This window comes from Gordonia sp. GONU (genome assembly GCF_024733855.1).
Lineage (GTDB): Bacteria > Actinomycetota > Actinomycetes > Mycobacteriales > Mycobacteriaceae > Gordonia > Gordonia amicalis.
The window spans coordinates 56,725-152,865 of sequence record NZ_JANRHB010000010.1; the positions used below are offsets into that span (position 1 = coordinate 56,725).

The following is a 96,141-nucleotide window of genomic DNA, read 5'->3' on the forward strand; positions in this document are numbered from 1 at the left end:
GTGCAGTGGTTAGAGGAGCGCACAGCCTTCAACTACTATCGTGGTTAGTAAACCTAGTCCAGCGCCGAGTGGGAGGGTTCGACAATCGATGGGCCGCGTAAGAGGGACTCGAGCTACCGAAGAGCCACGTGATCGCCGATCGACTCACGGTGGGCGGCCGCAGTGCTCGGACTCTCGTGAATGCCGCGGGTCGGTCCGGGCCGGTATCCCGCGACTGCTGATGCTCGCAACGCTGACGGCGGTGGTGATGGTGTTGACCTCGTGCAGCTCGACCGGAGGTGCCGCCTTCAGCAACGAGATTCGGGCCGTTGACAGCTTCGCCGACATCACACAACCTTCCATCGCTGTGGCCACTGAAGGTGGCGGGCGACTTGCGCCCAACGCGGTCGTCGAACCTGGGCTTCCTATTGTTGTCACGGCCAGTCGCGGCGCGTTGACTAACGTCCGTATTCCCACAGCCAGCGGCCGTCCCTTGGCGGGCTCCCTGAGCGAGGACGGCTCAACGTGGACAAGCACCCAGCCCCTGGGGTATTCGAAGCGATACGTGGTTCAAGCCGAGGCCGTGGGCGTGGGCGGTCGATCGGTCGTCTCGCAGCGTTTCACCACGACCTCACCGGAATCGTTGACCAGCGCGGCCATCCTCGGCGAGAAAACCGTCGGGATCGCCCACACGATCGGCGTGCGGTTCGCCGATCCCATCCCCGACCGAAAGAAGGCACAGGCGGCGATCACCGTGTCGTCTGACCCCCAGATGCAGGGTGCGTTCTATTGGATCAGCGACTCCGAGGTCCGGTGGAGGCCCGAACGCTTCTGGACACCGGGCACCAAAGTCAGTGTCGCCGTCAACATTTACGGAGTCGACCTCGGCGACGGGCTCTACGGCGACGAGAACTTGTCCTACGACTTCACCATTGGCAGAGCTCAGGAAATCGTCGCCGACGACAACACCAAAACAATCGTCGTCAAACGAGACGGCAAGGTCATCCGCACCATGCCGACCTCGTTCGGCAAAGACAGCACTCCGACGCCCCGCGGCATCTACATGATCGGAGATCGCGTCGAGCACATCATCATGGACTCGTCCACCTACGGAGTGCCTGTCGAGTCCGCAGCGGGATACCGCACACCCGTTCAATGGGCGGTGCAAATGTCCTACAGCGGCATCTACATGCACGGCGCACCGTGGTCGATGTCGGCGCAAGGCAACAGCAACGTCAGCAACGGTTGCCCAAACCTGAGTCCCGCAGACGCGGAATGGCTCGTCAAGAACACCCTGCGCGGTGACCCCGTCACGGTCAAGAACACCAACGCCGACACACTGTCGGGAGTCGATGGACTCGGCGACTGGAACATCCCGTGGTCACAGTGGAAGAAGGGCAACACCGACACCTAGGCGCCCCCCGCCTGGCTGGAGCTTGTCGACGCCACTCGCCATATCGATGGGTGTTGAGGTATTCGCGCCGGCACGCCTATAGTAAGCCATATCAATAAACGTAAGGATGTTGATATGACTCAGGAGTCGGTGGACACATGCGACCTGCTGTGCCTCGATCTACCGCACGCAGAAACAATCCGGACTGCGCTACCCGAGGTGACCGCGGTCGACAGTGCCGCCGCCGGAGCTCGCGCACTCGGTGATCCCACCCGGCTGCGAGTGGCAACGGCGTTGCTGTCGGGCGAGGAATTATGCGTCTGCGACCTCGCGTGGGTGGTAGGCCTGGCGCAGAACCTTGTCTCGCACCATCTGCGCCTACTCAAGGGCGCCGGCCTGGTGACCGGGCGCCGGCACGGACGGTTAGTGATGTACGCGTTGACCCCCTCCGGCCACGCTCTCGTGACAGCGGTTCTCGCGATTGCAGGACTCTCCACCGCAGCCACGACGACACCGTCGGCGGCCACAGTGCAGGGGCGAGCTCATGGCTGACGCATGCTGCGGGCCATCAGATCCCGCCGACCTCGACGCCGAGGTCGATCAGGGCCCGGTTCGGTTGTGGCAGGTGCGCGAGCTGCGTTTCGCCGCCGCCGCAGCAGTGTTCCTCGCGCTCGGCTGGATCATCGGAGACTCTCTATCAGAGACCGCGGGCATCGTCGTGGAACTGGTCGCGGTCGTCGTCGCTGCCTCAACGTTCGTGCCGTCGACGCTGATGTCGCTGCGCCACGGGCGCATCGGTGTCGGAACGCTGATGACGATCGCCGCGATCGGGGCTGTGGCGCTGGGCCAAATACCCGAGGCTGCGCTGCTGGGAATCTTGTTCTCGGTCGCTGAAGGACTCGAGCATTACGCGGTCACCAAGACCCGGCGCGGGCTGCGGGCACTGCTCGCGCTCGTTCCACCGACCGCGTCGGTGATTCGTGAGGGTCGCGAGATCACCGTGTCCCCTGATGAGTTGATCATCGGCGATGTGCTGGTGGTGCGTCCCGGTGAGCGCGCGTCGACCGACGGGACGATCACCGCGGGCACTACCAGCGTGGATATGTCGGCGATCACCGGCGAATCTGTTCCGGTGGAGGCGGGTCCGGGCGACTTGCTCTACGCCGGCGCGATTAACGGTGGCGGTGCGATCGAAGTCCGCGTGACCGCCCGCGCCGCGGATAGTTCCCTGGCCCGCATCGTTCACATCGTCGAGCAAGCGCAGGAACGCAAAGGCGCCGGCCAACGTCTCGCCGACCGCATCGCCCGCCCCCTGGTCCCGGCCATCATGGTGCTCGCGGCGCTCGTGGCAGGTATCGGTGCGCTGCTCGGTGATCCCCTGCTGTGGCTCGAACGCGGCCTGGTAGTCCTCGTTGCCGCGTCCCCGTGTGCGTTGGCGATCGCGGTGCCGCTGACGGTGGTCGCCGCGATCGGCGCCGCCAGCCGCCATGGCGCATTGGTCAAAGGCGGTGCTGCACTAGAGGAGTTGGGACGGGTCCGCGTCGTCGCACTGGACAAAACCGGCACCTTGACCCGCGGCACTCCGGAGGTCATCGCCGTGGTGAGCACCCCCGAAATCACCCGCGAGGACGCGTTGTCCTATGCCGCCGCGCTCGAGGCACGCAGCGAGCACCCGCTGGCGAGTGCGATTCTCGCGGCCGCACCTGCTCTGGGCTCACCTGCCGAGGACGTCACCGCGATCGCCGGTCACGGACTCACCGGCCAGATACGCGGACAGCAACTGCGCCTGGGCAAACCCGGGTGGCTCGATCCTGGCGCGCTCGCCGGCGATGTCACCCGGTTGCAGAGCGACGGTGCCACCGTCGTGCTGATCGAACGCGATGGCACCGTCGTCGCCGCCATCGCCGTCCGCGATGAGCTTCGCCCCGAGGCCGCTGAAACGGTCGCTCAGCTGACGGCGCTGGGTGTCAACTCGGTCATGCTGACCGGGGACAACGATCGCACCGCACACGCCTTGGCCACGGCGGCCGGAATCAGCACCGTCCATTCCGAACTGCTTCCCGAAGACAAAGCCGACTTGCTGCCCACACTGGCGCGCGGGCGGGCGATCGCCATGGTCGGCGACGGCGTCAACGACGCCCCAGCGTTGGCCACCGCCGATGTCGGAATCGCGATGGGAGCGATGGGTACCGACGTCGCCATCGAAACCGCCGATGTGGCGTTGATGGGCGAAGATCTCCGCCATCTCCCACAAGTGCTGTCCCACGCTCGGCGCGCACGCCGAATCATGGTGCAGAACATAGGATTCTCTCTGGCCATCATCGGTGTTCTGATTCCGCTGGCCGCCACGGGCGTCCTCGGCCTGGCCACAGTGGTCTTCGTCCACGAACTCGCAGAAGTGCTGGTGATCGCCAACGCGATTCGCGCCGCCCGGACGAAAGCACTGCCGGGCACCGGCGCCGTGCACCGGGTAACCCCCGGCAAGCTCAACATCTCGGTGGCGGCCTACCACGACACAGGCGACGCCTGCTGCGCCCCGGTATCAGCCACCACCACCGATCAGCCACGGCCGGTGCCCGAGGCACCCCTGCTGCCGGCTCCACGATTACGCGGCGCGGCGACCAGCACGAGTTGTGCTGCCACAACAGAACCAGGGTGCAGCTGCTGTTCGAGCCCGTCGGATGACGCCGATGACACACCGAGTAGCTCACCAACGCCTCATCGCGAACGCCACTGAGGCACATCACGCCGCGTCAGGTGCGTTGGCGTGATCTCCACGTGCGTACAACCAGTGCCGCCAGGACCGCGGCAGCACAGATCCCTTCTCCTGCTGCTCCGATCCGCGTAGCCAGAGTCGTCGTTGTCCTCAGCGGCACCCGCGCGATGAGGACATCGGGGGTGAACAGCGCTGTGCGTTGTGCAACGGCCCCATCAGGCTCGATGATCGCGCTCACCCCACTGGTTGCTGCGATGACTACCGCCCTACCGTGCTCGACTGCCCGCACCCGCGACATCGCGAGTTGCTGGTAGGTCATCTCGGTGCGCCCAAACGTCGCGTTGTTGGTCGGCACGGCGATCAGTTGCGCGCCGGCGCGCACCGAGTCGGTCACCAGATCGTCGAACGCGACTTCGTAGCAGGTCGCTACCGCCACCGGTACACCTGCAAGATCGACGACACCATTGCCCGTGCCAGGAACGAAGTTGCCGGCCCGGCTGGCGTAGGACGACAGCTGTGTCATCAGTTCCCGCAGCGGCAAGTACTCCCCGAACGGCACCAGCTGACGTTTGTCGTGCTCCTGACCAGGACCGGTAACCGGATCCCACACCACCAACGTGTTGCGGGACGTGCCGTTGCTCCCGGCGATCACCGCTCCCACCAGGATCGGCACCCCGATCGCCCGCGCGGCACGATCAATCTGCGCCGCAGCATCGCGGTTACCGAACGGGTCGATGTCGGATGAGTTCTCCGGCCACACCACCACATCGGGACGCACGACCCGCCCAGAGCGGATCTCCTCGGCCAGGTCGAGGGTGCGTTGGACATGATTGTCGAGCACTGCGCGTCGCTGAGCATTGAAATCCAACCCCAGCCGCGGCACATTGCCCTGCACCACTGCCACCGTCACCGACCGCTCCCCCGCGTCATCGCCTCCCCCCGCGGGCGTCATCGTCCACACCAGCAGTCCAATCACGGCAACCGTGGCCGCAGGCCCGGCCAACGTCTGAGGCTGCCGGCGGACCACGGCCCCCGCCGCCGCGGCCAGGGCCGCGCCGAGCAGCACCACAACGAACGACAACCCCGGCGCGCCGGCCAGCGCCGCCAACGGCAGGAGCAACCCGTCCGGTTGACCGAATGCGATTCGGCCCCAGGGGAAACCGCCAAACGGTATCCGGGAACGAATAGCTTCGACTGCCACCCAGGCGCCTGCCAACCACACCGGCGCGCCGCGCCATCTGCCCAGTGCCGCTGCCAACGCCCCGAAGATCCCGAACGCCACCGCCTGGACTGCTGCCAAGACCAGCCACGGCACCGCACCCACATAGATGCCGACCCACGGCAGCAAAGGCACGAAAAACCCCAGCCCAGCCAGATAGCCATAGCCGGATGCCGCCCACAACGACCGCCCCCGCAGCGTCACCACCAGAACCGCGATAGCCAACGGGGCGAGGAACCACAGCTGACGCGGAGGGAAACTCACGTACAGCATGCCGCCGGCGCCGACGGCAGCAGCGCTGCGCAGCACCGGATGAAGCATCGGTGGAAACGACGCACCGGCCCGCCGAGCACCCGAAGAACTCACCACCGCGCACCGCACCCCTCACCGAAATTTGTCGAGCGCACCGATCCGCCCGCGGTCGCCCGGCCGGGGCCGCGCGCCTGTAAACTACTAGCTAACGTAGTAGTAGTTTGACGGGAGTGAACATCGTGGCAGGTCAAGCGCTGAAGATTCGACTCGAGTCGAGGATGCCCCGGTGAGCCGCACCGTCAAGATCTCACTCGCCGTAGTGTTCGTGTTCTGCCTGGCGCTGACAGTGGTGTTCGTGGTGTCCCGGGCCGGCGACAGCGAACAGGCTGCCGCCCAGGCGAGCATGACGGTACGGGATGATTCCCCACGTCTATCGACTCCGACCGAGTCCAAGGCAACATTCGTGGAATTCCTGGACTTCGAATGTGAAGGGTGCGGGGCGGCATACCCGGCGGTGGAGCAGCTTCGCCAAACATACGGCGATCAGGTCACTTTCGTGGTCCGCTACTTCCCGCTCCCCGGGCATTTCAACGCTGACCGCGCGGCACGGGCCGTGGCTGCCGCGGCCGAGCAAGGTCAGTTCGAACCGATGTACCGCAAGATGTTCGACACCCAACGCAGCTGGGGTGAGCAGCGGGTACCGCTGGATGATCTGTTCTTCTCCTATGCCCAGGAGCTCGGTCTGGACATGGATCGATTCGCCGCCGACTACAACTCGCAGGCCACCCGCGAACTCATCGACCGCGATGTCGCTGACGGCAAAGCGCTGGGTGTCACCGGTACACCCACCTTCTTCATCAACGATGAACTGATCAAACCCGAGAGCTATGGCGATCTGAGCTCGGCGCTCGAATCCGCAGTACGCCAGTGACCGTCCCACCACCACCCCGCCAGGCCTCGCCATCCTCACCCTCGGCGCCAGTGACACGATTCCCAGTGTCTCCGCGACTGCTCGGGTGGATCCTTGCGGTCTGCGGAGGTATCGGGCTCATCGCTGCGTTCACGCTGACGGTTGAAAAGTTCGAACTGGCAACCGATCCGGCGTACACACCGACCTGCAGTATCAACCCGATCGTCAATTGCGGATCGGTGATGGACACCCCCCAGGCGGTCGTCTTCGGGTTTCCCAACTCACTGATCGGAATTGCCGGCTTCTCCGCGCTGATTGCTGTCGCGGTCCTGATGGGGAGCCGGCCGCCCACCTGGGTCATGATCGGGCTGCAGAGTGGGTTGACGGGTGCGGTGGTGTTCGTCCATTGGCTGATCTTCCAGAGCCTGTACCGAATCAACGCGCTCTGTCCGTACTGCATGGCCGTGTGGGTGGTTGTCGTGGTTGCCTTTTGGTATGTGAGCCTGCGCAATGCCGACCATTTCTGCCCACCCGGGACAGCACGCCGAGCCCTCGATGCGATCCTCACGGTGCACACCGTGGTACCGCTGGTGTGGGTGCTGGCAGTGATCGCCCTTATCGCCCACCGTTTCTGGTGGTACTGGTCGACGCTGATGTGACACCTCCGCGGCAGCGCCCGGCCGAGACGGCAGACTCGTGTAGCAGAGATCTGCACTCGCGCAGACCGCAGGTGTGGTGTGACGCCGATGTGATCCCTCACGGGTGATGGGTGGCTAACGCTTCCTCGTGGTGGCGCTGGGCGCTGGTCTCGAGCTGGAAGGTGGAATGCTCGAAGGAGATGGCGAAGTGGGTCGCCACGCAGGTCCGGATGTCATCCAAGATGGTGGGGGCGTGGCCGTCCTGGAAGCAGTCGTCATCGACCACAATGTGAGCGCTGATGATCGGTAGGCCCGTGGCCACCGTCGATGCGTGAAGGTCGTGCACGTCGTGCACACGATCCATCTCGAGGATGTGGGCCCTGACGTCGTCGAGATCGATCCCTTTCGGGGTGAATTCCATCAGCACCCGCGTCGTCTCGGCCATGAGTTTGAGGGCGCGGGGTGCGATGAGCGCGGCGATGAACAACCCGGCCAGCGCGTCAGCTTGTTGGAAACCGGTGGTAGCGATGACGATTGCGGCGACGATCACACCCAGCGACCCCAGTGCGTCGTTGAGGACCTCCAGAAACGCCGCTCGCATGTTGAAGTTGGCGCCGCGTCCCGAGGCGAGCACAAGCATGGCGACGATGTTCGCCACGAGCCCGATGACTCCGAAGAGCAGGAGTTCGGTCGAGGGCACCTCGGGTGGCGAGAACAGTCGTCGTACGCCTTCGACAGCAGCGTAGAGGCCCACAGCGAGCAGCAGCGAGGCCTGCCCCAGAGCGGCGATGACCTCGATGCGCCGCAATCCCCACGTGCGGGTTTTGCTGACCGGGCGGTGCATCACGGTTGCTGCGACGAGCGCGACCGCTAAACCGATCGCATCTGTCGCGGCGTGTGCGGTGTCGGTCAGCAGCGCCAGACTTCCCGTGATCACCGACCCGACAAGCTGGGCCACGACAATGATCCCCGTCAGAGCAAACGCGATCGCCAACCGGACACGCAGCGACGAGTCGCTGGATGCGGGGTCGGTTGGTCCGTGATTGTGTCCGGCTCCCATGCGTCGTACTCCCTCTCATCCACACCCAGATAGCTACGCTGTCCACATATATCAATACATGCGCATGTGACTATATGACAGATCGGGGCGGAACGGAACCGGCGGATCACGTCACGACTGAATCGGGATGTGCTGAGATGGCCCGACGTCGGCGGCGTGATGCCGGTGGTATTGGGTCCGTCGAAACGGCGCCGCCACTACAGGCCTCAGATGGGTAGTTGGGTATCGGTGATGAACGCGTCGCGGACCCACACGATGAATTGATCCCACAGGCCGGTAATCAAGGCGATACCTACCGCGATCATCATGGCGCCGCCGACGATCTGGATCATGCGGGCGTGGGTCCGCAACCAGCCGAGGCTGCGCAACGCCCACGCCGAGGAAAACGCAAGCACGACAAAAGGAATACCAAGGCCCGCGCAGTACGCCACGATCAGCGCGACGCCCTTCGCTGCGGTGGCACCTTCGGTGCCGCTGGCCGTAGCAATGACCGCCGCGAGCGTGGGCCCTAGGCATGGGGTCCACCCGAGTGCAAAGACCCCGCCGAGCAGCGGAGCGCCGGCGATGTTGGAGACGCGGCGGGGGGCGAACCGTCGTTCCTGTTGCAGTGCCGGCACCAGCCCGATGAACACCAGACCCATGATGATGGTGACCACGCCGCCGATGCGCTGGAGGACTTCACGATTCACCACGAAAGTGGTGGTGACTCCGAGTACGGTGGCGGTCGCTGCCACGAAGACCACGGTGAAACCGAGGACGAACAGGCCTGCGGCGAGCGCCACGCGCGAACGACCCCGCTTGTTCGGCTCCCCCACCGACACCGCAGGCGCCTCGGCGCCGACCACGCCAGCCAGATACGACAGATACCCCGGAACGAGGGGGACCACGCACGGTGAGGCGAACGACACCAGTCCGGCGATCACGCACGCGAGCAGCGCCAGTAGGAGCGGACCGCTGGCGACGAGGTTGGCAAACGTCTCGCCGACCGCGGCCTGCACTTCGACCGACTGCGGGGTCATTGGGGTGGTGCCACAGGCTCGGCGAGAACTCGCTGAACTGTTGACCCGAGTTCGTCGGCGGTGATGGCCTTGAGGAACACCGCGGCCGGACGGTGGTCGCGGTCGAGCACGATGGTGGTCGGCACCACCGACGTTGGGGTGGTCAGCGCAGCCAGGGTCAGACCGGCAAAGTCGTAGATCGAGGGAAAGGCGACTTTTCTGTCGATAATGAAGTCCTTCGCTGCCTGCCGGTTGTCGCGCAGATTGATACCGAGGAACTCGACTCCCGAGGCCTTGTTCTGGGCGTAGACATGCTCGAGGTCGTCGGCTTCTCCCCGGCAGGGTCCGCACCACGAACCCCAGACGTTGATGACGACGACTTTGCCTGCGAAGTCGTCGAGTCCGATGGTCTGGTCGGTCACCACGTCAGGGCCGGAGACGGTAGCGATCCTCTGACGGCTCGCGGGCGGATCGTAGGTGATGACCGTCTGCCCGCCGGGCGAGACGAACTGAAAGGTTCCCCCCTGCGCAACGGCGTCGTCGCCAGCGCTACCACAACCCGACGCTACCCACGGCACCACGCATATCAGCGCCAGGACCGCCGCCCGCACCGCGGATACCCTTCTCCCCTGCTGCACCAGCACTCCTCGACGTTGATCTACTACGCAGCGTGGTAGATCACCATTCGACTTGTCAACATAGGCATAGTTTTTGTGGCCCTCACCCGACCGGTGGCCGACTTTCTGCGGCGTACATGTGTGACGTTCACCGAGTGCGTTAGGAACGCCCACCTGCTAATACGTTCGGACTCGGGCGTGTTTCCCGACTCGGCAGTCACTGCCCATCCGCAACTACATCACCTAGTAGTAGAGGCCCCGCGATTGCGATGGGCACTCAATCAGATCGTGTTACTGCTGTGACCTGTGGGGCCTATGGTTCGAACGGAGGGCTGCCGATCGTGGCCTCATGTGCACCTGGCGTGTGGTGCTGAACGTCAGTGCGTCGCGCCCGTCTCCGGAAGGTCTCGCTGGCATGCCTATGTCGTCCCTCACCCGCCGCTGCGGCGCTCCACGGCCTTGTCTGAGACTGGGGGTCGCAGGAATCGTTGCTGCGGTTCTGCTGAGCTTCTCGGTCGACGCTCGAGCACGAGCCGACGCCGATACCGCCCATGTGACTCAGCAGTTCGCCCAACTGGTCGCCGAGACGATCTCGGCAACACTGGGCGGCCCGGCGATGGGAACCCTCGCCGACGAGATCCGAACAGTCAGCACATGTCTGGCCGACCGAGCGCGCCCAGTCGAGCCGCCAGTGCCAGCCGAGGATCCCATCACTGCGGTGGGATGCTTCGCCGCCGTGCTCGGTGCGGGACGAGCAGCCGCCGAACTGATTGTCGACGCGCTGCCGATCGGGCGGTTGCTGGCGCTTCTGGCTTTCGAGATGCGTCCCCATGATCCCGCGGCTGCGCACCCGGCACCAGCCGGTCCACCCGTCTATTCGTCGCCGTCGCCGGGGTCGGTGGTCGCTCCCACGAACGGCCGAGTCACCTCCACCTTCGGTGACGGCCGCGGCCATCAGGGTATGGACATCGGCAACGACCTGGGGGCACCGATTTTCGCGGTCACCGACGGCGAAGTGATCAACTCGGGGCCAGCTGAAGGCTTCGGGTTGTGGGTACGCATCCGGCATGCCGACGGAACAATCACGACCTACGGCCACAACGACGACAATCTCATCAACGCGACAGCACCGGTCACGGTCGGTCAACCCATTGCCACGGTGGGCAATCGTGGCAACTCGACCGGGCCTCACCTGCACTTCGAGGTTGCTGATGCATCCGGCGCCGCCCTCGACCCGGTGCGATGGCTCGCCGAACGCGGCGTCAGTCTGCCCTCCGACAGCGACGCCGAACCTACTATCACGCCCAACGAACCGCCGAGCACCGGAAGCGCAGACCTCTGGCGGTAAGGGTGGCTGCGGCGCACGGTCGCGACTTACCGGTCGGGCCGAACTCAATGAGGGAGGCGACGTTTCGCCGCGGTTCTGTCGCCTCCCGGTCGAGACTCGGGATTCCAGTACCAACTATGCTACCTAGTAGTTAATCGACTACAGTCCGTAGTAACGGCCCGGGAAGTCGCACGCACGATGCGCGTGTTGCTTCGATCAGGGCCACCATTTTCCGAGTCAGATGGAGGCCTCATGACCGCGGTGTCCCCGCGCCCGCCCGAGGTGGTCGCCACGCGGCCCTATCCCGAGCGGCGAAAGGCCAAAGGGTCATTCATCTACACGATGCTGACCACGACCGATCACAAGCTGATCGGCATGATGTACATCGTCGCGTGCTTCGGGTTCTTCCTCATCGGCGGATTGATGGCGCTGCTGATGCGCGGAGAACTTACGACGCCGGGCATGCAATTCCTCTCGACCGAGCAGTACAACCAGCTGTTCACCATGCACGGCACGATCATGCTGCTGATGTATGCCACCCCCATCGTGATCGGCTTCGCCAACTTCGTACTGCCCCTGCAGATCGGCGCTCCCGACGTCGCCTTCCCGCGACTCAACGCACTGGGTTTCTGGCTGTTCGTCTTCGGTTCGACCATCGCGATCGCCGGCTTCATCACCCCGGGTGGCGCCGCGGACTTCGGCTGGACCGCCTACACCCCGCTCAGCGACGCCATCCACTCACCCGGCGTCGGCTCCGACATGTGGTTTCTCGGACTGACCGTGTCTGGTCTGGGCACCATCCTGGGCGCGGTCAACATGGTCACCACGGTCATCTGTCTGCGCGCACCGGGAATGACGATGTTCCGCATGCCCATCTTCACGTGGAACATCCTGGTCACCAGTGTGCTGATCTTGCTGGTGTTCCCGCTGCTCACCGCGGCATTGCTTGGCGCCGAAGTCGACCGCCAGTTCGGCGCGCATCTGTTCGATCCAGCCAACGGCGGCGCCATTCTCTGGCAGCACATGTTCTGGTTCTTCGGTCACCCCGAGGTGTACATCATCGCGCTGCCGTTCTTCGGCATCGTCTCCGAGATCTTCCCGGTCTTCAGCCGTAAACCGTTGTTCGGGTACTCAGGACTGGTCTACGCCACCCTCGCCATCGCCGCCCTGTCGGTCGCGGTGTGGGCACACCACATGTACGTCACCGGTGCCGTGCTGTTGCCGTTCTTCTCCTTCATGACCTTCCTGATCGCGGTACCCACGGGCGTGAAGTTCTTCAACTGGATCGGCACAATGTGGCGCGGCCACATGACCTTTGAAACCCCGATGCTGTTCTCGGTCGGCTTCATGGTCACCTTCCTGTTCGGCGGACTCACCGGTGTGCTGTTGGCCAGTCCGCCGATCGACTTCCAACTCTCCGACAGCTACTTCGTGGTGGCCCACTTCCACTACGTGCTCTTCGGCACGATCGTGTTCGCCACCTACGCCGGCATCTACTTCTGGTTCCCGAAGATGACCGGCCGACTGCTCGACGAACGCTTGGGCAAGATCCACTTCTGGTTGACGTTCATTGGCTTTCACCTCACCTTCTTGGTGCAGCACTGGCTCGGAGCCGAAGGCATGCCCCGCCGGTACGCCGACTACCTGCCCTCAGACGGCTTCACCACGCTCAACATCATCTCCACCGCCGGCGCGTTCGTCCTCGGCGTCTCGACACTGCCGTTCCTGTGGAACGTCTTCCGCAGCTACCGCTACGGCGAGGTCGTGACCGTCGACGATCCATGGGGCTTCGGCAACTCGCTGGAGTGGGCCACCAGCTGCCCGCCGCCGCGCCACAACTTCACCGAACTGCCCCGCATCCGGTCAGAACGTCCGGCGTTCGAACTGCACTACCCGCACATGGTGGAGCGGATGCGCGCCGAAGCCCACGTCGGCACACGGCACGGTGAACCCAGCGAGGCGGCCGAAGAAGTCCGCCGTGCGCCGCTGACCACCGGAGACCACGAAGCATCTACAGATCCCGACCCGGAGAGCCGACCGTGAGCAACTACCCCTACCCAGCACTCGACCAGGCCCCCGTCCCGCGATCGCGCCGCCCGCTGACCGTTCCGCGGTGGTTCGCCATCCTCGCAGTCGGCTACACCGCGGTGATGACCTTTGCGCTGACCCTGCTCGCAGGCTCTGTCCTCGCTCAGGGCACTCCACTGCTGCTGTGGCTGATCGCGGCGACCGCGGCAATGTGTGCGGCCCGCGGTGCGGCCGCCGTCGCGACCCGAGCGATGAGGCCAGCACGAGGCCGTGCGGCGCGACCCTAGGCGAAGAAACTCACCACCATCCCCAGGTGGAGAACTCGTCGCACCGCGCGGCGGCGAGACCCGCAGCCACCAGGGCCTCCAAGATCACCGGGCCTGACTGAGGCCACCATCGTGCACTAGGTACCGATCACGCAGGGTGCCGCGATAACGCGCGACCGGCTTGGGCGTATGTCGCGAAGGCACGCGCGGGCTGCGATCGACACGCTGCGACGAGCGCCGGTCAGCGGCCGCTGCTCTCGGTGGCGCAAACAGACGCGACGCTCGTGGGTGTCGAGCAGTAGCAGCCCCTGTCGAGCGAATATGGCGTGACGGGGACTTACGCGGTGAGTCCATGTACGAGAACTGACAACACCGGAAGTGCCGCAGCCGTACACAACGCAGCACCCAAGAGGGGTAGCACGCTCGCCGCAGCGTAGGTCGACTTCGTTGGCTCGATCGCGCCGTTCTCGAGCATCAGCAATCGGTAGCGCGTCGAGCGGGGCATGGGGGTCTCGGGGCCTACGCCCTGACTGGTCACGTGCGCGAGTGCGCTGCGCACGGCAGCTGTGCTGGTGACCCGAGCAGCCGACATGTCGGCATCTGCTTCGATCAAGGTCGCGACTGCCGCCGGCGCCCGGCGAAACAGCGGCACAAAGGGCAGAGCTCGTGCCATCACATCGCAGACCGCCAGAACGCGGTCGTGCCGGGACCTCAGATGGGCGAACTCGTGCGCTAGTACTGCGGCCCGCGCCTCGGCGGGCACGTCTGTGCGCAGCGCACTTGTTGCCACTACGAAGCCACTGCGCCCGCCGACGCAGTACGCCATGGGGTGGGGGTGATCGATCCAGAGCACGTCGGGGGTGTCGGGTTCGGTACTGCCCACCACAGCGACGACGTCGCGATGAAGACGGTGCACGCGATGCACGTCGCGGGTGTGCCGAGCGCACGACATCGCGGTGCGCGCGACCACGGCGATCAGGACCACGGCGACGGCAATGCCGTACACCTGGCTGAAATCGTCGCGCACCGCGTGCAGGACAGCTCCCGCGCACCGAGCCAAGGTGTCAACGAAGCGCTCGGCCGGCGGCGGGTCCGGCCACAACGCCGACAGCGCCGATAGAAACAACAATCCCACCGCCGTGGCGATACTGCTGACCCATGCGGTGATCAGTACCCGCGGTGACCATCGCTGGGGCAGTCGGTCGAGAACGTAGGGACCCAACACGCCCAGCACGGCCGCGCCCACCAGGTGGGCCAATGCGACGCTCACACTCTCAGCGCTTCCTCGGACGATCCGTCCGCGTCCGGGACAGGTGCTCGCTGAGGACCGCGCGCTCCTCGGGAGTAACCATCCGGGCGAAGTGCATCAGCACCGCCGTCGAATCGCCGCTGGCATCGAGCACCTGCCGCAGTGTCTGAGACGTCGCCTCCTCCCGCGACTGCAACGGGAAGTACCGATAGGCGCGGCTGATCTTCTCGCGACCCGCGAAGCCCTTCTTGTGCAGATTGGTGACCACGGTCAACACCGTCGTGTACGCCAAGTCGCGGTCGGCCAGCGCATCGACGATGTCGTGCACACTCATCGCCGCCGAAGCGCCCCACAGCACGTCCATCACCGCGCGTTCCAACGAACCCAACTGAGTCACCGTCGCCTGCCTGATCGCCTCGTATTTGCTGCCAGTCTAGAACAAACTACCCTGCTTAGTAGCCGAAGCCTGGTTGCCTCAGCCCTGCTGTCTCACTGCCCCATGGGGGCTCTCGCATCTCCTGCGGTGCCGTGCCCTCACCGCCTACTGAAAGCGCCCACCCGTGACCGACCTCGTTGACCACACGCACCCGACACGCCGCATCCAACTCGATGTGGGCGGAATGACCTGCGGTGCGTGCGCAGCTCGGGTGGAACGCAAACTCAACAAACTCGACGGCGTGCGCGCCTCGGTCAACTACGCCACTCGGCGAGCCACCGTGGAACTCGAGACCCACGCACACGTCGCCGATGCTATCGACGCCGTGCACACAGCAGGGTATGCGGCTGCGGAACTGTCCGAGCAGGCCCCTGCCGTCAACGAAGACTTAGCGACTGCGAAGGCACTGTTCACTCGGCTGATCGTCGCGCTAGCCCTGTTCGTGCCCCTGGCCAACCTCTCCGTGGTGCTTGCGGTCGTCCCCGACCTTCGCTTCCCCGGCTGGCAAGCAGTGTTGGTGGCGCTTGCCGCGCCGGTCGTGACCTACTGCGCGTGGCCCTTCTACCGCACCGCGGTGCGCACGTTGCGGACCGGCGTGGCCACGATGGACACCCTCGTCTCGCTGGGAGTGCTGGCCGCGACCGCGCTGTCGGTGTACTCAATGTTCTCGGCCGAGACGACGTCGACCGCAGGCCAGGGGGTGTGGTCGGCAATCTTCTCCAGTGACTCCATCTACCTCGAAGTTGCCGCCGGTGTCACCGTCTTCGTGCTGGCAGGACGCTACTACGAGGCGCGTGCCCGGACACAAGCTGTTCAAGCACTGACGGCGCTGGCCGCCCTGCGTGCCACCGACGCCCGAGTTGAGTGCGCAGGGGACACGACCATGCTCATACCCCTCGCGGAACTCAAAGTGGGGCAACGACTCATCGTGCTGCCGGGAGAGACCATTCCATCAGATGGGCAGGTGATCGAGGGCGCCGCCACTGTGGACCTCAGCGCCATGACCGGTGAGACGACGCCGGTTCAGGTGTCAGCCGAGCAAGGCTCCACCGCCGTCGGGGGCACGACGTGCCTCGACGGGCGACTACGCGTCGAAGTCACCGCAGTCGGTGAGGACACCCGCCTGGCCGAGATGATCGCGCTCGTCGACAGCGCGCAGACAGCCAAGGCTCGCGCTCAACGCGTCGCCGACCGTATCGCCGCGATCTTCGTTCCGTGTGTCATCGCCCTAGCCGCAGCCACTGTCGTGGGCTGGTCGCTCACCGGGGCGTCATGGGAGCACGCCGTGAGTGCCGCGGTGGCCGTGCTGGTCATCGCCTGTCCGTGCGCGCTGGGCCTGGCCATGCCCATGGCGCTGGTGATCGCTACCGGGCGAGGCGCCCAACTGGGCATCTTCCTCAAAGGACACGCCGCGTTGGAACTGTCCGGGACGATCGACGTGGTGGTCTTCGACAAGACCGGCACCCTCACCAACGGGCAGCCACACGTCACCGGCGTGTACACCGTCGACGACGACAGTGCCGAGCTGATCCTGGGCTGGGCGGCGACACTCGAGCAGCACACCAGCCACCCCATCGCCACCGCTATCGCTGCCGCAGCCGGTCCGCAGTCGCTTGCCGCACCGGTCGACGCGGTGGTCACCGACGTGGGTAGCGGCGTGCGAGGGGTGATCGACGGAGTGACGGTGCAGGTGGGTTCCCCGGCATGGATCGCCCGTAGCGCCGCGGTGCCCGCCGTGATCGACGCGCGGCGCGCTGACATCGAGCGCTCTGGGGGCACCGCGGTCTATGTCGCAGCCGATGATGCAGTCCGGGGCCTGATCGACATTCGCGATGGCATCAAACCCTCTGCCCGCCAGGCGGTCGATGAGTTGCACCGCATGGAAATTCGCACGTTCCTGGTCACCGGTGACAACGCCGGCGCAGCGCAGCGCACCGGGGAGCAGATCGGCATCGACGACGTGATCGCCGGGGTGCTCCCGGCCGAGAAGGTGGCCATCATCGACAATCTGCGCAGTAGTGGCGCCGGTGTGGCGATGGTCGGCGACGGCATCAACGACGGGCCCGCACTCGCGTCGGCTGATCTGGGCATTGCGATCGGACGCGGTACCGATGTTGCTATCGGCGCCGCCGACATCGTGTTAGTGCGCGATGACCTCACCACCGTCGCTCTGGCGCTGCAACTCGCCTCGGCCACGCGACGCACGATGCGCACCAATCTGGCATGGGCGTTCGGCTACAACCTCGCCGCGCTGCCGCTGGCTGCCGCTGGATTGCTCAATCCTCTGATCGCCGGGGCCGCAATGGCTTTGTCATCGTTTTTCGTCGTCTCCAACAGCCTGCGTTTGCAGAACTTCGCGCGTATAGACCGCTGAGGGCGACAGCGGCTGGGGTTGGGCCAACTGCGAGACCATCGCAGCGACGGTGTGGGAGGTGCCGGCATCGATGTCGGCGGATTCGGACCGATCGGGTCGGCGTTCGGCTCGCACCCACTGCGCCAACAGCACCAGGCAAACCAGCACCATCGGAATCTCGCTGATGACCGCAGCCACCACACCGCCCACCCATTGCGTGCGAGCCAGATCGGGATTCCACGGCAGCTGCAACTGGCTGTAGAAAGACTCGCCGATCACCGTGGTGGAGGTCATCAGCGCGATACCAAAGAAGGCGTGAAAAGGCATGACGGCGAACAGCAGACCAAGCCGCGCCAAAAACGGTAACTGTTTGGGTCCAGGATCGATCCCCACAGTCACCCAGAAGAACAGGTAGCCGGTGGCCAGGAACAGCACGCTCATCACGACGTGCCCCCAGTGGTAGCGGACGAGCACGTCGAACACCGGTGTGAAGTACACCAGATACGACGAGCCCACGAACAACGCGAACGCGGCAATCGGATTGAGCAGCAGCTGCAGGCCCCGCGAGCTGAGCACGATCAGCAGCGCCCGCCGGCACGCCGCGCCACCGGTGGTTCCGGTCGTCGGCAGCACCCTCAACAGCAAGGTGATCGGTGCACCACCCACCAGCAGGATGGGTGCGATCATGGTCAAACCCGTGTGTTCGGCCATGTGCACGCTGAACAACGCGTTGCCGTAGGCCTTGAGCCCAGAGCTGGTGGACACCACCACCACAGCGCACCCCGCGACCCACGACACCGTTCGCCGGATCGGCCACCGGTGTCCACTTGCCCGCTCCCGCCGGACGGCGACGAGATAGCCCACGACACCCACCACCGCCGCCACACCCACCACGAGATCAACACGCCACAGCGAGACCAGTGAACCGACATCGGGCGGGCCAGGAAGGGAATAACCCAGATAGACATCCCAGCCCGTGAATGGGTGGGCAATCAACCCGGGTGCGACCCTGGTGTCCATCACCGCCCAGCAGGCCACGGCCACCAGTGCGGTCGACGCGGCAAGGACAGAAGCGGTTGCCGGCGTCACCACGCCCCGGCGCAGGCGCACAAGGTCGGCCACCACCAGCACCGTCAGTACAGCCACCAACAGCCCCGCAGCGCGACCGAACGCCGACGACCACACATCGGGAGTCCGCAGCAGCAGCGTCACAGCCACCGCGCCCGCCAGTGCCATCACATCGGCGCCCAGGACAACGCCACCAACACGCCGGTCGGCCGCCTCGTCGATGGTCGCCGACCCCAGACCACGAACCCGGAACCGATCAGCCCACCGCAGCCCCACCGACAACGCCAAGCTCACTGCGAAGACAATGACCGCGCCGGTCGTGTAATCGTGGTCAGGACCCTGCGCGGCATTGCCGACCACGGGCAGCGCGAGCACACAAATCGCCGCGGGAACCACCAGCGCCGCCTGCATCGACCACCGCAGCGACACCGAACCGATCAGCACCACGACACCCGCAGCCACCACCACCAGCCACGCCAGCGCCGGCAAACTCACACTGAACGCGTAACCGACTTTGCCGCTCGAGACCATCGTGCCCACAGACACACCGGTGGTGTCTGCGGCCGCGGTGAAAGCCATGAAGAGCGCAACGACCACAGAGCACCCCGCGGCGCGACGGACGCGGCGAAACACTGGATAGACCGCAGCGTCGATGAAGCCTTGCGAGTCAGGGACGGCCGTGAGCACCATCGAGACCAGTCCCCCAAGCATCACCGCAGCCAACGCAAAGCCAGCGAAGTTGCCGACCACATCGGCGACAGCTGTGCCCGCCCCAGGATATGGATCTGCGCTTTCGACGTAGCGACTGGCGCCGGAGATCCAGGCGTAGATCACCAGCGCCACAATTAGCCCACCGACCAGCAGTGCAGCCATCAACCGGGGTACGGCTACGCCGCGCGGAGTTGACGGTGCGGTCGCCTCCGTCGACGGCTTCATATCACCCACCACCTACATGCTACTACTGCGCATAGTAATTACGGCGCACGGACTGTAGAACGGGTAGTCGTGGCTGATTCTCGGCTTGCTTGCCACCGCCTCGGTTCGCCGCGGGGCCGCGTCCGCGCGGGCCCTATCCAATCTTTCGCAGGATCGGTTCGGGCGCCCACTCCTCATCCCCGGTCTTTCCGCTCCCCCGGGTGCGCCGTGACGCTGGTCCGCCTTCGAGATCGGTGTCGGATCAGCGTCGAACGTTGATTACCCTAGGGGGGTATGGTACCAAGGTGGGAGTGGCTCAGTCGTCACTGCCGTGGGTGGGTCGGGGTATGGCCGCCCGGGGTATCGCCAGAAGGGAAGGGCAGCATCACTATGAGTACGTCTACCGTCACTGTCACCGGGATGACCTGCGGACATTGCGCCTCGTCGGTACGCGAACAGATCAGCACCCTCGACGGTGTCACCAATGTCGCCGTGGACGTGGCTAGCGGCCAGGTCACCATCGACAGCTCCGCTCCGCTGGAGCGTGACGCTATCCGCAGCGCAGTGCAAGAAGCCGGTTATCAACTCGCTGAGTGAGGTCGCGGGCCGGGCCGCCCCGGTGGTGGCCCGGCTCTCCTCGGCAGCGCAGCGTCGCTGGGCGATCTCCTGACAGACAGGATCATGACAATGAACGTGCCTTCTAGGCTGGGCCTTTTCGCTGGTGCGCTGGCGGTGGTCTTCGTGGCCGCCTACACTGTGGCAGCCGCGGTGGCCCCGGACCGGTCAGGCGCTGCTGGGTCGGACTCACCGGCGCACGCCGGACACCAGAGCGCACCGGCTTCGTCTGCCGCCGCGGCGCCGGGTGTGCGCGGGGTCACCGTCGGGTCGGGGGGTTATCTGCTGTCTGGACTCGCAGCGCCCGCGCAGGCCGGCCAGGCGGGCGTGTTGACGTTTTCGATCACCGACTCCGCCGGTTCGGCGGTCACCGACTACATGGTGGAACACGACAAACAACTGCACTTGATCGTGGTCCGGTCTGACGGCACCGCATTCCGCCACGTGCACCCCACGGTGGATGCTGCTGGGCGGTGGTCGATTCCGTGGCAGTGGCAGACGGCCGGCACCTACCGGGTGTATGCCGATTTCGTTCCGGCAGCGACCGGTGAAACCTTAACGCTGACACGCACTCTCGAGGTGGGTGGAGACTATCAACCCCGCCCTCCAGCCGGTGAGTCGCGGCGGTCGGAGGTGGCCGGGTTCCAGGTCGAGGTGACCGGTGAGCTGCGCGCTGGCGCCGACTCAGAGCTGACTGTGACCGTGAGTCGCAACGGTCAGCCGGTCACCACCTTGCAGCCGTATCTGGGTGCCTTCGGGCATCTGGTGGCGTTGCGCGATGGCGACCTGGCCTACCTGCACGTGCATCCCGAAGGCTCGGCACCCACGCCAGGGCAGTTGTCCGGGCCGCAGGTGAGGTTTGCGACGAACGCACCGACACCGGGCCGCTACCTGCTCTATCTCGACTTCCAGGTCGACGGTCAGGTGCACACCGCGACGTTCGTCGTCGACACCGCTGCAGAGCGTGGTCGAGCAAGCGCGACATCCTCGTCGTCTCCGGCGTCGGTCCCGCCTGAGCACGCCGGGCACTGACCGCCCGTCATCCACCCGCCGGCTCAACCCACGTCTTGGAGTCCTCATGACCACCACTTCCCCGTCCCGCTCGACCGGGTCTGACATCGAACTCGCCGTCAGCGGAATGACGTGCGCGTCGTGCGCGATGCGTATCGAGCGCAAACTCAACAAGCTCGACGGTGTCGTTGCCACAGTCAATTACGCCACCGAGAAGGCGCGTATCACCACCTCGGGTGATCTGGATCCGCAGCTGCTGATTACCGAGATCGAGAACGCCGGTTATCAGGCCACGCTTCCGCCGTCGGCGCAGACCGGTGACGATGCGAGCGCGGCGGCGACCGGTGAGGCCGCCGGGGACCTCGAGCTGCAGGCATTACGCACTCGTCTGATCGGCGCGGTGGTGTTGTCGGTACCGGTCATCGCGATGGCGATGATCCCGGCGCTGCAGTTCACCTATTGGCAGTGGGCCTCGTTGACCCTGGCCGCCCCGGTCATCGTGTGGGCGGCGTGGCCGTTTCACCGCGCGGCCTGGGTGAACCTGCGTCACGGCACCGCCACCATGGACACCCTGATCTCGGTGGGTACCGGTGCGGCGTTGCTGTGGTCGTTGTACGCCCTGTTCTTCGGTACCGCCGGCACACCCGGGATGACCCATGGCTTCAGTTTCACCGTGGCGCCCTCCGACGGAGCGGGCAACATCTACCTCGAGGTGGCCGCCGGGGTCACCATGTTCGTACTCGCGGGCCGCTACTTCGAGAAACGCTCCAAACGGCAGGCCGGTGCAGCGCTGCGGGCGCTGCTGGAACTCGGCGCCAAAGACGTCGCTGTCATCAAAGACGGCCACGAACAACGGATCCCGATCAACAAGTTGTCGGTCGGCGAGGAGTTCATCGTGCGGCCGGGAGAGAAGATCGCCACCGACGGTGAGATCGTGTCGGGCACCTCGGCGATCGACGCCAGCATGCTCACCGGCGAATCGCTGCCGGTCGAAGTCGGTCCGGGCGATACCGTCACCGGGGCAACGGTCAACGCCGGCGGGCGGCTGCGCATACGCGCCACCCGCATCGGTGCCGATACCCAGCTAGCCCAGATGGCCACCCTGGTTGAACACGCCCAGTCCGGCAAGGCCCACGCCCAGCGGCTGGCCGACCGCATCTCGAGCATCTTCGTGCCCGTGGTCATCGCCATCGCTGTCGCGGTCCTGGGCGCCTGGATCGGGGCGGGTTATCCAATCGAGGCAGCGTTCACTGCTGCGGTGGCCGTGCTGATCATCGCCTGCCCCTGCGCGCTGGGATTGGCCACTCCGACCGCCCTGCTGGTCGGTACCGGACGGGGAGCCCAGCTCGGCATCCTCATCAAGGGGCCGGAAGTCTTGGAGACCACCCGCACGATCGACACCGTGGTCCTGGACAAGACCGGCACCGTCACGACCGGTCAGATGACGTTGCTGCACGTGCACACCGATGCCAGCACCTCCGACCGCGAAGTACTCGCCCTCGCCGGTGCGCTCGAAGACGCCTCCGAGCATCCCATCGCCACTGCCATCGCCGGCGCGGCACGCGCCGAGCTCGGCGCCCTGGCCGAGGTCGAGGAATTCACCAACATCGAAGGTATGGGAGTGCAGGGCACCGTCGAGGGCCACGCAGTCCTCGTCGGACGCGACAGCCTGCTCACCGACTGGGGCCTGTCGCTGGACGATCCCGATCTGACAGCTGCCCGCGAGTCCGCCGAAGCTGCAGGACAAACCGCAGTGATGGTGGCCTGGGACGGCCAGATCCGTGCGGTGCTGGTCGTCGCCGACGCCATCAAACCCACCAGCGCCGCAGCCGTCGCCCGACTGAAGGCCATGGGGTTGACTCCGGTCCTACTCACCGGTGACAACCAGAAGGCCGCCGAACACGTCGCACGCGAGGTCGGCATCTCCACCGTGATCGCCGAAGTCCTACCCGCCGACAAAGTCCAGGCCGTCACCGCACTGCAGAACGACGGCAAAGTCGTGGCCATGGTCGGCGACGGGGTCAACGACGCCGCAGCGCTGGCCTCGGCCGACCTCGGCCTGGCCATGGGCACCGGCACCGACGTGGCCATGCAAGCCGCCGACATCACCCTGGTCCGCGGCGACCTCAACGCCGCCGCGGACGCGATCGCCCTGGCCCGCAAGACGCTGGCGACGATTAAGACCAACCTGTTCTGGGCCTTCGCCTACAACGTCGCCGCCATCCCCCTCGCCGCACTCGGGTTGCTCAACCCCATGCTCGCCGGCGCCGCGATGGCTTTCTCCAGCGTGTTCGTCGTCAGCAACAGCCTGCGGCTTCGTGCCTTCACCGCACGCACCACACCCGGTGACGAGAACCGCCCCTTCCACACACCCTCGACACATACCCCCCAGGGGTATAAGGTGGCGTCATGAACGAGCACACCTCTGCTGAACACGCCGGTCACACGGCCGCCGATCAGCACCACCACGGCCAGGTTGAGCACCACGAGGCGGTGCTCGATCACACCGGACACCACCACCCCGATTCCTCTGCCGGACAACGCCATAACGGTTCCGGCGACCACGCCGGCCACGACAGTCACAGTGGTCACGGCGGTCACGGGCACGGCGGGCATGGTGACCATGTGGGCCAGTTCCGGCAGTTGTTCTGGATCATGCTCGTCCTCGCGGTGCCGGTCGTCGCGTTCTCACCGATGTTTGCCATGCTCATCGGCTATCAGCTGCCCGATACCGTCGTGGTGCAATGGATTTCCCCGGTACTGGGCACGGTGATGTTCGCCTGGGGCGGGCGTCCGTTCCTGTCGGGGGCCGTGAGCGAGGTGCGCTCGCGCACACCGGGCATGATGTTGCTGATCGCTCTGGCGATCACGGTGGCCTTCGTCGCCTCGTGGGGAGCCAGTCTCGAGGTTGTGCACCATGAACTGGACTTCTGGTGGGAACTGGCCCTGCTGATTGTCATCATGCTGCTGGGGCATTGGATCGAGATGCGGTCGCTGGCCCAGACGACCTCGGCGCTGGACTCGTTGGCGGCACTGCTGCCTGATGAGGCCGAACGCGTCGACGGTGAACAGATCAGCATTGTGGCCCCGGCGCAGTTGCAGGTCGGGGATGTGGTGATCGTGCGCCCTGGTGCCAGCGTTCCCGCCGACGGCCTGGTCATCGACGGAACCGCCGAGGTCGACGAATCAATGGTGACCGGTGAATCGCGCACCGTCCGCCGTGGCGGGGGTGATCCGGTCGTCGCTGGAACGGTGGCCACCGATTCCGGTTTGCGCGTGCAAGTCACCGCGACCGGTGAGAACACCGCGCTGGCCGGTATCCAGCGGCTGGTCACCGACGCCCAGAATTCGTCGTCACGTGCGCAACGCCTCGCCGATTCCGCGGCCGCGCTGCTGTTTTGGTTCGCACTGACCGCTGCGGTTATCACCGCGATCGTGTGGACGGTGATCGGTCAACCCGATGACGCGGTCATCCGCACGATCACCGTGCTGGTCATCGCCTGCCCGCACGCGCTCGGCCTGGCTATACCGCTGGTGGTCGCCATCGCCACCGAACGCGCTGCCCGCGGGGGGGTGTTGATCAAAGACCGCCTCGCCCTGGAAGCTATGCGCACCGTGGACGCAGTGCTGTTCGACAAGACCGGAACCCTCACCAAGGGGGAACCGACTGTGATCGCCGTCGAGCCCGCCCCTGGTAGCGACGCCGTCGACGTGCTGGCCGCCGCTGCCGCCGCCGAAGCGGACAGCGAACACCCCCTGGCCCGGGCGATTGTCGCCGCCGCCCGAGACCGGGCCCAGCAGATCCCCTCGGCCACCGAGTTCACCTCCTCACCCGCGGTCGGGGTCAGCGCCCATGTCGAAGGGACGGTCGTGCGGGTCGGCGGGCCGCGCATGCTCGAGGAGCACCGCCGGCACGAACTCGCCATCGCCGAGCAGTGGCGCGCCGACGGGGCCATCATCTTGCACGTCGTGCGTGACGACGAGGTCGTCGGCGCGATCAAACTCGCCGACGAAGTACGTGCGGAGTCCCGCCAAGCCGTCGACGCCCTGCACCATGTGGGGGTGGCGGTAGTGATGATCACCGGTGATGCCGAAGCGGTCGCGCACAGCGTCGCCGCAGACCTCGGTATCGACCGGGTCTTCGCCGGGGTGCGCCCTGAGGACAAAGCCGACAAGGTCGCCGAGTTGCAGCGCGAGGGCCGCAAAGTCGCCATGGTCGGCGACGGCGTCAACGATGCCCCCGCACTCGCTCAAGCCGACGTCGGCATCGCCATCGGCGCGGGCACCGACGTCGCGATCGCCTCGGCCGGAGTCATCCTCGCCAGCGATGACCCGCGTTCGGTGCTCTCGGTGATCGAACTGTCCAAGGCCAGCTACCGCAAGATGAAGCAAAACCTTTGGTGGGCAGCGGGATACAACCTGATCTCGGTGCCTCTGGCTGCCGGGATCCTCGCCCCGATCGGATTCGTGCTGCCCATGTCGGTCGGTGCCATCCTGATGTCGGCGTCCACGGTGGTCGTGGCTCTCAACGCCCAACTCCTGCGCCGCCTGGACCTACGCCCGCAGACCAGCACCACCCACGCGCTGCACGACACCCGCACCACAGCCAGCACCGGGTAAGGAAACAGACCCTTGAAAAGGAGATGATTGTCCGATGACGACATCGTCCGCACCGGAGAACGAGTGCGCACACACCGCGCACGGCTACATCAGTGACAAAAGCCGCTACCTCGCGCGACTCAAACGCATCGAGGGCCAAGCCCGCGGAATCCACCGCATGGTCGATGAAGAGCAATACTGCATCGACATCCTCACCCAGATATCGGCGCTGACCAAGGCGCTCGAAGGTGTCGCGCTCGGCCTGCTCGACGACCACCTCAAACACTGCGTCCTCGACGCCGCCCAGGCCGGCGGCGCCACCGCCGAGGACAAGATCGCCGAAGCCTCCGCCGCCATCGCCCGACTCGTCCGTTCCTGATCCCCACCCGCACAACCGATCACGCCCGACCCTCGGTGCGGACGCATCCGCTCACGTCCGTGGCTGTCGCACCCACTGCGGCACCACCGGCCCGCCCGGGGCCGGGCGTTCGGCCTCGGCATCAACGGCCAGCACCACCCCACGCTCGGCCAGCCACTGTGCGGGATCGACATTCACACCGGCGGGATCGAGAACCTCGAAATGCAGGTGCGGGCCGGTCGACACACCGCGGTTGCCCACCGTGGCCACGATCTGGCCCATCCGGACCCGAGTGCCCTGCTCGAGCAGATTCTCATCGTTGTGGCCGTAGGTGGTGATCGTTCCGTCATCGTGGCGGATCCGCATCCACAAGCCGAAGCCTTGCGCTGGGCCTGCGGTGATGATCTCCCCATCAGCCACCGCGACAATCGGAGCACCCAGATCGTTGCCGATGTCGATGCCCTGATGGCCGCGCCCATCCCCGAACGTCGAGGTGATCGAGCCGGCAGTAGGCGCCACCGCGCCACCGCTCCCCGGCACCGCAGCACCCGGAGCCCCCGGTTGTGGTTGCGGCCCATGCGGGACGCTGGGATCGTGCGGCACCAACGCTGCCACCAACGTTGCCACCAGACGAGCCAGCGGCAACGCATCGATGATGCGAAAGCCACTGAGCGGATCGACCGTCGAGGAAAACGCGCCGAAACACTCCAACGCGGCCACACTGCCGCCGTCGCTGCTCCCGGACTGCGCATGACCGCGTAAACACGCCGACGCATGCTTGATCGGCTCACCCAAGCTTGCTGCCGCCGCACCGCCCAGCGCCGCCTTGACCGTGTCCTGCACGAGAACCACCAACTCCCGGGCGACATGGTCATCGGGTGCGGCCGCCGCGGGCAGCACCGGCGCCCACGCCACACCCACTGCCGTCGCCACCGCGACCACCATGAGCATCCACCGCCTGTTCACAGCTCCCGCGAACGAAGCCACCATGTGCATACCGTCGAACCCTTCTGACGTCGACGTCGACCACCACTCGGGCGGATCGATGCCGAAAGTCCACGCCGAGAGAGCGACGCCCAGCATCACACCACTCACACCACTAGTCCCACCAGTCACACAGGTTTCCACGACTTCAGCCGTGATTTTCGTCGCGAGACATGCTTCTCGCAGGTCAGTAGGGAAGAGGCGAGGGCCCGAACCGCACCGAACTACTATCGTGGCTAGTAGAATTGTTATCGAAGCGCCACCTTTGTGTGGCGTCTGAAACAAGGAGGACTGATGTCGACAAAGCGCGCGCGGATCATGATCGGGGCATCAGCGGCGGGCCTGCTGGTGTTGGCAGGCTGTTCCGACACCGAGGGGCAAGACCACTCCTCGATGACGGAAATGGTCACCACCACCTCGATAGCGGCACCATCGTCTGCGGCCGACATGGGTGAACACAACGCGGCCGACATGACCTTCGCCCAGGAGATGATTTCCCATCACGCACAAGCGATCACGATGAGCAACATCCTGCTCGATAAGAGCGACATCAGTCCCGAGGTCGTCCGACTGGCCCAGAAGATTAAAGCCGCCCAGCAGCCCGAGATCGACCAGATGAAGTCCTGGGTGACCACGTGGGGGGCTTCAATGAGCTCGAGCTCGCAGGGCCACGACATGGGTCAGATGAGTGCCGGGGAATCGATGTCGCCATCAATGGGCGGTCACGACATGCCCGGGATGATGACCGAACAGCAGCTCCAACAGCTGCGCGAGGCCCAGGGGACCGCGGCGGCTCGCCTCTACCTCACGCAGATGATCGAGCACCACCGCGGCGCCGTCGCCATGGCCAAGACCGAGATCCAGGACGGGAAGAACCCCGAAGCCATCGCACTGGCGCGAAAGATCATCTCCGACCAGGAATCAGAGATCGCCGAGATGCAGCGACTGCTAGCCGGCCTGTAAGTGGCCCAGCCGCACCCGCCCGACGGCCTCGAGCAGATGACACGCTCGCTATCACCATCACAGCAGGCAAGCTACCGCCACCAGCGCCGACACGGCGCCGGTGGCGGTGATGACGGTAGGTAGGACAACAACCCCTGCAACCGTGGCAGCGGCCTTTGCGTGGTGACCACGTGACACACATCGCCGACCGTCATATAGCCGGTGCAAACGCGGCGCCACACTCGCAAAGTCACTGATCGACAACGCCCCCGCCGGAGAATCCGACGACCCGGCCGATCGGGCCAGCGTTCCCAACGCCGAGCACACAGTCCGGGTGCCGACCTGTTCGGCCGCCCGTGCATCAGCGGCCTGCTCGACGAGTGTCGCCACCTCATCAGCACCGCGAGCGAACAGCGGAATGAACGGCAACGCTCGGCCCAGAACCCCAGCGAGCAACACGATCGCGTGATGCCGCTGGCGTCGGTGTGCGCGTTCGTGAGCCATCACAGCATTCAGTTCAGCGCCGGTCAGGACGTCCTGCAAGCCCGTCGTCGCAGCGATCCCCGCGTTGCGGCCCGGCAAACAGAATGCCATCGGCCGCTGATCTCTGAGCCACCACACATCAGGAAACCGATCACAACGTTGGCCAACCAGACGTAACGATTGCAGATAGTGATCGCGTGCCCGGCGCATTGCGACCGCAGCACGTGCCACCAGGGCCACCACCCAAACGACCGCCGCCACCGTGCTGGCCAGCACCGCTACCCCAGCCACGGTCTCCACCTGGGCCGGCGCGCCGTGAGACAACACACGCAGGCAGGAGGCCACCGCTGACAACTTATGCACGCCGAAGTGGTTCGGCACCACCAGCACCGACACCGCAGCGACCCATAACGCCGTGAACATCGCCTGGGCGGCCGGCCACGCCACCAACACCCACCGAGCGTCGATGCGTGGCTGGATACGCACCATCCACCGCGGCCACCACCAACCCAGCAGAGCCGCTGCAGCCACCAGCACCACCGCCATGCTCATCAGCGCCTACCCAGGCGCCGACGGTGTTCAACTCGCTGGGACCGTTTCTCCATCAATCCTTCTTCCCTCGCCACACGGCACAGCACCCAAGTATGACCAGAACATCCGCCTGCATGCCCCAGGAACTCGGCATCGCAACCCATAGAACGCTGCCTACTAATGGAGATAGTATTTAGAGTTGATGTGGACAGGGGTCATAGTGAACCTCGCCGACAAGGGAGTGTTTCGGTGGTCACAGGTTTTGAGCACGTCGATGATGAGCAGCGCCGGTACCGAAAGGCCATGCGAGACGTCCGGCGGGCGCCAACACCCCACTCAGCGCACACTTTCTTCGCCGAAGCACATGGCCTCTGCACGACCAACCGCCGACGGCACGTCACCGCTCATCTAGGCATGGCGCGCCAGCTGGCGAAGCTCGGCGACAATCGAGGATCGATACACCACACGGCCGCAGCGATTGGCGTTGCCGCCAGGATTCGAGCCTGCCCTAGGTGACATGGCCGGCCGATCGTGCATGGTGCGTCGTCGACCCGCACTTCGCCACCATCGGTGCCAGTGCCGCCGCAATCGCCGACATCCTTACCGACTCGAGCATCGATACCGTCGACGACGACCCAAGAGTCGATCCCCCGCGCTACCTCTGATGGCGGAGCGGCAGCACAGCGGATCACCAGCTACGACGTCATAAGGTAAATTGTCGGCGAATTGCGTTGTGTAGCAATATCTTCCGTCACCAGTGACGAAAGTGAACGGGAATCACGGGGCCGAACGCCCCGGCTGATGTACATTCGCAACAGCGAACCGGATCACATTGGTGGCTCTTAGAGCGCGCCGATGGTGATGTTGTTCGTTGCACGCCAACAGCTTTGGCTACTTGTGACTGCGTCTGACCGCAGCTGGCTCGCGCGCCGCGAACATGCTTGCCCAGTTGTCGACTACAGCAAAGATCCGGTTTGCTAATGTGGCGACGCGTTCTTCTGAGTTGCCACACTCAGCCGAAGGCCGTTTCTCACAGGATCGGAGGGGAGGGCGGTGAGACCCCCTACTGTGCAGCCCCTCTCCCCTCCGTCCTGGCTCCGAGGCCGCGTGTCACCCCATGCAGGGAAGGTCAGTGCCCGATCTGGTGTAGTAGCTGCGAGACCGGCATTTTCAGAGCTTTGGCGATACGTGCCAAGGTGATGATCGTCGCGCGGCGCGATCCGTCTTCCACTCCGCGCAGCATGTTGCGCTCGACGCCGGCCTCGAGACCCAGGGCCCGCTGACTGAGGCCCAGTTCCTCGCGGCGGGTCGTGATCGCTTCTCCGAGAGCGCGTAGCAACGCGGGTTCGTCGATGTCGACGGCCATGACGGCTCCTCCTCCCCCGTCGCCCGCCAGGTCGGCGGACGCACTCGGCGTGGCTGAGCCTACCGGCGAGGTCGCCGCATACGGCAGTGCGACGGCGGTGCGCCCGGTCGGCGCGGGACAGCTGCTCACTGCGCGGGTTTCACGATCGTCAGGGTCAGCTGGTCGTCGTCGATGTGCTCGTCGAACTCCTCGATGGCCAGCCAGTGGTCGCAGACGTACTGGTCGCGCTCGGAATCGTCCATCGCTGCCCACTGCTCGGGCAGCGGGCCGACGTAGCGCTGCACCCGGCGGACCAGATACGACCGCTCGACAACCTCGGTGCGCGCCAGCTCGGGCATCGCTTGCTCGACCAGCCCGACGAGGGCCGCGGCCGCGTCATGTTCAGCGTCGACACTGCCTGCGAGGTCGCAGGCTTGGCGCCACTGCTCGATGCTTGCGGCGATCGCTCGCGCATCACTACTCATCGGTGTTGCCGCGCAGTTGTTTTCGGTGGTCGTTGCCATGTGCTGCTCCTTCTTGCTCCGTGCCTTGATGGTTGCTTATAGGCTACCGCTAATGGTAGTCTATAGGCAACCACTAAGGATGGAATGAGCGAGGAAGCGACGATCATGGGGCACATCATCTCGAAGACAGCGGAACACCGTCCGGCGCTGCGCCGCAGACGATTCCGCCACGACAACCCGACCGCGCTGGACTTGTTCTCGGGATTCGGCGGATTCACCCAGGGCATCGAGGCCGCCGGATTCGACACCATCGTCGGGGCCAACCACAACCGCTACAAGGTCGAGGTACACGAGGCCAACCACCCGCACGTCGAGCACTGGATCGCCGATCTGATCAACACCGACTCCGACACCTACCACTCGGTGCGTGAACTCCCGGCGGCCGACCTGCTGGTCGCGGGGGTGACCTGCACCAACCACTCCCAGGCCAACACCCAACGTGCCTACGAACAGGGTCTGACGTTGTTCGACCTCGACGACCCCGAGTTCGAGGAACGCGCCACCCGGTCCGAGCGGGACCGCGCCACGGCCAACTGCGTGCTGCACTACGCCGATCAGCACCACCCGCTGCTGATCCTGGTCGAATGCACCACCGAGTTGCAGTCCTGGGGACCAGCGGTCCCCGGCCGACGCAAGGTCGGCGATGGCTCGACGTATCGGTGGTGGCTGCGCGAGATCACCAAGCTCGGCTACGAGCACAAGGTGCTCTACCTCAACTCGATGTTCTTCGGCGTCCCCCAGAGCCGGGACCGGCTCTACATCGTGTTCTGGGACCGCGCACTGCCCGCCCCCGACCTCGACCATCGCCCCCAGGCGTGGTGCGGCCCCTGCGATGAGGCCGTCGAGGCGATGTGGGCGTGGAAGACCGGCGTGCCCGCCAGCGGATCGGTGCGCTACGGCAAGCAGTACAACTACCGCTGCCCGCGCTGCTTCGGTGAGGTCTCCCCCACCACCACACCGTCGTTGACGGCCCTGGACCTCAGCCACCTGGGCACCCGCATCGGCGAGCGGACCAAACCGCTGGCCCCGGCGACCATGGCCCGCGCGGAGCGGTGCCGCCAGAAGTTCGCCGAGTTCCCCACTGTGCTGATGCCGGCCAAGGCCCAGCGCGGCGTGGAACGTCATCCGCTGCAACCGATGGCCACCCAGACCTCGCAGCAAGAGACCGCGCTGCTCAGTACTGGCGCCATCATGGTCGCGGCCGGAAACACCTTCGAGCGCCCCGGATCGCAGTGCCGGACCCGGACCCTGGGTCAACCGTTGTGGACCCAGCCCGCCACCAACACGACCGGCCTGCTCACTCCCCCGGTCGCCATGGCCATCAACAACTTCCAGGGCGCACCACGCGGCCTCGACGAGGCCCTGCCCACCCAGGGCGGCTCGGAAACGCTGAGCGTCGTGTCCTCGGGTGTGGTGCCCTTCCGCAAGCACACCACCCCGACCAGCCACGCCCAGGCCATGCCGACAGTCACCGCCGAACAGACCCCGGGCCTGCTCACCGCGACCGGCGACCCCGCCCTACTCGCAGGCTGGTTCAAACAGAACGGCAGCACCGGCACCGAGACCGCCGCGCACCCGCTCACCGACCCACTGGGCACCCTGACCAGCCGCGACACCACCGCCCTGCTGGCCTCCCACTGGCGCGACGCCCTCGCCGAGATCCCGCTCGATGAGTGCTTCTTCCGCATGATGACCCCGCACGAGGTCGGCCGCGGCTGCGGATTCGACCCCGACTTCGGCGACCACAAAGGCACCTTCACCGTGTGGGGCAAAGGCCGCGACCAGATCGACGGCTACGGCAACGCCGTCACCCCACCCGTGCCGCTGTGGATCGGCACCCGCCTACGCGAAGTCCTGCACCCCACCAGCGGATGACGGCGTCGACCGCCCCGGCACACCGTGACCCCTGTGCCGGGGCATCCGGCCCAGTCCGGACGGACGGGCCGCGCTCGGACAGCTCGGAAAGCCTCACCGATCACACCCGTTGCTATTATTGCTGCATGATCGACGCTGGCCGGTGGGGCGCGATCCGCGACCTGGCGGATCGCCAGTTCGGCCTGTTCACCGCCGCCCAAGCCCGCAACCTCGGCGTCGCGCCGTACGTCCTGGCTCGCCTCGCCGCGCGCGAGGCCATCGTTCGGGTCCACCACGGCGTCTACGAGCTCCCCGAGTCCTCGGCCTGGACGACCCTCGGTGACTGGGCGGCACAGTGGTTGGCGCTGCACCCGGCCGCCGACATCGAGGAACGACGAGCACGCCCCGACAGCGTCGTGAGCCACGCCGCCGCCGCCCAGGTCCTGCGCCTGGGCACGATCACCGCATCCGGGCTCGAGCTGAGCAGCCCACACCGCATCAACGTCCGCGACCCGTCGGTGCGCACCTGGCGCCGGCCGATCGGTGACCGCGGCCGCGACTGGGACCTCGTCGATGGGCTGCCGGTGACCACACCCGCGCGCACCATGGTCGACCTGCTCCTCACCCATGGCGACGGCGGACACCTCGGAACCGCGCTACACACCTGCCTGACCGAGTCGCTGGTCGACGCCGACGAGCTGATCGCAGCGTGCGACCGGGCCGCACCGCGCTGGAACTACGCCTCGGGTGCTGAGCTGTTCGCTTCGCTGCTCGATCAGGCCCAGATGCCGGCCGAACCGGTGCTGGTCGGCTGATGGCGTATGCGTCCGAGGAGGCCTTCCGCGCCGGGCTGAAAGCCCGCCTGTCCGCCGAAGCGCGGACGAGCAGGTTCAGTCGCGACGAGCTCGCTCAGACCGTGACCCTCCAGTTGTTCCTGGCCCGGCTGTTCCGCTCCCCCGACGCCGACCAGTGGATCCTCACCGGCGGCACCGCCCTGCAATTCCGGGCGCCGACCCAGGCCCGCCCCACCGCCGACGCCGATCTCGCCACCCGCCTCGACGCCGAACACATGCAGCACTCGCTGCGCCAGGCCGCCCACCCCGCACCGGGCGACTTCGGCGAGTTCGACATCACCATCACCGCGACCCGCAGCCCCGGCTTGTTCGCCGGACGTATCCGCTACAACATTGCCGGACAACGGTTCTCCGACGCCACGCTCGACCTTGCCACCCACCGGGAGATGCTGCTACCGCCCGAGACGATCAGCCCGCGCCCGGTGCTCGCGCTCGACGAACTCGACCCCATGCCCGTGATCCGGATGCAGGCCGCCGCCGAAGCGGTCGCCGACAAGGTCGCGGCCCTCTATGAGCTGCACGGACCTCACGGCGACAGCCCCTCGACCCGCGCCCACGATCTGGTCGACCTCGTCATCCTCGCCCGCACCCAGTCGTTCGATGCCGAGCAGCTGCGCGCCGCGATCCGCCACCAAGAACAGCGCCGCGACCTGACGGTTCCGGTCCCGTTGGTCCTGCCCAACCCGACCTGGGAACGTGACTACCCCCAACGCGCCGCGCACAGCGGCTTGCCGGCGCACCTGCACCAGGCCGACGCCGCGCTCGCGGCCGCCAACAGCCTCATCGAACCGATCCGGACGGACGCGACTGGGAACGGTCAGTGGAACCCCGACGACGGTGCGTGGACCTCGCAGAGAACGCGCTCGATCGGAGAACTGCTCGGCGACACCCGCGCCCCACGCTCGGCGCCGAGCACACCCGCACCCGAGACATCCAGTGGGACGTCGGCACCGAGGGTGGAACGTTGGGTGGAACGTTCCCGGGATCACGGACCCGAGCTTTAGATTTGACCAGCGCGCCCGGCGCAAAGCGGGCAGCGCGCAGCGAAGGCAGGAGGACGCGATGCGTGATGTGCTCGGTGAGTGGTACCTCGCCGATGGCGACGATGAGCGCCGCGATTTCGTCACTAAGGCCAGAATTGTGCTGGATGCCAACGTCTTACTGGACCTGTACCGGATATCGAAAGAGTCCCGCGAGAAGATCCTCGCCCAGCTCGAACGGGACGAGATCCGGCCCCGCCTCTTCCTTCCCTACCGCGCCGGCCTCGAATACCACCGTCGACGACTGACTGTCGCAGCAGAACACGCCAAGCAATACACCAGAGCGACGAACATCATCTCGGGAGTCAAGGGCAGAGGCGTCAGTAGTCAGCTCCTGCAGGAACTTCGCGCGGCTATCAGGGAAGTCAAGGACGCCGGAGTGCAGAAACGACTACTCGACGCGGCGGACACGGCATTCAAGGAAGCCGCGACTACCGTCGGCGAAGCGATACGGGCAGAGCGAGAGTCGAACATCCTCCACCCCAGTCAAATTCAGACAGATGACCCAATCCGGGATCGTATCGAGAAGCTGTTCACCGATGCCGGTCAGATCGGTCGTCGGCGGATATCGACCGACCTCCAGGCACGAGAGGACCAAGCGCGTGCTCGGCTCGCCGCTGCCATGCCCCCCGGGACCGGAGTCGATGAGTCCAAACGCGACGGCGGAATCGGAGACCCGCTCATCTGGATGGAGATGATGGACCTGGCCAAAACTGACAAGCAGAACGTGTTGTTCGTGAGCAACGACATGAAGGCAGACTGGCGTCAAATCGTCGATGACAAGGACTTCGGGCCCCTACCCGACCTTCAGCGTGAGTTCGCTGACGAGACCGGCCACCGCTACCACCACGTCAGCTCTGACACCTTCCTCGAAGACCTCAACAAATACTTGGAAGCCGGCGTCGACGACGACGTGATTGACGAGGTTAAGCATGCACGGACCTATTCTCCGCACATTTGGATAGCGGCGGACCAGTCATCATCGGTCCCGACAATTGAACAACTGAGACGTCTTCAAAACCAGCTCGACACAGGAGGTCTCAAGGAGGCGCTACTCCGGGCTGCCACCCAATTGGCCGACCTCGGGACGTCCGCAGAGTTCCAAAACTACCGGAGAATGCTGGGCGCCCTCGACCCGGAACGTGCAGCGGCCGACGAAGACGACCCCGAAGCCGAAGATGACCCCGAAGCCGACCAGGGAAAGTCGCCCACAGAGGATTGATGACAGGGCCCACCGTCAACTCGGTTGCGCTTGTCGGTAGATCGGGCAGCCGCACGAGGTGTTGCAGGCGAAGCTCCAGGTGGGGTGGGCGGCGTGGGTGTGTACTCCCCAGGGGTGCCCGCATTCGCAGTCGGGGAAGAACTGTCGGTCCCAGCGGTCGCAGAGGTCTTCGACGGTCAGCGTTCCCGATGGGTAGCCCACGGCGCCTCGGAAGCCGACGCACTGGTATTTCGACCAGGTGGGGTCGACCTCGACCGGGCAGCCGAGGTAGCCCAGGTCGTGGTTGATGACCAGCCCGTAGTCGAAGGTGTTCTGCCCGCAGCGCCCACACCAGTCCTCACCGGTCGGTACGGGTTGGCCGTCGGGGCGCCCGGCGCGACGCTGCTCCCACAGCTGGCGCAGGGTCGCGATTTCGGCCTCGAGGCGCCGTTGCTCTTCGATGCGCTCGGCGGTGCCGTCGAGCAGATCGAGCAGGTCGATGTCGTCGTGGTCGGATGATGATGTGCGGCGCGCCATGGGGTGTCCTCTCAGGTGGCGTCGTGGGGCGTCAGTTGGCGGCGTAGATCGGTGTGCAGGTCAGGAACAGGCATTCGCGGTTCGCGTCATCGGCCAGGACGATCCCGATACCGGTGGTGAGGATTTCGGCGAGACCAAGCGCCCACTGGGACCACGTCAGATCGACCATGGCGTGCACGTCCTCGATGGGCACGAGCTCAGGATGTCCGCTCTGGAGCACGTTGGTAGCGCGGATGATCTCGCGTGCGCTTGGGCTGGCGGCGATGTTGCTGTAGCTCCACGACATGCGAGGCTCCCTTTGTGTCGAATGTTGCTGTGGTGGTGCATCTTCTGAGCGTCTAACCCGCCGTAGTGCTGCACCTTATAGGGTTCACAATATGCACCCTATGGGGTGCAGTCAAGTCATGACCACAACCACTCTCCCGACGACGCCGACCGCGCCGTCCTCGCAGGGCCTACAGCTCGACATGTTCGCCGAGGCGGCACGCGATGAGCGTGCGCACGCCGAGCGCACAACTGGTGTCCCTCGCTTGTATGCCCTGCGGTGCACCACGATTGCCGACTACGAGCACGCGATGACGCAGTGGAGGAAGGCGTGGCCTGATCTCGCCTGCCTGCGCGACTCGCACGGCTGGCACGTCGCGATCGGTGAGTACGCGAGCAGTCGCGAACCGACCGACACGTGCATCCCGATCACCCTGCAAACCGACCTCCGATGCAACCGGGCATCGCACCGCGGTTGCCTGTGCGTGGGTGATCTGGTCTCGCGCAGCTTCTGCCGAGGCTGCGGCTGGCACTCCGAGGTCGTCGGCGACGACACCGACGCGGCGCTGCTGGGCCTGGATCACTGCTTCCCGGGATGGCGCGACGACCCGATCGTGCCCTCGGCGCCCTACGACGACGGACCCAAGCGCCGCACCCGCATCAACTGGAAACCACCGTCACCGAGCTACACGGCACCGAACGACCGCAGGGCTACCCGATGATCACCCGACGGGGACCGCACGGGTGGCGGGCGGTGCCAGGCCGGTCGTTGTGGGGAGGCTACGACGTCGCCGCCGAAACGCTCGGCCGATGACCGACACCACCGATCGAGCCGTGCCCGGCCTGCGTACCGGGCACGGCACGCACTCGCCCTCCCCCGGCTCTGGCAAGCTCGACACCACACAACCACCCACTGCCCCGAGAGGCCCGAATCCATGTCGAGCGAACCGTCCGCCATCAGCGTCGACGAGACCGCCGTCATGACCGCCGTCGGAGCAGCGATCGTCGCCCGCCGCACCGAACTCAAGATCAGCCAGCAAGCACTGGCGCGCACCGTCGGCACCAGCCGGACCTTCCTGCGCGGCATCGAGGCCGGTGAGCGCGCACCGACCGTGGTCACACTCACCCGGATCGCTCGCGCCCTGCACACCACACCCAGCGCACTGATCACCACCATCCGCTGACCCGGCCCCGCCACTCTCAACGCCGCCAGCTGCCATCCCACGAGGGCCAGAGCCCTCTTGCCTACCGGCGCAGCCACGCAACTCCCTGCAATTCCAAGGTATTCGTTGCGCGTTTCTGTGGAGATTTTCGAACGCATAAAAAGAATCCCGGAATAGACGAGGTGAAGGGCATTCAAAGGGCCCCCTAACAGCATGTCTCGGTGCATTTCTGTGAAAGCTGAAATACGTTGCAGCCCTTGCATATACAGCCCATTAGGTATAGAATAGAAGAAAGCAAACAGCCACCGAAAGAAAGGTTTCAGAAATGACGATCACCGTGTACACCAAGCCCGCCTGCGTCCAGTGCCACGCCACCTACACGGCGTTGGACAAGCAGGGCCTGACCTACCAGGTGGTCGACATCAGTACCGACGACGACGCCCGCGACTACGTGATGAGCCTGGGCTACCAGCAGGCCCCGGTCGTAGTTGCCGGTGACACGCACTGGTCGGGGTTCCGCCCCGACCGGGTGAAGGCGCTCGCCGAACGGGATTTGTTGTCATCCGATGCAACATTGGCCGGGTAAGAGGGCCTGCTTTCTAGCAGGGAAGATGCGCCCGTGGTTGCGAGAAGGTCGCGAACAACAGGCCCAGGCCACTGGGCTTTCCCATGCATCTATGTTGCATCTGATACAACTCACGTGTGACAAGTGACGACGTCGTCCGCGGTCGAGCGGAGTTAGCCCGCAATGTTGTGCAGCTGGATCCGGAACGGGCGATGTTCGACGCGATGGTTGACGGGTGGGCTCAGCAGCAGCGGGCAAAGTTCCTGCGCGAGTCGACGATCGGTCCTCGAACGCGGCTGGTTCGCCGCTTCGCCGCTTCGCCGAGTTCACTGGACTGTATCCGTGGCAGTGGACCCCAGAGGAGGGCGAAGCATGGATCAGTCATCTCCGATCGAGCCCAACCCCACTTCGGTTGTCCACTGTCCGCGGCTACGAGGTGGACATCGGCCTGTTCTGTGCCTACCTGGTCGATGCCCGCTACAACTGGGCTACTGAATGCATTGCTCAGTTCGGTTGCGCGCCCGTGCAGGTCTTCCACGAAGACAACTCCATCATCCACGTCGGTGAGTACGAAGGTGATCCTGGTCGACGACCGCTGACCTACGACGAGGTCCAGGCGCTGTTCGATGCCGCGGACGCACGGGTCGCGCAGATCCGATCTCGCGGCCGGAAAGGAGCGATACCGGCGCTGCGCGACGCCGTAGCACTGAAGTACTGCTACGCCTACGGCTTACGCCGGCAGGAGGTTTCCCGCAGCGATGTCGTTGATCTTCGCAGGAACTCGAAGTTCCCGGCCTTCGGCCGGTTCGGGGCGCTGACCGTGCGGCACGGCAAAGCGTCCCGGGGCGGCCCGCCCAAACGCCGCACCGTGCTCACGGTGCCGGAGATGAGCTGGATCGTGGACATCCTCGACCACTACCTGACCGACGTGCGCAGCGAGCTCGACCACACCGGGCACCCAGCGCTGTTTCTCACCGAACGCGGTAGCCGACTGGGAGTGCGCGCACTCAACACCGCCTTCGCCACCGCTCGAGACGCCGCAGGAATCGACCCGACCCTCGACCTCCACTCGCTGCGCCACTCCTACGTCACGCATCTGGTGGAGTTCGACTACCCCGAACGATTCATCCAGGAGCAAGTCGGCCACGCATTCTCCTCGACCACGGCGGTCTACATCGGGGTCAGCAACGAGTACCGCAACGGACTGCTTATGCAGTCCATCCACGCCCGATACGGCCACCTCCTCAATGACGGGACCCCGACATGAAGCAGATTGACTACACGTGGCATCTGCGAGCCAGGATGGCCGCCCACGGCATGTACTCGACCACCGATCTGCAACCGCACCTCGCTGACCGCGGGATCACACTCTCCCGCGAACAGGTTTACCGGCTGGTGACAGGGCAGCCGCAACGACTGAGCATGCACACCCTGGTGGCCCTGTGCGACATCCTCGAGTGCACCCCCAACGATCTGATCGAACCCCACATCGTCGACACCGCAGTTCGCAAGACTGCCGGCAAACCGGCAGGGGTCACACCGATCACCGCCCGTCGCACCACCATTCGACGACCGGGCACCGAGTCGTGAGTGTCGCCTCTCCGCCGACGTATCCCTGTTCGGACTGCGGCACCATCGCCCCGAGGTCCAAACGCACACCCGAAGGGGGAATTTGCCGGTCCTGCTACAACATCCGACGCCGCGAACCGTGCAGCAACTGTGGCAAGCACACCACCCCCAGCAGACGTACGCCCGCAGGCGATCCGCTATGCGGCCACTGTGCGCGTCCCAAACGCCGCTGCACCGGCTGCGGACAGATCGACCACATCAAGACCAGCGGTGAGGACGGCGAGCTGTGCCAGCGCTGCTACACCGCACCGGCGCGCCTGTGCGGACGCTGCAACAACCACGTGCCGATCGCGATCAGAGCTCGCCCCGGCGCCGTGGACCTCTGCCGGCGCTGCGCCACAGCACCCGAGGAGACGTGCAGACGTTGCGGACTGCTCCGTGAAGTGCACACCCGGTGGCCGTTGGGGCCAGTATGCGTGCGCTGCTATCGGCGAACTCTGTCGGAGTCGGCGTCCTGTGCCGACTGCGGCACCACCGCCGCACTCATCGGCAGAAATGCTGCCAGTCAACGCATCTGCGGTCCATGCGCGGACTCCGACCTGGACTATCGGTGCTCCACGTGCGGCGGAACGGGGCAACATCATTTCGCCCGAACCTGCCACCGCTGCTCGATCATCCGGCAGGCCCGGGACCTGCTCACCACACCCCAAGGGTCGATACCCGACAGCCTCGCCGAGTTGCCGACGTTCCTCGCCGCCCGTGGCCAGCCGCGCTCGACACTGCGGTGGCTGACCAAACCCGCGACCGCCCAGCTACTGAAGCCGCTGGCCTCCAGCGAACACCCCATGAGCCACACCGTGCTCGACCAGTGCCCGCCAGGGTGGGGACGCCACCACCTGCGCGAACTGCTTATCGACGCCGCCATACTTCCCGAACGCGATGAAGCCCTCGAACGGCTCGACACCTGGATCAACGAGACCGCCGCCACGCTGCCAACCCACCACAGCGCGCTGATCCGCCCCTACGGCCATTGGGCCATCCTGCGCCGCGCACGCCGCAGGTCCCGCCGTCGCCGGTTCACCCACGCCGCCGCCGACTCCGGCCGCAACAAGATTCGCGTCGCCATCACGCTTCTGACCCACCTCGACGAGCACGGCCACACCGTCGGCGACCTGACCCAACCGATGATCGATGCCTGGACCGACGGACAGCATCACCGCACCAACAACATCGCCGGGTTCATCACGTGGCTGACGCAACGCGGACTTGCCACCAACATATCGGTGACCCGCTACCCCACCCCACCGCCGTCGCAGACCGGCGACGAACGCACCCACCAACACGCCATCGCCGCGCTGCTGTCGGGCGACACGTCCGCTGACTTGCCCACCCGCATCGCCGGTCTACTCGTGCTGCTCTACGGCGCACGACTCCCCCAGGTGCAGAACCTCACCACCTCGTCGCTCACCCGCGACCAGGACCGCAGGTACGTGACGCTGGCACGCCACCCGATCGAGCTACCCGAGCGACTCGCTGAGCTGATCGACACCCTTGCCGGCACCGTCTGCGCCGACCCGCGCGCCTGCACCCGGGACGGCCGCGGATTCCACCTCTTCCGAGGCGGAATCGCCCATCACCCGTTGCACGTGAGAACCCTGAGCCGAAAGCTCACCACCGCAGGCATTCCCACCCGCGTCAGCCGCAACCACGCCCTGCTCGCGTTGGGCGCGGATTTACCCGCCGCGGTCCTGGCCACCCAGCTCGGACTGTGCTCCACGACCTCATCGCAGTGGGCGCAACTGGCCCAACGCGACTACACCGCCTACCTGCACAGCCACGACGCCGAGCACCCAGCCCCGCCGACCGACGTCCCGGTAGGCACAAGTCGCTCAGCGGCAGCACGTCGGGTCGAGGACCTGTCGTAAAGCTTGCAGAGCGTCGGCGTGGGCCCGGTAGTAGACGTTCATGCCGCGGCGCTGGGGCAGGACCATGCCGGCCTTCTTGAGTTGTCCGAGGTGGTGGCTGACCGTGGGCTCAGACAGTCCAACAGCAGTCGCCAGATCGCAGGTGCAGACCTCACCCGCGGCATCGGTGAGCAGGATCGACATCAACTTGATCCGGACTGGATCGGCAAGAGCTTTGAGCCGCAGCGCGATCTCCAGCGCCGCGGCGTCATCCAGCGCTGACGCCGAGACCGGTGCGCAACAGATGGGATCGGTCATGTCGATGACCGGAAGCGTCTTGGGCATGCACCCAATCCTACCCACTGTATTGACATATGTCGAAGAGGCGGGCACTCTGGGCGACGTCAGTAGTTCGATGTATGTCTCACAGGTGGAGGTAGTCATGTCGCGCATGCAGCTCGCGCTCAACGTCGATGATCTGGATCAGGCGGTCGAGTTCTACTCGAAGTTGTTCAATGTCGCACCGGCCAAGCGCAAGCCGGGTTATGCGAACTTCGCGGTCGCGGAGCCGTCGTTGAAGCTGGTGCTGCTGGAGAATCCGGGTAAGGGCGGCACGATCAACCATCTCGGTGTGGAGGTCGAGTCCAGCGATCAGGTGCACGCCGAGATCGCCCGGCTCAGCGGCGAAGGCCTATTCACCGAGGAGGAGATCAACGCCACGTGTTGTTTCGCCACTCAAGACAAGGTGTGGGTGACCGGTCCGGCAGGTGAAAAGTGGGAGGTCTACACGGTGCTGGCCGACTCCGAGACCTTCGGGTCCAGCCCAACGCTGTTGGCGGACAACGAGACCCCTGACTCTGATTCTGCGGTGTGCTGCGGTACTGCCGGCGCCGCGCAGCCCGGCCAGTCCACGGCGAGTGCGTCGACCGCTTGTTGCTGAGCGTCGTCCCCGCCGGTCGGCGGGCACCCCTGATGGTGCCCGCCGACCGGTTCAGGTGGTGTGGGTCAGGCGGGCGGTGAGGTCGGTGAGTCGAGCGGCGATGTCGTCGCGGATCAGGCGCATGCGCTCGACGCCGTCGATCCCGCGCAGGGAGGGTTCATCGGTTTCCCAGACCTCCACGACGGCCCCTTCTGGCGGTGCGACCTGCGCGGAGGTTCCCAGTACGACGGTCAGGTCCGCCTCGCGCATCAGATCGTCGGTGAGCTGGCGAGGGGTGTGGTCGCTGACGTCGACACCGGCCTCGGCGAGCACTTGAGCGGACAGCTCGTTGACGCGCTTGCCGATCGCGGCGTCGGTGCCGGCCGAGGAGGCGTTGATCGTTCCGTCGACCAGCGTGCTCGCCAAACCTTGGGCCATCACCGACTTGCCCCGATTACTCACGCACACAAACAGAACCGAGTGTGGTGCGCTCATCGCACACTCGAGGTGTCGTCGGCGGGCGCGATCTCGGCCAGCAGGTCGACCACGAGCGAACGAATCTGATCGCGAATCGGGCGCACGGCATCGATGCCTTTGCCGGCAGGGTCGTCCAGGGCCCAGTCGCGGTACCTGACGCCGGGAAAGACCGGGCAGGCGTCGCCGCACCCCATGGTGATGACCACGTCGGAGGATTCGACGGTGTCGGGGGTGAGGATCTTCGGTGATTGGTCGGAGATGTCGATACCGACCTCGGCCATTGCCTCGACAGCGGCGGAGTTGATGGCGTCGGCGGGGGCTGACCCCGCGGAACGAACCTCGACCCGACCGCCGCCCAGGGCGGTCAAGAACCCGGCGGCCATCTGAGAGCGGCCGGCGTTGTGGACGCAGACAAACAACACACTCGGTGTCTGTGCAGACATGGGAGCAGCTTCCTTTTTGGTGTGAGGGGGTTATGCGGGGCGAGGAGCGAACTCGTGGAGCAACCCCTGTACGCGGGTGTCGAGGTCGTCGCGAATTGCGCGCACCCGATCCAAGGGCAGGCCTTCGGGATCGGTGACTGTCCAGTCGAGGTACCGCTTGCCCGGATAGATGGGGCACGCATCACCGCAACCCATCGACACCACGACATCGGCGGCGGCGACGACATCGTCGGTCAGCGGTTTGGGGAAGTCGTTGCCCAGGTCGATCCCGATTTCGGTCATCGCCTCGACCACGGTGGGGTTGATCGAATGGACCGGCGCTGAACCCGCCGATCGGACATGGACGCGGCCGCCGGCCCGGTGGGTCAACAGACCTGCGGCCATCTGCGACCGGCCGGCATTGTGCACACACACGAACAACACCTCGGGCACGTCTTTGGCGATCGCCCCGTCCGATTGCGCCAGTGCGCGCAACCGGTCGGCAGCGAACCGGCTCGCCAACGAGGTCAGATGCGCCTGTACCCGCGAGGTGCGGCGCAGTGCCGCATACGACTCGAAAACGCAGCGCTCCACCGTCTGCCGCGACACCACACCCTCGTACTTCGCGGCCAAATCCGCGGCAATACGACCGAGCACGACATGCGGCATGAGCAGTTCGGGCTGTGCGCGATGCTCCCCTGCCGCCAGGCGCTGATCCAGGGTCGAGTCGTCCATCACCGTGCCTCCGTGACCAAGCCCGGCTGAGCTGTCGACTGCGGGGCGGTGAAGCGTTTACGCAACGCCAGCGAGACGTACACCAATCCCACGAGGACCGGCACCTCGATCAGCGGCCCCACCACCCCGGCCAGGGCTTGGCCCGAGGTGGCCCCATACGTTGCGATCGCGACCGCTATAGCCAGTTCGAAGTTGTTGCCCGCGGCGGTGAACGCCAGCGTGGTGGTGCGTTCATACCCGAGCTTCATAGCAGCGCCGAACGCGTACCCGCCGCCCCACATCACCGCGAAGTACACCAGCAACGGAATTGCGATCCGGACCACGTCGAGAGGCTGTGACGTGATCTGATCACCCTGCAGGGCAAAGAGAATCACGATGGTGAACAGCAACCCGTACAACGCCCACGGACTGATCTTGGGAATGAACCGCGACTCATACCAGTCGCGTCCCTTGCTCCGCTCCCCCAGATACCGGGACAGGAACCCGGCGACCAGTGGGATACCCAGGAAGATCAGCACCGATTTGGCGATCTGCCACGGCGAGGCGTCGATCGTTGTCTGTTCCAGACCCAGCCAGCCCGGCAGCACCGAGAGGTAGAACCAGCCCAGGACCGCGAACATCACGACCTGGAACACCGAGTTGATCGCCACCAACACGGCCGCCGCTTCACGGTCACCGCACGCCAGGTCGTTCCAGATGATGACCATCGCGATGCACCGCGCCAACCCGACGATGATCAACCCGGTGCGGTACTCAGGCAGGTCGGCCAGGAAGATCCAGGCCAGCGCGAACATCAACGCCGGGCCGACAACCCAGTTCAGAACCAGCGACCCGATGAGCAGACGCTTGTCCCCCGTCACGGTGTCGAGGCGGTCGTAGCGAACCTTCGCCAGCACCGGATACATCATGATCAGCAGGCCGATCGCGATGGGCAGCGAGACACCATCGACCGAGATGGCCGAGAGCGCATCGTTCAGGCCGGGAATCAGCCGGCCCAGGAGTAGCCCGGCGACCATCGCCACCCCGATCCACACCGGCAAGAACCGGTCCAGGGTGGACAGCCTGCCGACGACCGCGGGATGCTCTGGTGTGTTCGTAGCGGTACTCACGCGGTCACCAACGTGTCTGCGGTGGGATCCGCTGAACTCAGAATCGACGAAAGCTGCTGCAACGCAGCAGGAACAACCCAGTAATACACCCACGTTCCCCGGCGCTCGCAGTCCAACAAACCCGCCTGCCGCAACACCTTCAGATGATGGGAAATGGTGGGTTGGGACAGATCGAACGATTCCGAGATGTCACACACGCAGGCCTCCCCGCCGGCATGGCTGGCCACCAAGCTCAGCAACCGCAGCCGCACCGGATCACCCATCGCCTTGAACATGCGCGCGAGCCCCACTGTCGCATCGGCACTGAGCGGTTCCTGCACCAACGGCGTGCAACACGCCTCACCTGCCACGACAGGCAACTCGTTCTGTTTCGACATGCGTCTATATTGACAGACCTCGAACTGCCGAACAAATGAACATCGGCTGAACGCCAACCGCGTCGCCGCCGCTCTCGCGCGGCGGTCACCTCCCGCCCGAGGCGTGGCGGCCACGGCCGCACGAAGAACGCCGTTCCTGACCCGCCGATTGTTCTACGCCCTGACCTGCGCGGCAAGAGACTCCGACCGACCCGCTGCCACGCGCTGCGCTCCGATCGCGGCACCGGGCCGCTCTCCGCTCCTGACGCATCCGGCCAGCGCGCAGAAGCGGTCAAATATCAGGAAAGGCCACACCCGACCGGACGCCGAAGAGTGTGGGTCTGATGTCGAGCGAACGACGTTGCGGCTGAGGCAAAATCGACAATTCAAGTACGAAAACAGTTGTACGACAAGCAGATACGATGTATCATCGAGTAATGACGGTGAGGCCAAAGACCAATATCGCGCCGACGAATATTGCCTCTCCGCCAGCCACCGCAGCCTGACCCGCCAGTCCCTCAGAAACGGGTGTCGCACTTGCCGTCGACGACACCCACCAGCACACCGACCAAGGAGACCGAGGATGAGCCGTCCATCCACCACCAGCGCCACCAGCGCCACCAACGCCACCAACGCCACCAACGCCACCAACGCCACCAACGCCACCAACGCCACCAACGCCACCAACGCCACCAACGCCACCAACGCCACCAACGCCACCAACGCCACCAACGCCACCAACGACCACACCCAGTGGGCCTTCGGTGGCCTCGCGATCGCCACCGACAACGCCTCACTGTGGGCAACCCAAGCCGCAGCGGATCCCGCCGACACCTCCGCACCCCAGGTGCAGGCCACGCTCGCCGACGTCGAGGGCGATCTTGTCGTCTCCATCGCCGTTCCCGACGGCCTTACCTTCGTGGCCAACTTCGACGAGGGCGTCATCCAGATCACCATGGCCAACATCCATTCGGACTGCTGCCAGAGGTGCGGGGAACACTTCAGCGATCCGCACGCACCGGAATGCGAGATCGGCGCCGCCGAAGAGGCCGCGCTCGCCGCCCAGGACGACACCGCCATGCTCGCCGCCCTCGAGGCCCGCGCCGAACGGCGGCTGCGATGAGCTACAGCCTCGACGCAGCCCTCACCGACATCACGGCCGCCACCGGGTTGGTGTTCACCCGCACGACCTTCGGCTCGCAGCGCAGCGGGCACCTCGCCTACACCCGCACGCGCGATGCCGTGGTAATCATCGACAACGACTGGCAGGCGCTCATCGACAACGGCGCCGGCGTTTTCGTGCCGAGCAACCCGCACCGCCCGCCCGTCCACTCGATCGTCATCGCCGTCTACGCAGACGGTGACCTCACCCGCCTCCCGCTCACGGAGGTGAACACCCGCCTCGCCGACATCGCTGTGCTTCCCCACCTGCTCGACCAGGCCCTCGAACTGGCCGAGCGCGCCCGCCGAGAGTACGGCCACTACCTCAACTACGACTACGACGGCCGCGGCGACACCGAACGCCGCCGCCAGGTGATCTGACCCGTGCCCGCCGAGACCCCACCCGACCCGTCGGTGAGCGCAGCCCACCACGACGACGTAGCGCTCACCGACGGCCACGGGTGGGCCAGCGACACCGGTCACGCCGAGGTCCTGTTCCTCTCGGCGCTGCTGTGGGCCACACCCGCCCACCACGACGACCTCGCCGACGTCGTCGGCATGGTCCGCGCCGAGGACTTCTACGTACCCGCCCACGGCGAACTGTTCACGATCATCGCCGAACTCATCGCCGACGGCGCCCACCGCGCGCACGACTCCACCACCGTTGCCCACGAACTACGCCGCCAAGGACGTGCGGCCACCCTCGGCGCCGAGCACCTCACCCGTGCGCTCGTCGCGGCGACCGCCGCCGGCGCCGACGGCATCCAAGCCCGCCACTACGCGGCGATGGTCGTCGCCGATGCCTACCGCCGCCGCTACCGCGCCGCCGGAGACGGCATCACCCACGCCGCCGACCACCTCCCCGAAGCCGAACTGTGGGACTACATGTGCGCCCACGGCATTGCCCTGCGCGAGCACCGCACCCGCCTGTCCGCCCTGCGCCCGAACTGAGCGAAAGGAACACCGCCATGCCCACCGACACCGACACCCGATACCCGGCCGCCGAGCTCGCCAAGCTCCACGCCGACGCCTACACCCTGCGCCACGTCGACAACCTCACCTGGGACCAAGTCGCCACCGCCCTCGACGAACCCGTCGCCGTGGTCAAGGACTGGGCGCAGACCTACATCGACCGCACCGACGCCGCCGCCGCCGAACGACAGATGTCGCTGTTCGACTGACCCCTGCCCGCACCGACCCTCGTCGCCTCGTTCGGAGCTCGCCCATGCGCACCCGCGCCCGTTTCGCTTCCCGCACCGTGCTGCGCCTCGCGCTGCTCGCCGCACCGTCGCGGCAGCCTTCGCGGCTCTCAGCGGCGTCGTCGACGCCCTCCCCGCCCCCGCCGACCTCTGGACACGTGCGACCACTGTTGCCGAGCCGTCGCGATCCTCAGCCGACACCACGCCCGCAGTAGTCACCCGTGTCGTCGACGGTGACACGATCGTCGTCGACACCGACACCGATCCCGCGCTCACCGTGCGCCTGCTCGGCATCGACACCCCCGAGGTCCGCAAACCCCACACCCCGGTCCAACCGTGTGGCCCACAAGCCAGCGACCGCACCCGCGCACTCGCCGCCTCCGGCACCGCCGTGCGCCTCGAGTACGACCCTACCCAAGACCACACCGACCGCTACGGCCGCGCCCTGGCCTACGTCTGGATCGGCGACACCATGCTCAACCACACACTCGTCGCCGAAGGGTGGGCACGCACCTACGTCTACAACCACCAACCCGGCCGCCACGCCGACGCCCTCGACGCCGCCCAGCGCGACGCGCAGGCAGCCCGAGCAGGCGTCTGGGGACAGTGCCCGCGATAATCCGATCCTCAGGCGCGCACAGGCGCGGGCACCAGCAGCGGTGCCGCCATGGTGATCCACCGTCCGGTCCGCACGCGATGGGTCACCGCGAGCGCGATCACGCTCACCGCGGCGATACCCAGCAACACCCAGAAGGCGACTGTGTAGCCCTCACAGATGTTGTATGCGGCGTGCGTCAGAGCGAACGCGATGACCAGTCGGTAGTCGCGCCAGCGCCAGATCATGTAGGCCGACACTGTCGCCCACAAAACCATCCCAATGGCGAGACCGAGCTCGTAGTACACGTGGTACGCCAGCCGCATCGGGACGAGCACGCACAGCGCCGCGATTGGGCCGGCCCCTGTGGGACGTAGCCACATCGCGAGCGCCGCGATCGGGACCGCGACAACAAACACTTCCTCACTGAACCCGGCGCGCAGAGCCGCAAGGACTTCCGCCGCGGGTGGACGTGACGCCGTCGTGCTGGCGTCGACAGCAGACGACGGCTCCACAAAGACCTCGATGAGCCACCCGCTGCCCACGCTGGCGTACACGCTCAGCACGAACACGCTCACGCACGCCAGATAGGTCGACGGCGACAGCGGCGCGCGACGCGTCCACCTCGGCCAGGACCACCACGGACGCCACTCAGCCCCTCCAAGAAGTGGGATCGCGATGACGAACACGAGAGCCGCGAAGACAATCAACGACCAAAGTTCTATGTCAGCGGCGCGCGAGTACGGCTGGGTGGAGGCGCCCTCGCCGAAGCGTTCGATCGAGGTGTAGATACCCCGTCCGAATGCGATCAGATAGGACGCAGCAGCGACGACAAGCGCGGCCACACGTGACGCGATGAATTGCCAACGTACTTGCCGTGTCGGTGCGTCCGAGACTTCAAGCATCGGCTACTCCATCTGGGTCGGGAGGATACGGCGAGGTGCGGTGACGACCCTCTCACTTTGAGCGCCCGGCACTAACACAAGGCGGAGGTCGGTGTCAGAACAGGCCGAGCTGGTCGGCGGGTGTGGACGGCACGGGTTGGAACAGTCGGTGTGCCTGTTCGGGGTCGCCGCCGTCGCGTAGGTAGGTGCGCAGCATGATCGAGCGTGCGGCGCGGTCTATGGCGGTGGTTGGTCGTGATCCGCGGTGGCGGCCGAGACCGACGGCGTAGGTGAGGTTGTTGGTTTGGGTGCCGATGCGCACGTGTGCGGAATCGACGCGCACGCATAGCGGTTCGTTGCAGTAGTGCTCGCCGATGTCGGCGGCGTCGGCGCCCAGGTCGGGGTGTACCAGCAGCAGCGCGAAACGGTGTGCGCTGATCGCCCGTTGGCGGTTGTTGCGGCGGAAGGTGAATCGGCCGTAGCCGTCTGGTGAGCTGATCGCGCCGATCCAGTACCAGCAGCCGCGGGGCGTGAGGACGACGTGCTGCCAGAAGTGTTGCTCGGCGCGAGCATCGGGCATCAGTGTCGGGTCGGTGACCACACCCGGCGACGGCGTCGTGGTGCCGACCGTCAGGTGGGCGGTCGGCACCGCGAACAGACGGAGTTGATCGTGGTCGGGGTCGACACTCATGGCCGAACCGTAGAACGCTAGGCCGACATCACCCCGGGATCGGATGGCTGCTCGGTGCGCGCCTCATCGGCGGCCGCGTCCGGTGTGGCTGGGGCCGGTGTCGACTCCGCACTCGAGGTGACCTTTTTGGTCCCGACGGACAGGCCCGCCTCACGCAGCAAGGTTTTACCTTTGGCTGCGCTGATCTCCACCAGCTCGGCCGCGCCACTAACACTTCCTACGCGCTCGGCGATCGCGGCCAGCGCGGTGGCTTTCGCGTGGGTGGATCGTTCGGTGATCAGTCGCAGTTCTGCTTCGGCAGCGGCGAGTTCGGAGTCGGCCCGCAGGAACTCGGCGATGTTGGCCTCGTTGGCTTCCATCACCCGCAACTCGGCTTCGAGTTTGCGTTCGAGCTTCGCGCGTTCCTCGGCCCGACGCGTTTCCAACGCGGCAAGGGTTCGTTTGCGCGCAGCAGCGCGCGCCTGGCTTCCAGTGAGTTTTGAATTGTTCGACGGCATACCCGACACGATAACGCCGGCCAACGCCCTCTCGCCACCGCCACACGCGCCTTCTCCGTGAGCATTTCATCGTCCCTCCCCTCTCCATCACCCTCGTTTCCCGCCCGCCAATTCCGTTCATCCCCGCCCTCACCTGCACCAACACCCCCGATCACCCCTCATCACGCAACCTCACCCTCGAACGCCAAACCCCTTAACTCCCACACACCTCTTGCATTCCGGATTCGTCCGACGAAATTAATGTGCCAGAATGCAGCCATGGCCGGTGCCGGGACGTGCGATCACTGCGGTGGCGTGCTGCCCGGAGACGGCTCGCCGCGACGCGGACGGCCGCGCCGTTGGTGCTCGACGGACTGCCGCCGCGCGGCATGGGTCCGCCGCCACGACCGGCCCGCCGCGACTGGGATGACCGCCCAGGATGCAGTCGCCCAGGTGCTGGACTCCCCCACCGCCACAGCCGAACTCCTCGCGGGGTTGACGGCGCGGATCGAGGGCGGCGACGAGGTCGCCAGCGGGGTCATTGCCGAGCTGGTCCGGGCGCACCGCGCCAGCGTCCATGCGGTGGCCCGGACCAACGAGCTGCGCCCATTCCGGCGGTGACCTGAGTGACCGCAACCATCCACAAGCTCACCGCCGGCGACGGGTATGAGTACCTGACGAAATCCGTTGCGGCGATGGACGCCACCGACAAAGGGCGGGTGTCTCTGGCCGACTACTACAGCGCCAAAGGTGACTCGCCGGGGCAGTGGATCGGGTCCGGCCTGGCCGGGCTGAGCGACGTCGGATCGGGCCTGGATGTTGCCGATGAGCTCGCCGAGGCGCGCACCGTCGAGGCGGGGTCGATTGTGTCGGCGGCGCAGATGAAGGCACTGTTCGGTGAGGGCCGCCACCCCAACGCCACCGCGATCGAGCAGCACGCCGTGGCCTCCTCGGACTGCCGCGCTGCCCAGGCGTTGGCGGCGACGAAACTGGGCAACGCCTACGCCGTCTACAACGAATTCCCGGAGTTTCTACAGGAACTCGCGGTGGTGTTCCGCGACCACAACCTCGCCCGCGGCGAACGCTGGGATGCGGTCATCGACGACGACACCCGGGCGGCGTTGCGCACCGAGTTGGGGCGCGAGCGATTCACGAAAACCTACCGTCGGCCGCCGCGGGATTCGCGCGAGCTCTCAGGGTTCATCGCGCAGGAAAGCCGTCGGCGTCAGTCGGCGGTTGCCGGCTACGACATGACGTTCAGTCCGGTGAAATCGGTGTCGGCGTTGTGGGCGGTCGCGCCGCTGCCGATGGCTGAGAAGATCGAGGCCGCCCACCGTCAGGCGGTCGCTGATGCACTGGCGTTCATCGAGCGCGAAGCGTGCCTGTCGCGGTTGGGAACCGACGGCATCGCCCAGGTCGACACCGACGGTCTGATCGCTGCAGCGTTTACCCACCGCGACTCCCGCGCCGGGGACCCCGACCTACACACCCACGTCGCCATCTCCAACAAGGTGCGGGTGCGCGACGCCGCCGGGATCACCCGGTGGATGGCCCTGGACGGTACCCCGTTGTTCAAGGCCACCGTGTCGGCCTCGGAGGTGTACAACTCGCGCATCGAGCTGTACCTCCAATGCGATTTGGGGGTGTCGTTCAGCGAACGGTTCTCGGCCGATGTGCGCAAGCGACCTGTCCGCGAGATCGACGGTGTGTCCGCCGAACTGATGGCCCGGTGGTCGTCGCGGCGCGCAGTGATCGAGGAACGAATCGGTGAACTGTCCAAGCAGTTCCTCGCCGATCACGGCCGCGAACCCACAACCGGTGAGGCCTTCGATCTGGCCCAGCAAGCCACCCTGGACACCCGCGAAGCCAAACACGAACCCCGCTCCTACGCCGAGCAGCGCCAGGCGTGGCGGGCCGATGCGCGACGCATCCTCGGCGGCGATCGGGCGATCAGCGACCTCGTGCACGAGGCCACCCATCCACGCCCGCGTACTCGCGAGCACCCGGAGTTCACCGACGAGTTGTGCACCGAGCTCGCCGCCAATTGCATCGAGAACATCTCGGCCACGCGCGCCCGCTGGCAGCGTCCGCATCTGCGTGCCGAAGCCGAACGTCAACTGCGTGCCCGCGACTTCGCCGGCATCACCGACACCGACGAACTCGCCGCCGCGGTCGAGCGCATCGTCGACACCGCACTGGCCGCCGACACCAGCGTCGCGGTGTCCTCTGACGCCCTCGACGGCGACCTCAACGAACCCGAGGTGTTGCGTCGCGCGAACGGCGAATCAGTGTTTGTGCGCCACGACGTCGCGCTGCACACCAGCACCGACATCCTCGCCGCCGAACACCGCATCGTGGCCGCTGCCAAACGCTTCGACGGCCGCCGACTCGACGAGACGACCGTCGACATCGCGTTGCTCGAGCAAGCCGCCAACGGCCGCGAACTCAACGCCGGACAGGCCGCCATGGTGCGCGAACTGGCGACCTCCGGGCGCCGTGTGCAACTGGTCCTCGCGCCCGCCGGTACCGGTAAGACCACCGCCATGCGCACCCTCGCACGGGCGTGGACCGACAGCGGCGGCACCCTCATCGGCCTGGCCCCCACCGCTGCCGCCGCGGCGGTGCTGCGCGAGGAACTGGACACCACCACCGACACTGCCGCCAAACTCGTCCAACTCGCCACCGCGGAACGCGAACTCGCCCAGACCCGCGCCCTGGCCGCCACACCACGCTGGCGCACCATCGGTAAACCCGAGCTCGCCAACAAGGTCGCCGCCGCCAAGAAAACGCTGGCCGACCCGACATATCAGAACCTCACACTGCCCGACTGGTACACCCAGATCGGCCCCGACACCCTCGTCGTCGTCGACGAAGCCGGGATGGCCTCCACGGCCGATCTCGACGAGGTCATTCGGTGCGTGGCCGCCCGCGGTGGCAGTGTGCGTCTGGTTGGCGACGACCAGCAACTCGCCTCGATCTCGGCCGGCGGTGTGCTGCGCGACGTCGCGCACGAGACCGGCGCACTCACCCTGAGCCAAGTGGTGCGGTTCTCCGATGCCGCCGAAGGTGCGGCGTCGCTGGCGCTGCGTGACGGTGACCCCGCCGCCCTCGGTTTCTACGCCGACCACGGCCGCATCCACATCGAATCCGATGCTGCCGCCGCCGATGACGCCTACCGGGCATGGGCACGTGACCGCGCACAGGGCCGCGACACCGTGATGATCGCCGCCACCCGCGACACCGTCAACGCGCTCAACGAACGCGCCCGCGCCGACCGCCTGGCCGCCATCGACCCACACCTGCACGGGCCAGAACTGCGGCTGTCGGACGGGTTGTCGGCCAGCGTCGGCGACATCATCAGCACCCGCAGCAACCGCCGCGACCTACGCGTGTCGGCCACCGACTGGGTCCGCAACGGCGACCGGTGGCGGGTCACCCACATCGGCGCCGACGGCACCCTCACCGCCCAGCACCTCGACCTCAACCGGCACGTGCAGCTACCCGCTGACTACGTCGCCGAACACACCACCCTCGGCTACGCCTCCACCATCCACGCCGCCCAGGGCATGACCGCCGACACCTGCCACGTCATCGGCTCCGACGCCCTAGACCGCCAGCTGCTCTACGTCGCGATGACCCGCGGCCGCCACGGCAACCACATCTACCTGCCCACCACCGAAACCGACCCACACAACGCCACCACCCCCAAGGCCCGCCACCCCCAAACGGGGCTGGAAACCCTGGCGGCGATCCTCGGCCGCGACGGCGCCCAACAGTCGGCGACCACCGCCCAACGCGAAGCCGCCGACCCGTTCCTGCGCCTGGCCCGCGCCGCGGCCGCCTACGACCACGCCCTCGGTGCCGCCGCCGAACACACCCTCGGCGCCAAGGCGCTGCGCGACCTCGAACACGACGCCGACGCCCTCTACAGCACCCACACCGGCACCCCCGCGGGCACGCTCACCGCGTGCGCGGCCTGGCCCACCCTGCGCACCCACCTCGCCACGCTGGCCCTCGGTGGCGACGACCCGATCGCGCGGCTGCAGGCCGCGATCACCCACCGCGAACTGGCCACCGCCGCCGACCCGGCCGCCGTGCTCGACTGGCGACTGGACCCCACCCAACAACACTCCGCAGGCGGCGGGCCCCTGCCCTGGCTGCCGCGGGTCCCCGACGGGTTCGACGACCCCCAGTGGACGCCCTACCTCACCCGCCGCGACGCCCTCGTCACCGACCTCGCCGCCGCCGTCACCGAACGCGCCACCGCCTGGGACGCCACCACCGCCCCCGTATGGGCCCGTCCGCTGCTGCTGGCTGACCCCGAACGCGGCCGCGAGCTCGTCGCCGAACTCGCCGTGTTCCGCGCAGCCCGCTACGTCGACGACACCGACCGGCGTCCCGCCGGACCGCGACCAGATTCCATCGCCCTGGCACGGCGCCACGCCGCGCTGACCGAGCGCGCCGACGCGCTCATCACCACCACCGCCGAGGCCGCCCGCTACGCCGACCTCGCCCGCGACCTCGACCCCCACCTCCTCGCCGACCCGTACTGGCCCGAACTCGCCGACCACCTGGCGCTGGCCGCCCGCGCCGGCATCGACGTGCACGCCCTGGCCCACGACGCCCTCGCCGACAACCCGCTGCCCACCGAAATGCCCGCCGCCGCACTGTGGTGGCGCCTGTCCGGACAGTTGGCGCCCGCCGCCGTCGAAGCCGCCAACACCGGACTGCGCCCCAACTGGGCCGACCACCTCGTCGGGATCGTCGGGGACCGGGCCGCCGAAGCGATCCTCACCGACCGGGCCTGGCCCGCACTCGTGGCCGCGGTCAGCGCCGCCGACCCCGACCAGTGGACCCCCCACGACCTGCTTGACCTCGCCGACACCCTGCTCCACCACGGCGCCGACGACGACCACACCGTGCGGCTCGACGAGTACGCCCGCCTGCTCACCTGGCGGGTCGAACTGCTCGTCACCCACAGCAGCCACGCCACCGACACCACCCCACTACCGCCGGCACCGCCCACCCCTGAAGACGAAGCCGCCGCCGAAGCAGCAGCCGAAGCCGCCGGACTGTCCGACCCATGGGCGCAGGCCAGTGGCCCCGTAGCCGACGTCGACCACGAGCTCGCCGCCGTCGACGAGGACTACCTCGCCGCGCTCACCGACACCGAACCGCCGCCGGACACTGGCGTCGACGTCCTCGATCCGGACGACCTCGACCGCTACGAGGATCTGGCCTTCGACGAGTTCGCCGCTGACGTCGTCGCTGCTGCACCTGATCGGTTCGCCGCGCCGAGTGACCCCGCCGAGTGCATTGCGCTGCGTTATGAACTGACCGCCCAGCTTGCCGAACTCGGCACCGACTTGGCGCAGCTGCGTGAGGCGATCAACGCCGGCACCAGCGCCCACCAGCAGGCCATGGCACCGCATGTCCTGGCGTTGCGCGCTGCTGCCGATCACCAGTTCGCCGCGGCAGCCGATGCCGCAGGCCACCACCACGACCTGATGATGGCCGAACAACTCATCGAAGACCTCACCAACCAGGCATCCGCCCTGCGCCGCACCGCCGCCCAGCTCCGCGCCGCCGACACCACCGACCTCGACCCCCTCAGCGACGATGAAGCACCCGACCTCGCCGCGCTACGCGCCGAGGCTGACGCCACCGCTCTGGACTGGCGCGTCACCGCCGCGGTCGCCGACCGCGACGCCCTCGCCGCCGTCTACGCCGACGCCACTACCCGCCTCGAGGAGGCGATCGCCGAATCCGGTGGTGTCCGCGTCACCGACACCGACGTCGAACTCATGCGCCTGCAAGCCAGCGAACTCGACGAACTCAACCTCGCGGACCTGCGCGGCCGCCGCGCCGACCTCGCCACCCGCATCTATCGAATCGACAACCGCCTCAACCACGTCCACGCCCTCACCCAGACCGCGCACCACCACCGCGACACCTACCTCATGCCCACCACGGCCACCGCGCCCGTCGCTACCCCCGACGCGGTCACACCGTCGGCGACGCAACCCGCCACCGAAGCCACCGCCACCGCGGTCGCCGAACCGGCGGCTAACACCGAGCTAAGCGACTGGCTCCGCGCGGACCCCATCCGCGTCATGAGCGACGACCAGCTCACCGCGCACCTGCGCACCCTCACCCGCCGCCACACCCTCGCCGTCGACGATCTGAGGACCAGCCGACCAGCGCCCGAGCGGACGCCGCGGGTGCGCGCCGAGCACGCCGAACTCGCCGACACCGTCGACCGCATCGCCACCGCCCGCACCACCGGGAATGCGCTCACCGGCGCCGCCGCCCGCGTCACCGACGCACGCGCCGAGCTGGCGGGACTGCCGCCCGCCGGCCGCGGTCGCAAAGCCCGCGTCGAACACGACCAGCACCACCAGCGCCTCACTGAGGCGGTCGCCGCGGCCGAGCGTCAGCACCAGTACCTCGCCGCAGCCCACGAACAGACCAAGCGAGAGGTTGGTGTTCCCGAACACCAGTGGGACGAATTGACCGCCCGCGCCGCCGACACTGCCACGCTTACAGGCGAACTGGCTGCGGCCGAACATGCCGACGCCCGTGCCCGCCAGCTCCACCAGAAAGCCATCGACGACCGTGACGACGCCGCCGCTGCCATCGCTCACGCCCGAGCCGAAGTGGCCCGCCGCGATACGCTTCCGGCCGAAACCCGTGCCGCCGAAGACACCATCCGGGCTCTCATCGCACCGCCGCGTGGTCGCGACGTCTCCACGACAGCCGCACCGCCGTCCTCTACACCTCGCCCCCGCGATCTACCGCCGGAGCGGCATCGAGGCCACGACCACGGCATCGGCGACTAACATGCCCACCTGGTTGGCGCGCAGGAAGGTTCGGCGGTCTCTGAAATACCGAACACTCGGAAGGTCGAACTAAACTAGGTGCCATGACGACCTCGGCTCACCTCAGCCCCTCCATGCGGAGGATGGTTGAGCAGAACGCCGAGGTCGTCCGCCGAATGATGCCGAAGGTTCCGCTAGAGCGCTTCGGCCTAGCCCAAGTCACACCCCAACCGTTCGCATCGCTCGACTATGGGCAGGTCACGGCACTAATGGGCACGCAGCAACGCCTAGCTTCGTCGCTGCGAGGCCTGACCGCCTCGCTGGGCACGATCGAACAATTCTGGTCGTCGTTGATCGAGCGACGACGGGCTATTGGCGCAGCGTGCAGTGCGTTTCTGCAACGGCGCGCTGTCCGGGGACCGAAATCCTTCACCGACGGTCTGGCGGCGGTCCGGGCCGCCCGCGAGCACTCCGCTTGGCTTTTCGCTGTCTCAGTTGCGCTCGCGCTTAAAACTCTTTTGCAGCACCGCAATTCCCGTCCACGGGCGCCCGGTCACGAAGTGGCCACCCAGCCGCGAGTGGTTCGCGGACCCACATCCCACGAGGTTTCCCAGCCGATTACCCTCGTGGGACCTTGCATCGTGCACCTAGCCGCCTAACCCGGTGTCTGTAGGCGCGTTGCGCTGTCCCCTTCTTCCAAGGAGACAGACCTCGTGTCGTCACTCAACATCTCGTTCTCGCCCACTGCGGTTTTCATCTTCGCCGCCGTCACTGTCGTCATCGCAGGCGCGATCGTGTTCTCGGCTACCTGCACCGCGCTATGGAGCTCCGATCCGGCCCAACGCGAGCACGCACGGCTCGTCCTGGCCGATCTACTCCACACCGTTCGCGTCCTGGGACGCGGAGACAACGGCGAGCCGCGGTCATGACCACAACCACATCCCGACGTCCGGTCGGGCGGCCACCGCTGTGCTCACCCTCCACTGCCCAGGCGATCGCAGACTGGCACGCACGCGGTTACAGCGACCAGCAGATTGCCGACCGCCTCAACCACGCCGGCGTCCCGACGCCCTCCGGCGGGACGGACTGGACTCGCCAGCATGTCTGGCGGCTCCTAGGCACGGTGCACGTGCGGAAGTACGCGCGTCCAGCAGGGTCTGAGATGTAGCGGCAGTGAGGTCCCGGCCGGGGCTCTCCCCGGCGGTGCTACCAGATGTCGATGGTCTTCCATTTGCCTGCCTGCACTAGGCCGTCAATGTCTTCCCTGGTGAGGCGAACATAATGTCCCGGGGAGACAGGAGTGTCAGTCGGAATTCTGTCGGCGCGCACAGGACGCAGCTTCCCACTCAACCAGCCCACCAACGCTGGTTCGCGGTCGGCGTCGACGCAGCGCTCCCATTGCAGCACTTTGCAATAGCAGGTCGTGGTCTCTACCGCACCGGTTGCAAACCCGCTCGTCACGTCTACAAGCAGCCACCAATCCCCGCCGTCGGTGAGGACCGGTGGTGGCGTGCGGTCGAACATCAGATGGTGCCCCTTATCGTGTGCGGTCGTAGTTGACGGTCGACGAAAACACTTCTGCTGACTGCTATTGCGATAGTGGACGATCGTCGTCTGGGCGGTCAGATCGGTCGGCGGCTCGTTGCTGTTCGCGGGCGGTCTGGCGTTGTTGTTCGGCGCGATCGCGCACCTGCCGGAGGAACTCTCGGTCTGCCTCGGGGTCTTGCGGGATGTAGCGGCCGGGGTGGTCGTATTCCGGGAACTCGCTGGCCGCACCCGAATGCTGCCGGTGTGGTCGTTCATCGCCCACGGGACGTCCGACCGCCAGCCACACCAGCGCACCGACCAACGGCAGCATCACCACCAGGATTACCCAGGCGAATTTGGGTAGCCCGCGCACGGCGGCGTCGTCGGTGTTGATGATGTCGATCAGTGCGATCACCAGGATCACCAGGTAGATCAACCCGAGATACGGCACGTCCACTCCCTCTTCTTCACGTCGGTCACCACACCTGCTGTATCCACAGCGGATGCCCGTTCAGGCTCCTGGTTCGGTCAATGTAGACCGCGATTACGACCCTCCCGCCCGGGTGGGCGGCGGCCTCGGAGATGACCTGGTGACCGGTCACGTCATTCCAGCTGGCGGCCTTTTCCGGACGGTAGTACGCCCTGGCGCGATAGCGGGAGTCGGTTTCGAGGATGACGCCCCAGTAGTCGTTGCCCAGTAGGGCGTTGATGACCCGGCCGGCGCCGAGGTGGGCGGCGGTCACGGTGTCGGCGTGGCTGAGTTCGATCACCACCACACCCGGTTGCGACGTCTCGACGATCCGCGCGGCCTGCGCCGGCGGACTGGACAGCACCGCCCCACCGGTAGCTACCGCGAGACTGAGCGCCGCACCCGCCACCCCCGCGCGTATCCCCGACCTCGTCAGCATCGTGTATTCCCTTTCATAACCCCAACCTTTGCCATCGCGAATGGTAGTGCCAGGACGTCCACCCCGTCGACGCCTCAGTTCGCAACGCGGTGAACGTCACTGTTGACCAGCACCGCCCGCTCGACAGCGTCGGTCCGTCCGATCGCCCGAACGGCAAAGGGTCGCGCAGGCAGTTCCTGCGCGACCCTTTGTGTGGTCAGCGGACTTTACGTAGGTAGACGTCGCCGGTGGGGACGCCGCCGGCGAACAGAACACCTTTGTAGCCGTGTGGTGTCTTGCGTAGTTCGACGCGGGAGTACCAGTGCGCGACTGGGTCACCGGCGATCGAGACGATGCCGCCGTTGCGGGTCTGGGTGATGTGGCTGTTGGTGGCATTCCACGGTCCGACGCCGTAGATGTCTTGGAACAGACGGTTGCCGATCACCCGCGCGTTGGACTCCGGGTATGGGATGACGCCGTACATGACCAGCTGGTACTTATATCGGCCGTCGTCGATCTTCGCGTGCGCTTGCCCACTACCGAGGCCGAGACCAGTGGCGAGGCCGGCGGTGATGAGAAGTCCGGCGACGATGGTCTTGACGGCGGTGGAGAGTCGAGCTGTTTGCAAAAGCATGAAGTCACGTCCTGTTCGGTGTCGGTTGCTGGTGATGGGTGCGCGGGTGTGGCGGTTCGCTTCTATCACGAACCCGGGACAGGCGATGCTGGTCGCGCGTGGCGAGCCACGCCTGTCCGGTGGGTCACCGCTGCGGGGTGGGCTTGTGCTCCTGGGGACCTGGTGATCTTGACGCGGCCGGTTCTTGTGAGCGGTTGCCCCTTGTCGTCGAGTCATGTCCGAGGCGGCCTGCTCGAGATCAGCTCCGGCCGGGCCGACAACCGCATCGGGGGTGCGACAGCGAGCTCGCACCTGCCATCGCCTCCGTCTGCGCGCGGTGAACGTCCCTGTCGCCTCACAGGTCCAGGTCCGGGTCGCGTTGGGGCTGTGTCCCGTTATCGAGTGGGTCGTGGGGCGGGGGCTGTGATCCGGTGTTCTCTGTGCGTTCTGCCTCTGGTGGGGGTCGGGTGTCGGCGAGCAGTGTCCCGATTCCCGGTTCTGCTGTGGTGGCCTCCTTCTCGGCCTGGTAAAGCTCCGCTTGGCGTTGGTGGGAGCGCTTCATCACGGCGATGTACTCGTCGGCATGGTCGAGTCCTGCTTCTTCGACCATGACCGGTGTCGGGTTGAGTTCCAGACTCCAGCCGGGTTCACGACCGGCACTACGCATCCGTTCCTCGGCAGCCTGGCGGGCGGCGACCGCTTCCTCGGACTGTTGGGCCCGTTCGATCTCCATCCGCAGTTGTCGTAGCCGAACCTGCTTGGTCTGCAACTCATCCGCCCGGGTGAACGGTGCGTCGATACGCGGAGCGTTCACCTCGACTTCGCGGCGGTAGCTGGCGATGTCGGCGACCAGTTGAGCACGGGTGTCGTCGAGGCCCGTGTACAGGTTCTCCAGACGGGTGGCGAGCCCCGACGCGGTCGCGGTGCGCCGCTCGGCAGTGGTGAACACCTGGGAGGCGTCGAGGGTGAACCCTGGTCGCCCAGGACAATCGAGCCACACGTGGACCTTGTCCTGGGCGAACTCGCGCGAGACGTGCGCCTGAAGCCCTGACGGTATCGACGCGATCGGCATGGCATGCTTCACGCCGGCACCTTTGAGCTCGTGGTAGACCGCGGTCACCCGCGACAACAGCGCCTCGGACCGCTCCGGACGCTTCGATAGAGGACGGGCCCCGGTGACGACGAACTCCTTGCCGGCATCAATCCACTCCTGGTGACCGGCCAGCAGAACGTCGAGCTTGGCGATGTTGTCTTCCAGCCGTGGGATGGCCCGGTCGGCGGCGGCCACGACGCGTCGCGCGTGGGAGCGGGAGTCGGCGTGGGCGCTGGCCAGTGCGGACAGGCTTTTCACCTCGTCTTCCAGGGTGGCCATTTCGAGGAACCGTTCGTCGCCGGTCGCGGCGGCTTTGGTCGCCGCAGCCGCTTCGGACAGTGAGTCGTCGGCGATGTCGTCGACTTCGGTGACGTCGTCGAGTTGGCCGCGTTTGGCCTGTTCGATGAACGCCGCCTTGGACTCGACTTTCGACCACATGACGGTGTCGGTGGTGCCTGCGGTGACGTAGTTCAGAATTTCGATCCGCGGATTCTGGTTGCCCTGGCGGATGATCCGGCCTTCGCGTTGCTCGAGATCGGCGGGCCGCCACGGTACGTCCATGTGGTGCAGACCGATGAGGCGACCTTGGACGTTCATGCCGGTACCCATCTTCGAGGTCGACCCGACCAGCACAGCGATCCGACCAGCGCGGCAGTCGGCCTGCAACGCCAGTTTCTGCGACGGCGACTTGGCGTCGTGGATGAACGCGATCTTCTCCGCGGGCACCTGATACTGCTCGACGAGAAGGTCTTTGAGGTTTGAGTACACCGACGGGCCGTCGGGCCGCGGGGTGCCGCGATCACAGAACACTAGCTGCAACGCCCCGCGGATCGGGGACCGCTCCCCTTCCTCGGTGAGGTATTCGTTGTCGGCGTTTGCGTGGTAGATGCGGGCGACCTGTTCGGCCACGGCATCGGCGCGGGTGTTTCCCGGATCCGGGTCGAGGTTGGCCAGCGCCGGGTCGAGCGCAACGTTGCGGCCGTCGTTGAGGATCTTGAGCACGTTGTCGATGTCGGCGCGTCGCGGGTCGAGATTGTCGGCCCGATAGTCCAGGTCGGCGATGAAATCGCGCCGCTCCTGACCGGGTGTGCTGGTGATGATCTGCCGCCCGTCATGGGTGGGCAGATTGGCTGGGACCTGTTCACGGACAACGACGTCGGTGTACTGGGCGGCCATGGCGAACATCTCTTTGGGGTTGGCGAACGCCGACACCTTCGACACGACACGCAGTTTGGTGCCGGTGGCGTTGGGGATCGTCTCGGAGCGGGTCGCGGTGAACGACGCCGCCCAGTCGGTGATCGAGCGGACCCCGGCCGCCTCCAGCACATCCGGGCGTAGGTATTGCTGCATCACCCACGACTCGGCGAGTGAGTTCGCGATCGGGGTGCCGGTGGCGAACGTCGCGACCCGCTCAGCGCCCGGGGTGATGACCCGCCCGGCCGCGACCGCCTGGTGTTGGCGGCGTTCACGCAGGTAGTCCAGCTTCATCGACAGGTCCTCGGCCTTGTTCGACCCGGTCAGTGACAGCGAGTCGATCGCGCACTGGCGGCCCTTGTTTTTGTACTCGTGGGCCTCGTCGACGAACAGATAGTCCGCGCCGGTGTCTTCGAACAACACCCCGTGGTCCTTCTTGGCCTGATCGGTCGCGGCGTCGAGTCGTTTCTGGAGCTGTTTCTTGGCGCGTTCGATCTTCTTGACGGTCGCCTGGGTCATGTCGCCTGCGCTCGCAGACAATTCGGCGTCGAGTTCGGCGAGCTGGCCGGCGATGTAGTCGACACGGCGTTGCGGGTGGACCCGGATCGCGGAGAACACCGAGGCTGGGATGATGACCATGTCCCAGTCGCTGGTCGCGGTCTGGGCGGCGAACACGCGGCGGTCTTCAGGTGACATTCCTTTGCGCCCCACGAGCACGTTGGCCGCGGGGTACCACATCTTCACTTCTCGGCCGAACTGCTCGATGAGGTGGGTGGGCACCACGATCCACGGCTGATTCACCAGGCCGCGGCGTTTGAGCTCCATCGCCGACATGAACATCGTGCCGGTCTTGCCAGCGCCGACCACGTGATCGAGCAGCACCGTCGGCTCGGCGAGAATCCGCGCTACCGCATCGCGTTGGTAGGGGTGCGGCTCGAATACCGGGGACAGACCGGGCAGTGCCAGCCGTGATCCGTCGTGTTCGGGGCGGACCCAGGTGTTGAAGCGGCGGTTCCATTCGGCGACGAGGCGGTCGCGGCGCTCATCATCCGACCACAGCCACGACCGGAACTCGGTGGTGATCTTCTCTGCTTGGACCTGGGCGAGGATGGTGGCCTGGGCATCGACTTCTGGTGCCCCCTCTTCCTGCGCCGGCCCTGAGTTCTTGACCACGATCGACCGTTGGTTGAGCAGCATTTCGGTGATGTCGATCGCATCGAGCGCCTTGTTCTTCCTGTCCGCATTGTCGGCGCCGTACTCGGTGCGCATCAGCGCGCTGTTGCGTTCGTCAGGTGGCACCTCGACGCCCCACGAACCGGCCGCGCGCGTCACTCGGGCACTCGTGGCGCCGAAGGTTTCGCGCACGAACGCTTCGTAGTCGCGCGGCTCGATCCAAGTCGGTCCGAGTTTGACTGACCCGATCTGGGAGGGTTGCTTGTCGTCCGGAATCACCTGCGCCAGTGCTTGTGTTAGCTCTGCCCAGTCCCGGTTACCGGGATCGGCGCGGGCGGCTTCGGCGGCGCGGGCGTGTTTGGCGCGCACGTTGCCCGACAACGCTGTGGGCGCGGGTATCAGATCTTCGGGCATGTCTGGATCGGCGTAGACCAGCCCACGGATCGACTCGCGCGCTTGGGCGGCGGGTTGGTCGAGCAGTTCGGCGACGCGGTCGAGATCGACTCGGCCGCGTTCACCGAGACTGATCGCGACGGCTTCGGCCGGGGTGTCCGCGCGTGACACCGGGACCGGCGCGACGACGACGTCGCGGGAGAACACCGCGGTCTTGCTGACTGTGCCGGTCTGGTCGTCGTAGCGTTCCAACGCCAGCACGCCGGCCATCCCCGGGTCGGCGCGGACCGCCTCGAGATGGGTTTGGCGCCGCGAGGGTGCGCTGACCTGCCATGCCTTCTCATCGAGCTCGGCCGCCACATCCTCGGGCAGGGGGCCGGGATAGTCGGCGCCGTCGGCGTCGCGATTGGCGGTCCGCCACTTGCCTTCGAGTTCTACGAACTTCTTCGCGGCTTCCTCGGCGGTGCGTTCCTTGCCGCCCACCAGCTTCGCCCGGTTCACCGGGCCGTAGGTGTTGAGGTAGGCGTCGTAGACCTCGTTGAGGTCCGCGCGCAGCGCGTCACGCTCTGCGCGGCTGCTCTGGGTGCGTTGGGCGGCGATTGTGGCCGCGAACAGGTCACGCAGCCGCAACAGGTGTCGGGTCTCGGTGGTGCGGGTCGCGGGCACCTTCATTGGCTCGTCGCCGTCGATCCCGCGGCGGGTGAACACCCCGGTGGTCTCGTCGTAGCTGACGTGCCCGATCGGGATGTCCTCGCCGTAGAGGGCGTCGGTGTCCAGGGCGCCGGCGGTGAACTCCATCCCGGCTGTGGCGGTGTCGTCGGCGAGGAACAGTCCGTCGCCGCGTTCCAGTGCGGCGTCGACGATGTTGGTCAGTCGGTCGTCGAGGTCGGCGGCGACATCGTTGCCGGGGTCGGCGGCCACGACGAGCATCCCGTCGCGGTAGAGCCCGCGATCGACACGCATCGTGCCCAGCACATGCTCGGGGTGGGTGGTGAAGTAGCGGTTCACCCCAATCTCGGTGGTCTCGCCGGTCCGGTCAGGGAGGGCGACGAGGTCAGAATGCAGCCAGTCGGCGTCCGCGGGTGCGGCGGCGTCGGACTCGCGGCGGCGGAACACCAAGACGTCGGTGACGACCTGGGTGCCGGCGACCCGTTCGAATGCGGTCGAGGGCAACCGCACCGCGCCGACGAGGTCGGCGACGGCGTGCATGTCGCGGCGCGCCTTGTCCGAGGCCGCGTCTAAGGTCCCGGCGGTGGTGATCGCCATGACGTAGCCGCCGGGGGCGGTGAGGTTGAGCGACTTGAGAAGGAAGTGGTTGTGGATGCGGTGGCGGGCCGGATTGTGGATCGGGTCGTGCACCGTGAACCCGCCGAACGGGACGTTGCCGATCACCGCGGCGAACGAGCCGTCCGGGACGCGGGTGGTCTCGAAACCCTCCAACCGTACTTGGGCGTCGGGGTAGAGCAGATGGGCGATCTGAGCGGTCGTCGGGTCGAGCTCCACCCCCACCATCTGTGCGCCGGGCGGGGCGAGACCGATGAACGTGCCGCTGCCGCAGCCGGGTTCGAGGACCAGTCCCTCGTCAAACCCAGCGCGACTCATCGCCGACCACATCGTCTGAGCGATCGCGGGATCGGTGTAGTGGGCGTTGAGCGTGGAGGCCTTCGCTTGGCGCCACTGCTCCGAATCCAACAGGACACGCAACTGGTCACGTTCGGGTGCCCACTCCGACTTGGACTCGTCGAAGATGTCGGCCGCGGCACCCCACCCCGACCACCGCGCCAGGACCTCGTGCTCGGCCGCTGTCGCCGGGCGTCCGGTGCGCGCTGTCTCGATGAGGACCTCGAGTGCGGCGATGTTGGCGCGAGCACGCGACTTGGCACCAGACGGCACCAGCACCGTCCCCGGATGCGTGAACCGGGTTGCAGGCCCCACATCAGCAGCTATAGACGTGGTGGTCTCGTCGATGGCCGCGGAGCTCGACGGCTCCGGTTCCGGTGTGTCCGAGTCGGGGGTGGGGTCGGGTTCGAGGCCGGCCACCACATGGTCGGCCTTGACGTAGACGACCGAGCCGTCCGGGCGGCGTGCCGGGGCGACTCGGGTGCTCGCCCACGCGGTCAGCGGCAACCCCGTCTCGGACTGCGGCACCTGCGGCAGCGCGTCGTCGGCCTTCGGCGGCAGCGGCGTGCCGCCTGGGTCGACGACGGCGGGGTCAGTCGGGATCCGCAGATCGTCCAGCGACTCAAACAGCAGTCCCTGGCCGTCGTCGACTACCTCCGCGCGGGCTCGGCGTCGGCGCGATCCTGATCGGCCAGCGCTGCGGCCACCATCGCGGTCAGCTCGGGAACCAGCGGATGTTCCGGCCCGTCGGGCACCGGCAGTCCGTCGGTCAGACGTGCTTGCAGCAGCTGTTCGGCCCACACCTGAAACCGCGGCGTCTGCTCCGGCCACACCTGCTCGGTCAGTCGTTCGGTCTCCGGGGTCGCCTCGATCGCCCACGCCGTCAGCCACCGCTGCATCCCGGTCATCGTGTCCGGGTTCGGCTCGTCGTCCGGCTGGTCGTCGTCCTCGGGACTGCTGAATCCCTCCCACAACGTCGCCAGCACCGTCTCCTCCGCCGAGTACCGGGCCTGCTGATACAGCCGCTGCGTCGTCAGCACGTCCGGGTCCTTGCCCCCGTGCTGGTCCTTCCACGCCGCGATCGTCGCCAGTTCCGTCTGTGACTGCGTCTGAGCGATCTCGGCCTGCAGCCGGGTCACTTCCGCGGTCAGGAAGTCCTCGAACTGCGTGCGGTCCATCTGCGTCAGTTCCTGGGCGTACCGCTCGGTCAGTGCCGTGCGCAGATCGTGAAACATCGGTGTCCTCCTCGGTGTGGGTATCCATAGTGCTCTGCGGTGCCGACATCCGCTGCCCGGATGGGTCGGTGTCGGCGAGCAGATCGAACAGATTGGGGGCGTTGTCCTCAGGGGTGGCGTTGCGTGCCATGCGTCGAGCTCCTACCAAAGTGAGGTCCACTCCCGGCCCGGACTGCGCCGGGGCGAGGGTGGGTGGCTATCGTTTCTCACTGGTCAGAGGCTCGATCTCTGGCCGATCAGTGCCCTGGCAGGTGTGTCCAGCACCTGTCAGGGCCTGAGTCATCTCACGGCGGGTCCTCGCCGTCGCCGGGATTAGGCATCAGGGCACTCGACCAACGGTGCGGGCTGGGTGGTGATCCGTACGTGCGTGGCGTGGTTGGCGATTGGGCTGCCGCGGTCTTCCATCGGTTGCGCTCGCGGATGCACGGTCGGGTCGCCCGGCCAGTAGGTGCGGTTGAACAGCACGTACTCGACGCGGTTGACGGCGGCGTCGCGCTGCACTGCGGTAGCGATGCGGGCACCGAGAGCGCGGCCGGCATCGGTGGCCCAGTTGTTGATCCCGACTAGCACCACGCGGCCGCGGTCAGCTGGTGGGCTGGTATCGGTGGTCGGGCGTACCGATACTTCGGTCTGCGGATACTGCTCTTGCAACCGCTCAGCCAGGGCGACCGCGGTCTGGGTGCACCCCACGGTCTGGGGCGACGATGACCTGCCCCTATCACCGGCCGCGCAGCCTGCGACTGATGTGACGCCGATCAGCGCTGCCACCAGCAACGCCACTGGCTGGCTGGCCATGCGATACCGGCCGCCGACAACCTGTGTCGCCATCGCTCATTCACCCCGCAGGTGGCCGTCGGACTCGATCGACTCGCCGATCATCTGGCCATCCCGGTGGCCGTCGTCAGTGCCCGCAGCGGCGCGGTCCTCGGCGAGTGTGTGTAGCCACGACCACACCTGTTCGCCCCCGTCGGAGGTCCAGAGGTCGCGAATCGCGAGGAACAGACCGACGATGACCGCCGCGATGCCGATGTTGGCAAGGAAGGTCGACGACACCGACCGTCGGTAGGGCTGCCAGCCGGGTCCCATCGCTGGACCAGGAAACGATGCGAGAGGGATGGCGATCACGATGGGTCTCCTTCGGACGCGGTGATGTGGAGGTGTCGGTCAGTCGTCATGGTGTGCTCCGTCGTGATCAGGTCTGTGGTGGTGTCTGGGGGGTGGGCGGCGTTGACGCAGTGCGGCTTTGGTGACGACGATGACGCCGGTGATGGCTCCGACCATCAGCAGCACGAAGCAGCCGACGAGCGCCCAGTGCACTAGTGGTGTTGGTGGCATGGCTGGCTCGTCTCGTCGTGTTACGCGGCGGTGGTGTGGTCGGCGGGTGGGTCGAACCATCCGGGCGGTGGTGGAGTGCTCGCGTCGGTGAGTGTGTCTGTGGTGGTGTGTTTTTCGGGGGTGCACAGATACAGCGGACCGTTTTCGGCGGTGAGTGTTCGCCAGTGGGCGTCGAGGTGGGCGGTCCACCACGACGACAGTGCGGCGGGGTCTTCGCTCAGGCGGGCGGTCTCCCACGCTTTCCACAGCTCCTCGAGGCGGATGACGACTTCGTCGTGGCGCCACCACTGCGCGCACCAGCGGGTGTCGCGGTCGAAGCGTCCGGCTTTGATGTGGCTGAGCCAGTTGGTGAACCAGTCGGCGCCGGAGGTGAATCGCCAGTGCGCACGGGGGTCGTCGTCGGGGGTGTCGGTGTCGGGGGTGGTCATCAGAAGGTCCTTTCCCGGGTGGTGGCGGCGAGGGGCGGTGCAGTGGTCAGTGCTGTCTGCTGGGCTGCGCGTTCGGTCGCGCAGGCCTTCTTGGAGGCGTCGATCAGTTCGGCGTAGGGGCCGAGCCAGTAGGAGTTCTTGGTGGTGACGACGGTGCGGTTGCCGGAGGTGGCCAGTACTGCTCGTTCGGCGGGGAGTGCTTTGAGGTCGTCGATACCGAGAATGGGTTCGCTGGACCAGGATTCGCTGGTGCTGGTCGATCCCAGGCCGGAGTTGGAGTGCGAGCGGCTGCGGCGACGGACGTCGCGTTGGCCGATCATGCGGCTCAGGCCCGACAGGTAGGACTCGTTGTTCGATGATCCGGCGTAGATGTAGACGTTTGAGGAGTCCACGAGCATGTCGAGTTTGTCCTTGGACCACACTTTCGCGGCCTGGGCCAGCGATTGCAGCATGGTGACGATGACGATGCCCTGGCTGCCGAAGTGGGAGTACCAGTCGGGTAGTTCGGGCAGCTTGCACACGTTGGCGGCTTCGTCGAGCACTGCCACGACGGGCACCGGCAGGCGTCCACCGTTGCGCCGTGCTTGGGCGACGGAGGCTTTGAAGATGGTGTCGGCCAGGGCGGTGGTCAACGCGGTGGCCGATCCTGCCCCTTCCATCGACAGGGCGTACATGGTGTCGGTGGAGGTGACGAACGCTTGCGGATCGAACTTGGGCAGGTCGTGGCGAATGTCGTTGCTACCGACGGTGTTGTCGCCGTCGAACCGCACACGTTGGGGTGGGAGGACCGATCGGGCGTAGGCGGGCACGGTCATGACGTTGATGAACCGTCGCGCCATGTCGTAGAGGCCGTCTTGCTGGCGGGGGTTGAGGTTGGCGGCGGTGTCGATCTTGGCCGCGGCGTCGTGGTGGCCGTGGCGGGTCAACACCTGGCGGGCGACTTTGAGTTTGGGGTCGGTGAGCCAGCCGTCGACGTGTTTGAGGTCTCCCCCACCGACGGCTGCGGCCAGAATGTGCAGTGCCAGCAGTTCTTTGGCGCCGCCGTCGAAGTAGGCGTCCAGGCGTGATCCTTCGGCGGTTTCGGCGGCGGCGAAGATCGCGGCAAGCTCGCGGGCGTCGGAGAGTTCGTGCACGCACCAGAACGGGTCCCACCACCACTGCTGGCCCTGAGTGCCGGCGATGTGTTGGAGGTCCGAGAGCCAGATGGTGCCGCGGGTGCGTGGTGGTTCGCGCCGTTGGGTGCGATAGGCCCACAGTGCGCGCAGCCCTTGTCGGCTGGTGTCGGCCTTGGCGGCGTGGGTGGTGAGGTCGTTGCGGTCACGGACCCAGCGGGTGGCGTCGTAGATGTCGGGCTTGTTGGAGGTGGCGAACACTGCGCCGGGCGCCTGGCAGATCATCGGGATGGCGTAGCCGGTGGTCTTGCCGCATCGGGGTCCGCCGATGACGAGTCCGACCCACTCCCAGCTCATGTAGAGCGCGGATTTGCCCGATCCGATCAGCGATCCCAGCACCAGCCCGTAGTCGAGGTGCCCGGTGATGGCGTCGCGGCCGCGGAGGCGCTGCGCAGCGTGCTTGGCGTCGCGGGCGGTGATGGCGTGCAGTTCCCGGGGACGAGGAAGAAACTGTGCCACCTGGTCGAACTCACGCAGCACGGCGGTCGCGGCGCGATGACGTCCCACCACGACCGCGATCGCGACGGCGGCGATGACCGTGACCACCAGGAGCACGGTGGAGGCCACCGGCCAGTGGAAGGTGCCCTCGACGGCGGCGGTGGCCGGGTTGATCAGCACCGAGCCGGGCTGGCCGGTGAGCCAGCAGCCCGCCCGCCAGCACACGTAGATGATCGCCAGCAGCGCGAACACGGCGGCGGCGAGGTAGTAGCCGGCCATGGAGTCGTGTTGGCCGCGGTCGCGGCGATGGGTGGTGCTCACAGCTGGGCTCCGGTGTCGAGGGTGACGCTGGCCCCGACCTCGGGGACCGGGGTGGTCTGCCAGTCGCTGTCGCCAGCGGCGATCAACGCGGCTTCGGGGGCGGGTTCGGTGTCGGCGATGAGTTCACTCATCGAGCGGTGCCCGGCCCCGGCTGCGGCGTCGTCGACGTCGATGGCATAGTTCGCGGCCGAGGCCGACACCTGGTCGAGAAGATCGGTGTCGGCGACCTCGCCGAGGTCCTGGTCGCGGTCGCGGCCACCGATGGTGTCGGGGTCGACGCCGGCCTCACGCAGCCGCTCATCCCAGGCGTGCGCCCATTGCTCGGCGCGCTGCGCGGTGGCATTGATCTGAGCTTGCCGGGCGGTGTCACCGTCGCGGGCGGCCTCGGCCGCGGCTTCGCGCGCCAGATCGGCCGCGGCGTGTGCCCCGGCCCAGCGGGCCATCAAATCCGGTGTCAGAGGGTGACGTTCGGCGCTGGTGTCGGCGAAGTGGGGCGGTCGGGCGCCGGTGGCTCGCGCGGTGTTCAGGCGCTGCTGGGCTCGGGTCTGCTGGGAGCGTCGGCGGTGCTGTTGGTTGCGGACCTGGCGCAGTACTTCGTCGGCGTGGCGGCGGGATCGGCGCATGATCGTGCGGATTTCGTCGAAGATGTCGTCGACTTCGCGGCTGGTGTCCTGGGGGACGCTCTGTGGGTCGAGCATGGTGTGCCCTTTCTGTGAGGTGCGGGTTGCTGCTGGGGCGGCCGGTGGGTCAGGTGTCGGCGCGGGGGTAGGTGGCGACCTTCCACTGGCCGTCGACGCGGACGAGATCGGCGGTGACGGTGAACTTCCGGAACGAGGTCACCGTGGCGTCGATGCCGAGCACTGTCTGGATGACGGTGCCGCGCGCGCTGGCCTTGTCCGGTGAGATCAGCACTGCTGAGGCGCCCTCGACGCGGGCGGTGATGACGTCGAGAGATTGCTTCCATGCGCCCCACTGGGCGCTGGGACGCACCGTTGCCGAGCTGTTGGCGGAGTCCAATGCCTGGCCGGTGAGGGTGGCGCGGGTGCGGCGCAGTGCATCGGTGGGTGAGGTGTCGGTGGCGGGTTGCCAGCTGAACATGGTGGTGACGGTGGTGGTGAACACCCCGATCGGCTCAGCGCGATCGGGCAGGCCGGGCGGGCTGCTGTAGTGCTCGCCGTGGTCATGGTCATGTGCGGGTTCGGTGGTGTCGTCGCTGCCGGAGCATCCGGCCAGTGCGGCGATCAGCACGATCGCGAGGACGACCAGGAGGTGGCGGTGGTGGTGGTTCATCGGTTCTTCTCCGGAAGCCCTTGATCGGCGAACTGTTTGGCGTAGGCGATGACTTTCTGGCCGTACGGGCGGGTCTGGGTGTCGTAGTCGCCGCCGGTGGGTGTTCCGCCGGCGTTGAGGACCGCGCCGACTCCGGCGTTGTAGGCGTAGGCGTAGAGAATTTCGCGGCCTTCGGCGGGTTCTTTCACTCGGCCGGAGGCGATTGCGGCGTCGATCTGTTTGGCGTTGGCGCAGGAGAACCGTCCGGCGGCCATGACGGCGTCGCCGATGTCGGTGGCCGAGGCGCGGCCGTTGCCGTCGTCGTCTTTGGCCCAGGACGGGTAGGTGTAGTCCATGAACTGCATCGGCCCCTTCGCTCCTGCCGGGGACACCAGGGAGGCGTTGAACCCGGTCTCTTGCTTGCCGATTCCGCCGAGGAATGCCGAGCTGATCTGCGGGCACAGCAGTCCGGCTTTGCGGAACCACGGCTCGTAGGCCGGTGGGACCCGTCCGGCGGCGAGGTTGTCGACTCCCCCGCCGTGCTGGTCCTCGACCGGGCCGCAGTCGGCGCCCTCGTCAGCGCTGATCCCGCCGGTGACGCCTGGTGCGGTGTAGACCTCATTGCCGCGGGGCATGCCGTGGCCTTCGACGGTGGCGTGGACGTGGTCGAAGTGGTTCTGGGTGGGGTCGCCGCGGTCGTTCATGACGTTGGACTTGCCGACCACCGGGTAGTAGGTCTGGCGCCAGATCGTGTACTCGAGCTTGAAGTGCTTCTTGTTGTCGAGGATGTATTTGTTGACGGCGTTGCCGAGCGCGATCCCTTGCGCGGAGGTGTAGTTGGGGATCATGACGTCGACGGCGCGGCCGGACGGGTGGTCGTTGAAACCGCCGCCGTCGGCACGCCAGCCGCCGATGGTCTGAATCTGCGGGAACTTCGCGGCGATCGCGCGGGCGAGGCGGATGGAGTCGACCTGGAAGTGCGCTTCGGAGCCCTTGGACTTCGGTAGCGGCGGCAACGGGCCCGACGGCCCCGACGGTGCGGGCGGCCCACTGGGTGCGCCCGCGGGCGGGGGCACCGCGGCGGCGTTGAGGAACGTGCCTGCGGGTGCCGGTTTCTTGCCGGTGACCCCGGCGGTCTTGGAAGTGGTCGGCCAGGCGCCCCAGCCCTGGGAACCCAGGACGCGGTTGGCGACCTCCATCTGCTGTTCGCGGGTGGCTTTGTCGGCGGTCGGCGCGTACTGCGCTCCCCCGGCGCCGGTCCAGGTCGACGCCGCGAACTGCAGTCCGCCGTAGTAACCGTTGCCGGTGTTGATCTTCCAGTTGCCGCCTGATTCGTGTTTGGCGACGGCATCCCAGTCGGCGGCGGTGACGACGTCGGAGGCGGGGATCACGCGTGGGGCGGTGAGCACGCGCGGACTGCCCGGTTGGGCGGGCGCGCGTCCGGCCGGGGCGGCGCCGGGTTCGGGGCTGGTGGACACCCACCCGGCTGGATCGACTGAGTGGCCGCCGGTGAAGTCGCGGTGTCCGCCATCCCACACCTCGAAATGCAGGTGCGGGCCGGTGGATTGGCCGTCGTTGCCGAGCTTGGCGATGTGTTGTCCGGCGGTGACTTTCTGACCGGCTTTGACCAGCACACCGTCGGCGAACATGTGCCCGTACACCGTGGACCACACGTGCCCGTTGATGTTGTGGGTGAGCACGATCCAGTGCCCGAACCCCGACGCGGTCCCGGCGGCGGTGACGGTGCCGTCGGCGGCGGCGTAGATCGGCGCGCCGATCGCCCCGGCGAGGTCGATACCTTCGTGCATCGCGCCGTCGCGTGGGCCGTAGCCGGAGGTGATCTGAAAGTCCTTGACTTTCATCGGCTTGACCTTGGCGCCGGGTGAGTGGGAGGCGTCGGCGGGTTGGTCGACACCGCCGGTCAGCGGCAGGCAGGAGTCGTCGTCGCCGGCGACGGAGATGATGAGGGTGCACGAGGCGAAGAACCCCATGACCAGTGCCAGCAGTGGCACCAGCAGTTTGGAGGCGTTGCCCTCACCCACGAGGCAGGTCCCGGTAGTCGGTGGGGTCGCGGTCGAGGTCGCGGACGTGTTCGGTCAGCGCCTTGTTCATCGAGCGCACGACCTCCAGGCGGGTGGCCCATTCGCGGTCTCGGGCGGTGACATCGCGGCCGACCCCGGCCGCCCGGCACCACCGCATGACGCTGTTGGTGCCGGCGCCGATGTTGGCGGCGACGTCGGCGGCCGCGGCGGTCAGCGACAGCGAGGTGCGGGCGAGCAGCTCGGCGACGGCGCGCACTGCCAACCGCCGGACTTCCTCGGGGTGGGCGGTGCGGCGCGGGTTGGGTTCGACCACCCAGTCCTGCACCTGCTCCCAGGCGCTGGGTAGCGGGTCGATTGGGGTGGCTGTGCCCGGGTCGCTGTCGGTGCTCATGCCGCGGCTCCGGACTGGGCGCCGCGGCCGCGGTTGAAGCGCTTGTTGGTGTTGTGCATCTCGGTGGCGCGCTCGGTGGCGGTCAACCGCATCTGCACCGGGATACCGGGCTGCTCACCCTCTTTGATCAGGAACTTGCCCATACCCGGGGGTACGGTGTTGGTTTCGGTGCCGGTGGCGCGGACCCCGTCGGCCCAGTCGGTTTCGTTGATCTCGGAGACGACGGGGTCGTCGATGCCGCGGGGGGTGGTGGCCCACTCGGCGAGGGTGGCGGCTTCTTTCTCGTTGAGGTTGACCTTGCCTTCCATCAGCGAGGCTTCGTCCTCGGGTAGCGGGAAGCACACCTTGACTCGGGCGCGGTCGAGGAAGCCCATGGCGCGCTGGCGATCTTCCATGGAGTCGAACGCCTGGAGGTCTTTGACGGTGTGGGTGGTGAACAGGCTGCCGGTGCCCTGTTCGCGCTGGACGCGGGTGACTTCGTCGACGCGCCAGACGATGCCGTTGCCGACGCCGAGCACCAGCGAGAACTCGTCGCACACCAGGTCGTAGTTGCGGGGTTCTTGCAGGCCGTGATCGGAGAGCAGATGGGAGGCTTCGACGGCGGAGAATCCGTCGGACCAGCACGCCAGGAGTACCGCGGCGCGCAGCTTGCGGGCGTTGGCCGGTAGCCGGGACATGTCCACGCACACCCCGAGGGCGTCGATGTCGATGGGTTCTTTGGTGGGGGCGTTGAAGATCTCGCCGAACTGCCCCGACACCAGCTGGTCGAGCGACTGGCGCAGGTTCTCGGTCAGCAGCAGGTAGCGGTCGACGGCGATCGCGTCATGCGGACGGCGGCCCAGGGCGCCGGAGGCATCGAGGAGGTCCTGGTGGGCGCGACGCACCTCCGGATTGGTGTCGGCGTCGCGGGCGGTGGCGTCGATGAGAGTTTGCGGGACTTGGCGCAGCAGGTTGAGCACATCGCCGGGTAGGGGCGCATTGGTCAGGGTGAACTCGTTGGCCGTGCCGTAGAGCACCCGCAACGCGGTGGTCAGCAGCGTCTCCTCGTGCGGGGCGATCGGGCGGCCGGAGCTGATCTCAAGGAGCCCGGTCGCGGCGGTGACCTGGCGGGCCCGCATTTCGCGTTCGGCGAGTTGGCGTGCGGCGGTGGGCAACCGGGCGATGAGGTTGCCGAAGGTGCCCACGGCGAGGGGGTTCATCGGCGAGTCGAATCCGACGCTGGTGACCTGCGGGGTGACCGGTGTGATGCCGTCCTCGCGGTGCTGAACCCGGCCGTCGCTGTCGTGGAGGACCATCTGGCGCATCATGTTGACGAAGTCGGGGCGGTGATCGCCCATGATGAGCGGGCGGACCCCGGTGGCCAGGTCGTGGCACACAATGCGCCGGTTGAGGGTGCTTTTTCCGAATCCGTTGAGCCCGAACACCATCGCTGAGGGTGCGGTGATCTGTCCGGCCTCGAACCAGCCGATCTGGTCGAACCCGACGGGCTGTCCGGTGTCGAGGTGCGAGCCGACGGGCGCGCCGTCCAGAGGTGCCGAGGCGCCGATGGGGAACGGGTAGAACCCCGGCACGTGCGCGGTGGTGCCGCGCAGCTCGTTGGGGCGGCGCACGTGGGCGACGCGGCCGCCGCCACGCCCGTCGAAGCCGCGGTTGGTGCGGATCAGGGTGGGCACGTCGAACTGGATCGGCCGGGCAATGGCGGCGTCGTGGCGTTCCCGGCGGCGGGTGTCGTTGTCGAGTTTCTGTCGGGCGAGGTAGCCGCTGATCCCACCGCTGCGGGCGGTGTCGAGCAGGTCCTCGCGGGTGTCGTCGTCGTAGAACGTGGTCGGCTTCGTCGAGCGTTCCTTGGTGCTCGGCCGGGTGGCCGAGGCCGCACCAGCATTCAGGCGCAACGTCGACGGCGTGGTGTCGCCGCCGGTGGCGGTGGTGGTGGCGGCCTTGTGGAGGTCAGTGACAGTCATGGTGGGGCGTCTCGCAATCGGTTAGCGGTGGCGGTGGCGCAGGGCTTCGTCGGTGATGTCGCCGTGTTCGGGCAGCAGCACCCCCAGCCCGGTTCCGGCGGCGAACAGTTCGGCGTGGCGGTCGTAGCCGTTGCGCACGCCGAGGCGGGCGAACAGCGGCAACCGGGCTCGTAGGGCGTCCACCGACGGCGTGCGGGGACGCGGCTCGGTGATCGTCAGCGTGGCGCCGAAGCGCTGCAGCACGGGCTCGAACGTGAGCCGAATGGGGTCGTCGGGGTGAATGGTGTCGGCGATGCAGGTCGCCCGCCAGGTGATCGCCAGCCGGGTGCGCGGGGTGGTCGGGTCACGCTCGAGCAGCTGGGCCAGGACCGAACCCATGGCGTGTGGCGGTTCCAGCACGTGCGGGGCGATCACCCAAGTCGCCGACAGCAGGTCGTTGTGGCAGAACACATCCCGCACCCGGTGTGGTGTCGAGTCCGGTGCGATGTCGGCGAACGTGGGCGAGGCGTCATCGGCCAGGCCACCGCGGTAGGCCCGTACCCCGACCGCGGCGACCTGCGCTGCGGTCAGCGGCGTGGTGTCCAGCCCGGCGGCGTGCAGGGACCCGATCAGCGTGTGCAGGCGTCGGCCCACTTCCACTGCCATCTCGTCGGGGGTGGTCTTCATTGCCGAGGTGGCCGCGACGAAGGTGACCGCGAGATAGGTGTCGGTGGCGAGGTCGGCGACGTCGAGGCGGTAGTGGTGCTCTGTGTCCAGCCATTGCCGGTGTGCGGTGTCGGTGCGCGGGAAGGTATCGGCGACGGCGGTGACCGCGACGACATCCCAGGCGTCGGCACCGAAGTCGATGCGGGTGTAGTCGCACAGTTGTTGCCAGTCGCGCAGCGTCGCGCCGGTCGCGGCGAGGATCACCGTGTAGTGGCCGGTGGCGTGTGCCCGGATCAGGCCGTAGTCGTGGCCGCCGGCCGAGCGGTGCTCGGTGATCGACAGGACGGTGTTGATCTGGGGCAGGGATGCCGCCGAGGAGGACAGGCGGGCGCGGGAACGCTGCAGCAGCGAGGTCAGGGCGGGAAGCGTCGGCATCGCAGGGTGGTCCTTTCTGTCCTGGTCAGGCGGCGAGCTTGTCGGAGACGGTGCTCTCTTCGGAGAGCACGACACCGAAACCCAGTCCGGCGCAGAAGGTGACGAGTTGTTCGTCGCGGGTCGGTTCGAGTGGGGTGGCCGCCGAGAGGCCCAGATCGGTGACGAGGGTGTCGATCTTCTGGGTGTCGGCACCGATGGGGCAGGTGGCGGTCACGATCATCGACACCCGGGTCACGCCGGCGCCGCGGGCCTGTTCCTGGCGGGCACCTTCGGCGCTGTCGAGGCGCACGAGTGCGCGTTCGGGCAGTTTGCCGACGTTGGTGCGCACGGCCTGGCGGGCATCGTTGTGGTCCTTGTTGACGATGGTGGTGGCTTGGGCCGGGGTGTAGGGCTGGTAGACGAAGGTGACTCGTTTGCGCGGTACGTCGCTGTGCGGGGACAGCAGATCGGCGAGCACGTTGGAGTCGAACGGCGCCTCGGGTTCGTTGCGCATCGTCCACGACATCGACTGCGCCGCATCGTGAAGCAGGCGGCCGTGCTGGTCTGAGGCTGAGGTCGGTCCGCAGTCTTCCCACCGCAGGCGCATCGGTTCACCGCTCATCAGACCGATTTCGAGGTCGAGCTCGTCGGCCGGGGAGAAGCTGCGGCGGGCGATGGCGCAGATTTCGCGTTCGAGCATCGGCCGTACTCGCAGACCGGCGGCGTGGCAGTAGTCCCGAATCCGTCCGAGGCGGCGCGCCAACTCGTTGCCCATGTCGGTGGCGTCGCGTTTGCGGTGCATGGTGTCGGCGCGCCAGGTCAACCCGATCCGCGCTTCCAGGCGCACTTCGGCGGTCGGTACCGCTTCGGTGGCTTCGATGATGATCTTGCGGGCCAACGCTGGCGCAGTGTCTTTGAGTCGCGACCGCACGATGCTGGAGGCCCGCATCCCTGATTCGGGCAGGGTTTCCATGGTGACCGTGGCGGCCACGAAGTCCGGTGATTGCCCGAGGAAGGTGAGCATGTCGCCGAGGCGGGCAACCCAGCGGTCCCGCACGGGCTGGTCATTCCACTCCCCGCCCTGGGGCCAGGTCCGCAGTACCAGGGTGTAGAAGTTCTTCGACGACAATTTGATCAGACCGAACGGTGCCGATCCGTCGCCGGGTGAGAAGTTGAATGTCTCGGCGGTGGCCAGCGGTCCCGGTGGTGGGGTGCCGTCGGGGATCATGGTGAACGGCCCCGACCGCACCAGGGTCTCACCGGCACGGCGCGACTTCGACACCGCCCGTGCACCCATGCCCAGCTCCCAGGCTGAGCGGCCTCGCAGCGACACGACCAGCGGCACGAACAGCACAGCCAGGGTGAACGGCAGCCCGAAGAACTTGATCACCCCGGGCAGCGGCAGCATCAGCCCGACGACGGCGATGAACAGGAACCCGAGCAGCACCATCGTCGAGAACATGGTGAACCCGAATGCGCCGGAGGACCGGAACGCCGCCGCGGGGCGGTACAGCAGTCGGCGGGTGCCGGCTTTGTCGGTCATGACAACCTCTTTCGACAGTCAGAGAGATGGGTCGGTGGTGGCTAGTGCGCCATGGCGTGTTCGTTCCAGCCCGAACGCATCGGCGGTGGACTGCTCAGGGACGGGTCAGCACTGGTGGTGGCTTCGACTTCGGATTCGACGCTGTCGCTGACGGTTTGCATTGCTGCCCCGGCGAGTCCGCCGGCCGATCCCATCGCGTCGCCCAGCCCGGAGGTGGGACCGCCGCCTCCTCCCCCGCCGCCGGAGCTGGCCTGGCCGCCCTGTCCACCGGAGAGGGCGGGTTGGGCGCCGGGCCCGCCGCCACCGGATGGTGGTGGTGGTGAGGGTGCTGATGCCGTGGAGATACCGCCCGAGGGTCCGCCGCCGCCGCGACCGGCGATCGAGGACATCCCGCCCGCGCTCGCGCCGCCGCTGGCCCCGGCGGTCGCCCCACCCGAGGCGGCCGCGGCCGCGACCTTGCCTGCCGCGACACCGGCACCGATGGCCGCACCCGCTGCTGCGGCACCTGATCCGCCGCCGCCCATGCTTGCCACGGCGGGGGCGATCAGGCGCATGAGCGCGGGTAACACGAACGCGCACAGCATCATCAGCACCATGCCCAGGACCACCTGTTGGGCGTTGTCTTTGGAGGCTCCGGCGCGAAAGGCCACGAAGTAGGTCAGCGCGCCCACGGGTTTGAACAGCAGGAATGCCACCGACCACGCGATAAGTCGCTGGTAGCTCTGCGAGCCGGGTCCGGTGCCGGAGAATGCGGCGGCCACCGGTAGCGCGGCGACGACCAGCAGCAGCATCGCCTCGCGCACCACCAGCAACGCCAACTGCAAGAAGGCTCCGAGGAATCCGACGAGGGCGAAGATGCCGATGGCGGTGGTGCCCAGCGCGGAGTTGGTCAGCAGGTTGAGTTTGAGGAAGTTCTTGATGACGTCGCCGTTGCCGCCGCCGGCGGTCACTGATTCGCTGACCAGCCAGTTGGAGATGCCGTCGGCGATGCGGCCGCCCACGGTCAGTGCCAGCGGGATCGCGGCGGTGGCCATCGCTGAGCGGAAGATCAGTTTGAAGCCCTCTTCGGCGTCATCGGCCAGGGAGCGTTTGCGGTCGATCATCATCCGTAGGCCGAAGAACATCAGCGAGAACGTCAAACCAACGATCTGGATTTGCAGGGTGTGATCATGGACTTCCTGCATGAGGGAGGACTTGTTGTCCAACTGGGGGTTCGGGAGTTTGATCCACCACGCCATCGCCCACGTCAGGACGGTCTGGTAGCCCTCGAGTAGCGAGTTGACGATCTTCTCGAATGTTCCGCCGACCACGCTGCCGGCCACATTGCTCGCGGCGTTGCCCGCGGCGCCGCAGACGGTCCGGCTCAACGGTCCCAGGGCGTCGCACAGCGGGTTCGCTGCGGCCGTGCCCGCACCGGCCCACGAGGACACCGTCGCGGCGATCAGCGCCACCACGACCGCGGCGTGGGTGCGTCGGCCGGTCAGGGCAGCGCGCACACGCCCTCGTCGGCCGGAACGCGCTTCCCGGAGGTGAGAGTCGTTGTGGTGGTTCACCATGGGGTCCACCCATCGCCGGTGGTCGAGATGAGCAGGCGGCTCGGTTCGGTGCCGGGTTCGGGGACCACCCATTTCCACTGACCGTCGCGCCAGACCATGTCGACGCCGACCGAGATGGCGGTGAAGCCGTCGTCGCGGTTGAGAGGTTGGGCGAACTCGACGTGGGCGAAGTCGGTGGAGTAGGTGGTGACGCGGACCGCGACCGGCACATCCCGGATCTGCGCGGGCAACTCAGGGTTTCCGGCATAGATTTGCGCGCCGTTGGTGCGCAGGTTGTCGGCCTCGGGACGTGCGGCCTCGGAGACCACGGCCGCGCGATCGAGTAGAGCGACGTTTTGGTCATCGGGTGCCCAGGTGGCGCGCTGGCCGATCTGCCAGGCGGCCAGTGCCGCGCCCTGCGGGGTGTGGGCAAATCCGGTGGGTACCCCGTCGGTGCTGATCGCGGTCGGACCGTCGGAGGTGGAGAATGGGATGGTCGCGCCGTACACGCGCTGCCACATCAATCCCTTCGGCGGCGGGAGCACAGCCTCAGGGTCATCGGTGTCGGAGGGGTCGGTGGTCTGCGGGAGGACCTGGCCGAGCGGGTTGGTCGGGGTTTCCACCCGGCGGCCGCGGGTGTCGGTGGTGGGCATCCCGAACGCGTCGTCGGGCAGCCGGGTCACCGGGGTTTGCGGCGGCAGCGACGTCGGTGTGTCCGTGGCGGTGACCTGTGGCGGCGGTGCTGACGAATCGCCATCATCGCCGCGGATGGCGACCAGCACGGCCGCGCCGATGACCATGGTCAACACCAGCAGCGACAGCACCAGTGTGGTGCTCTTGTAGCCACCGGACTGGCGCAGTGAGTGCACCGCTGCCAGTCGGCCGAGGTCGTCGTCGCGAGGATCGGGGGTGCTCATGGGGTTACGCTCCTGTCAGTGCGACCATGTCGGTCGGCGTGGCCGAGATCGCATCCACCGGTGAGGCACCCGCCGCGGCGTCGGGCAGCAGCAGCCGCCAGTCACCGAACGCCGGTGCCCACACGACCGTGGTGTGATTGACCGTCATCGAGCGGTCCGGCAGCCGGGTGTAGATGTCGACCGATGCCTTGTCGGGGGTGAACGCGGTCAGTTTCCAGCCCTGCACCTGCGGCGCCTGACCGGCTGGCACGCCGGACGTGGTCGACAGCTGAATGCGGTTGGTGATGAAGTCATCTCGCGCTTGTCCCGGTGCGAGGAGTTCACGCACAACCTGGGGCCACTGGTCATCGAGCGCGACCGAGAGACGCACGATGGCATTGACCGCGGCCAACCCCGCGCCCGGAGGGGTGCGGTCGAACCCTCCCGGGGCGATGACATCGGACATCTCGTGGGGGCCTTCGGCGGCTTGGGGAAGGCGCATCCCGTTGAACTCCACCCACCGCAGATCGGTGGGCGGCGCGGTCAGCGGAATCTGTTGCGGCGTCGACGGCGTGGCCGTGTCGGGCTCTGATCCGCACCCGGCGAGCAGGCCGATCACCGTGCACACCAGGCCGAGGAGGGTGATCGGTGTGGTGATCAGCCGAATACCAGCACGGCCGCCGCGATGTTGCCGGCGATCGCGACCACCCACACCCCGAAGATGATCTTGGTGAACCACTCCCCCGCGGGGATCTGGGAGAACGGATGCTCGCGCACCTTGTCGAAGGCGATCGAGGCGCCCAGAAAGACTAGGTGTAGCAGCGCGAGCATGTTGGCTACGAACACGAACCAGCCGCCGATCAGGGTGATGTTGCTCATCACCTCGGGGGGTAGTTTCGCGTAGGCCACTGTCATGGTGGTGTTCATCGCTGTAGCTTTCGGTCCGCACGGCTCACTGCCCGCCCGCGGCCTGCAGGATCGTGGCGCCCGTCGCGATCACCATCGTCCCGACGATCGCGCCGATCGCGATCTTCACGCCCTTGCTGTCGCCGCGATCGGTGATCTTGTCCCATGCGATGAAGCCGCCGCCGACGACGATCGCCACCGCGCAGGCGAAGTAGGCCAGGAAGGTGGCCCACCCGCCGAAGGTGTTGAGCCGATCAGACAGGCCGGGAATCGGGATGGGGTTGAACGCCACGTAGGTGGTGGTGGCCGAGGCCAGGGTGGACTGGAGCATGATCTCTTCCTTCTCGTGAGGTGTGGAGGGTTGTGCAGTTGTGCCGTTACGGGGTTGTGCTGTTGTCGTTCGACATCACCGCGACCGCGGCGTCTCGCAGGCCCTGGCCGACGGCGGCGATGTCCGGGGCGACGACGGTGCGCGGATCGGACCGCCGCGCGGCCGGCGCGGGATCGGGGCCGGTCGAGGGCAGCTCGTTGAGCGGGGTGTCGACGAGGAAGTCGTGCCAGGAGATGTGCCACACGTTCGCGAAAAGGCCCGACCCGACCAGCAATTCGCGGTCGCGCCGGAGCCGGGCGGTCGGCTTTCCCTTCCGCCCGGCTACCAGCACCAAACCCAGCAACTGCACATGGGCTGGCGCATTGTTCGTCGCGTATTGGCGGGCGGCCAGCGACGCTGCGGCCAGGCCGCGCGCCGATTCTCGCGCAACGAGTACCGCGAACGGTGGCTCGTCGGCCCGCCCGGGCCACAACTGGCCGGAATCGCCGACATGCTCGAGCTGGGCCGCGAGCGTGGATACACCAGCACCGCCGTGGCAGCCCACGGCCGCCACCAGATGCGCCGGTAACCGGGTCGTGCGCCGCCCCAACATCTCCGATGCGCTCGGCGGCAAAATCGACGCACCCCGAATCGCTCCGGCGTTCTGCGCCGCCGACACCGTCTCCACACTCGCGGCCATCGTTGTTATGCCCCCTTCGGCGTGAGCTGCGGGAAGGTGACCTTGAGACCCGGGACGGCCTTCTCGGCGTGCCGGGAGAGGTCGACAGCGGCGTCGGTGACGGTCTTGCGCACCTGATCGGCGGCACCGCCCAGTGCCTTGTAGGGGGCTTCGGCCTGCTCAGCGGTCCAGTTCGCGGTGTAGGTCTGTCCGCCGATGGTGGTCTCGGCGTTGACATCTCCACCGACGCTGACCTGGTAGTGCACCGCAGGTAGACCGGCCTTGGTCGCCTGGTCGGCAGGTAGGTGGAGCTCGAACTGGTTGGCGCCGGGGTTGGGCAGCGGAGCGGGTTGCGGGCGGGGTTGCGGGGCGCGGCGGTTCGGGTCGGGCTGGCCGGGCAGTCCGGGCTGACGCGGGTTCGCGCCCGGATCTCCGGCACCGAGTGCGTGCGCGAGGAGTCCGCCGGCCGTTCCACCGGCCACACCGCCGACGATCGCCGCGGGGATACCCAGGGCGGCGGCACCGATCGCCGCACCGGCTGCGGCGCCGATCGCTGCGCCCGTTCCGGTGTGCGCGCCTGGGAAGGGCACCACCATGGTCGACCCGATGACTGCGCCCACGCCGGTACCGATCAGCGCACCACCGACACCGCCGGTCACTGCGGCGGGCACGCCGAGGGCGACCGCACCTGCGGTGCCGCCGAGCGCCACGCCGATGATGGTGGCCGCGGCCTGGCGGGACGCTTCGTCTTCGGGAACGCCGACCGAGATGAGGCCCTGGGCGATCTTCGCTTCGCCATAGGCCGACCACTCGTTGATCGAGACCCGCTGACGGTCGGTCAGCCAGGGAGCATCACGTTTGAGCTGGTCTTCCTCGACGAGGAAGTTGCCCACGCGCAACGTCTTCGGGGGCGGGGCAATCGGGCGGACCGGCGCGACCGGGCGGGGCAAGGTGTAGGCCCGCGGCGGTGCCGGGTTGTAGACGGTGTCGTAGTTGGGCTGGTTGTACGCCTGCGGATCGGCGTAGGGCCGATACGGAGCTTCCCGGGGCGGTGCCGGAATTGCGCCCGGACCGGGGTTGTAGTTGTAGCTTGGCGCAGTCTGCTGCGGAGGTGCGACCGGTGGGGTTGCGTCGTCGCCACCACCGCCGACGCCGCCCTGCTCGAACCCGTCGTCGGTCTCGCCCTGGTCGACACCGCCCTGTTCGTAGGCTGCGGCAGGGCTGTCGACCAGGAGGGTAGCGCCGAAGGAACCGGAAACCATCAGCGCAGCAAGCACTGTCCCGACGAACGGGGTGGCTGGTGGGGTGGTGCGGTGCCGGCGTTGTGCCCGCGACCGCCGGGGCGGGGTGTCGAACCGCGGAGACGTGACCGCTGGTGAGGTGAGGTACATGGGAGGGGGTGACCTTTCTATTTCTTATTTCGTGTGACAGACGCGATGTAGGTGCGTTCGCCGATCTGGGTGGTGGTGATGTTCTGGACATCGGGGTCGGGATCGCGGGTGCCGTCGGGCAGGATCAACGTGACCTCCACGCGGTAGGTATCGGCGCCGGTCTCGTCGATCGACAGGCAATACCGCGCTTGGGGATTGAGCGTGTCGATGCTTGATTGCAGATCGACAGCGCTGCCGATGCCCTCGACATTGGACGAGGCCATCGCCCGCGCGGCCGGCCCCGAACGCCAGTGGAAGTAGGCGTAGTTGAACGCTTTGATCACGTTCGGGCCCGACGTCAGGTCACCCGGGTCGCGGCCGGTGGTGGTGGACCCTTCGGTGGTCGAGGGGCATTCCACTGCATCGGAGAACGGGTCTGGGGTGTCCATGGCGGCGACCGGATCGGTGATGCCGTCGCCTCCCCCGCCGCCAACGACCGCTTTGATCGAGAACACGATCACCAGCACCGCAACGACGATCACGCCCACCGAGGCGCCCACGATCAGCAACCACCGACGTTGCCCCCGTGCCGGAGGCGCCGGAGGTGGCGTACTTCGAGCGACAGTCGGTGTGGGATAGACAGTCTCGACGTAAGGGTCGTCCTCGACATCCTCAAACTCGACGACCTGGGGGTCCTCGTGGGCGGCGTAGCTGTAGTGGTTGTCGTCGAGGGGTTCGACGTCATCGATGGGTGCGGTGATGTCCTGCTCAGCAGGCGTCGGCTCGTCGTTCCACTCGGTGGGCTGGTCCGGGTGAGGTTCGGCGGTGTGCAGCCAGGTCTGCACACTCGGATCGTTCTGCCAACCGGTACTCATCCGAACTTCACCTCGCCCCCGGGGCGGTATGCGCGGGTCCAGCGATCGCACTCGGCGAGGTGCCAGTGCAGAGGGTGTTCATCGCCGAACACACCGCGGCGGGCCGCGGTCAGGGAGAACGGGTCGATGGTGTGCAGCGTGTTGTCGAACACGTCGCGGTAGGTGGCGCCGACCAGCAGTTCTTCCGGCAACGAACCGTTCGAACCAACCACCAGCACAACGCTGTTCGCGTCGAGACGGTAGCCGCGGTCACCGGGCAGTACGCACCGCGCCCGTTCGTCGTACGCTTCTTTGAGCCGCGTGATGCTGTGGCCGTTGCCCATCCCCCATCGAGTCGACGCGCAGCCGTTCTCGTCGGTCAGGATCACCGCTGTGGCCGGGTCGGTGACTGCGGTGACCAGATCGACGGGACTCAACCACACCGGCTCACCTGCCTGCGGGTTGATGGGACGGCCCGGATGTCCGAGGTTGTGAGAGACATGTCCCCCGAGCGGGGGTCGGATTGCACTGTCACTGAACATGTACTCGCTCCTTCCGGAGTGATTCGCTGGGTGCGTGAGTGGAAGAGAATGGGTCTAGCTGGCGGTGGTGGTTCGACCACCACCACAAGCGCGGCACAACCCGCGCCCGCACACGCGGGAAGGGTTGGCCGAGAGGACGATCAGACTCATTGCGAGGCCCCGCTGAGGAACGGCGGCAGCCCGGACGCGCCGCCGGGAGGTGTGGTTTGCGGGACCGATGAGGCCCCCGAGGGAACTGTCTCGGACGGAGCCGATGGTGACGAGGTGCCGAGCTCCCACGGATAAGCCGGTTCCGACGTCGCAGCGCTCGGCGGCAACGACGTCGTGGTCAACGATGGAAGTGTCGACGAACCAGCAGACCCCTCCCCGAACAGCCACGAGAAGTCATCGCCGCCGCTGCCGCTATCGGGCGAGTTCGACGACCCGCCGTCCTTGCCGGCGATGTCGCGTGCGGCCGCCACAATCCAGTCCCCGATCAACTTCGTCGGGGGCTGGCCTGTCGGTGTGGCCGAGACCTCCGAGTACGAGGCGTGTTGCTTGGCCGCATCCCAGTACTTCAACAGCGAGGACACCTTGAACAGGTCGGAGTTCGCTTGGAACTCGGACTTGAACGCGGTAAACGCCTCAGAGACAAGACGTTCCTGGGTTGCCGGTGGGACCAGCGTGACCGCTGCCTGGCCCAGCTTCGCCCCCAGAATGCCGACGATGGCCAACGGATTCGCAGCACCCGCGGTGGCGATCGCAGCGATCGTGCCCGGAGTAGCGACCGTCTGCACAACGGTCTTTACCGCGTTGAACCCGATCGTGCCCACCTTGATCACCGCCGACAGCGCATCCTGCACACTCGGCAACGGCGTACGCGGGTCCGAGGCCACCGCCAACCGCTCCGACAACGTCTGGCGCGGTTGATAACTCAACGATTCGAGGTTGTTCTCCGACGCCTGCACATCTTCATTGACTACCGGTACCGCGGTCTTCACTGCGGTCAGTGCCAGCGCTTCGGCGATCGTCGACAACGACCCGATCGGATCGTCCGGGTTGAGTTCCGACTGGCCGGCGATGTTGGTGACCAACCGCGCCAACGGAGCATTCGCCGGGGCATCGCAAGCGAGATCGCCAGGCGTGCACGCCGACAGATAGCGCCCCGCGATGGCCTGGTACGACGTGTCCTCAACGTCGCCGACAGGGGCGATACCGCCGCCCGGCGCGTTGGTCGTCGACACCGCCACGACCTTGGACACGTTCGCGCCGCTGGTCCCCGGCACCGGGTCAGGAGAGGTCTGCCCCGGCTTACCGGGGAACAACGGCGCACCCTCAGGTCGGCCGGGATCGCCGAGATTGGCTAACAGAGCCAGCTTGTCGGCGCCGATCGCTGCTTTGCCACCGACGATGTCGTTCAAAACGATCCGAGTGACGTGAGCGCCCTGGGAGTAACCGACCAGACCGAACTTCGTGGCCGGACACGCGGCGGCCTTGTCTTTGATCCAGGACAAGGTCTTGGCGACTGCGCCCTGAACGGACTGCTCGTACGGGACCTTTCCGCCAGCCACAGCACCACCGAAGCCAGCGTCATAGGGTACATACGCACGGTCCATATCCCCGCGCGCGGCCGTGATCGCCGGATGGAGTACCTGGGACAGGAACCCCGCGTCCTTGGACGGATCAGCGTCTGGCGACGACTGGCCGGTGCCCTGCACCGCGTACACCATCAGACCCGGGCAACCCCCCGGCTGCGCTGGCGCCGCCGACACGTTCCCGACCCCGACACTGGCCAGGGCGATAACCGCCGTAGCCATCACCGCCAAGGCCGCCCCCCAGGGCGAGCGTCGCGAGTCCTGTCCACCCCTCTGGACAGGATCAATCACCTCTACACTGGTCACCGGGCCGGCCCCCCATCGAAAGACAGGGAGCTGACCCCTCCGGCGACCACACGCGAGCCGTTCGACGGCAAATCAATCGCGCTCGCGTGCAGTCGCCAACCACCGCTCCGGAGAGGGACTGTTCGACGGCAATCTGACCGTCCCTCTCCGGAGCCTGGGACCCGTGCCATCGATCGAAAGTCGACAGCAACACGCCCAGACCAATCTGGCCCACGAGGATCGGGCTCAAGAAGGTTCGTCATGCGAGTCCTTCACTCCAAGGGTTTCCTCGAAGCTGTAGGAGCAGCCCACCCCAGACGACCGTTGTCAGCCCATACCCGCAGGTACACTGCTCAACGCCCGCCTCGATGCCCGCACATACCGCATCGAGCTGGTATTCACCCGGTCCGGACGCCGTTCGAGTCGCCAAACTTTGCAGCGTCCGGGCCGGGGTCAAACTCGTAGTCTGAGACCCTGTGTCTAATTGCTGTGCATGTGTATCTCCAGTGCATAAGCTGCTCTATTGGCGGCTCAACCCTACAAACGGCTTTCATTATCCGAGCGCCAGTCCGAACTATAACCCGATGCTAAACCGAATGTAAACCGACGGTAGCCTTGCACTAGTGACATTTGGGGAGGGGGCTGCCCCGGAACGGGTCCACGGCGCTTAGAGTGCGGGTGTGGCCGATGCTTTGCGCTTTGGGCGCCTCGTGCAGCGGCGCCGGCAGGAACTGGGACTGTCGCAAGCCGACATAAGCCTCGCCGGCGGGCCGAGTGACGCGACTGTGCGACGCCTCGAGCAGGGTTTGATGGCTAAACCGCGGTTCGTCACGTTGACTAAGCTGGACGCTCCGCTGCGGTGGTCCGCGGGAAGCGCCGCTCGCGCTTTCGAGGGAGGAGATCCGAAACCTCTGCGAGATGAGCCCACGACCGATCTGGCCGCGGGCACGAATGACCCGATCTCTTCTCGCCCCACACGTCCCCTGACGCCCTCTGCGTACGGAGTGTTCATTCGAACCGACGCGCTGGCCGAACTGACTCGGAAGGTGCGCGCTGTCGATGACCTGTCGCCTTCGCTCGCCGAGGACCAGCGCGTTGTGGTGTCGAATCTTCGTCATGCGACCGACAGATTGACCCGAGCGTGGATAATCAGGCAGGCAGAAATAGCGCGTCGTGACGGCACTCTCGCTGATCTGATCCTCGTTCTTGATGATCATCTGCGAATGCCGCCGCCGGAAGGCGAGTCCGCCTCAGACAGCGATGACCTCAACTACTTGAGGTGGCTAGCCGGCTACTCGATGTCGATGCCTCAGGTTCGGCGATACGAAACGCGTTTCGCTGAGTTCGTAGCGAGTCAGTCAGAGCAGGTTGACTGACACGGAGTCGGTGCTCTCCTCATGCGTTGCTAGGTTCGGTGGCCCTGCGGGTCGGGTTGGTCTAATACAACCTCCAACCCGACCCGAGAGCACTATCCGGCAAAACCAGTCTTTAGGCCGCGCAGTCTTTGTTCATCGCGTCGCGCCACAAGACGCCATTGGTGGTGGCAAACCGAAGGTACACCGATACTAGACCGAAATGAAGGGTAAACACCCTGCGCGTCCGTCGAACGCGGGCGAATCCGAGGCTCGCCTGCGGCGGTACGGTTTGGCAATCCCTTGCGTGACCGTTGCGTCGTTTCGTTACGTCTACAGACCTTAGACGCTCTTCGTCGACCATCACTATCGAACTGCGGTGATCGCGCGGACCGGTCGCCCCCTACCCCGCGTGACTGCTGCGACGCCGCGGGTTTGGGTGTGCAGCTCGTGCCAGCGAACCGCCGTACCGGCCGGTAGGGATGAACCGTCCGAGGGGTTGGGCGTACCGGCTTACTCTGAATCCACTGATTCAGACTGGAGGTGGGCTTCTAGAGCTGCCCTGCACAGCTGCGAGCGATTCTCGGCACCGACTTCGACAACTAAGCGGTCTATGACAGTCAGGTTGCGACCCAGCATCCGGAACGTCAGGGAAGATCGCTCCTCTTCGGGTCTGGCTTCGATTCGTACGAACAGCCCATCGTCGTGGTGCTGGCGTTTGAGCTTCTCTACTAACGCCGGCAAGCGGTCATGATTGGCGACAATCGCGTCCATCAATGTCCCGGCGATAGTTGTTTCGTTCTGTTTGTTGTGCGCCTTGGTGGCTGTGCAGAGTGGCGTGGGAAGCGAGAGGGTGACTGGCACCAGCATCTCGTCTGGGCGGGTTTCGACGCGTTTCGGGCGTCGGGTACCTCGCGAGATAGGCCGAGTGGACGCTGCCGGTTGCGGTCGATCGTGCGGTAGCGCTGGGCCGTCGGGTACAGCTGGGATCGCCGCTGGTGCTGCGGCAGGAGCAGATGGCCTACGGGGCGGCGGCCCCGGGACGCCGCCGGTCCTCGCGAGACCGGTTACAGGCTTGCGATCGGTGGCCATCAGGCGGGTGCTCCTTCGTGTGTCGGCTCTGCGGAGGAATCTTGCTCGGTCTCGCGTCGGTCGATCTCCTGGAGGATCTCCTGGGCGAGGAGGACGTAGTCTTCAGCGAGAGACGGCGCGGTGCCTGGCACACGGTCGGGCCGTCTGCCTTCCTTGAGGGCCTTCCAGTACGGCTCGGCGTTGTCGACTTGCTCGGCCAGCTCGTGGGCGAGCAAACCCTTCTCCCGTACCTGAACCGAGGTCATGGTGCTATGGCGCACAACGGAATTGAACAGCGGGGCCACTCCTCCTAGCGCTGCGTCTAGCTTGGCTCGCGCCTCTCTACGAATGGCTTTCGCAGCGACCTCGATGCCGAAAAGCACGGCGCCCAGGACCTCGATGTCGGGGTTTGTTGACCTGGCACTAACCATTTCGTCAGCGAGCTTCTGCAGGCCGTCGATGCTCGAGTCGTCCGGTTTTGTCGGGATGACGATCCAACGTGTCGCAGCCAGTGCCAACCGTAGAAGATGGGGTCGTGTAGGTGGGGTATCGATAATTATAAGGTCATAGTCAGCTGCGATGGGAGTTAACGCATCTGCAAGTTGCCTGTGTGAACCTGGCGAACGCTGAGAACGTCCGATCAGTATCGCTTCCAGATCGTCGAGTCTGCTCCCACCCGGAAGTACGTCCAGATTGGGTCGGTAGTTGACCAGACTGGGTCGTAGTGCCTTCTCCTGCATGATCGCGTCAAAGATTTGTTGTCCAGAATCCCCGGACCCATCAATCTCGTAGCCTAGGTCGCGTCCCGCGTTGCCCTGCGGATCGAGCTCAATGAACAGGACGTGCCAGCCGGCGGCAGCGGCCAAACCAGCGACATTTGTCGCCGTGGACGTCTTACCGACGCCACCCTTGCCGTTTGCGATCGTGACAACCCGAGACAGTGCGGGTTGAGATAGGTGTTGCACTGAGTCCTCCAATGGGGTGGTGCGCATGGACCGCAGGAAGGCGGTACCTCCCGGGCGCTTTGGGGTCCGCTATGCGCAGAGGGTAACAGCGCACATCGGTTCGCGCGGTGTACGACACGCTACGGACGACTTTGCGTTCTACCGCGAGGTCTCCCGTGCGCGACGCCGCAGATACTCACTTGAGCTTGGCAATGATCGAGGCGTTAACAACGACGATGTACCTGGTGGGCGGGCGACATCTACGTCCTGCGTTACGTATAGACATAACTGCTTAGACAGAGCTGCCATCACCGCGCAAGGGTATGTGTTCAGTAGTTCGGTGTGTACATCGATCTTCGTGTACCGCATCAGCGGAGCCGGTAAACGGAGAAACAGTTAGACGCACAACGCTTGCAACGTGAAACAAGTTATGGCGGTGCATGCGGACATGAGTGCTCTGTGTCGCATAGGTCGCCTTGCGAGCGCACGCAAGCAGCCCAGTACTTAGCACTTCACAGCAACGTGTACTGAGTGCGACATGGGCTTTCGTAATCGGGTGGGTACGTTCGTTGCTGCAGCGCAGCGTATGGGGGTAAGGACGCTGCGGCCCATCCCGTACATCGGTGCGGCACTTCACGCTGTATGTATGGCGCGCCGAAAAGTGCAAGGTACGTCCAGGTAGACGTAGGAACGTATTTGTCGGCGTGCGGTCTGACTGGTGGCGGCCATTAACGCAGAAGGTCCGAGCAGCAACCAACGAGGGTGCACTTCCTCGGATGTCGTAGTGCGTGTTAGAAGGCCCATTGGGGGGCGTAGGGCGCAGCTCCGTGACCACAGTGTTGTCCCGATTCATCTAGACGGTCTTGTCGACTGCACTGAGCGCGTGGCTGCGCGCCTTGCAGCGTGAAGTAATGCGTGCATTATTACGACCTGAACAGGCTGTTTGTGCGCATGCGGGTCGCCATCGACGCGGTCGGTAGCCACGTTTGCGGGGAACGAAAGTCGGAAACCAGGATCGCGGATGCGATACCCAGGACGAACAAAAGCTTCGTGTCTGCGCCCGAGAGAGTTTCGCGCTCTCGACTAGGCCCTTGAAAGACCAAGGCGCCCGGTGGCATAGCCACGCAGCTCGGCTGTCGACCGAGTGGCTTGTGAACCGACAGCTCAACGAAGCGGTCCCCGCGCAGACTTGCGCGTCTGAGTGACCTGACCCGGTGGGACGGCTTTGACCATCCGCGACACGGGTGCACAAAGTCATAAAGACATGAGACCACAGCGCAGCTCGTCACGACGAGTTTCGTCCCACCAATGATGACTGGGGCTCGCGTCCGCCTTGCTCGATCGCTGGTCTACCTCGCCGCAGCCATCCGCTAACATGTGACAGCGGTCCTCGAAGTCTGTGGATTGGCCGGGCGGACCCCTTTTTGGGTCACGACACCGACATAGGCCCACAACTGAACCGGGCTCACTCAGGATGACCTGATGCTGACCGGGGAACCAGTGCCACAACTACAAGCGGCAGCTCAAGGCGGGCACCTAAACTCCGTGCTCTACGTAGATCACCGAGTCGTTTCACTCCCCCGGGGGCACCGGTGTCGCCCGCCGGCCCCTCGAGTTCGGCCGCTAGGCCCAGTGCCACCAGGCTCTCGGCACTTCGGGAGACTTGCTGAGTGATGGCTGCGGCGGGGTTCCGAGAACTGAGGCGACGTCGTCACCAACCGGATGACAGCCGTATGGGTCGGCCGTATGGGCCGGCGGGAGATGTTCGATTCTGAAGGTGGGCGATCGCGTACCGACGACCCGTTGGGCTGAGGAAGCAAGAATGAACGCTTAGTGCGGCTGACAGGAGTCCTGGCAATCGCGCTGAGACGGCAGACTTACGTAAACGACTCCAGATCGCACCGTGACGAGCTGTCACCCATTTTGGCCCTAGGGGATAGGAAAACTCAATTTCGTCGTTCTGCGGGGAACTGGGAGGCGGTTTCGATTTGCGCAGGTCAACGGTGCGCAAATGCTGTCGTGATCCGGTAACTGTAGTCACGCGCTGGCTCTCGACGCGCACCGCTGGCCGGTGGGGGAGCGGAGAACCGCGGCGGAGTAGATCTTCTGACCCAATCGGCGAACTACTGATGGCCCGCTTGAGGCGCGCCTGTGACTCAGTCGGTGCCGCTTCTACCGACAGGCCGACGGCTTGTCGATGCCTGCCGGTTAGCCCGCTCTATGTTGCTGCTGCGAGGGCTGCGCAGCACGAACTGCGTCCAGCAAGCGAGTGAACTCGCTTGCCAGAACACTCCCGTCTGAAAGCCCCAGGAGCACACCTTCCGCGCGGGCAACGGCTGTGTCTAAGCCAGCGACTGACGAGGGCTCCGGGTTGGACTTGGGTGACGCGGACGAATCGAACGCCGCAAGGTCGCGTTCGAGCATCTGCGCCATCTCGCGATGATGCTGAAGTTGCGCGGAAATTCGTCGAGCGGCGTTCTCGGCGGAGCGCCGGCAGGCATCCGAGCAATAGATTCGAGGCCGACCACGACCCGCGGTCCTACGAAACTCCTTTCGGCACTGCGGGTCAGCGCAGTACGCCGTCACTACCGGAGCTTTGGTCGACCGGTTCTCGATAGCTGCCGGAACTGGCGTGGGTGCGCCAAGGCGCCCACGCCGGCCGTCAGCGGACCGATCCATCCACCCAGTGTGGCATAAATTCGCGCGAAAATACAGCCGCACAACGCAGGTGACCTGCGGAGATGCGAGAACCGCCCTACTCGATGTCCCCTGACCCGCCGTCCAGCACCAACATAAAATCGCGCGGAATTAGCGCTCATACAATTACACCGATGTGATTCGAGCCGACGAGGGGGTGTGATGACTGCAGGACGCGCAGGCAGCACCGGTCCTAGGGTGGCCGCTGCACCGCGGCTCGATCGTCCCTGCGGAAGATCGTGCTCGAGCTTGCGCAGTTCTTCAGCCCAGCACCACGATCGGCCCCTACTCCCGACGACGGTCGATCAACGCCGGTGCCGCGCCTTCGACGCGAACCAGATCTTTCCTACCCTGCGCCACCTTCACGCTGCGCGCCTAGCATCGCCAACCCAGAAGGGAGCCTCCGAACCTTCCGAACGCTGACATCTGAATAACGCGCGAGGTCCAACACAAGGACCCCCCGATTACCAGTCGGAGGGTCCTTGATCTGAAGTTTCGAGACTGAGTTACCAGCTCGGTCTCACGGGCTCTCGCCCATCCCCGAAGGGACTGTCTTGCCGGACAGATCTCAGGGTAGCGTGCGCCCTCTAGGAGTGCCCGCAATCCCTGTGCTCCGCGTGTCGCACAACCACACGCGGGGAATCGACTGCATTCGTCCGCAGCACTCACCCACTAGTGGGTGGACATGCTGAGTGAATGGAGGCAGTGGTCGCCCCGCTCCACAGTGCGTGTCGACGCAACAAATGAACACAGATACCGATCAGCACCATGGCCAGAACGAATGCCACCGGTGCCTATCGCGACGTATCTAGCGGACCGCCATTCCCGGTACACGCTGCTCGCATTCGACCTGGATGCAGGACCGTACGGTCCCGAGGCCGTTGCTGTGGATGCCAACGTACTTACCGGCGTCCTAACCGACTTGGGTGTGAGCCACCTGCAAGTGCAGTCGGGGCCCTCAGGAGGGCGGCACATCTGGGTGCGCGTCATTGACCCAGGGATACCCGCGGAGAAAGTCGCCGACCTTGCTCGTAGGCTGCGCGCGCACCTTCCAACCCTCGACATCTCTCCGCTTACCAACCCCGTGTCGGGCGCAGTTCGGATCCCCGGGTCTGTGCACCGGTCGGGCGGCAACGCGACGCCACTATTGACCGGACGGGAACTGGGCAACGCCGTCAGGGACATGCAGGCTCGGCCGGCGCCACCCGACATAGCTGAGTGGCTGATAGCGAGGTTCCCAACAACCGCGCGGCAAAACTCCACGCAGCGCACTACGACTATCGGCCTACGTCTGGTCGGGCAGGGGCCTGCCACACGGGTTGATCGCGCGCGAACCGAACTATCCTCAACTACGGCTGAGCGCCTAGCCACGCGGCTCACAGCCGCCGACGATCGCTCGTCACACGCGTGGTCGATCATGCTCGGGATGGCCGCTAGCGGTTGGTGTTGGACTGATGTGCTTCAACATCTGCACAAGCCTGGACTCGTCCGCTTGCGCGAAGACCTCCGCCAGAACGAGGCGCACGCCCTCACGCAATGGCATAAAGCACTGCGTACTGCTGCCGAGACAGCGTGGCCAAGAGCGCAAGGCGACCACACCGTCGACGACCCAGTCCGCACTCACATTGAGGCTGTCTTCGCTGCAGCGAACTCAGATCCCGCAACTTGGGCACGGAAGGGGTGGGCCAGTGCTGAACGGGTCCTGCACAGCCTCCTCGTTGTGTGCGCTCAGGCGCACACAACGACCGTGAACATCGACGTTCGCCGGCTAGCCGAAGCCGCTAACGTTCACGCCGCAACAGCATCGAGGGCACTTCACCGCC

The 96,141-nt window shown here is 66.4% G+C and carries 89 protein-coding genes and 1 pseudogene; 39 read left to right on the plus strand and 51 right to left on the minus strand.

Annotated features, from left to right (window positions below; all coding sequences use genetic code 11):
* The first annotated feature begins 220 nt into the window (after nt 1–220).
* From NWF34_RS11935 to NWF34_RS11945, 3 genes are all read left to right on the plus strand, one after another.
* The gene (locus tag NWF34_RS11935; RefSeq protein WP_211540786.1) at nt 221–1,393 is read left to right on the plus strand and encodes an Ig-like domain-containing protein; all 1,173 of its coding nucleotides are present in this window, start codon (nt 221–223) and stop codon (nt 1,391–1,393) included.
* 114 nt (nt 1,394–1,507) lie between these two features.
* A complete protein-coding gene (locus NWF34_RS11940) occupies nt 1,508–1,924 on the plus strand; it encodes a helix-turn-helix transcriptional regulator (RefSeq protein ID WP_258325142.1) in 417 nt (138 codons plus the stop codon).
* Nucleotides 1,917–4,109 (plus strand): cation-translocating P-type ATPase, encoded by a 2,193-nt coding sequence (locus tag NWF34_RS11945; RefSeq protein WP_258325143.1) that lies wholly within the window; start codon nt 1,917–1,919, stop codon nt 4,107–4,109. The genes NWF34_RS11940 and NWF34_RS11945 overlap by 8 nt, the downstream gene beginning before the upstream one ends.
* Nucleotides 4,110–4,125: 16 nt before the next feature.
* Here NWF34_RS11945 and lnt read toward each other — a convergent pair whose 3' ends face one another.
* Nucleotides 4,126–5,628: an apolipoprotein N-acyltransferase gene (gene lnt, locus NWF34_RS11950; RefSeq protein WP_211540778.1), complete on the minus strand. Its 1,503-nt coding sequence runs from the start codon at nt 5,626–5,628 to the stop codon at nt 4,126–4,128.
* A gap of 217 nt (nt 5,629–5,845) precedes the next feature.
* On the opposite strand from lnt, the gene NWF34_RS11955 reads away from it, so the two are divergent.
* Both NWF34_RS11955 and NWF34_RS11960 read left to right on the plus strand, forming a co-directional pair.
* A complete protein-coding gene (locus tag NWF34_RS11955; RefSeq protein WP_075863778.1) occupies nt 5,846–6,490 on the plus strand; it encodes a thioredoxin domain-containing protein in 645 nt (214 codons plus the stop codon).
* 65 nt (nt 6,491–6,555) lie between these two features.
* On the plus strand, nt 6,556–7,128 hold the full coding sequence (locus NWF34_RS11960) for a vitamin K epoxide reductase family protein (protein WP_211540803.1): 573 nt from the start codon (nt 6,556–6,558) through the stop codon (nt 7,126–7,128).
* Nucleotides 7,129–7,225: 97 nt separating this feature from the next.
* On the opposite strand, the gene NWF34_RS11965 is transcribed toward NWF34_RS11960, so the two are convergent.
* The 3 genes from NWF34_RS11965 to NWF34_RS11975 all read right to left on the minus strand — a co-directional run bounded on the left by NWF34_RS11965 (nt 7,226) and on the right by NWF34_RS11975 (nt 9,803).
* The gene (locus tag NWF34_RS11965) at nt 7,226–8,167 is read right to left on the minus strand and encodes a cation diffusion facilitator family transporter (RefSeq protein WP_127964025.1); all 942 of its coding nucleotides are present in this window, start codon (nt 8,165–8,167) and stop codon (nt 7,226–7,228) included.
* Between the two features lie 206 nt (nt 8,168–8,373).
* Nucleotides 8,374–9,186 carry a cytochrome c biogenesis CcdA family protein gene (locus tag NWF34_RS11970; protein ID WP_211540772.1) on the minus strand — a complete coding sequence of 271 codons (813 nt, stop codon included), beginning with the start codon at nt 9,184–9,186 and terminating at the stop codon, nt 8,374–8,376.
* Nucleotides 9,183–9,803: a TlpA disulfide reductase family protein gene (locus NWF34_RS11975; RefSeq protein WP_084813247.1), complete on the minus strand. Its 621-nt coding sequence runs from the start codon at nt 9,801–9,803 to the stop codon at nt 9,183–9,185. The genes NWF34_RS11970 and NWF34_RS11975 overlap by 4 nt, the downstream gene beginning before the upstream one ends.
* 532 nt (nt 9,804–10,335) lie before the next feature.
* On the opposite strand from NWF34_RS11975, the gene NWF34_RS11980 reads away from it, so the two are divergent.
* The 3 genes from NWF34_RS11980 (at nt 10,336) to NWF34_RS11990 (ending at nt 13,424) form a co-directional block, all read left to right on the plus strand.
* A complete protein-coding gene (locus NWF34_RS11980; RefSeq protein ID WP_258325144.1) occupies nt 10,336–11,130 on the plus strand; it encodes a M23 family metallopeptidase in 795 nt (264 codons plus the stop codon).
* Nucleotides 11,131–11,361: 231 nt separating this feature from the next.
* Entirely contained in the window at nt 11,362–13,152 is a 1,791-nt protein-coding gene (gene ctaD / locus NWF34_RS11985; protein WP_211540771.1) for a cytochrome c oxidase subunit I, read from the plus strand.
* The gene (locus tag NWF34_RS11990; RefSeq protein ID WP_211540770.1) at nt 13,149–13,424 is read left to right on the plus strand and encodes a hypothetical protein; all 276 of its coding nucleotides are present in this window, start codon (nt 13,149–13,151) and stop codon (nt 13,422–13,424) included. The genes ctaD and NWF34_RS11990 overlap by 4 nt, the downstream gene beginning before the upstream one ends.
* 316 nt (nt 13,425–13,740) lie before the next feature.
* On the opposite strand, the gene NWF34_RS11995 is transcribed toward NWF34_RS11990, so the two are convergent.
* Both NWF34_RS11995 and NWF34_RS12000 read right to left on the minus strand, forming a co-directional pair.
* Nucleotides 13,741–14,673, minus strand: a complete 933-nt coding sequence (locus NWF34_RS11995; RefSeq protein ID WP_075863791.1) for a M56 family metallopeptidase — start codon at nt 14,671–14,673, stop codon at nt 13,741–13,743.
* Nucleotides 14,674–14,677: 4 nt separating this feature from the next.
* Nucleotides 14,678–15,049 carry a BlaI/MecI/CopY family transcriptional regulator gene (locus NWF34_RS12000; RefSeq protein ID WP_005199796.1) on the minus strand — a complete coding sequence of 124 codons (372 nt, stop codon included), beginning with the start codon at nt 15,047–15,049 and terminating at the stop codon, nt 14,678–14,680.
* A gap of 214 nt (nt 15,050–15,263) precedes the next feature.
* Between NWF34_RS12000 and NWF34_RS12005 the strand changes: the two are divergent.
* Both NWF34_RS12005 and NWF34_RS12010 read left to right on the plus strand, forming a co-directional pair.
* Nucleotides 15,264–15,419 (plus strand): annotated as a pseudogene (locus tag NWF34_RS12005) (heavy metal-associated domain-containing protein); the annotation flags it as partial.
* A gap of 297 nt (nt 15,420–15,716) precedes the next feature.
* Complete coding sequence (locus NWF34_RS12010; RefSeq protein WP_258325156.1) at nt 15,717–17,462, plus strand: heavy metal translocating P-type ATPase; 1,746 nt, start codon at nt 15,717–15,719, stop codon at nt 17,460–17,462.
* On the opposite strand, the gene NWF34_RS12015 is transcribed toward NWF34_RS12010, so the two are convergent.
* Nucleotides 17,400–19,445: a cytochrome c oxidase assembly protein gene (locus tag NWF34_RS12015; protein WP_258325157.1), complete on the minus strand. Its 2,046-nt coding sequence runs from the start codon at nt 19,443–19,445 to the stop codon at nt 17,400–17,402. The genes NWF34_RS12010 and NWF34_RS12015 overlap by 63 nt on opposite strands.
* A gap of 369 nt (nt 19,446–19,814) precedes the next feature.
* Here NWF34_RS12015 and NWF34_RS12020 point away from each other — a divergent pair, with 369 nt between their 5' ends.
* The 5 genes from NWF34_RS12020 to NWF34_RS12040 all read left to right on the plus strand — a co-directional run bounded on the left by NWF34_RS12020 (nt 19,815) and on the right by NWF34_RS12040 (nt 26,028).
* Nucleotides 19,815–20,021: a heavy-metal-associated domain-containing protein gene (locus tag NWF34_RS12020; RefSeq protein WP_075863793.1), complete on the plus strand. Its 207-nt coding sequence runs from the start codon at nt 19,815–19,817 to the stop codon at nt 20,019–20,021.
* Between the two features lie 90 nt (nt 20,022–20,111).
* On the plus strand, nt 20,112–21,071 hold the full coding sequence (locus tag NWF34_RS12025; RefSeq protein ID WP_075863794.1) for a hypothetical protein: 960 nt from the start codon (nt 20,112–20,114) through the stop codon (nt 21,069–21,071).
* Nucleotides 21,072–21,117: 46 nt separating this feature from the next.
* A complete protein-coding gene (locus NWF34_RS12030; RefSeq protein ID WP_258325145.1) occupies nt 21,118–23,463 on the plus strand; it encodes a cation-translocating P-type ATPase in 2,346 nt (781 codons plus the stop codon).
* Nucleotides 23,460–25,670: a heavy metal translocating P-type ATPase gene (locus NWF34_RS12035; RefSeq protein ID WP_258325146.1), complete on the plus strand. Its 2,211-nt coding sequence runs from the start codon at nt 23,460–23,462 to the stop codon at nt 25,668–25,670. The genes NWF34_RS12030 and NWF34_RS12035 overlap by 4 nt, the downstream gene beginning before the upstream one ends.
* A gap of 34 nt (nt 25,671–25,704) precedes the next feature.
* Entirely contained in the window at nt 25,705–26,028 is a 324-nt protein-coding gene (locus NWF34_RS12040) for a metal-sensitive transcriptional regulator (protein WP_035755503.1), read from the plus strand.
* A 51-nt stretch (nt 26,029–26,079) separates the two neighbouring features.
* Here the strand turns inward: NWF34_RS12040 and NWF34_RS12045 are convergent, their stop codons facing one another.
* Complete coding sequence (locus NWF34_RS12045; protein ID WP_075862500.1) at nt 26,080–27,003, minus strand: M23 family metallopeptidase; 924 nt, start codon at nt 27,001–27,003, stop codon at nt 26,080–26,082.
* A gap of 282 nt (nt 27,004–27,285) precedes the next feature.
* Here NWF34_RS12045 and NWF34_RS12050 point away from each other — a divergent pair, with 282 nt between their 5' ends.
* The gene (locus NWF34_RS12050; RefSeq protein ID WP_075862491.1) at nt 27,286–27,954 is read left to right on the plus strand and encodes a DUF305 domain-containing protein; all 669 of its coding nucleotides are present in this window, start codon (nt 27,286–27,288) and stop codon (nt 27,952–27,954) included.
* Between the two features lie 57 nt (nt 27,955–28,011).
* Here the strand turns inward: NWF34_RS12050 and NWF34_RS12055 are convergent, their stop codons facing one another.
* The gene (locus tag NWF34_RS12055) at nt 28,012–28,968 is read right to left on the minus strand and encodes a M56 family metallopeptidase (RefSeq protein ID WP_075862490.1); all 957 of its coding nucleotides are present in this window, start codon (nt 28,966–28,968) and stop codon (nt 28,012–28,014) included.
* Nucleotides 28,969–29,459: 491 nt separating this feature from the next.
* Here NWF34_RS12055 and NWF34_RS12060 point away from each other — a divergent pair, with 491 nt between their 5' ends.
* Nucleotides 29,460–29,612: a hypothetical protein gene (locus NWF34_RS12060; RefSeq protein WP_187346440.1), complete on the plus strand. Its 153-nt coding sequence runs from the start codon at nt 29,460–29,462 to the stop codon at nt 29,610–29,612.
* 464 nt (nt 29,613–30,076) lie between these two features.
* Here the strand turns inward: NWF34_RS12060 and NWF34_RS12065 are convergent, their stop codons facing one another.
* Complete coding sequence (locus NWF34_RS12065) at nt 30,077–30,313, minus strand: helix-turn-helix domain-containing protein (RefSeq protein ID WP_084813133.1); 237 nt, start codon at nt 30,311–30,313, stop codon at nt 30,077–30,079.
* A 125-nt stretch (nt 30,314–30,438) separates the two neighbouring features.
* Complete coding sequence (locus tag NWF34_RS12070) at nt 30,439–30,816, minus strand: hypothetical protein (RefSeq protein WP_258325147.1); 378 nt, start codon at nt 30,814–30,816, stop codon at nt 30,439–30,441.
* Between the two features lie 84 nt (nt 30,817–30,900).
* Between NWF34_RS12070 and NWF34_RS12075 the strand changes: the two genes are divergently transcribed.
* The 4 genes from NWF34_RS12075 to NWF34_RS12090 all read left to right on the plus strand — a co-directional run bounded on the left by NWF34_RS12075 (nt 30,901) and on the right by NWF34_RS12090 (nt 35,786).
* Complete coding sequence (locus tag NWF34_RS12075) at nt 30,901–32,691, plus strand: DNA cytosine methyltransferase (RefSeq protein WP_258325148.1); 1,791 nt, start codon at nt 30,901–30,903, stop codon at nt 32,689–32,691.
* A 125-nt stretch (nt 32,692–32,816) separates the two neighbouring features.
* The gene (locus NWF34_RS12080) at nt 32,817–33,485 is read left to right on the plus strand and encodes a type IV toxin-antitoxin system AbiEi family antitoxin domain-containing protein (RefSeq protein ID WP_075862488.1); all 669 of its coding nucleotides are present in this window, start codon (nt 32,817–32,819) and stop codon (nt 33,483–33,485) included.
* Nucleotides 33,485–34,528 (plus strand): nucleotidyl transferase AbiEii/AbiGii toxin family protein, encoded by a 1,044-nt coding sequence (locus NWF34_RS12085; protein ID WP_075862487.1) that lies wholly within the window; start codon nt 33,485–33,487, stop codon nt 34,526–34,528. The genes NWF34_RS12080 and NWF34_RS12085 overlap by 1 nt, the downstream gene beginning before the upstream one ends.
* 58 nt (nt 34,529–34,586) lie before the next feature.
* Complete coding sequence (locus tag NWF34_RS12090) at nt 34,587–35,786, plus strand: PIN-like domain-containing protein (protein WP_075862486.1); 1,200 nt, start codon at nt 34,587–34,589, stop codon at nt 35,784–35,786.
* Nucleotides 35,787–35,801: 15 nt separating this feature from the next.
* Here NWF34_RS12090 and NWF34_RS12095 read toward each other — a convergent pair whose 3' ends face one another.
* The gene (locus NWF34_RS12095) at nt 35,802–36,302 is read right to left on the minus strand and encodes a hypothetical protein (protein ID WP_075862485.1); all 501 of its coding nucleotides are present in this window, start codon (nt 36,300–36,302) and stop codon (nt 35,802–35,804) included.
* 31 nt (nt 36,303–36,333) lie between these two features.
* Nucleotides 36,334–36,588: a hypothetical protein gene (locus NWF34_RS12100; RefSeq protein ID WP_075862484.1), complete on the minus strand. Its 255-nt coding sequence runs from the start codon at nt 36,586–36,588 to the stop codon at nt 36,334–36,336.
* Nucleotides 36,589–36,706: 118 nt separating this feature from the next.
* Between NWF34_RS12100 and NWF34_RS12105 the strand changes: the two genes are divergently transcribed.
* The 7 genes from NWF34_RS12105 (at nt 36,707) to NWF34_RS12130 (ending at nt 41,788) form a co-directional block, all read left to right on the plus strand.
* Entirely contained in the window at nt 36,707–37,288 is a 582-nt protein-coding gene (locus NWF34_RS12105; RefSeq protein WP_139319395.1) for a DUF6349 family protein, read from the plus strand.
* Nucleotides 37,285–37,380: a DUF6349 family protein gene (locus tag NWF34_RS25460; RefSeq protein ID WP_222844773.1), complete on the plus strand. Its 96-nt coding sequence runs from the start codon at nt 37,285–37,287 to the stop codon at nt 37,378–37,380. The genes NWF34_RS12105 and NWF34_RS25460 overlap by 4 nt, the downstream gene beginning before the upstream one ends.
* A 121-nt stretch (nt 37,381–37,501) precedes the next feature.
* The gene (locus NWF34_RS12110; RefSeq protein ID WP_035755568.1) at nt 37,502–37,750 is read left to right on the plus strand and encodes a helix-turn-helix domain-containing protein; all 249 of its coding nucleotides are present in this window, start codon (nt 37,502–37,504) and stop codon (nt 37,748–37,750) included.
* Nucleotides 37,751–38,054: 304 nt separating this feature from the next.
* A complete protein-coding gene (locus NWF34_RS12115; RefSeq protein ID WP_075862482.1) occupies nt 38,055–38,315 on the plus strand; it encodes a redoxin NrdH in 261 nt (86 codons plus the stop codon).
* A gap of 391 nt (nt 38,316–38,706) precedes the next feature.
* Nucleotides 38,707–39,561 carry a site-specific integrase gene (locus tag NWF34_RS12120; RefSeq protein WP_258325149.1) on the plus strand — a complete coding sequence of 285 codons (855 nt, stop codon included), beginning with the start codon at nt 38,707–38,709 and terminating at the stop codon, nt 39,559–39,561.
* On the plus strand, nt 39,558–39,884 hold the full coding sequence (locus NWF34_RS12125; RefSeq protein ID WP_075862481.1) for a helix-turn-helix transcriptional regulator: 327 nt from the start codon (nt 39,558–39,560) through the stop codon (nt 39,882–39,884). The genes NWF34_RS12120 and NWF34_RS12125 overlap by 4 nt, the downstream gene beginning before the upstream one ends.
* Before the next feature lie 716 nt (nt 39,885–40,600).
* Nucleotides 40,601–41,788, plus strand: a complete 1,188-nt coding sequence (locus NWF34_RS12130; protein WP_075862480.1) for a hypothetical protein — start codon at nt 40,601–40,603, stop codon at nt 41,786–41,788.
* On the opposite strand, the gene NWF34_RS12135 is transcribed toward NWF34_RS12130, so the two are convergent.
* Entirely contained in the window at nt 41,753–42,112 is a 360-nt protein-coding gene (locus tag NWF34_RS12135; protein ID WP_075862479.1) for an Rv2640c family ArsR-like transcriptional regulator, read from the minus strand. The genes NWF34_RS12130 and NWF34_RS12135 overlap by 36 nt on opposite strands.
* Before the next feature lie 97 nt (nt 42,113–42,209).
* On the opposite strand from NWF34_RS12135, the gene NWF34_RS12140 reads away from it, so the two are divergent.
* Complete coding sequence (locus tag NWF34_RS12140) at nt 42,210–42,707, plus strand: ArsI/CadI family heavy metal resistance metalloenzyme (protein ID WP_075862478.1); 498 nt, start codon at nt 42,210–42,212, stop codon at nt 42,705–42,707.
* A gap of 51 nt (nt 42,708–42,758) precedes the next feature.
* Here NWF34_RS12140 and NWF34_RS12145 read toward each other — a convergent pair whose 3' ends face one another.
* Genes NWF34_RS12145 through NWF34_RS12165 form a run of 5 tightly spaced genes read right to left on the minus strand, consistent with a single transcriptional unit; the run spans nt 42,759 to nt 45,806 of the window.
* On the minus strand, nt 42,759–43,181 hold the full coding sequence (locus NWF34_RS12145; protein WP_075862477.1) for a low molecular weight phosphatase family protein: 423 nt from the start codon (nt 43,179–43,181) through the stop codon (nt 42,759–42,761).
* Nucleotides 43,178–43,606: an arsenate reductase ArsC gene (locus NWF34_RS12150; protein ID WP_075862476.1), complete on the minus strand. Its 429-nt coding sequence runs from the start codon at nt 43,604–43,606 to the stop codon at nt 43,178–43,180. The genes NWF34_RS12145 and NWF34_RS12150 overlap by 4 nt, the downstream gene beginning before the upstream one ends.
* 30 nt (nt 43,607–43,636) lie before the next feature.
* On the minus strand, nt 43,637–44,320 hold the full coding sequence (locus NWF34_RS12155; protein WP_075862475.1) for an arsenate reductase ArsC: 684 nt from the start codon (nt 44,318–44,320) through the stop codon (nt 43,637–43,639).
* Nucleotides 44,320–45,429, minus strand: a complete 1,110-nt coding sequence (arsB, locus tag NWF34_RS12160; protein WP_075862474.1) for an ACR3 family arsenite efflux transporter — start codon at nt 45,427–45,429, stop codon at nt 44,320–44,322. Before arsB ends, NWF34_RS12155 begins: the two co-directional genes overlap by 1 nt.
* Nucleotides 45,426–45,806, minus strand: coding sequence for a helix-turn-helix transcriptional regulator (locus NWF34_RS12165; RefSeq protein ID WP_075862473.1), 381 nt, complete (start codon nt 45,804–45,806; stop codon nt 45,426–45,428). Before NWF34_RS12165 ends, arsB begins: the two co-directional genes overlap by 4 nt.
* 562 nt (nt 45,807–46,368) lie before the next feature.
* Between NWF34_RS12165 and NWF34_RS25370 the strand changes: the two genes are divergently transcribed.
* The 5 genes from NWF34_RS25370 to NWF34_RS12190 all read left to right on the plus strand — a co-directional run bounded on the left by NWF34_RS25370 (nt 46,369) and on the right by NWF34_RS12190 (nt 48,764).
* The gene (locus NWF34_RS25370; protein ID WP_309148636.1) at nt 46,369–46,908 is read left to right on the plus strand and encodes a hypothetical protein; all 540 of its coding nucleotides are present in this window, start codon (nt 46,369–46,371) and stop codon (nt 46,906–46,908) included.
* Entirely contained in the window at nt 46,905–47,327 is a 423-nt protein-coding gene (locus tag NWF34_RS12175; RefSeq protein ID WP_075862470.1) for a hypothetical protein, read from the plus strand. The genes NWF34_RS25370 and NWF34_RS12175 overlap by 4 nt, the downstream gene beginning before the upstream one ends.
* A 3-nt stretch (nt 47,328–47,330) precedes the next feature.
* Complete coding sequence (locus NWF34_RS12180; RefSeq protein ID WP_075862469.1) at nt 47,331–47,897, plus strand: DnaB-like helicase N-terminal domain-containing protein; 567 nt, start codon at nt 47,331–47,333, stop codon at nt 47,895–47,897.
* A 17-nt stretch (nt 47,898–47,914) separates the two neighbouring features.
* A complete protein-coding gene (locus NWF34_RS12185; protein WP_075862468.1) occupies nt 47,915–48,127 on the plus strand; it encodes a hypothetical protein in 213 nt (70 codons plus the stop codon).
* Between the two features lie 295 nt (nt 48,128–48,422).
* Nucleotides 48,423–48,764 carry a thermonuclease family protein gene (locus NWF34_RS12190; protein ID WP_075862467.1) on the plus strand — a complete coding sequence of 114 codons (342 nt, stop codon included), beginning with the start codon at nt 48,423–48,425 and terminating at the stop codon, nt 48,762–48,764.
* An 8-nt stretch (nt 48,765–48,772) separates the two neighbouring features.
* Here the strand turns inward: NWF34_RS12190 and NWF34_RS12195 are convergent, their stop codons facing one another.
* The 3 genes from NWF34_RS12195 to NWF34_RS12205 all read right to left on the minus strand — a co-directional run bounded on the left by NWF34_RS12195 (nt 48,773) and on the right by NWF34_RS12205 (nt 50,740).
* Nucleotides 48,773–49,645, minus strand: coding sequence for a hypothetical protein (locus NWF34_RS12195; RefSeq protein ID WP_139319393.1), 873 nt, complete (start codon nt 49,643–49,645; stop codon nt 48,773–48,775).
* 94 nt (nt 49,646–49,739) lie between these two features.
* Nucleotides 49,740–50,315: a hypothetical protein gene (locus NWF34_RS12200; protein WP_075862465.1), complete on the minus strand. Its 576-nt coding sequence runs from the start codon at nt 50,313–50,315 to the stop codon at nt 49,740–49,742.
* 17 nt (nt 50,316–50,332) lie between these two features.
* Nucleotides 50,333–50,740 carry a hypothetical protein gene (locus NWF34_RS12205; RefSeq protein WP_075862464.1) on the minus strand — a complete coding sequence of 136 codons (408 nt, stop codon included), beginning with the start codon at nt 50,738–50,740 and terminating at the stop codon, nt 50,333–50,335.
* 477 nt (nt 50,741–51,217) lie between these two features.
* On the opposite strand from NWF34_RS12205, the gene NWF34_RS12210 reads away from it, so the two are divergent.
* The 4 genes from NWF34_RS12210 (at nt 51,218) to NWF34_RS25465 (ending at nt 58,777) form a co-directional block, all read left to right on the plus strand.
* Nucleotides 51,218–51,412 carry a hypothetical protein gene (locus tag NWF34_RS12210; RefSeq protein WP_258325150.1) on the plus strand — a complete coding sequence of 65 codons (195 nt, stop codon included), beginning with the start codon at nt 51,218–51,220 and terminating at the stop codon, nt 51,410–51,412.
* Between the two features lie 5 nt (nt 51,413–51,417).
* Nucleotides 51,418–57,630 carry a MobF family relaxase gene (gene mobF, locus NWF34_RS12215; RefSeq protein ID WP_258325151.1) on the plus strand — a complete coding sequence of 2,071 codons (6,213 nt, stop codon included), beginning with the start codon at nt 51,418–51,420 and terminating at the stop codon, nt 57,628–57,630.
* Nucleotides 57,631–58,322: 692 nt separating this feature from the next.
* On the plus strand, nt 58,323–58,538 hold the full coding sequence (locus NWF34_RS12220) for a hypothetical protein (protein ID WP_075862460.1): 216 nt from the start codon (nt 58,323–58,325) through the stop codon (nt 58,536–58,538).
* Nucleotides 58,535–58,777: a recombinase family protein gene (locus tag NWF34_RS25465; RefSeq protein ID WP_075862459.1), complete on the plus strand. Its 243-nt coding sequence runs from the start codon at nt 58,535–58,537 to the stop codon at nt 58,775–58,777. Before NWF34_RS12220 ends, NWF34_RS25465 begins: the two co-directional genes overlap by 4 nt.
* A 38-nt stretch (nt 58,778–58,815) precedes the next feature.
* Here the strand turns inward: NWF34_RS25465 and NWF34_RS12225 are convergent, their stop codons facing one another.
* From NWF34_RS12225 to NWF34_RS12365, 27 genes are all read right to left on the minus strand, one after another.
* Nucleotides 58,816–59,133, minus strand: a complete 318-nt coding sequence (locus NWF34_RS12225) for a hypothetical protein (RefSeq protein ID WP_075862458.1) — start codon at nt 59,131–59,133, stop codon at nt 58,816–58,818.
* Nucleotides 59,134–59,197: 64 nt separating this feature from the next.
* Nucleotides 59,198–59,587, minus strand: a complete 390-nt coding sequence (locus NWF34_RS12230) for a PLD nuclease N-terminal domain-containing protein (RefSeq protein ID WP_075862498.1) — start codon at nt 59,585–59,587, stop codon at nt 59,198–59,200.
* Between the two features lie 25 nt (nt 59,588–59,612).
* Nucleotides 59,613–60,044: a hypothetical protein gene (locus tag NWF34_RS12235; protein WP_139319391.1), complete on the minus strand. Its 432-nt coding sequence runs from the start codon at nt 60,042–60,044 to the stop codon at nt 59,613–59,615.
* 196 nt (nt 60,045–60,240) lie between these two features.
* Nucleotides 60,241–60,657, minus strand: coding sequence for a hypothetical protein (locus NWF34_RS12240; RefSeq protein ID WP_075862456.1), 417 nt, complete (start codon nt 60,655–60,657; stop codon nt 60,241–60,243).
* Nucleotides 60,658–60,991: 334 nt separating this feature from the next.
* Nucleotides 60,992–66,637 carry a DEAD/DEAH box helicase family protein gene (locus NWF34_RS12245; protein WP_258325152.1) on the minus strand — a complete coding sequence of 1,882 codons (5,646 nt, stop codon included), beginning with the start codon at nt 66,635–66,637 and terminating at the stop codon, nt 60,992–60,994.
* Nucleotides 66,638–66,759: 122 nt separating this feature from the next.
* Nucleotides 66,760–67,344, minus strand: coding sequence for a hypothetical protein (locus NWF34_RS12250; protein WP_075862455.1), 585 nt, complete (start codon nt 67,342–67,344; stop codon nt 66,760–66,762).
* Between the two features lie 312 nt (nt 67,345–67,656).
* Nucleotides 67,657–68,172, minus strand: a complete 516-nt coding sequence (locus NWF34_RS12255; protein ID WP_139319390.1) for a hypothetical protein — start codon at nt 68,170–68,172, stop codon at nt 67,657–67,659.
* A 3-nt stretch (nt 68,173–68,175) separates the two neighbouring features.
* Nucleotides 68,176–68,469: a hypothetical protein gene (locus NWF34_RS12260; RefSeq protein WP_139319389.1), complete on the minus strand. Its 294-nt coding sequence runs from the start codon at nt 68,467–68,469 to the stop codon at nt 68,176–68,178.
* 230 nt (nt 68,470–68,699) lie between these two features.
* Nucleotides 68,700–69,107 (minus strand): DUF4913 domain-containing protein, encoded by a 408-nt coding sequence (locus tag NWF34_RS12265; RefSeq protein ID WP_075862452.1) that lies wholly within the window; start codon nt 69,105–69,107, stop codon nt 68,700–68,702.
* The gene (locus tag NWF34_RS12270) at nt 69,107–71,038 is read right to left on the minus strand and encodes a type IV secretory system conjugative DNA transfer family protein (RefSeq protein WP_075862451.1); all 1,932 of its coding nucleotides are present in this window, start codon (nt 71,036–71,038) and stop codon (nt 69,107–69,109) included. The genes NWF34_RS12265 and NWF34_RS12270 overlap by 1 nt, the downstream gene beginning before the upstream one ends.
* The gene (locus NWF34_RS12275; protein WP_075862450.1) at nt 71,035–71,736 is read right to left on the minus strand and encodes a hypothetical protein; all 702 of its coding nucleotides are present in this window, start codon (nt 71,734–71,736) and stop codon (nt 71,035–71,037) included. Before NWF34_RS12275 ends, NWF34_RS12270 begins: the two co-directional genes overlap by 4 nt.
* A 49-nt stretch (nt 71,737–71,785) precedes the next feature.
* The gene (locus tag NWF34_RS12280; RefSeq protein WP_075862449.1) at nt 71,786–72,328 is read right to left on the minus strand and encodes a hypothetical protein; all 543 of its coding nucleotides are present in this window, start codon (nt 72,326–72,328) and stop codon (nt 71,786–71,788) included.
* Nucleotides 72,325–74,349 (minus strand): transglycosylase family protein, encoded by a 2,025-nt coding sequence (locus NWF34_RS25375; protein ID WP_075862448.1) that lies wholly within the window; start codon nt 74,347–74,349, stop codon nt 72,325–72,327. Before NWF34_RS25375 ends, NWF34_RS12280 begins: the two co-directional genes overlap by 4 nt.
* Nucleotides 74,342–74,740: a hypothetical protein gene (locus NWF34_RS12300; protein ID WP_139319388.1), complete on the minus strand. Its 399-nt coding sequence runs from the start codon at nt 74,738–74,740 to the stop codon at nt 74,342–74,344. The genes NWF34_RS25375 and NWF34_RS12300 overlap by 8 nt, the downstream gene beginning before the upstream one ends.
* Entirely contained in the window at nt 74,737–76,701 is a 1,965-nt protein-coding gene (locus NWF34_RS12305) for a hypothetical protein (RefSeq protein ID WP_075862446.1), read from the minus strand. Before NWF34_RS12305 ends, NWF34_RS12300 begins: the two co-directional genes overlap by 4 nt.
* 21 nt (nt 76,702–76,722) lie before the next feature.
* Nucleotides 76,723–77,781 (minus strand): hypothetical protein, encoded by a 1,059-nt coding sequence (locus tag NWF34_RS12310; protein WP_075862445.1) that lies wholly within the window; start codon nt 77,779–77,781, stop codon nt 76,723–76,725.
* A gap of 25 nt (nt 77,782–77,806) precedes the next feature.
* The gene (locus NWF34_RS12315; RefSeq protein ID WP_075862444.1) at nt 77,807–79,303 is read right to left on the minus strand and encodes an SCO6880 family protein; all 1,497 of its coding nucleotides are present in this window, start codon (nt 79,301–79,303) and stop codon (nt 77,807–77,809) included.
* A 41-nt stretch (nt 79,304–79,344) separates the two neighbouring features.
* The gene (locus NWF34_RS12320) at nt 79,345–80,799 is read right to left on the minus strand and encodes a hypothetical protein (RefSeq protein ID WP_139319387.1); all 1,455 of its coding nucleotides are present in this window, start codon (nt 80,797–80,799) and stop codon (nt 79,345–79,347) included.
* A gap of 53 nt (nt 80,800–80,852) precedes the next feature.
* A complete protein-coding gene (locus tag NWF34_RS12325; protein WP_075862442.1) occupies nt 80,853–81,755 on the minus strand; it encodes a hypothetical protein in 903 nt (300 codons plus the stop codon).
* 4 nt (nt 81,756–81,759) lie between these two features.
* A complete protein-coding gene (locus tag NWF34_RS12330; protein ID WP_139319386.1) occupies nt 81,760–82,446 on the minus strand; it encodes a hypothetical protein in 687 nt (228 codons plus the stop codon).
* Nucleotides 82,392–82,613, minus strand: a complete 222-nt coding sequence (locus tag NWF34_RS12335) for a hypothetical protein (protein ID WP_258325153.1) — start codon at nt 82,611–82,613, stop codon at nt 82,392–82,394. Before NWF34_RS12335 ends, NWF34_RS12330 begins: the two co-directional genes overlap by 55 nt.
* Nucleotides 82,614–82,686: 73 nt before the next feature.
* Complete coding sequence (locus NWF34_RS12340) at nt 82,687–82,971, minus strand: hypothetical protein (RefSeq protein WP_075862441.1); 285 nt, start codon at nt 82,969–82,971, stop codon at nt 82,687–82,689.
* 46 nt (nt 82,972–83,017) lie between these two features.
* Nucleotides 83,018–83,638 (minus strand): hypothetical protein, encoded by a 621-nt coding sequence (locus tag NWF34_RS12345; RefSeq protein WP_258325154.1) that lies wholly within the window; start codon nt 83,636–83,638, stop codon nt 83,018–83,020.
* Between the two features lie 17 nt (nt 83,639–83,655).
* Nucleotides 83,656–85,020: a hypothetical protein gene (locus tag NWF34_RS12350; RefSeq protein WP_075862438.1), complete on the minus strand. Its 1,365-nt coding sequence runs from the start codon at nt 85,018–85,020 to the stop codon at nt 83,656–83,658.
* A 17-nt stretch (nt 85,021–85,037) separates the two neighbouring features.
* Nucleotides 85,038–85,874, minus strand: a complete 837-nt coding sequence (locus NWF34_RS12355) for a hypothetical protein (RefSeq protein WP_075862437.1) — start codon at nt 85,872–85,874, stop codon at nt 85,038–85,040.
* The gene (locus NWF34_RS12360; RefSeq protein WP_075862436.1) at nt 85,871–86,395 is read right to left on the minus strand and encodes a hypothetical protein; all 525 of its coding nucleotides are present in this window, start codon (nt 86,393–86,395) and stop codon (nt 85,871–85,873) included. The genes NWF34_RS12355 and NWF34_RS12360 overlap by 4 nt, the downstream gene beginning before the upstream one ends.
* A 146-nt stretch (nt 86,396–86,541) precedes the next feature.
* Nucleotides 86,542–88,092 carry a cutinase family protein gene (locus NWF34_RS12365; RefSeq protein ID WP_258325155.1) on the minus strand — a complete coding sequence of 517 codons (1,551 nt, stop codon included), beginning with the start codon at nt 88,090–88,092 and terminating at the stop codon, nt 86,542–86,544.
* Between the two features lie 842 nt (nt 88,093–88,934).
* Here NWF34_RS12365 and NWF34_RS12370 point away from each other — a divergent pair.
* Nucleotides 88,935–89,630: a helix-turn-helix domain-containing protein gene (locus tag NWF34_RS12370; RefSeq protein WP_231742572.1), complete on the plus strand. Its 696-nt coding sequence runs from the start codon at nt 88,935–88,937 to the stop codon at nt 89,628–89,630.
* A gap of 489 nt (nt 89,631–90,119) precedes the next feature.
* On the opposite strand, the gene NWF34_RS12375 is transcribed toward NWF34_RS12370, so the two are convergent.
* Entirely contained in the window at nt 90,120–90,470 is a 351-nt protein-coding gene (locus tag NWF34_RS12375; protein ID WP_139114226.1) for a hypothetical protein, read from the minus strand.
* A gap of 227 nt (nt 90,471–90,697) precedes the next feature.
* Complete coding sequence (locus NWF34_RS12380; protein WP_058253231.1) at nt 90,698–91,669, minus strand: ParA family protein; 972 nt, start codon at nt 91,667–91,669, stop codon at nt 90,698–90,700.
* Nucleotides 91,670–96,141 lie beyond the last annotated feature (4,472 nt).

What these genes read in the sequence shown, in the direction of transcription:
- NWF34_RS12350 (WP_075862438.1), bottom strand. Translation starts at nt 85,020, where the DNA reads ATGTACCTCACCTCACCAGCGGTCACGTCTCCGCGGTTCGACACCCCG.
- NWF34_RS12235 (WP_139319391.1), bottom strand. Translation starts at nt 60,044, where the DNA reads ATGCTGACGAGGTCGGGGATACGCGCGGGGGTGGCGGGTGCGGCGCTC.
- NWF34_RS12360 (WP_075862436.1), bottom strand. Translation starts at nt 86,395, where the DNA reads ATGTTCAGTGACAGTGCAATCCGACCCCCGCTCGGGGGACATGTCTCT.
- NWF34_RS12310 (WP_075862445.1), bottom strand. Translation starts at nt 77,781, where the DNA reads ATGCCGACGCTTCCCGCCCTGACCTCGCTGCTGCAGCGTTCCCGCGCC.
- NWF34_RS12085 (WP_075862487.1), top strand. Translation starts at nt 33,485, where the DNA reads ATGGCGTATGCGTCCGAGGAGGCCTTCCGCGCCGGGCTGAAAGCCCGC.
- NWF34_RS12140 (WP_075862478.1), top strand. Translation starts at nt 42,210, where the DNA reads ATGTCGCGCATGCAGCTCGCGCTCAACGTCGATGATCTGGATCAGGCG.
- NWF34_RS11945 (WP_258325143.1), top strand. Translation starts at nt 1,917, where the DNA reads ATGGCTGACGCATGCTGCGGGCCATCAGATCCCGCCGACCTCGACGCC.
- NWF34_RS12335 (WP_258325153.1), bottom strand. Translation starts at nt 82,613, where the DNA reads ATGAGCAACATCACCCTGATCGGCGGCTGGTTCGTGTTCGTAGCCAAC.
- NWF34_RS25465 (WP_075862459.1), top strand. Translation starts at nt 58,535, where the DNA reads ATGACCACAACCACATCCCGACGTCCGGTCGGGCGGCCACCGCTGTGC.
- NWF34_RS12355 (WP_075862437.1), bottom strand. Translation starts at nt 85,874, where the DNA reads ATGAGTACCGGTTGGCAGAACGATCCGAGTGTGCAGACCTGGCTGCAC.
- lnt (WP_211540778.1), bottom strand. Translation starts at nt 5,628, where the DNA reads ATGCTTCATCCGGTGCTGCGCAGCGCTGCTGCCGTCGGCGCCGGCGGC.
- NWF34_RS11965 (WP_127964025.1), bottom strand. Translation starts at nt 8,167, where the DNA reads ATGGGAGCCGGACACAATCACGGACCAACCGACCCCGCATCCAGCGAC.
- NWF34_RS12050 (WP_075862491.1), top strand. Translation starts at nt 27,286, where the DNA reads ATGTCGACAAAGCGCGCGCGGATCATGATCGGGGCATCAGCGGCGGGC.
- NWF34_RS12175 (WP_075862470.1), top strand. Translation starts at nt 46,905, where the DNA reads ATGAGCTACAGCCTCGACGCAGCCCTCACCGACATCACGGCCGCCACC.
- NWF34_RS12145 (WP_075862477.1), bottom strand. Translation starts at nt 43,181, where the DNA reads ATGAGCGCACCACACTCGGTTCTGTTTGTGTGCGTGAGTAATCGGGGC.
- NWF34_RS12115 (WP_075862482.1), top strand. Translation starts at nt 38,055, where the DNA reads ATGACGATCACCGTGTACACCAAGCCCGCCTGCGTCCAGTGCCACGCC.
- NWF34_RS12045 (WP_075862500.1), bottom strand. Translation starts at nt 27,003, where the DNA reads ATGCACATGGTGGCTTCGTTCGCGGGAGCTGTGAACAGGCGGTGGATG.
- NWF34_RS12125 (WP_075862481.1), top strand. Translation starts at nt 39,558, where the DNA reads ATGAAGCAGATTGACTACACGTGGCATCTGCGAGCCAGGATGGCCGCC.
- NWF34_RS12250 (WP_075862455.1), bottom strand. Translation starts at nt 67,344, where the DNA reads ATGTTTCACGATCTGCGCACGGCACTGACCGAGCGGTACGCCCAGGAA.
- NWF34_RS12210 (WP_258325150.1), top strand. Translation starts at nt 51,218, where the DNA reads ATGACCGCCCAGGATGCAGTCGCCCAGGTGCTGGACTCCCCCACCGCC.
- NWF34_RS12110 (WP_035755568.1), top strand. Translation starts at nt 37,502, where the DNA reads ATGTCGAGCGAACCGTCCGCCATCAGCGTCGACGAGACCGCCGTCATG.
- NWF34_RS12315 (WP_075862444.1), bottom strand. Translation starts at nt 79,303, where the DNA reads ATGACCGACAAAGCCGGCACCCGCCGACTGCTGTACCGCCCCGCGGCG.
- NWF34_RS12340 (WP_075862441.1), bottom strand. Translation starts at nt 82,971, where the DNA reads ATGCTCCAGTCCACCCTGGCCTCGGCCACCACCACCTACGTGGCGTTC.
- NWF34_RS12090 (WP_075862486.1), top strand. Translation starts at nt 34,587, where the DNA reads ATGCGTGATGTGCTCGGTGAGTGGTACCTCGCCGATGGCGACGATGAG.
- NWF34_RS12275 (WP_075862450.1), bottom strand. Translation starts at nt 71,736, where the DNA reads ATGCTCGACCCACAGAGCGTCCCCCAGGACACCAGCCGCGAAGTCGAC.
- NWF34_RS12020 (WP_075863793.1), top strand. Translation starts at nt 19,815, where the DNA reads ATGAGTACGTCTACCGTCACTGTCACCGGGATGACCTGCGGACATTGC.
- NWF34_RS12380 (WP_058253231.1), bottom strand. Translation starts at nt 91,669, where the DNA reads ATGCGCACCACCCCATTGGAGGACTCAGTGCAACACCTATCTCAACCC.
- NWF34_RS12200 (WP_075862465.1), bottom strand. Translation starts at nt 50,315, where the DNA reads ATGAGTGTCGACCCCGACCACGATCAACTCCGTCTGTTCGCGGTGCCG.
- NWF34_RS11940 (WP_258325142.1), top strand. Translation starts at nt 1,508, where the DNA reads ATGACTCAGGAGTCGGTGGACACATGCGACCTGCTGTGCCTCGATCTA.
- NWF34_RS11935 (WP_211540786.1), top strand. Translation starts at nt 221, where the DNA reads ATGCTCGCAACGCTGACGGCGGTGGTGATGGTGTTGACCTCGTGCAGC.
- NWF34_RS12255 (WP_139319390.1), bottom strand. Translation starts at nt 68,172, where the DNA reads ATGGCGACACAGGTTGTCGGCGGCCGGTATCGCATGGCCAGCCAGCCA.
- NWF34_RS12015 (WP_258325157.1), bottom strand. Translation starts at nt 19,445, where the DNA reads ATGAAGCCGTCGACGGAGGCGACCGCACCGTCAACTCCGCGCGGCGTA.
- ctaD (WP_211540771.1), top strand. Translation starts at nt 11,362, where the DNA reads ATGACCGCGGTGTCCCCGCGCCCGCCCGAGGTGGTCGCCACGCGGCCC.
- NWF34_RS12055 (WP_075862490.1), bottom strand. Translation starts at nt 28,968, where the DNA reads ATGAGCATGGCGGTGGTGCTGGTGGCTGCAGCGGCTCTGCTGGGTTGG.
- NWF34_RS12135 (WP_075862479.1), bottom strand. Translation starts at nt 42,112, where the DNA reads ATGCCCAAGACGCTTCCGGTCATCGACATGACCGATCCCATCTGTTGC.
- NWF34_RS12265 (WP_075862452.1), bottom strand. Translation starts at nt 69,107, where the DNA reads ATGACCACCCCCGACACCGACACCCCCGACGACGACCCCCGTGCGCAC.
- NWF34_RS12185 (WP_075862468.1), top strand. Translation starts at nt 47,915, where the DNA reads ATGCCCACCGACACCGACACCCGATACCCGGCCGCCGAGCTCGCCAAG.
- NWF34_RS12325 (WP_075862442.1), bottom strand. Translation starts at nt 81,755, where the DNA reads ATGAGCACCCCCGATCCTCGCGACGACGACCTCGGCCGACTGGCAGCG.
- NWF34_RS12035 (WP_258325146.1), top strand. Translation starts at nt 23,460, where the DNA reads ATGAACGAGCACACCTCTGCTGAACACGCCGGTCACACGGCCGCCGAT.
- NWF34_RS25460 (WP_222844773.1), top strand. Translation starts at nt 37,285, where the DNA reads ATGATCACCCGACGGGGACCGCACGGGTGGCGGGCGGTGCCAGGCCGG.
- NWF34_RS12070 (WP_258325147.1), bottom strand. Translation starts at nt 30,816, where the DNA reads ATGGCAACGACCACCGAAAACAACTGCGCGGCAACACCGATGAGTAGT.
- NWF34_RS12095 (WP_075862485.1), bottom strand. Translation starts at nt 36,302, where the DNA reads ATGGCGCGCCGCACATCATCATCCGACCACGACGACATCGACCTGCTC.
- NWF34_RS25370 (WP_309148636.1), top strand. Translation starts at nt 46,369, where the DNA reads ATGAGCCGTCCATCCACCACCAGCGCCACCAGCGCCACCAACGCCACC.
- NWF34_RS12105 (WP_139319395.1), top strand. Translation starts at nt 36,707, where the DNA reads ATGACCACAACCACTCTCCCGACGACGCCGACCGCGCCGTCCTCGCAG.
- NWF34_RS12300 (WP_139319388.1), bottom strand. Translation starts at nt 74,740, where the DNA reads ATGAGCACCGACAGCGACCCGGGCACAGCCACCCCAATCGACCCGCTA.
- NWF34_RS12240 (WP_075862456.1), bottom strand. Translation starts at nt 60,657, where the DNA reads ATGCTTTTGCAAACAGCTCGACTCTCCACCGCCGTCAAGACCATCGTC.
- NWF34_RS12280 (WP_075862449.1), bottom strand. Translation starts at nt 72,328, where the DNA reads ATGAACCACCACCACCGCCACCTCCTGGTCGTCCTCGCGATCGTGCTG.
- NWF34_RS12155 (WP_075862475.1), bottom strand. Translation starts at nt 44,320, where the DNA reads ATGGACGACTCGACCCTGGATCAGCGCCTGGCGGCAGGGGAGCATCGC.
- NWF34_RS12100 (WP_075862484.1), bottom strand. Translation starts at nt 36,588, where the DNA reads ATGTCGTGGAGCTACAGCAACATCGCCGCCAGCCCAAGCGCACGCGAG.
- NWF34_RS12065 (WP_084813133.1), bottom strand. Translation starts at nt 30,313, where the DNA reads ATGGCCGTCGACATCGACGAACCCGCGTTGCTACGCGCTCTCGGAGAA.
- NWF34_RS12080 (WP_075862488.1), top strand. Translation starts at nt 32,817, where the DNA reads ATGATCGACGCTGGCCGGTGGGGCGCGATCCGCGACCTGGCGGATCGC.
- NWF34_RS12225 (WP_075862458.1), bottom strand. Translation starts at nt 59,133, where the DNA reads ATGTTCGACCGCACGCCACCACCGGTCCTCACCGACGGCGGGGATTGG.
- NWF34_RS12040 (WP_035755503.1), top strand. Translation starts at nt 25,705, where the DNA reads ATGACGACATCGTCCGCACCGGAGAACGAGTGCGCACACACCGCGCAC.
- NWF34_RS12305 (WP_075862446.1), bottom strand. Translation starts at nt 76,701, where the DNA reads ATGACTGTCACTGACCTCCACAAGGCCGCCACCACCACCGCCACCGGC.
- NWF34_RS12030 (WP_258325145.1), top strand. Translation starts at nt 21,118, where the DNA reads ATGACCACCACTTCCCCGTCCCGCTCGACCGGGTCTGACATCGAACTC.
- NWF34_RS12195 (WP_139319393.1), bottom strand. Translation starts at nt 49,645, where the DNA reads ATGCTTGAAGTCTCGGACGCACCGACACGGCAAGTACGTTGGCAATTC.
- NWF34_RS12075 (WP_258325148.1), top strand. Translation starts at nt 30,901, where the DNA reads ATGAGCGAGGAAGCGACGATCATGGGGCACATCATCTCGAAGACAGCG.
- NWF34_RS11970 (WP_211540772.1), bottom strand. Translation starts at nt 9,186, where the DNA reads ATGACCCCGCAGTCGGTCGAAGTGCAGGCCGCGGTCGGCGAGACGTTT.
- NWF34_RS12150 (WP_075862476.1), bottom strand. Translation starts at nt 43,606, where the DNA reads ATGTCTGCACAGACACCGAGTGTGTTGTTTGTCTGCGTCCACAACGCC.
- NWF34_RS12165 (WP_075862473.1), bottom strand. Translation starts at nt 45,806, where the DNA reads ATGTCGAAACAGAACGAGTTGCCTGTCGTGGCAGGTGAGGCGTGTTGC.
- NWF34_RS12025 (WP_075863794.1), top strand. Translation starts at nt 20,112, where the DNA reads ATGAACGTGCCTTCTAGGCTGGGCCTTTTCGCTGGTGCGCTGGCGGTG.